The sequence below is a fragment of the Nannocystis pusilla genome, from assembly GCF_026626665.1.
GTDB classification, from domain to species: domain Bacteria; phylum Myxococcota_A; class Polyangia; order Nannocystales; family Nannocystaceae; genus Nannocystis; species Nannocystis pusilla.
The window spans coordinates 7092735-7207470 of sequence record NZ_JAPNKE010000002.1 but is presented as its reverse complement, the minus strand read 5'-3'; the positions used below and the strand labels follow the sequence as shown (position 1 = coordinate 7207470).

The 114736-nt window shown below is 71.9% G+C and carries 96 protein-coding genes and 6 pseudogenes (2 of these 102 only partly in view); 54 read left to right on the top strand and 48 right to left on the bottom strand.

Annotation, left to right across the window (positions count from 1 at the left end):
• Positions 1-520, bottom strand: the start of a protein-coding gene (locus OV079_RS31785; protein ID WP_267772865.1) for an FtsX-like permease family protein. The gene continues 722 nt to the left of window position 1, outside the view; the window shows 520 of its 1242 coding nt (coding positions 1-520); it begins with the start codon at positions 518-520; the stop codon falls past the left edge of the window.
• 191 nt (positions 521-711) lie between these two features.
• On the opposite strand from OV079_RS31785, the gene OV079_RS31780 reads away from it, so the two are divergent.
• The gene (locus OV079_RS31780) at positions 712-2256 is read left to right on the top strand and encodes a R3H domain-containing nucleic acid-binding protein (RefSeq protein WP_420829551.1); all 1545 of its coding nucleotides are present in this window, start codon (positions 712-714) and stop codon (positions 2254-2256) included.
• A 117-nt stretch (positions 2257-2373) separates the two neighbouring features.
• On the opposite strand, the gene OV079_RS31775 is transcribed toward OV079_RS31780, so the two are convergent.
• The 3 genes from OV079_RS31775 to OV079_RS31765 all read right to left on the bottom strand — a co-directional run bounded on the left by OV079_RS31775 (position 2374) and on the right by OV079_RS31765 (position 6954).
• Positions 2374-3390: a hypothetical protein gene (locus tag OV079_RS31775; protein ID WP_267772863.1), complete on the bottom strand. Its 1017-nt coding sequence runs from the start codon at positions 3388-3390 to the stop codon at positions 2374-2376.
• A gap of 741 nt (positions 3391-4131) precedes the next feature.
• Positions 4132-5037 (bottom strand): SEL1-like repeat protein, encoded by a 906-nt coding sequence (locus OV079_RS31770; protein ID WP_267772862.1) that lies wholly within the window; start codon positions 5035-5037, stop codon positions 4132-4134.
• Between the two features lie 81 nt (positions 5038-5118).
• Positions 5119-6954, bottom strand: coding sequence for a tetratricopeptide repeat protein (locus OV079_RS31765; protein ID WP_267772861.1), 1836 nt, complete (start codon positions 6952-6954; stop codon positions 5119-5121).
• 278 nt (positions 6955-7232) lie between these two features.
• Here OV079_RS31765 and OV079_RS31760 point away from each other — a divergent pair, with 278 nt between their 5' ends.
• The gene (locus OV079_RS31760; RefSeq protein WP_267772859.1) at positions 7233-7481 is read left to right on the top strand and encodes a hypothetical protein; all 249 of its coding nucleotides are present in this window, start codon (positions 7233-7235) and stop codon (positions 7479-7481) included.
• Between the two features lie 569 nt (positions 7482-8050).
• On the opposite strand, the gene OV079_RS31755 is transcribed toward OV079_RS31760, so the two are convergent.
• Complete coding sequence (locus OV079_RS31755; protein ID WP_267772857.1) at positions 8051-10210, bottom strand: bifunctional alpha,alpha-trehalose-phosphate synthase (UDP-forming)/trehalose-phosphatase; 2160 nt, start codon at positions 10208-10210, stop codon at positions 8051-8053.
• Between the two features lie 99 nt (positions 10211-10309).
• On the opposite strand from OV079_RS31755, the pseudogene OV079_RS31745 reads away from it, so the two are divergent.
• From OV079_RS31745 to OV079_RS31725, 5 genes and pseudogenes are all read left to right on the top strand, one after another.
• A pseudogene (locus tag OV079_RS31745) lies at positions 10310-12258 on the top strand (alpha-1,4-glucan--maltose-1-phosphate maltosyltransferase).
• Positions 12255-13922 carry a maltose alpha-D-glucosyltransferase gene (gene treS / locus OV079_RS31740; protein WP_267772854.1) on the top strand — a complete coding sequence of 556 codons (1668 nt, stop codon included), beginning with the start codon at positions 12255-12257 and terminating at the stop codon, positions 13920-13922. Before OV079_RS31745 ends, treS begins: the two are co-directional and overlap by 4 nt.
• Positions 13919-14332 (top strand): hypothetical protein, encoded by a 414-nt coding sequence (locus OV079_RS31735; RefSeq protein ID WP_267772853.1) that lies wholly within the window; start codon positions 13919-13921, stop codon positions 14330-14332. Before treS ends, OV079_RS31735 begins: the two co-directional genes overlap by 4 nt.
• Positions 14333-14337: 5 nt before the next feature.
• A complete protein-coding gene (locus OV079_RS31730) occupies positions 14338-14505 on the top strand; it encodes a hypothetical protein (RefSeq protein ID WP_267772852.1) in 168 nt (55 codons plus the stop codon).
• 20 nt (positions 14506-14525) lie between these two features.
• Positions 14526-15332: a phosphotransferase gene (locus OV079_RS31725; protein WP_267772850.1), complete on the top strand. Its 807-nt coding sequence runs from the start codon at positions 14526-14528 to the stop codon at positions 15330-15332.
• Between the two features lie 160 nt (positions 15333-15492).
• Here OV079_RS31725 and OV079_RS31720 read toward each other — a convergent pair whose 3' ends face one another.
• A complete protein-coding gene (locus tag OV079_RS31720) occupies positions 15493-17235 on the bottom strand; it encodes an NHL repeat-containing protein (protein ID WP_267772848.1) in 1743 nt (580 codons plus the stop codon).
• Between the two features lie 369 nt (positions 17236-17604).
• Between OV079_RS31720 and OV079_RS31715 the strand changes: the two genes are divergently transcribed.
• Positions 17605-17853 (top strand): hypothetical protein, encoded by a 249-nt coding sequence (locus OV079_RS31715; RefSeq protein ID WP_267772846.1) that lies wholly within the window; start codon positions 17605-17607, stop codon positions 17851-17853.
• Here OV079_RS31715 and OV079_RS31710 read toward each other — a convergent pair.
• The 6 genes from OV079_RS31710 to OV079_RS31685 all read right to left on the bottom strand — a co-directional run bounded on the left by OV079_RS31710 (position 17772) and on the right by OV079_RS31685 (position 27695).
• A complete protein-coding gene (locus OV079_RS31710) occupies positions 17772-18890 on the bottom strand; it encodes a CHASE3 domain-containing protein (RefSeq protein ID WP_267772843.1) in 1119 nt (372 codons plus the stop codon). The two genes, OV079_RS31715 and OV079_RS31710, sit on opposite strands and share 82 nt — an antisense overlap.
• A complete protein-coding gene (locus OV079_RS31705) occupies positions 18887-19606 on the bottom strand; it encodes a response regulator (protein ID WP_096329922.1) in 720 nt (239 codons plus the stop codon). The genes OV079_RS31710 and OV079_RS31705 overlap by 4 nt, the downstream gene beginning before the upstream one ends.
• A gap of 79 nt (positions 19607-19685) precedes the next feature.
• On the bottom strand, positions 19686-22313 hold the full coding sequence (locus OV079_RS31700; protein WP_267772842.1) for a sensor histidine kinase KdpD: 2628 nt from the start codon (positions 22311-22313) through the stop codon (positions 19686-19688).
• Between the two features lie 29 nt (positions 22314-22342).
• Positions 22343-24373 (bottom strand): HAD-IC family P-type ATPase, encoded by a 2031-nt coding sequence (locus OV079_RS31695; RefSeq protein ID WP_267772841.1) that lies wholly within the window; start codon positions 24371-24373, stop codon positions 22343-22345.
• 233 nt (positions 24374-24606) lie between these two features.
• The gene (locus OV079_RS31690; protein ID WP_267772839.1) at positions 24607-25824 is read right to left on the bottom strand and encodes a sigma-70 family RNA polymerase sigma factor; all 1218 of its coding nucleotides are present in this window, start codon (positions 25822-25824) and stop codon (positions 24607-24609) included.
• A gap of 302 nt (positions 25825-26126) precedes the next feature.
• Positions 26127-27695, bottom strand: a complete 1569-nt coding sequence (locus OV079_RS31685) for a hypothetical protein (protein ID WP_267772837.1) — start codon at positions 27693-27695, stop codon at positions 26127-26129.
• A 9-nt stretch (positions 27696-27704) separates the two neighbouring features.
• On the opposite strand from OV079_RS31685, the gene OV079_RS31680 reads away from it, so the two are divergent.
• The 3 genes from OV079_RS31680 to OV079_RS31670 all read left to right on the top strand — a co-directional run bounded on the left by OV079_RS31680 (position 27705) and on the right by OV079_RS31670 (position 29318).
• Positions 27705-28493: a DNA alkylation repair protein gene (locus tag OV079_RS31680; protein ID WP_267772835.1), complete on the top strand. Its 789-nt coding sequence runs from the start codon at positions 27705-27707 to the stop codon at positions 28491-28493.
• 124 nt (positions 28494-28617) lie between these two features.
• Positions 28618-28839, top strand: a complete 222-nt coding sequence (locus OV079_RS31675) for a hypothetical protein (RefSeq protein ID WP_267772833.1) — start codon at positions 28618-28620, stop codon at positions 28837-28839.
• Positions 28840-28985: 146 nt separating this feature from the next.
• Complete coding sequence (locus OV079_RS31670) at positions 28986-29318, top strand: thioredoxin family protein (RefSeq protein ID WP_267772831.1); 333 nt, start codon at positions 28986-28988, stop codon at positions 29316-29318.
• 148 nt (positions 29319-29466) lie between these two features.
• Here OV079_RS31670 and OV079_RS31665 read toward each other — a convergent pair whose 3' ends face one another.
• The gene (locus OV079_RS31665) at positions 29467-30900 is read right to left on the bottom strand and encodes an outer membrane protein assembly factor BamB family protein (RefSeq protein ID WP_267772830.1); all 1434 of its coding nucleotides are present in this window, start codon (positions 30898-30900) and stop codon (positions 29467-29469) included.
• A 25-nt stretch (positions 30901-30925) separates the two neighbouring features.
• Positions 30926-32386 (bottom strand): hypothetical protein, encoded by a 1461-nt coding sequence (locus tag OV079_RS31660; RefSeq protein ID WP_267772829.1) that lies wholly within the window; start codon positions 32384-32386, stop codon positions 30926-30928.
• A 1359-nt stretch (positions 32387-33745) separates the two neighbouring features.
• Here OV079_RS31660 and OV079_RS31650 point away from each other — a divergent pair.
• Both OV079_RS31650 and OV079_RS31645 read left to right on the top strand, forming a co-directional pair.
• A complete protein-coding gene (locus OV079_RS31650) occupies positions 33746-35464 on the top strand; it encodes a hypothetical protein (RefSeq protein WP_338088952.1) in 1719 nt (572 codons plus the stop codon).
• A 114-nt stretch (positions 35465-35578) separates the two neighbouring features.
• On the top strand, positions 35579-36916 hold the full coding sequence (locus OV079_RS31645) for a DUF1501 domain-containing protein (RefSeq protein WP_267772826.1): 1338 nt from the start codon (positions 35579-35581) through the stop codon (positions 36914-36916).
• Positions 36917-37390: 474 nt separating this feature from the next.
• Here OV079_RS31645 and OV079_RS31640 read toward each other — a convergent pair whose 3' ends face one another.
• A complete protein-coding gene (locus OV079_RS31640; protein ID WP_267772825.1) occupies positions 37391-37552 on the bottom strand; it encodes a hypothetical protein in 162 nt (53 codons plus the stop codon).
• 139 nt (positions 37553-37691) lie between these two features.
• Here OV079_RS31640 and OV079_RS31635 point away from each other — a divergent pair, with 139 nt between their 5' ends.
• Entirely contained in the window at positions 37692-38381 is a 690-nt protein-coding gene (locus OV079_RS31635; protein WP_267772824.1) for an MYXO-CTERM sorting domain-containing protein, read from the top strand.
• A gap of 197 nt (positions 38382-38578) precedes the next feature.
• Here the strand turns inward: OV079_RS31635 and OV079_RS31630 are convergent, their stop codons facing one another.
• Positions 38579-40192, bottom strand: coding sequence for an FG-GAP repeat domain-containing protein (locus OV079_RS31630; RefSeq protein ID WP_267772823.1), 1614 nt, complete (start codon positions 40190-40192; stop codon positions 38579-38581).
• Between the two features lie 1550 nt (positions 40193-41742).
• On the opposite strand from OV079_RS31630, the gene OV079_RS31625 reads away from it, so the two are divergent.
• Entirely contained in the window at positions 41743-42684 is a 942-nt protein-coding gene (locus tag OV079_RS31625) for a dienelactone hydrolase family protein (RefSeq protein ID WP_267772822.1), read from the top strand.
• A gap of 145 nt (positions 42685-42829) precedes the next feature.
• Here the strand turns inward: OV079_RS31625 and OV079_RS31620 are convergent, their stop codons facing one another.
• Positions 42830-43543, bottom strand: coding sequence for a hypothetical protein (locus tag OV079_RS31620; RefSeq protein WP_267772821.1), 714 nt, complete (start codon positions 43541-43543; stop codon positions 42830-42832).
• Positions 43544-43895: 352 nt separating this feature from the next.
• A complete protein-coding gene (locus OV079_RS31615) occupies positions 43896-44780 on the bottom strand; it encodes a transcriptional regulator (protein WP_267772820.1) in 885 nt (294 codons plus the stop codon).
• Between the two features lie 52 nt (positions 44781-44832).
• Between OV079_RS31615 and OV079_RS31610 the strand changes: the two genes are divergently transcribed.
• The gene (locus OV079_RS31610; RefSeq protein WP_267772819.1) at positions 44833-46809 is read left to right on the top strand and encodes a serine/threonine-protein kinase; all 1977 of its coding nucleotides are present in this window, start codon (positions 44833-44835) and stop codon (positions 46807-46809) included.
• Positions 46797-47645, top strand: coding sequence for a tetratricopeptide repeat-containing protein (locus OV079_RS31605; RefSeq protein ID WP_267772818.1), 849 nt, complete (start codon positions 46797-46799; stop codon positions 47643-47645). Before OV079_RS31610 ends, OV079_RS31605 begins: the two co-directional genes overlap by 13 nt.
• Positions 47646-47761: 116 nt before the next feature.
• Here the strand turns inward: OV079_RS31605 and OV079_RS31600 are convergent, their stop codons facing one another.
• The 4 genes from OV079_RS31600 to OV079_RS31585 form a co-directional block, all read right to left on the bottom strand.
• Positions 47762-48574, bottom strand: coding sequence for a hypothetical protein (locus tag OV079_RS31600; RefSeq protein ID WP_267772817.1), 813 nt, complete (start codon positions 48572-48574; stop codon positions 47762-47764).
• A gap of 456 nt (positions 48575-49030) precedes the next feature.
• Positions 49031-49330, bottom strand: coding sequence for a hypothetical protein (locus tag OV079_RS31595; RefSeq protein WP_267772816.1), 300 nt, complete (start codon positions 49328-49330; stop codon positions 49031-49033).
• A gap of 137 nt (positions 49331-49467) precedes the next feature.
• The gene (locus tag OV079_RS31590) at positions 49468-49908 is read right to left on the bottom strand and encodes a hypothetical protein (protein WP_267772814.1); all 441 of its coding nucleotides are present in this window, start codon (positions 49906-49908) and stop codon (positions 49468-49470) included.
• A 317-nt stretch (positions 49909-50225) separates the two neighbouring features.
• The gene (locus OV079_RS31585; protein WP_267772812.1) at positions 50226-51149 is read right to left on the bottom strand and encodes an alpha/beta fold hydrolase; all 924 of its coding nucleotides are present in this window, start codon (positions 51147-51149) and stop codon (positions 50226-50228) included.
• A 75-nt stretch (positions 51150-51224) separates the two neighbouring features.
• Between OV079_RS31585 and OV079_RS31580 the strand changes: the two genes are divergently transcribed.
• A complete protein-coding gene (locus OV079_RS31580) occupies positions 51225-51689 on the top strand; it encodes a hypothetical protein (RefSeq protein ID WP_267772811.1) in 465 nt (154 codons plus the stop codon).
• A gap of 119 nt (positions 51690-51808) precedes the next feature.
• On the opposite strand, the gene OV079_RS31575 is transcribed toward OV079_RS31580, so the two are convergent.
• The gene (locus OV079_RS31575; RefSeq protein WP_267772809.1) at positions 51809-52087 is read right to left on the bottom strand and encodes a hypothetical protein; all 279 of its coding nucleotides are present in this window, start codon (positions 52085-52087) and stop codon (positions 51809-51811) included.
• Between the two features lie 304 nt (positions 52088-52391).
• Here OV079_RS31575 and OV079_RS31570 point away from each other — a divergent pair, with 304 nt between their 5' ends.
• Positions 52392-53588: a DmpA family aminopeptidase gene (locus OV079_RS31570; protein WP_267772808.1), complete on the top strand. Its 1197-nt coding sequence runs from the start codon at positions 52392-52394 to the stop codon at positions 53586-53588.
• A gap of 112 nt (positions 53589-53700) precedes the next feature.
• On the opposite strand, the gene OV079_RS31565 is transcribed toward OV079_RS31570, so the two are convergent.
• Entirely contained in the window at positions 53701-53946 is a 246-nt protein-coding gene (locus tag OV079_RS31565) for a hypothetical protein (protein WP_267772807.1), read from the bottom strand.
• A gap of 444 nt (positions 53947-54390) precedes the next feature.
• On the opposite strand from OV079_RS31565, the pseudogene OV079_RS54600 reads away from it, so the two are divergent.
• Positions 54391-55052: pseudogene (locus tag OV079_RS54600) on the top strand (carboxylesterase family protein); the annotation flags it as partial.
• Entirely contained in the window at positions 54962-55930 is a 969-nt protein-coding gene (locus OV079_RS31555; protein ID WP_420829439.1) for a carboxylesterase family protein, read from the top strand. The pseudogene OV079_RS54600 and the gene OV079_RS31555, both read left to right, overlap by 91 nt.
• A gap of 217 nt (positions 55931-56147) precedes the next feature.
• On the opposite strand, the gene OV079_RS31550 is transcribed toward OV079_RS31555, so the two are convergent.
• The gene (locus tag OV079_RS31550; RefSeq protein WP_267772805.1) at positions 56148-57428 is read right to left on the bottom strand and encodes a pectin acetylesterase-family hydrolase; all 1281 of its coding nucleotides are present in this window, start codon (positions 57426-57428) and stop codon (positions 56148-56150) included.
• 110 nt (positions 57429-57538) lie between these two features.
• The gene (locus tag OV079_RS31545) at positions 57539-59137 is read right to left on the bottom strand and encodes a PEGA domain-containing protein (protein WP_267772804.1); all 1599 of its coding nucleotides are present in this window, start codon (positions 59135-59137) and stop codon (positions 57539-57541) included.
• Between the two features lie 172 nt (positions 59138-59309).
• On the opposite strand from OV079_RS31545, the gene OV079_RS31540 reads away from it, so the two are divergent.
• The 5 genes from OV079_RS31540 (at position 59310) to OV079_RS31520 (ending at position 61978) form a co-directional block, all read left to right on the top strand.
• Complete coding sequence (locus tag OV079_RS31540) at positions 59310-59441, top strand: hypothetical protein (RefSeq protein ID WP_267772802.1); 132 nt, start codon at positions 59310-59312, stop codon at positions 59439-59441.
• A gap of 136 nt (positions 59442-59577) precedes the next feature.
• Positions 59578-60585 carry an Ig-like domain-containing protein gene (locus OV079_RS31535; protein ID WP_267778695.1) on the top strand — a complete coding sequence of 336 codons (1008 nt, stop codon included), beginning with the start codon at positions 59578-59580 and terminating at the stop codon, positions 60583-60585.
• Positions 60586-60648: 63 nt separating this feature from the next.
• The gene (gene pdxH, locus OV079_RS31530) at positions 60649-61251 is read left to right on the top strand and encodes a pyridoxamine 5'-phosphate oxidase (RefSeq protein ID WP_267772801.1); all 603 of its coding nucleotides are present in this window, start codon (positions 60649-60651) and stop codon (positions 61249-61251) included.
• 21 nt (positions 61252-61272) lie between these two features.
• Positions 61273-61485 (top strand): hypothetical protein, encoded by a 213-nt coding sequence (locus OV079_RS31525; protein ID WP_267772800.1) that lies wholly within the window; start codon positions 61273-61275, stop codon positions 61483-61485.
• Complete coding sequence (locus tag OV079_RS31520) at positions 61469-61978, top strand: hypothetical protein (RefSeq protein ID WP_267772799.1); 510 nt, start codon at positions 61469-61471, stop codon at positions 61976-61978. The genes OV079_RS31525 and OV079_RS31520 overlap by 17 nt, the downstream gene beginning before the upstream one ends.
• A gap of 51 nt (positions 61979-62029) precedes the next feature.
• On the opposite strand, the gene OV079_RS31515 is transcribed toward OV079_RS31520, so the two are convergent.
• Positions 62030-63298, bottom strand: a complete 1269-nt coding sequence (locus tag OV079_RS31515; protein ID WP_267772798.1) for an alpha/beta hydrolase — start codon at positions 63296-63298, stop codon at positions 62030-62032.
• Positions 63299-63634: 336 nt separating this feature from the next.
• Here OV079_RS31515 and OV079_RS31510 point away from each other — a divergent pair, with 336 nt between their 5' ends.
• Complete coding sequence (locus OV079_RS31510) at positions 63635-65971, top strand: DUF4215 domain-containing protein (protein WP_267772797.1); 2337 nt, start codon at positions 63635-63637, stop codon at positions 65969-65971.
• A gap of 457 nt (positions 65972-66428) precedes the next feature.
• Here OV079_RS31510 and OV079_RS31505 read toward each other — a convergent pair whose 3' ends face one another.
• Positions 66429-67379 (bottom strand): LysR family transcriptional regulator, encoded by a 951-nt coding sequence (locus OV079_RS31505; RefSeq protein WP_267772796.1) that lies wholly within the window; start codon positions 67377-67379, stop codon positions 66429-66431.
• Between the two features lie 77 nt (positions 67380-67456).
• Between OV079_RS31505 and OV079_RS31500 the strand changes: the two genes are divergently transcribed.
• A complete protein-coding gene (locus OV079_RS31500; protein ID WP_267772795.1) occupies positions 67457-68332 on the top strand; it encodes an NmrA family NAD(P)-binding protein in 876 nt (291 codons plus the stop codon).
• 33 nt (positions 68333-68365) lie between these two features.
• Here OV079_RS31500 and OV079_RS31495 read toward each other — a convergent pair whose 3' ends face one another.
• From OV079_RS31495 to OV079_RS31470, 6 genes are all read right to left on the bottom strand, one after another.
• Positions 68366-68728 carry a SpoIIAA family protein gene (locus OV079_RS31495; protein ID WP_267772794.1) on the bottom strand — a complete coding sequence of 121 codons (363 nt, stop codon included), beginning with the start codon at positions 68726-68728 and terminating at the stop codon, positions 68366-68368.
• Positions 68729-68931: 203 nt separating this feature from the next.
• Positions 68932-69939: a DUF4003 family protein gene (locus OV079_RS31490; protein ID WP_267772792.1), complete on the bottom strand. Its 1008-nt coding sequence runs from the start codon at positions 69937-69939 to the stop codon at positions 68932-68934.
• Positions 69940-70125: 186 nt separating this feature from the next.
• Positions 70126-70350, bottom strand: a complete 225-nt coding sequence (locus OV079_RS31485) for a plant Invertase/pectin methylesterase inhibitor family protein (RefSeq protein WP_267772791.1) — start codon at positions 70348-70350, stop codon at positions 70126-70128.
• 137 nt (positions 70351-70487) lie between these two features.
• Positions 70488-71972, bottom strand: coding sequence for a DUF1501 domain-containing protein (locus tag OV079_RS31480; RefSeq protein ID WP_267772790.1), 1485 nt, complete (start codon positions 71970-71972; stop codon positions 70488-70490).
• A gap of 19 nt (positions 71973-71991) precedes the next feature.
• Positions 71992-72621 (bottom strand): hypothetical protein, encoded by a 630-nt coding sequence (locus OV079_RS31475; RefSeq protein WP_267772788.1) that lies wholly within the window; start codon positions 72619-72621, stop codon positions 71992-71994.
• Positions 72622-72634: 13 nt separating this feature from the next.
• Positions 72635-74011: a DUF1585 domain-containing protein gene (locus tag OV079_RS31470; RefSeq protein ID WP_267772786.1), complete on the bottom strand. Its 1377-nt coding sequence runs from the start codon at positions 74009-74011 to the stop codon at positions 72635-72637.
• Between the two features lie 146 nt (positions 74012-74157).
• Between OV079_RS31470 and OV079_RS58920 the strand changes: the two are divergent.
• Positions 74158-74391, top strand: a pseudogene (locus OV079_RS58920) (helix-turn-helix domain-containing protein); the annotation flags it as partial.
• A 35-nt stretch (positions 74392-74426) separates the two neighbouring features.
• On the top strand, positions 74427-75152 hold the full coding sequence (locus OV079_RS31465; RefSeq protein ID WP_267772785.1) for a substrate binding domain-containing protein: 726 nt from the start codon (positions 74427-74429) through the stop codon (positions 75150-75152).
• Between the two features lie 41 nt (positions 75153-75193).
• Here OV079_RS31465 and OV079_RS31460 read toward each other — a convergent pair whose 3' ends face one another.
• Positions 75194-75865 (bottom strand): PfkB family carbohydrate kinase, encoded by a 672-nt coding sequence (locus OV079_RS31460; protein ID WP_267772784.1) that lies wholly within the window; start codon positions 75863-75865, stop codon positions 75194-75196.
• 371 nt (positions 75866-76236) lie between these two features.
• A complete protein-coding gene (locus OV079_RS31455) occupies positions 76237-77136 on the bottom strand; it encodes a DUF1554 domain-containing protein (protein WP_267772782.1) in 900 nt (299 codons plus the stop codon).
• Between the two features lie 495 nt (positions 77137-77631).
• On the opposite strand from OV079_RS31455, the gene OV079_RS31450 reads away from it, so the two are divergent.
• The 7 genes from OV079_RS31450 to OV079_RS31420 all read left to right on the top strand — a co-directional run bounded on the left by OV079_RS31450 (position 77632) and on the right by OV079_RS31420 (position 86005).
• A complete protein-coding gene (locus OV079_RS31450; protein ID WP_267772780.1) occupies positions 77632-78804 on the top strand; it encodes a serine hydrolase domain-containing protein in 1173 nt (390 codons plus the stop codon).
• A 531-nt stretch (positions 78805-79335) separates the two neighbouring features.
• Positions 79336-79632: a hypothetical protein gene (locus OV079_RS31445; RefSeq protein ID WP_267772779.1), complete on the top strand. Its 297-nt coding sequence runs from the start codon at positions 79336-79338 to the stop codon at positions 79630-79632.
• Entirely contained in the window at positions 79611-79883 is a 273-nt protein-coding gene (locus OV079_RS31440; protein WP_267772778.1) for a CAP domain-containing protein, read from the top strand. The genes OV079_RS31445 and OV079_RS31440 overlap by 22 nt, the downstream gene beginning before the upstream one ends.
• Before the next feature lie 800 nt (positions 79884-80683).
• The gene (locus OV079_RS31435; protein WP_267772777.1) at positions 80684-81385 is read left to right on the top strand and encodes an efflux RND transporter periplasmic adaptor subunit; all 702 of its coding nucleotides are present in this window, start codon (positions 80684-80686) and stop codon (positions 81383-81385) included.
• A 7-nt stretch (positions 81386-81392) separates the two neighbouring features.
• On the top strand, positions 81393-83423 hold the full coding sequence (locus OV079_RS31430; RefSeq protein ID WP_267772776.1) for an efflux RND transporter permease subunit: 2031 nt from the start codon (positions 81393-81395) through the stop codon (positions 83421-83423).
• Positions 83306-84439 (top strand): efflux RND transporter permease subunit, encoded by a 1134-nt coding sequence (locus OV079_RS31425; protein ID WP_267778692.1) that lies wholly within the window; start codon positions 83306-83308, stop codon positions 84437-84439. The genes OV079_RS31430 and OV079_RS31425 overlap by 118 nt, the downstream gene beginning before the upstream one ends.
• A 714-nt stretch (positions 84440-85153) precedes the next feature.
• Entirely contained in the window at positions 85154-86005 is an 852-nt protein-coding gene (locus OV079_RS31420) for a TolC family protein (protein WP_267772774.1), read from the top strand.
• An 80-nt stretch (positions 86006-86085) separates the two neighbouring features.
• On the opposite strand, the gene OV079_RS31415 is transcribed toward OV079_RS31420, so the two are convergent.
• Both OV079_RS31415 and OV079_RS31410 read right to left on the bottom strand, forming a co-directional pair.
• Positions 86086-86832 (bottom strand): STAS domain-containing protein, encoded by a 747-nt coding sequence (locus OV079_RS31415; protein WP_267772773.1) that lies wholly within the window; start codon positions 86830-86832, stop codon positions 86086-86088.
• Between the two features lie 35 nt (positions 86833-86867).
• A complete protein-coding gene (locus tag OV079_RS31410; RefSeq protein WP_267772772.1) occupies positions 86868-87002 on the bottom strand; it encodes a hypothetical protein in 135 nt (44 codons plus the stop codon).
• 506 nt (positions 87003-87508) lie between these two features.
• Between OV079_RS31410 and OV079_RS31405 the strand changes: the two genes are divergently transcribed.
• Entirely contained in the window at positions 87509-88438 is a 930-nt protein-coding gene (locus tag OV079_RS31405) for an STAS domain-containing protein (protein WP_267772771.1), read from the top strand.
• Between the two features lie 165 nt (positions 88439-88603).
• On the opposite strand, the gene OV079_RS31400 is transcribed toward OV079_RS31405, so the two are convergent.
• Entirely contained in the window at positions 88604-89317 is a 714-nt protein-coding gene (locus tag OV079_RS31400) for a hypothetical protein (RefSeq protein WP_267772769.1), read from the bottom strand.
• A 308-nt stretch (positions 89318-89625) separates the two neighbouring features.
• On the opposite strand from OV079_RS31400, the gene OV079_RS31395 reads away from it, so the two are divergent.
• Both OV079_RS31395 and OV079_RS31385 read left to right on the top strand, forming a co-directional pair.
• Entirely contained in the window at positions 89626-89973 is a 348-nt protein-coding gene (locus OV079_RS31395; protein ID WP_267772767.1) for a hypothetical protein, read from the top strand.
• Between the two features lie 66 nt (positions 89974-90039).
• Positions 90040-91150: pseudogene (locus tag OV079_RS31385) on the top strand (MBL fold metallo-hydrolase).
• 176 nt (positions 91151-91326) lie between these two features.
• On the opposite strand, the gene OV079_RS31380 reads toward OV079_RS31385, so the two are convergent.
• Positions 91327-93657: a pyridoxal-dependent decarboxylase gene (locus tag OV079_RS31380; RefSeq protein ID WP_267772762.1), complete on the bottom strand. Its 2331-nt coding sequence runs from the start codon at positions 93655-93657 to the stop codon at positions 91327-91329.
• A gap of 273 nt (positions 93658-93930) precedes the next feature.
• Here OV079_RS31380 and OV079_RS31375 point away from each other — a divergent pair, with 273 nt between their 5' ends.
• On the top strand, positions 93931-94674 hold the full coding sequence (locus OV079_RS31375; protein WP_267772761.1) for a hypothetical protein: 744 nt from the start codon (positions 93931-93933) through the stop codon (positions 94672-94674).
• A 12-nt stretch (positions 94675-94686) separates the two neighbouring features.
• Here the strand turns inward: OV079_RS31375 and OV079_RS31370 are convergent, their stop codons facing one another.
• Both OV079_RS31370 and OV079_RS31365 read right to left on the bottom strand, forming a co-directional pair.
• Positions 94687-95034, bottom strand: a complete 348-nt coding sequence (locus OV079_RS31370; protein WP_267772760.1) for a hypothetical protein — start codon at positions 95032-95034, stop codon at positions 94687-94689.
• Between the two features lie 130 nt (positions 95035-95164).
• Positions 95165-95554 carry a hypothetical protein gene (locus tag OV079_RS31365; RefSeq protein ID WP_267772759.1) on the bottom strand — a complete coding sequence of 130 codons (390 nt, stop codon included), beginning with the start codon at positions 95552-95554 and terminating at the stop codon, positions 95165-95167.
• Between the two features lie 1030 nt (positions 95555-96584).
• Between OV079_RS31365 and OV079_RS31360 the strand changes: the two genes are divergently transcribed.
• From OV079_RS31360 to OV079_RS31335, 6 genes are all read left to right on the top strand, one after another.
• Positions 96585-97427, top strand: a complete 843-nt coding sequence (locus tag OV079_RS31360; protein WP_267772758.1) for a hypothetical protein — start codon at positions 96585-96587, stop codon at positions 97425-97427.
• Between the two features lie 26 nt (positions 97428-97453).
• Entirely contained in the window at positions 97454-98695 is a 1242-nt protein-coding gene (locus OV079_RS31355) for an RNA polymerase sigma factor (RefSeq protein WP_267772757.1), read from the top strand.
• A 379-nt stretch (positions 98696-99074) separates the two neighbouring features.
• Positions 99075-99923 (top strand): hypothetical protein, encoded by an 849-nt coding sequence (locus OV079_RS31350; protein WP_267772756.1) that lies wholly within the window; start codon positions 99075-99077, stop codon positions 99921-99923.
• Positions 99905-100690, top strand: coding sequence for a hypothetical protein (locus OV079_RS31345; RefSeq protein WP_267772754.1), 786 nt, complete (start codon positions 99905-99907; stop codon positions 100688-100690). Before OV079_RS31350 ends, OV079_RS31345 begins: the two co-directional genes overlap by 19 nt.
• Positions 100691-100810: 120 nt before the next feature.
• Positions 100811-101539, top strand: coding sequence for a class I SAM-dependent methyltransferase (locus OV079_RS31340; protein ID WP_267772753.1), 729 nt, complete (start codon positions 100811-100813; stop codon positions 101537-101539).
• A gap of 163 nt (positions 101540-101702) precedes the next feature.
• Complete coding sequence (locus OV079_RS31335; protein ID WP_267772752.1) at positions 101703-103502, top strand: FG-GAP-like repeat-containing protein; 1800 nt, start codon at positions 101703-101705, stop codon at positions 103500-103502.
• Here the strand turns inward: OV079_RS31335 and OV079_RS31330 are convergent.
• Positions 103487-103963 (bottom strand): hypothetical protein, encoded by a 477-nt coding sequence (locus tag OV079_RS31330; RefSeq protein ID WP_267772751.1) that lies wholly within the window; start codon positions 103961-103963, stop codon positions 103487-103489. The genes OV079_RS31335 and OV079_RS31330 overlap by 16 nt on opposite strands.
• 158 nt (positions 103964-104121) lie before the next feature.
• Here OV079_RS31330 and OV079_RS31325 point away from each other — a divergent pair, with 158 nt between their 5' ends.
• Both OV079_RS31325 and OV079_RS31320 read left to right on the top strand, forming a co-directional pair.
• Entirely contained in the window at positions 104122-105210 is a 1089-nt protein-coding gene (locus OV079_RS31325) for an FG-GAP repeat domain-containing protein (RefSeq protein ID WP_267772750.1), read from the top strand.
• 283 nt (positions 105211-105493) lie between these two features.
• Positions 105494-106144, top strand: coding sequence for a hypothetical protein (locus OV079_RS31320; protein ID WP_267772749.1), 651 nt, complete (start codon positions 105494-105496; stop codon positions 106142-106144).
• Positions 106145-106568: 424 nt separating this feature from the next.
• On the opposite strand, the gene OV079_RS31315 is transcribed toward OV079_RS31320, so the two are convergent.
• On the bottom strand, positions 106569-106991 hold the full coding sequence (locus tag OV079_RS31315; protein ID WP_267772748.1) for a hypothetical protein: 423 nt from the start codon (positions 106989-106991) through the stop codon (positions 106569-106571).
• Between the two features lie 98 nt (positions 106992-107089).
• Between OV079_RS31315 and OV079_RS31310 the strand changes: the two are divergent.
• The 3 genes and pseudogenes from OV079_RS31310 to OV079_RS31305 all read left to right on the top strand — a co-directional run.
• Positions 107090-108595: pseudogene (locus OV079_RS31310) on the top strand (PAS domain S-box protein); the annotation flags it as partial.
• Between the two features lie 50 nt (positions 108596-108645).
• A pseudogene (locus OV079_RS58915) lies at positions 108646-109146 on the top strand (PAS domain-containing protein); the annotation flags it as partial.
• Positions 109068-109706, top strand: coding sequence for a sensor histidine kinase (locus tag OV079_RS31305; RefSeq protein WP_420829438.1), 639 nt, complete (start codon positions 109068-109070; stop codon positions 109704-109706). The pseudogene OV079_RS58915 and the gene OV079_RS31305, both read left to right, overlap by 79 nt.
• 193 nt (positions 109707-109899) lie before the next feature.
• On the opposite strand, the gene OV079_RS31300 is transcribed toward OV079_RS31305, so the two are convergent.
• Together OV079_RS31300 and OV079_RS31295 are read right to left on the bottom strand one after the other, a co-directional pair.
• The gene (locus OV079_RS31300; RefSeq protein WP_267772742.1) at positions 109900-110499 is read right to left on the bottom strand and encodes a hypothetical protein; all 600 of its coding nucleotides are present in this window, start codon (positions 110497-110499) and stop codon (positions 109900-109902) included.
• A 320-nt stretch (positions 110500-110819) separates the two neighbouring features.
• Positions 110820-111335, bottom strand: a complete 516-nt coding sequence (locus OV079_RS31295; RefSeq protein WP_267772741.1) for a hypothetical protein — start codon at positions 111333-111335, stop codon at positions 110820-110822.
• Between the two features lie 484 nt (positions 111336-111819).
• Here OV079_RS31295 and OV079_RS31290 point away from each other — a divergent pair, with 484 nt between their 5' ends.
• Complete coding sequence (locus tag OV079_RS31290) at positions 111820-112080, top strand: hypothetical protein (RefSeq protein WP_267772740.1); 261 nt, start codon at positions 111820-111822, stop codon at positions 112078-112080.
• 36 nt (positions 112081-112116) lie between these two features.
• On the opposite strand, the gene OV079_RS31285 is transcribed toward OV079_RS31290, so the two are convergent.
• Positions 112117-112962, bottom strand: coding sequence for a 2-oxo acid dehydrogenase subunit E2 (locus OV079_RS31285; RefSeq protein WP_267772738.1), 846 nt, complete (start codon positions 112960-112962; stop codon positions 112117-112119).
• A gap of 372 nt (positions 112963-113334) precedes the next feature.
• On the opposite strand from OV079_RS31285, the gene OV079_RS31280 reads away from it, so the two are divergent.
• Positions 113335-113667, top strand: a complete 333-nt coding sequence (locus OV079_RS31280) for a hypothetical protein (RefSeq protein ID WP_267772737.1) — start codon at positions 113335-113337, stop codon at positions 113665-113667.
• 529 nt (positions 113668-114196) lie between these two features.
• Here OV079_RS31280 and OV079_RS31275 read toward each other — a convergent pair.
• On the bottom strand, positions 114197-114736 hold the 3' portion of the coding sequence (locus tag OV079_RS31275) for an MBL fold metallo-hydrolase (RefSeq protein ID WP_420829437.1). The gene runs 351 nt beyond the window's last position; the window shows 540 of its 891 coding nt (coding positions 352-891); its start codon lies off the right edge, out of view; it ends in the stop codon at positions 114197-114199.

Genomic DNA, 114736 nt, shown 5'->3' with positions numbered 1-114736 from the left:
GGAAGAACTTGTCGGCGAGGGCCTGGTCGATGACCAGCGCCAGCGGGGTGTCGGTCGTGTCCTGCGCCGTGAAGGTGCGCCCGGCGTGCAGCGGGATCTGCAGCGTCTCGAAGTAGCCGGCGTCGACGAAGTACGCGACCGCCATCTTGGTGTTGGCGATGATGCGCGGCTCGCCGGGCAGCAGGAACGAGCTCTCCGAGGCGCCGGCGAACGGCAGGCCCGACGACGCCGACACCGACACGACGCCGGGGATCTCGGCGACGCGGCGCGCGAGCTCGGCCCAGAACCCGCGCACCTCGGCGGCGGTGTCGTAGCGGGCGGTCGGCAGCGAGAGCTCCATCGTCAGCACCCCGCCGGGCGCGAAGCCCGGGTCGACGTCGGCGAGCTTGGCGAAGCCGCGGAGCGACAGGCCGGCGCCGACCAGCAGGACCAGCGCCAGCGCGACCTCGAAGACGACCAGGAGGTTGCGGATCCGGAGGTGGCCGCCGGGCCTGCCGGTCGTGACGGCGCTCGAGCTCACTGCCGATGTCTCGTGAGACGAGGTCTCCGGGAAATCTGGAGAGCAGGGCGAGACCGTGAATCACGAGCTCTGGCCTCCGAGCTCGACTGTTCGCGGGATGTCCAGTCCTGCGTGGGCGCACGCGCCCAATCGGGCGAGGATCCATGGCGGACCTCGCCGGGGAGCCTTATGGGGGCCCCGTGACGAGCACAATGGACCATGAACTCGGACTCCTCGTCGGGGTCCTGCCCGCCGAGCTGCAGAGCGCCGTGCGCGCGCTTGCGCCGGCCGAGCTGCTCGAGGTGGTGATGGACCTCGGTCGCACGCCCGAGGCCCGACTGGAGGGCCGCGCCCAACGCCTCTCCGACACGCCCGTGAGCCGCGCGGAGATCGACGCGGTGCTCCAACAGCTGAGCCCGGTGGGTGAGGACAACCGCACCGGCATCGAGGGCACGCTTCACCGGATCTCGGTCATCCGGAACCGACGCGGCGACGTCGTGGGGCTGACGCTGCGCGTGGGTCGCGCGGTGGTCGGCGCGATCGAGCTGTTGCGCGACCTGGTCGAGACCGGACAGAACGTGCTGCTGCTGGGCCGGCCGGGCGTCGGCAAGACGACCAAGCTGCGGGAGATCGCCCGCGTGCTGGCCGACGACCTGGGCCGGCGCGTCGTCGTGGTCGACACCTCGAACGAGATCGGCGGCGACGGCGACGTGCCGCACCCCGGCATCGGCGCCGCGCGGCGGATGCAGGTGCCGCGGCCCGACCGCCAGCACGCGGTGATGATCGAGGCGGTCGAGAACCACATGCCCGAGGTGATCGTGGTCGACGAGATCGGCACGGCGGCCGAGGCCGCGGCGGCGCGCACCATCGCCGAGCGCGGAGTGCAGCTCATCGGCACGGCGCACGGCAACACGCTCGAGAACCTGGTCCTGAACCCGACCCTCTCGGACCTGGTCGGCGGCGTGCACACCGTGACGCTCGGCGACGAGGAGGCGCGGCGGCGACGCTCGGCGAAGACGATCACCGAGCGCCGCGGCGCTCCGACCTTCGATGTCGTGGTCGAGATGGTCGGTCGCGACGAGGTCGTGGTGCATCACGACGCCGGCGCCGCGGTCGACCGGTTGCTCGCCGGCGAGGCCGTGAGAGGCGAGCGCCGCCAGCCAGGCCGCGCTCCCGCGCCCGCGGTGCTCGAGGCTGTGCCCGAGGCCCCCGCCGTCCCCGCCACCCGCATCCGCGCGGGAAACCCGGCCACGTGGGAGGGCCCGGTGCGGGTCTACCTGCACGCGCTCAGCCGCGACCTGCTGACCCGAGCGCTCCGCGACGTCGCGGTGGACGTGCGAATCGTGAACAACCCCGATCACGCGGACATGATCTTCGCGCTGCGCGCCCGCGCGGACGACCAGAAGATCCGCCGGCTGGCGGAGGAGGGTCGGCCGGTGCACACGGTCAAGCGCAACAGCGGCTCGGAGCTGCGACGCGCGCTGCAGGCGGCCTTCCCGACGGTGCCGGGCATGGATGACGAGGTGGTCCGCGAGGCGATCGTGGAGATCGAGCAAGCGATCGAGCGGGCGGTGCGCGAGAACGTCTCCGTGGCGCTGCGGGCCCAGCCGCCGCCGTTGCGCAAGGCGCAGCACCGGATCGCGGCGCGGTACCACCTCGTCGAGGTCCACTCCGAGGGCCACGAGCCCTTCCGCCACCTGGTCGTCCGCCCCGCGGGGAGCGACGACTTCGACGAGGACGAGGCGGTCACGTCCTGATCCTCGCTCGCGGGAGCGGTCGCCTCGAGACAGCGACCTCGGGGTGATCGACGACCGCTGAAGTCCCGTGACCCGCGCGCCCCCACGGCGACGCGCGGACCACGGGCGACTTCCCGCTCAACCGGGGATCGGGGTCGGGGTCGGGATCTCGAGGGTGCCCCTGCAAACCTCCGCGTCGCCGTCGACGTAGGCCTCGTTGATCATCGCCGCGCAATCGCTGAGCTCGGCGGCGGAGAGCGCCGCGGGGCAGCCGCCGAGCGCGGCGTTGGCCGCCGCGAGCACCTCGCCGACGCTCATGCCGAGGCACGGGCTCTCGGGGTCGGCGATCACGAGATCGGCCAAGGGGACCGGCGTGTCGCCCTGCTTGTAGTCGTCGAACGCGTCGAACGCGACGCTCAGGCCGAGCGCGACGACCTGGCCGAAGAACACGGTGCCCACGGTCGGGTCGGCGTCGGAGCCGTCGTAGGAGACGGCCTCCTCGGGCAGGAGCGCCCGCGGCCCGCCCCCGGTCGGCAACGCCCGCTCGACCGCGGCGCTGCTGAGCAGCGTCGCGTGCAGGTCGTCGCAGCCGACGACGAGCCCGTCCGGGAAGGCGGCGTCGAAGTGCGCGTCGCGGTAGCAGCCAGGGTTGTTGCCCTGGCAGCTGGTGCCCCACCCGCCCTGGGTCTGCGTGCGGTAGCCGCACAGCTCGCCGTCACACGTCGACGGCACGTACTCGAAGTACATGCCCCAGTTCTTGCCGGGGAAGTCGTGTCCCTGACCCCAGGCGGTCTCTCCACCGACGAGCTCGCCGTCGATCTCCTGCGCGACCGCGGCGTGGGTCGCGATGTACAGGGGGTCGCCCGGCTCCGCGCCGATGTCGGCGAGAAGCACACAGAACGCGTCGTGCTGCGTCCACAGATCTTCGTGATGGAGCGGGAACTGCCCGGGGATCGGGTTTCCGTTCTTCTGCGGGAGGCCCGCGGGATCGGTGGCGATGGCGAGGTGCGTCTCGGTCAGGTACCAGTCGGCCTCGGTGGCGAACTCGACGCAGACCGTGGTCTCGTCGTTGTAGACGGTGACCGACCCGACGTCGATGTGCTGTCCGGCGATGAGCTCGACCGAGGCCTCGCCGCATGCTTCGGCGGAGTCCATCGGGCCTACCTCGGTGAGCGCGCGCATGTCGCCAGACCGCGCCTGGTCACATGCGAAGCCCAGCAGCGTGAGCGCTACGAGACCGAACTTCCAATCGTGATGTGCCATTGTCGTGCTTCCTTTGAACCGACCGCCGTGTCGGGGCAAGTGCACTCGCGCGCGCACTCGCGACGGGGTTCGTCGCCCTTAGGCCAGGGAACGACGCGTTCCTCCAAGGTCGCCGACGATTTTTTTTCCCGCGCCTGTCAGGACGTGTGCCGCGAATGTGGTCGCTACAAGGTCCATGTCGTCCTCGCAGGTCCTCTCGCCGAGCTCGGTCGGAGCTCGCGCGCGAAGAGCGAGTGCCATCGTCGTACATGGCCTACGGGACATGTCGCAGCAGGGCTCAAACCCGCCCTTCGCGCCGAATTCTCGGGAGACGCTCAGCTCGCTGGGCCGCGCAGATGTCGCATGCCTGCGGCCGCGCGCCGGCCGCTCGGGCACCCGTCGATGCTCGCCGCGCATCCATGATAATGACCATTCGGACATGTCCTCGGAGACACTTGAACCGATCGGCCGCCGCCCACGGCGCGCCGGGTTTCGAGGCCCGTGACGGGCTGAAGGCGGGGCTCGACCCGTGAATCCGAGGCGAGCGCTCTCCGGGCGCGATCGTCGGTGCAGCGTCGAGCCGACCGCGCGGCGAAGGGGTGGTGATCGGCCGCGACGACGACATCGCCGCGATCCGCCGGCGGCCCCGATCCGTCAGTTCGCGGCGCCGCTGCGCACCGCCTCGAGCGTCGCCTCGGCGCCCGCGAGCTTGCCGACCAGGACGATGGCGCCGCAGCGGCCGTCGAGCGTCGCCACCGTGCGCGCGAGCGCCTTCTCGACGCAGGCGTTGGCCGCGGGCGAGCCGCCGCTGGCCGCCACGTCGCTCGTCTTGCCGCCGGCGAAGGTCCAGGTCGCCGCGAACGCTTGACCGGCTGGCGCGCACTTGTCGAGCGCGCGCCGCTGCTTCGCCAGCGAGCCGGCGATGACGAGCGCGCCGAGCATCGGCATCCCACCCGTCACATTGCACATCAGGTCGCGCAGCTCGAGCCCGTCGGCGGCGATCGAGCCGACCGAGAGGTTGGCCTCGGCGATGAAGGCGGCGCTCTTCGGCGCGCGCGCGGCCTTGGCCTGGCAGCCCTGCGCATCACCGAGAGCGCACGCCTTGTCGATGAAGGCGGTCGCCGTCGCGGCATCGACGGCGACGCCGAGCCCCTTGTCGTGAATCACCGCGGCGATCAGACAGCCGACCGAGTTGCCGCGCTCGCACGCGCCGGTCACCAGGGCCAGCGCGCGCGCGGGCTCCCGCGCCGCGCCGCCGCTGCCGTTGAGCATGATCGTCGCCGCGCCCATGCAGGCTTCGGGATCACCCTGCTCGCACCGGGGCGCCAGCCGCTCGACGCAGGCCGCACCGTCGCGCCAACTTTCGGCCCCGCGGTCGATGGTCGCCGGGTTGCAGTCGGGCTCCTTCGTCGCGACCGGCTCGGCCGGCGTCGGCGACGCCACGGGCGCGCTCGCCTCGGTCGGCGTGGCCTCGCCGGGAGGCGCGGCCGGCTCGGTTCGACGGCAAGCGAGTGAGACGAGCAGCGACGAGGCGATGAACCATAGGACCGACTTCGACATGGGCCGCGGAGGCTAAACCACGGGCGCACGCTCGGGAAGTCATGTCGCCGTGGGCTCCTGCGTGACGGAGGGGAGCGGAGGTCACTCGCCGAGGTGGCGGCGGTGGAACTCGCGCATGCGCTGGCGGTCGGGCTCGCGGGTCTCGAGCTCGAGGGCGCGGGCGAGGACCTCGCGGGCGGTCTTGCGGTCGCCGGCGCGGGCGGCCACGTGGGCGCGCAGCTCGAGGGCGCGGACGTTGTCGGGGTCGAGCTCGAGCGCCTTGCTGATCGCGCGGGTGGCGGCCTTGGGGCTCTCGCCGGCGTCGAACAGGGCGCGGGCGTGCAGGCGCCAGGCGTCGCCGTGGAACGGCAGGGCCTCGGTGAGCTCGCGGGTCATGCCGAGGGCGAGCTTGTGCTGGTCGGTGCGGAGGAAGATGTCGGTGGCGAACTCGACCGCGGCCAGCAGCTCGACGGTGGGCCGCTGCTCGCCGATCAGGCGGTGGAAGCCGGCGCGGGCGTGCAGGGCGGCCTGCTTGCGCTTGCGCTGCTTCATGGCGATCTCGCCCCAGGCGATGAACAGGCGCCCGGTGGCGACCTCGTCGCGGCCCGGCTCGGCGGCGTAGAAGCCCTGGCGGACCAGGGTCTCGGCGGCCTCGAGGTCGCGCTGGGCGACCAGGACGCGGGCGGCGAGGATCCGCGCCTCGATGTCCCAGGGGCGCTTGCGCAGCAGCTTGTCGAGGTCGCCGGCGGAGCGGCCGAGGCCTGTCCCTCGGGCCAGGTTGAGGCGGGCGCGGGCGCGGGTCAGGGCGTCGGCGTCGGCCCCGAGCGCGACCGCGGCGGCCAACCAGTCGTCGGCCTCGGCTGGGATCGCGGCGCCCTGGGCGTCGGCTCTTGCCAGCGCCAGGCCGAGCAGCGCCAGCGGGGTGCCGGGATCGATGCCTGGCTCTTTGGACAGGTCGCGCAGCATCGCCTCGGCGCGCGCGCCCTCGCCGAGGTCGACGAGGTAGCGGGCCAGGGCCTCGCGGTAGCGCGGCAGGCGGAGCCCGGCGGCCGCCGCCTGCTCGTACCAGGCGAGGGCGTTGCGCTCGGCCTCGGGGACCTTGAGCCGGCGCCGCTGCCACACGTCGCCGAGCAGCAGCATGGCCTCGGCGGGGCGCGGCTCCTTCTCGACCGCGCGGGTGAGGGCGCGCTGGGCCTGGCGGAGGTCCTTCGAATCTGCCCCGAGAGCCAGGTAGGCCTCGCCGAGGCCGGTGTATGCGCGCGGGGCGTAGTGCTCGGCGGCGGCGATGCCCTCGAGCTTGCGCACCGCGGTCGCGGCGTCGCCGGTGTGCACGACCACGCGGGCGCGCGCGACCTCGACCTCGACCCGGCCCGGCAGCAGGCGATCGGCCCGCTCGAGCCACGGCTCGGCCTCGGCGAACCGCCGCTGCTCGACCAGCGCGAGGCCCTGCAGGTAGGCGACGCGCGGGTGGTCCTGCGGACAGGCGGACAGGGCGACGAGGCTGGCCATGACGTCGCCCTCGGCCAGCAAGGACCAGGCCCGCACGATCGAGGCCTCGGGCTCCGGGACGCCGAGCTGGGCCAGCAGCTCGCGCGCGCGCTCGGCGTCACCTGCCTCCAGGGACAGCTCGAGCGCGAGCCGGCGAGCGTGGGCGTCCCACGCGGCCAGCGCGGGCCAGGCCGCGGCGGCGCGCCCGAGGCCGGCCGCGGGCTCGCCGGCGTGGACGTGGACCAGGGCCCGCGCGAGCGCGGCGTGGGCCAGGTCGCGCGGGCCGAGGGCGGCGGGGTCGAGCGCGAGCAGCTGGTCGGCGAGGTCGGCCACGCCGCTGAGCTCGCGCCGCAGCAACGCGTGCAGCAGCGCCTCGTCGGCGGCCAGGCCGAGGTGGGCGAGGCCGGCCGTGCGCGCGCGCGAGGGTCTGCAGCGCGGCGCCGAAGTCACCTGTCTCGAAGTACAGCCACACGAGCGCCCGCCGCGGGGCGATCGCCGCCGGCTGCGCGGCGATGGTGGCCTCGATCTCCGCGATCGCGGCCGCCAGCTCGCCCCGACCCGCCAGCGCCAGAGTGCCCTGCAGCCAGGCCCGGGCCGGACGCGTGAGCGAGGTGGTGGGCAGCGCGACGGCGGCCGCGGCGGCGTCGAGGTCGCCGTCGGCGAGGGCGAGCAGGCCGTCGGCGATCGCGAGGTCGCTGCACTGGGCCCGCTCGGGCTCGGCGCGGGCGATGGCCGCGCGCGCCGTCGCGATCGTCGTCGTACTCGGCGGCGGCCTGGGCCCGCACCAGCGCCTCGGCGGTGAGGCGGCAGGGTGTCCTCGAGGACATGTCCGCAAAGCCATCTGCGGCGGCGTGCAAGTCGGTGAGGCCGCCGCGGGCGATGAGGACCTGGGCGGCGTCGAGGCTGGCGGCCTGGCCGCGGTCGACGTACCAGCGCGCGCCGACGCCGAGGGCGATGGCGAACAAGATCACCCATAGCCAGGGGATCCGCGGCGGCGGAGGCGGCGGCTGCAACAACCGCGGGCGCGCAGGCGCGGGGAGGTCGCGCGAGGTCACGAGCGAGCGGGTTTTAGCGCACCCGCCGAGCGAGCGCGAGCGTCGCAGACGCGGAGCTCCTTGCGCTGGCATTCATTCGCTACAGGTCGGCCGCCGCGCAGCGACGATCGCGGCCGAGCTCGCCGCGGGACGAACGACGGCGGCGGAGGACCTCGACGGTGCGCCGCAGGGATCGCCGCGGCGCACCGCGGGCAAGGACCGAGGGCCGCGAAACACGTTCCGTCGCGCTTCCTCGCGGGGAATGGGACGATGACGGCGGGTCCGCTGGTGGGGGCGGTGTCTCGCGCGAGGAACGATGACGCGGGTGTCAGCCTGTCTCGCTTCCTCGTGGGAAAGGAGCGATGACGGCGGGTCGGCCGGGGCTCGACGAGGCGAGCGCTGGTGGGGGCGGTGTCTCGCGCGAGGAACGATGACGCGGGCGTCAGCCTGTCTCGCTCCCTCGCGGGGAATGGAGCGATGACGGCGGGCTCATGGCCTTCGAGTCACACCGTTCACAGCCGCTCGGCGAGCGCGCGCAGGAGGCCGCGGGTGCCGGCGACGTCCTGGACGCGGCTCCTGGCCGCGGTGGCGCCGAGGCCGACCTTGACGGTGAAGGCGCCCTCGGGGGCGGCGGCGAACATGTCCTCGTCGGTGCGGTCGTCGCCGACGGCGATCACCAGGTCGCCGGGGCGGAGGATCTCGTGGGCGATGAGGCCCTTGTGGACCCCGCGCGGGCGGACCTCGACGACCTTGTCGCCGGTCAGCACCTCGAGCGGCGTGCCGACCAGCAGCTCGCGCAGGTGCAGCCGCAGCTCGCGGGCCTGGTGGGCGCCCTGTTCGCGCTCGGCCAGGCGGTAGTGCCAGGCCAGGCCGGCGGACTTGAGCTCGACGTGGCTGCCCGGGGTGTTGGCCGACACCCGCTCGAGCGTGGCCAGCACCTTCTCGCGCAGGTCCTCGGGCGCGGCGCCGCGGGTCCGCCAGTGGCCGTCGATGCGCGAGTAGAGCCCGTGCTCGGCGTGAAGATTGATGCGCAGGCCGCCGAGCCAGCGCTCGACGTCCTGCCACGGCCTGCCCGATAGGACATGCACTGAGAGACATGTCTTTGTGGACAGCTGTTCGAGCAGCCGCAGCAGCTCGCGGTCGGGGGCGGCGAGCTCGGGGCGGGGGGCGATCGGGACCAGGGTGCCGTCGTAGTCGAGCAGGACGACGACGCGGCGGCCGGCCTGCGCGGCGGCGCGGGCGGCCTCGGCGACCGCCCCGGCGGCCAGCGGCGGCGTGGGCAGGGCCGGCGCGCCGAGCTCCACGTCGGTCAGCGCGGCCAGGAAGTCCTCGGTCCACTTGTGGACGTCGAAGCGGAGCACGCGGGCGCGCAGGCCCGCCATGCGGCTGCGCCGCTCGCCCTCCGCCATGTCGATCGCCTGCTCGATCGCCTGCGCCATCCCGTCGACGTCGAACGGGTTGACCTGCAGCGCCTCGGGCATCTCCTCGGCGGCCCCGGCGAACTCGCTCAGCACCAGCACGCCGTCGCCGTCGGTCCGCGCGGCCGCGAACTCCTTGGCGACCAGGTTCATGCCGTCGCGCGTCGGCGTGACCAGCATGACCGAGGCGGCGCGGTAGAGCTCGATCAGCTGCTCCTGCGGGAAGCCGCGGTACATGTAGTGGATCGGCGCGTCGGTCAGCGAGGAGCAGCGGCCGTTGATCGCGCCGACCATCTCCTCGACGCGGCGGCGGTAGTCCTGGTAGGCGGTGACCTTCTCGCGCGAGGGCACGGCGATCTGCAGCATCCGCAGCTTGCCGCGCAGGTCGGGCCGGCGCTGCAGCACGCGCTCGACGGCCGACAGGCGCCGGCGGATGCCCTTGGTGTAGTCGAGGCGGTCGACGCCGAGCAGCAGGTGCTCGCCGGGCCTGGGGCGGAACGACTCGTCGCTGGGCTCGACCTCGGCGGTGAAGGTCTCGGTGTCGATGCCCATCGGGAAGGCCCGGAAGCGGACCTTGCGCCCGGCGACGTTGAGCTCGTCGACGACCGGCTCGTGGCCGAGCAGGCGCACCACCGCGGAGGCGAAGTTGCGCGCGTACGAGGGCGTGTGAAAGCCGATGAGGTCGGCGCCGAGCATGCCCCGAAGGACATCTTCTCGCCACGGCAGCATGCGGAACACTTCGGAGGCGGGGAACGGGATGTGGAGGAAGAAGCCGATCCGCGCGTCGGGCAGCAGCTCGCGCAGCATGCCGGGGAGGAGCAGGAGCTGGTAGTCGTGCACCCAGATGGTGTCGCCGGGGCGGTACTGCGCGGCGACCGCGGCGGCGAACTTGGCGTTGACGCGGCGGTACATCTCCCAGCCGCCGGAGTGCACCGGGATGCGGTCGAGCAAGTAGTGGAAGACCGGCCACAGCACGCCGTTGGCGAACTCTTCGTAGTACTGGCGCAGCTCGTCGGCGGTCAGCTCGACCGGCAGCGTGCGCAGGGCCTGCAGCTCCTTCAGGGCCGATGCGCGGGCTGCGTCGCCGAGCTTCGACAGGTCGCCGGGCCAGCCGATCCACAGCCCTTGCGAGCGCTCGAAGGGTCCGCGGAGCCCCGTCGAAAGGCCGCCCATACTCGGGGTCACGATCGCCTCGCCCTGCGCGGCGCTCACGGTGACGGGCAAGCGGTTGGAGACGACGAGCAGGCGTGACATGGTCCCGAGTTTGCGCTTACATCCCCGGCGGGCAACTCGCCTCCCGACCTCCGCCGTGCCACCGAACGCCGTCCGCTCCTCTCCCGAACCCCTGAACGGATCATCATCGAGGCCGTGTCGCCGGCCCTCGACGACGGTCGTCACGCGGTCAAGCGCATCATCGGCGACGAGCTGGTGGTCGAGGCCGACATCTTCAAGGACGGCCACGACCGTCTGGCCGCGCAGGCCCGCTGGTGCGGCCCTGACGGCGTTTGGCACGCGACGCCGCTGCGTTACGACTACGACAGCGACCGCTGGTTCGCCCGTGTCCCGCTCGACCGCGCCGGCACGTGGTCGTTCACCGTCGAGGCGTGGACCGACCGCTTCACCACGTGGCGCGTCGAGCTCGAGAAGAAGTTCGCCGCGGGTCAGGCGATCCACTCCGAGCTGCTCGAAGGGGCAGTCATGGTGGACGCCGCCGCGCGCGCCGCTGTCGGCGACGACAGGAGCTTGCTCATGCGGCTCGCCGACGATTACGCGACCCCGAGCGCGGACCGGCCGAGCGGGCGGTCACGGCGCAGAACGCGGAGCTGCGCGCGCTGATGGCGCTGCACCACGCGCCGGACGACCGCACCGACTACCCGCGCGTGTTCCCGGTCCGGGTCGACCGCGCGCGCGCCCGCTTCGGCAGCTGGTACGAGTTCTTCCCGCGCTCGTGCGGCGAGCCCGGGGTGCACGGCCGCTTCGTCGACGCCGAGCGAGCGCTCTACCGCATCGCCGCGATGGGCTTCGACGTGGTCTACCTGCCGCCGATCCACCCTATCGGCCGGACCTCGCGCAAGGGCAAGAACAACAGCCTCACCGCCGAGGCGGGCGACGTCGGCAGCCCGTGGGCGATCGGCGGCGAGGCCGGGGGCCACGACGCGGTCGCGCCGGAGCTCGGCACCCTGGCCGAGTGGGACCGCTTCGCCCGCACCGCGAAGAGCCTCGGCCTCGAGATCGCCCTCGACTACGCGCTGCAGTGCTCGCCCGACCACCCGTGGCTGAAGGAGCACCCCGAGTGGTTCTTCGTCCGCCCCGACGGCACCATCAAGTACGCCGAGAACCCGCCGAAGAAGTACCAGGACATCTATCCGCTGAACTTCTGGTGCGACGACCGCGAGGCGCTGTGGCAGGCGTGCAAGGACATCGTGCTGTTCTGGGTCGCGCACGGGGTGACGATCTTCCGCGTCGACAACCCGCACACCAAGGCGCTCGCGTTCTGGGAGTGGCTGATCGCCGAGGTGCAGCAGCAGCACCCCGACGTGCTGTTCCTGGCCGAGGCGTTCACCCGGCCCAAGCGCATGCGCTGGCTGGCCAAGGCCGGCTTCACGCAGTCGTACACGTACTTCACGTGGCGCACGACGGCGGAGGAGATCAAGGAGTACTTCACCGAGCTGACGCAGGGGCCGATGAAGGAGTACTACCGCGGCAACTTCTTCATCAACACGCCGGACATCCTGCCCGAGCACCTGCAGAAGGGCGGGCTGCCGGCGTTCCGCATCCGCCTGCTGCTGGCGACCACGCTGGCGCCGACCTACGGCATCTACAGCGGCTACGAGCTCGGCGAGAACACGCCGCTGCGCGCCGGCTCGGAGGAGTACCTCGACTCGGAGAAGTACGAGCTGCGCCACCGCGACTACAGCGTCAAGGACAGCCTGGCCGCCGAGATCACCCAGCTCAACCGTCTGCGCCGCGAGCACCCGGCGCTGCAGCGCTACGACAACCTGACGTTTTACCCCTGCGACAACCCGAACATCCTGTTCTACCTCAAGCGCGCGGCCGGGCCAGTCGGCGACGTGCTGGTCACGGTGACCTGCGACTGGTCGAAGGAGCAGGCGGGGTGGGTCGAGGTGCCCCTCGAGGCGCTCGGGATCGGCGCCGACGAGCTCTACGTCGTCGAGGACCTGGTCACCGGCGCGCGATACGAGTGGAGAGGCAGCCGGAACTACGTTCGGCTGGATCCTGCCGGGCAACCCGGGCACTTGTTCCGACTGGTGCGCAATTACATCGATGTCGAGGTCACATGAGCGAAAACGAACCGCTCTGGTACAAGCACGCGATCATCTACCAGCTCCACGTCAAGTCGTTCAACGACAGCGACGGCGACGGATACGGTGACTTCCCGGGGCTGACCGCCAAGCTCGACTATTTGGCCGAGCTCGGGGTCACGTGCTTGTGGCTGCTGCCGTTCTACCCGTCGCCGCTCAAGGACGACGGCTACGACATCGCCGACTACGAGTCGATCAACCCCCGCTACGGGACGATGGACGACTTCAAGCGCTTCCTCGCCGAGGCGCACCTGCGCGGGCTCAAGGTCATCACCGAGCTCGTCATCAACCACACGTCCGACCAGCACCCGTGGTTCCAGCGGGCCCGGCGGGCGCCGAAGGGCTCGCCCGAGCGCGACCTCTACGTGTGGAGCGACGACCCGACCAAGTACGCCGGGGCGCGCATCATCTTCACCGACACCGAGAACTCGAACTGGGCCTGGGACCCGCTGGCCGGCCAGTTCTACTGGCACCGCTTCTTCAGCCACCAGCCCGACCTCAACTTCGACAACCCGACGGTGCGCAAGCTGGTGCTCGACGTCATGCGCTTCTGGCTGTCGCTCGGGGTCGACGGCCTGCGCCTCGACGCGGTGCCGTACCTGTGCGAGCGCGAGGGCACGAACTGCGAGAACCTGCCGGAGACGCACGCGGTGCTGCGCGAGATGCGTGCCGCGCTCGACGCCGAGTTCCCCGGGCGGGTGTTCCTCGCCGAGGCCAACCAGTGGCCCGAGGACGTGCTGCCGTACTTCGGCAGCGAGGCCGAGCCGGAGTGCCACATGGCGTTCCACTTCCCGCTGATGCCGCGCATGTACATGGCGCTGCGCCGCGAGGACCGCACGCCGATCGTCGAGATCCTGGCGCGCACGCCGGCGATCCCCGAGAACTCGCAGTGGGCGATGTTCCTCCGCAACCACGACGAGCTGACGCTCGAGATGGTGACCGACGAGGAGCGCGACTACATGTACCGCGAGTACGCCAGGGACCCGCGGATGCGCATCAACATCGGCATCCGCCGCCGGCTGGCGCCGCTGATGGACAACGGCCGGCGCCAGATCGAGCTGATGTCGGCGCTGCTGATGGCGATGCCGGGCACGCCGATCATCTACTACGGCGACGAGCTCGGGATGGGCGACAACATCTTCCTCGGCGACCGCAACGGGGTGCGCACGCCGATGCAGTGGAGCGCCGACCGCAACGCCGGGTTCTCGCGGGCCGACAGCGCGGCCCTGTTCGCGCCGGTGCTGGTCGACCCGCCCTACAGCTTCTCCGACATCAACGTCGACGCCCAGGAGCGCACCGGCACGTCGCTGCTCCGCTGGATGCGCCGGCTGGTCCGCGTGCGCCGGCGCTTCCAGGCGTTCGGCGGCGGCAGCTTCGAGGCGCTCTACCCGGAGAACCGCGCGGTCCTGGCGTTCTTCCGCCGCCACGGCGACGAGTTGCTGCTGTGCGTGCACAACCTGTCGCGCTTCGCCCAGTTCGCCGAGCTCGACCTGCGCGCCCTCGACGGCTGGACCCCGGTCGAGCTGTGGAGCGACCGGCCGTTCCCCCGCATCGGCCAGCTGCCGTACCTGCTGACGATGTCTCCGCACGCGTTCTTCTGGTTCTCGCTGCAGCCGCCCGACCGGCGCCCGGAGGCGACGTGACCGCCGTGCTCGATCTGTCGGCCCTCGCCGACCTGTCCTCCGAGACATGGCTGGCGTTCCTCGCCGGGCGCCGGTGGTTCCCCGCCGGCGCCCGCGCCGTCAAGCTGGTCGGCGCCGCCAGGGTCGGCGAGGACGCGGCCCTGTGCCTGCTCGCCGCCGAGGCCGAGCGGCCGTGGATCTCCCAGGTCCTGCTGCGCGCGCAGAAGATCGATAGGACAGGTCCGGAGGACATGTCCCGAAGCGCAGCATCGAGCTGCCCGGCGCCGGCGTCGTCCTGGTCGACGCCAGCGACGCGCCCGAGGCGCTGGGCGACCTGGTCGCGGCGGTGCGCGCCGGCGCAGAGTTCCCCGGCGAGGGCGCCCGCTGGGCCGCGCGCGCGACCGCGGGCCTGGGCGAGGTCGGCCCGCTGACGGGCGTGCGCCTGATCGGCGGCGAGCAGAGCAACACCGCCGCGGTGCTCGGCGAGGCCGGCGTGTTCAGATTGTTCCGTCGCATCGAGGTCGGCCGCCATCCGGAGATCGAGCTCGGCCGCTTCCTCACCGCGCACAAATCCCGTACGCGCCGCCGCTGCTGGCGGAGCTGACGGTCGACACCGGCGAGGGCGTGGCGGCGGCGGGGGTGCTGCACGCGTTCCTGCCCGGCCGCGTCGACGGCTGGACCTACGCGCTCGGCTGCGCCGACATGACCGGGCCGGCGCGCGCGCTCGGGGCCGCCACGCGGGCGCTGCACGAGGCGCTGGCGACCGACGACGAGGCGAGCGGGATGGCGACCCGCGCGGTGGTGGCCGCCGACCGGGCCCGCTGGGTGGCCGGCCTGCGCCAGACCGCCGCGGCGGCGCTCGGGCGGCTGGCCAATCGCTACCGCGGCCTGCCGACGGAGATCCGCGCGCTCGCCGAGGTCGCGGCGTCGCGCAGCGAGGCCCTGCTGGCCGACGCCGAGGAGCGGCTGCGAACGGCCGCGGGCGTGCAGATCCGGATCCACGGCGACTACCACCTCGGCCAGTGCCTCTACGACCCGACGGCCGGGCAGTGGGCGATCCTCGACTTCGAGGGCGAGCCGACCCGACCGCTGGCCGAACGCAGCCTGCGGCAGCTGCCGCAGCGCGACGTCGCCGGCATGCTGCGCTCGTTCGCCTACGCCGGCATGGTCGGCAAGGGCGGCCGGGCCTGGGAGGAGGCGACGTCGGCGGCGTTCCTGGCCGGCTACGACGCGGCGGCGAAGCCCGGCTCGCAGCTGCCCGCCGCCCAGGCGTCGCCGCTGCTGCGCGCCTGCGTGATCGAGCGCAGCTACCACGAGCTGGCCTACGAGCTCGACTACCGCCCCGACTTCGCGTGGGTCCCGCTGCAGTCGCTGGTGGCCCTCAGCGAGGCGTCGACGCTGCCGGCCTGGCCGCGCGCGTCGCAGTTCTGAGGCGGATGTCCCCGGGAGCATGTCCTCGGGGACATGCGAGCCGGCGCCGCCCCGGGGGCGCGGGTCCCGAGGGCCGGCCTTCGGACCGAGCCTCTCATAGGATGCCCCGAAGAACATGTCCTTACGCACATGTCCTCCGGGGCGTCACGGCAGTCGCCGCTCACGGGCACAGGCGCAGCAGGTAGGCGCTCCAGCCCTCCGCGGGCGTCAGGACGTCGTCGCCGGCCGGGAACGGATCCCTGTAGATCCCGCCGAGCCAGACGTCGCCGTCCTCGCCGATGTCGACCACGTCGCCGTACTGGGAGCCGGGGCCGCCGAAGCCGCGCACCAGCTCGAACGCGCCGTCGGGGGCCTGGCGGGTGACCCAGGCGTCGTAGCCGTCGTTGCCGACGGTCGCGAGCACCTCGCCGTCGAAGCTCATCGAGCCGACGAAGTTTCCGGTCACCGCGGTCGCGCCGGCGCTGTTGGCGGCGACGTCGCTGGCGAACTGCCAGCTCGTCGGGCCGCTGCCGTGGGCGCTGCTCGTGAGGTGATCGCCGTCGGGCGAGAGCGCGGCGATCCACCCGTCGTATCCGCCCTGGGTGAAGAACATCGGGCCGCCGAAGCCGAAGCTGCCCCAGTACCAGCCGGCGAGGTGGATGTCGCCCGCCGCGTCGATGTCGACGTTGACGACGAACGGCTTGCCGCCGCTCGGCGCGCCGGCGTTCTGGCGCAGCCACGTGAACTGCCCGTCGGGGTCGAGCTTGAGGACGAAGACGTTGGTGCTGGCGAGGGCCTCTTCGAGGCCGCCTCCGAAGTCGACGGGCCCGTTGAACTCGCCGACGAACACGATGTCGCCGGCGGCGTCGACGGCGACGCTGCGCGGATACAGATCGTTCCCGGTGTAGGAGCGGTGCCACAGCAGGTCCCCCGTCGGGCTGAACTTGACCAGGTGGGACGAGGGGCCTTGCCCGGGGACGCCGTCGCCGAAGTCGACGGCGACGCCGGCGCCGGCGAGCAGGATCACCTCCCCGGCGTCGTCGACGGTCACGCGCACGCCCAAGTCGATATCCGGACCGCCGAACCCCTTGCTCCACACGTGCTCGCCGGCGGGGGTCAGCCTGGCCAGGAACACGTCGTCGTAGCCGGCGCTGGTGAAGGGGCCGCCGCCGAGATCGATCTGCCCGCGAAACTCGCCGGCTACCAGGATGTCGCCGTCGGGCGCGAGGGCGACGCTCCGGGCGCGCTGCTCGAAGTCGTCGCCGTAGGTGCGGAGCCACAGCAGCTCGCCCGCGGGCCCGTACTTGGCGAGGAACGCGTCCTCGAACCCGTTGGCCGTCACCGGGCCGCCGCCGAAGTCGGCGACGAACCAGAACCGACCGGCGACGAGCAGGTTGCCGTCGGGGTCGGCGAGGATGTCGTCGATCATCGACGAGCCGGCGTCCGTGAGGATGTTGCGGGTCCAGGCGACCCCGTCCGAACAGTCGAGCGCCTCACCGGTGGTGGCGTCAGTGGTGGTGGTGTCGGGTTCGCCGGTGGTGGTGGTGGTGGAATCGGTGGTGGTGGTGGTGTCGGGCTCGCCGGTGGTGGTGGTGGTGGAATCGGTGGTGGAGGTGGTGTCGGGCTCGCCGGTGGTCGTCGTGGTGGTGTCGGGTTCGCCGGTGGTGAGCGGAGGCGGCTCGCTGGTGCCGGTCGTCGGCGTCGCGCCGTCGGTGGTGCCGGACTCGCTCGCGGTGCCGCTGGCAGACTCGTCGCTGCTCGTGCTGCCGGCGGGCGGGGGCGGGTCGACCGTGGTGTCGGTGGTGGCGCTCGTGGAGCTGCCGGAGCTGGCGGAGTCGGTGGAATCGCCGGGGTCTTCGCCGCAACCGGCGGATTGTAAGGAGAGCGCGACGACGAGGGCCGAGGGAATGCGGGTATGAAGCATGGTATGTGTATTGCCGCGAGACACGGCGGCAGCGTGGCGGAGCAGTCTATCCGAGCGACGCAGCGTATCACGACGAATCCGCGGAGCGCGGGCGTTCTCGCGCCGTGTCCGGTCGGTGTCGGCAATGCGACAGGTGCAAAGAGGGCCCCCGCGGCGAATGCTCGCGGTCTCCGGCGTCGACGCGCCCGGCCCGAGAATCCGCTTGACCTGGCTGTGCGGATGCGTTCTCGTCCGTTCACCCCCCATGCCCGTCAAGCTGATCGTCGCCCTCGTCCTCCTCGCCCTCGCCACGTTGATGCAGGTCATGCACATCGCCGACGGGAATGACACGATCCCCATTACGTCAACCTCGCGCTCAAGCTGTTCCTCGTGGTCGGCCTCGTGCGAGGCAGCGAGAGCGCGCGGACCCTGGCCGTGGTGGTCGGCGTGCTCAACCTCCTCGTCGGCCTGCTCGGCGTGTTTCAGGTCGGCGCGCTCATCTCCTATCTCCCGCTGACCTTGCAGCTGCAACTGGCGGTGCCGTTCGTGTTCGGCGCCTATTTGCTGTGGTGCATGAGCCAGGAGGACGTGAAGACCTGGCTGTACAAGCGCGCCTTCGCCGGGGTCGCCGACGCCTGAGCGCGAGCGATCGGCATGTCGCTCGCGCCTTCTCGGCCTGATGTGCCCATCGATCGCCGCCGGCGGCGCGCTCTCTTCCAGCCTGCGGTGATATGTCCCGAGAGACCGGATGTCCCAAGGGACAGTCGACGTGCGCGCAGCGTCAGCCGGTCCGCAGGTGCGCGCGCCAGCTCGAGCTCGTCACGCATCGCCCGGAAGCGGGTCTGCAGCTCGCGGCTCTGGGCCGTGACCTCGGCGGCCAGGGCTTCGGCCGACTGTCGGGCCGCGCGCTCGTTGGCCTCGCTGTGGCGGCGCAGCGCCAGGGCCTTGGCGTAGATGCCCTCCATGCGGCGGATCGATCGCCGCAGCACCGAGGTGGTGCAGCCGATCAGGGCCAGGGCGATCGCCCCGCCGAGCGCCGTGGCGCCCAGCGACCAGCCGCCGGCGGCCTCGCCGTCGCGCAGCCGCTGGTCCTCGGCGTCGACGAGCTGGCGCACGAGCTGGCGCACCGCGTCGAGCTGGGCCTCGCGCGCGGCCAGCTGCAGGCGCGACGCCTCGCCGGGGCGCACCAGCGGCGCGCCCGAGCGGGTGGCCGTCGGCGCCAGCCCGGTGGCTCCGGCCCAGCGCCCGTAGGCGCCCGCCAGCGCGGCGGCGCGGGCCTCCTGCTCGGGGTCGCCGGCGGTCAGCTCGGCCAGGCGGCGCAGCGCCGGCGGGACCATCACATGTCCCAAGTGCAAGGGCGGAAGGAACATGTCCTCATGATCGATCACGTAGCCGCGCAGGGCGGCCTCCTGGTCGATGACGAGCCGCTGCACGCGGTTGGCCTCGGCGATGACGGTGCGGGCGCGGGCCGCCTCGGCCCCGTCCTCGGCGGCGGCCACCAGCTTGAAGGCCAGCAGGGCGCACAGCAGCAGCATCACCGCGAGCGGCAGGACCAGCGCCTTCAGCATCAGCCGGCGCAGGCGCGGCACCGGCAGCTCGTCGGCCACGGCGGGCAGCGCCTGCGTCGTGTCGAACAGCGAGGCGTGCAGGTCGCGCGCGGCGGAGCGAGCGGTCATGAGGCGCCTCCGGCGATGTCGTCCTCGGAGCGCAGGCGGTAGCCGACGCCCGGCTCGGTCGTCAGGTAGCGCGGGCGGGCCGGGTCGCCCTCGAGCTTCTGCCGCAGCTGGGCCATGTAGACGCGGAGGTAGTGGGTCTGGCTGACCGCCTGCGGGCCCCAGACTTCCTTGAGCAGCTGCTTGTGGGTCACGACCTTGCCGGCGTACTTGAGCAGGGTGGTGAGCAGCTTGTACTCGTGCGGTGTCAGGTGGACCGGCTTGCCCGCGCGCGTGACGAGCCGGCGCGCCAGGTCGACCGTGACCTCGCCGAGCGACACGATCGGCTCCTCGGTCGGCGTGCGCTCGGCGACCCGCCGCAGGGCCACCCGGATCCGCGCCAGCAGCTCGCTGGTGCCGAACGGCTTGGTCAGGTAATCGTCGGCGCCGGCGTCGAGCGCCTGCACCTTGTCGCGCTCCTGCCCGCGCGCCGACAGCACGATGATCGGCACCCGCGTCCACTCGCGCAGCCGCGAGGTCACGTCGAGCCCGTCGCCGTCGGGCAGGCCGAGGTCGAGCAGGACGATGTCCGGGTTGTGCTCGGTCGCTCGCTGCAGCCCCTCGGCGGCCGTCTCGGCCTCGACCAGGCGGTAGTTCTGGGCGACCAGCGCCGCCCGCAGGAACCGCCGCAGCGGCGCTTCGTCCTCGACGATGAGTACCAATGGGCCCTGTTCGCTCATGTCGTCGTCTCCGCCTCCAGACCCGACGCCTGGTGGAGCAGGATCTTCGCCGTGTTGTGTAGCACGCCCTGGGGGCCGCTCATCGACGCGAGCGAGGTGTCGGGCCCGGGTTCCGGCGGGGGGTGCCGATGGGCAGGCTGATCCGGAACACCGCGCCGCCACCGGCGCGGTTCTCGGCCGTGATCTCGCCGCCGTGGGCCGCGGCGATCGCCCGGCAGATCGCCAGGCCGAGCCCGAAGCCCTGGGTATTGGCCTTGCTGCCGCGCACGAACTTCTCGAAGATAGTCTCCTCCTCGCCGGCCGGCAGCCCCGGCCCGCGGTCCGCGACCTCGACCAGCACCCGCCCGGCCTGCACGCGCGCCACCACCCGCACCGGGCTGCCCGCGGGGGTGTGCTTGCACGCGTTCTCGAGCAGGTTGAGGATGAGCTGCTCGAACAGCACCTCGTCGAGCGGCAACAGCGGCAGCTCGGGCTGCAGCGTGACCTGCACCTCGCGCCCCGCCAGCCGGCGGTCGAGCCGCGACAGGGCCGAGCCGATCGGGTCCTCGAGCGCGACCCAGTCGGTGCGCAGGGCCACCGCGCCGGCCTCGAGGCGGGTCATGTCGAGCAGGTTGCCGACCAGCCGCCCGAGCCGCTCGGCCTCCTCGTAGATGGTCTGCAGCAGGTCGCGCCGCGTCTCCGGCGCGATCGCGTCGCCGCTGTCCATCATCGCGCTGGCGGCCCCGGTGATCGAGGCGAGCGGCGTGCGCAGGTCGTGGCTGACGGACGACAGCAGCGAGCCGCGCAGCTCCTCCTCGCGCGCGCGGACCTCCGCGATCTGGGCCTCCTCGGCCAGGCGGACCCGCTGCAGCGCCAGCGCCACCGGCCCGGTCATGGCGTCGAGCAGCTGGCGCTCGGCCGGGCTGGCCAGCTTGTCGGGGTCGTCGGGGGCGACGCCGAGGACCCCGATCGTGCGGCCCGCGGCGGTCAGCGGCAGGTACAGCGCCTGCGCGGCCTTCAGCGTCTCGGTCCCGCGCCCGGCCGGCCCGTGCTCGAACGCCCAGCGCGCCACGCCCTCCTCGCGCGCGTCGGTGGTCAGCTCGACGTCGGTCCCGGCCATCGGCGCCAGCTCGCCGTCGTGCCCGGGCAGGAGGATGACTGTCCTCGCGGACATGGTCTTTTTGACATGTCGGATCGCACACTCGGCGATGTCGACCTCGCTGCGCAGCTGCGACAGCTCGCGGCTCAGCAGGTACAGCGCGGTCAGCCGCCGCTCGTCGATGCGGGCGGCCTCGGCCTGGCGGCGGCTGAGCTCGGTCAGGCCCGAGACCCACAGCGCCAGCACCAGCATGCCGAGGTAGATCGCCGCCCGCTGCAGGTCGTCGATGTGGTTCACGTCGGGGCCCGTCCGCAGCGAGAACTCGACCGCGAGGATGCTGAGCAGCGCCGCCCCGAGCGCCGGCCCGCGGCCGAGGCGCGAGCCGACCAGCGAGATGCCGACCAGCAGCAGCACGATCACGTAGAACAGCGGCAGGTGCAGCAGCCGCGTGGCGGCGATGCTGGCCACCGTCAGCGCGGCCCAGAAGTAGGCGGCGATGCGGAGCGGCGAGCGCAGCGCGGGCACCGGCGAGACCTCGTGCGGGGCGACGTCGCCGGCGATCACGTGGACGTCGAGGTCGCCCGAGCCGCGCACCAGGGCGTCGACCAGCGAGCCGCGCAGCAGGTCGCGCCAGCGGTGCTGCATCGGCTTGCCGATGATGAGGCGGGTCGCGCCGCGGGCGCGGGCGAAGCCGAGGATCTCGCGGTCGATGCGGGCGCCGCTGATGTGGACGACCTCGGCCCCGAGCTGCTCGGCCAGGCGCAAGGTCTCGCCGACCTGGGCCCGCACCGACTCGCCGGCCAGGGCCAGCCGCGGCGTCTCGACGTACAGCGCCAGCCACTCGGCGCGCAGGCCGGTGGCCATGCGGAAGGCCGCGCGGATGAGCCGCGGCCCGAGCGGGCTCGGGTCGACGCACACGAGGATCCGCTCCGACACCGGCCCGGCGCCGAGCCGCGGGGCGCTGCGGTAGATCAGGTTCTCTCGACCTGTCCGTTGGGACATGCGCCGCAGCGCCAGCTCGCGCAGCGCCAGCAGGCTGTTCTTGCGGTACATCGCCGCGGCCGCGCGGGCGTCCTGCTCGGGGATGTAGACCTTGCCGTCCTGCAGGCGGGCCAGGATCTCCTTGGCCGGCGGGTCGATGAACTCGACGTGGTCGGCGCGCTCGAACATGGCGTCGGGCACCGGGTCGCGGACCCGCATCGAGGTGATCTGCTGGACCACGTCGTGCTGGCTCTCGAGCTGCTGCACGCACAGCGTCGACATGACGTCGACGCCGGCCGCCAGCAGGTCGACGACGTCGTGCCAGCGCTGGCTGTGGCGCGAGCCGGTGGCGTTGACGTGCCCGAGGTCGTCGACGACCACGAGGGCCGGCCGGCGCACCAGCGCGGCGTCGAGGTGGAACTCCTCGATCACCTTGCCGCGGACCTCGACGGTGCGCGGCGGCAGGCGCTCGAGGCCGAGCAGCAGCTCGGCGACCTCGGGCCGGCCGTGGGTGTCGACCGCGCCGAGGATGATGTCGACGCCCTGCCGACGCAGGCGCTGGGCCGCCTCGAGCATGGCGTAGGTCTTGCCGACCCCGGGCGCCGCCCCGAAGTACAGCGTCAGCCGCCCGCGACGGGCGTCGGACACGCTCCTCTCCTCGATGGGGTAGATCAGGCTCATAGGTCTGGCGCGAACACGGCGAACAGCAACAGGTCGAGCAGCTTGACGGCCGCGAGGGTGACGGCGACGCCGACCAGGGCGGCGCCCAGGCGGCTGCGCGCGGGGCCCCGCCAGCGCAGCGCCAGGGGCGCCACGCAGGCGAGGGTGAGCGTGTGGACGACGAGGCCGGCGAGCACCGCGCTGCGCGGCGAGTGCAGCGCCAGCGGGTCGAGCAGCGACAGTCCTTCGGAACATGTCGCGAAGGACATGCGCTCGGCGCCGCGGACCAGCGCCTCGGAGATGACGAGCGGCACCAGCACCAGCGCCAGCGCGAGGTCGCTGGCGAGGCACCAGGCGGCCAGCATGCGGCCGACGTCGCGCTGGCGGCGGCCGAGCTCGACGGCCTCGACCAGCTTGGTGGGATCGCCGTCGAGGTCGACGAGGCCGCCGGCCTCGCGCGCCGCCAGCGGCCCGGCGTTGATCGCCACCGCCACGTCGGCCTGGGCCATCGCCGGGCCGTCGTGGTTGCCGTCGCCGACCATCGCCACCCGCCGACCCGCGGCCTGGTGGCGGCGGATCAGCGCCAGCTTGCCCTCCGGCGTGGCCTCGGCCAAGAAGTCGTCGACGCCCGCCTCGGCCGCCAGCGACGCCGCCGCCGCCGGCGTGTCGGCCGTCGACACCACGGTGAACACGCCGCAGCGGCGCAGCCGCGCCAGCGCCTCGCGCACGCGGCAGCGCAGCCGCACCACCCCGAGCATGCGCGGGCCGTCGGCCACGCCGATCGCCACCCCGCCCTCGCCGGCGACCGCCTGCACCGCGGCGCGGAACTCGTCCGGCGGCTCGACGCTGCTGTGCTCGCGCACGAATTGACGAATCGCGTCGGCGTCGCCCTTGCGCAGGTGGCGGCCCGGCAGGTCGACGCCGGTCAGCCGCCCCGGCCCCGAGCCGGGCAGAAACCGCGCCTGCTGCAGCCCCGAGGGCACCAGGCCATAGCGGCGCTCGGCCAGCGCGACGATGCTGCGGCCCTCGGGCGTCTCGTCGGCCAGGCTGGCGAGGAACGCCGCGCCGGCCAGCTCCTCGACCGCGACCCCGGGCATCGGGATCAGCTCGTCGGCCTCGCAGTTGCCGCGGACCGCCACGCTCGCGCGCTCGAGCAGCAGCACGTCGACCTGGCCGAGCGCGCGCACCACCGAGGCCGCGCCGGTCACCACGTTGTGCTTGAGCAGGCGGCGGAAGGTCGCCACGTCGAGGGCGGCCTGCAGCCCGGCGAAGCTCGCCGGCACCGCGCAGGCCAGCAGCGCCAGGAGGTTGACGAGCGGCGCCGGATCGCCGGCCAGCGCCAGCGCCGCCCACGGCTGCAGCGCCGCCCCGGCGGCCAGGCCCATCGCGGTCAGCGCCAGCAGCAGCACGCCCAGGCCCTGCGGCTCCTGGCGCGCGACCAGGCGGGCCCGCTCGGCCAGCGCCAGCAATCGCTGGCGGAAGTCCTCGCCGGGGTTGCTCCACACGTCGACGATCAGCCAGCCGGTGAGGACCGCCGAGCCGGCCACCAGCGCGCGGCGGTCGGCCCCGCTCTCGCGCACCAGCGGCACCGAGCGTCCGCTCAGGGTGCTGCGAATCACCGCGCTGCCGGCCACCACCACGCCGTCGGCGGGGATGTTGTCGCCCGCGGGCACGAGCACCAGATCGCCGCGGCGCAGGCGCGACGCCGGAATCACCTCGGCCTGCGCGTCGCGCCGCAGCTCTCGCAGGCGCCGCGCCATCAGGTCGCCCTCGTGTTGCAGACGAATCGTGAGGGTGCTGGCCCCCATTCGTACGAGGACGCCGGCGACCGCGAGCACCAGCAGCATCAGCCAGATCCACACCGACGTCGCGATGGTGAAGCCGTCGGGGCGGAGGATCGCCAGCACCGTCGCCAGCGCGGCCGCGAGCGCCACTCCGAGGAGCAGCGGCCGGCGCACGGTCAGGCGCGGGTCGAGCTCGCGCAATGCGTCGAGGATCGCCTGGCGGACGAAGGGACGGCGCGCGGGAGAATGGTTGCGGGTGGTCACGGGTCCTCGGACACGACGCCATCGCCGGACGCGAGCGACGACGCAGCTCAGGAATACGCGAAGTCGTCCGATCTTGCCGCAGGGTCGGGGCAGCGGGCCAGGGGGGTCCACACCCCGACGGAGCCGGCGAGCTGCCCGCATATGCGGCGGCTCGCCCGCGCCGACGCGAGTGAATCAATGTTCCGAGTCGCGGCCGAGGGCCTGCGCGGCTCGCTCACCCGCGGCCCGGCGATTCAGAGCAGGGCGCGCTTCTCGAACTCGCTGCGCAACTTGCTCAGCGCTTGCTCCTGCAGCTGACGGATCCGCTCGCGCGACAGCGAGTAGCGCTCGCCGATCTCCTTCAGCGTCATCTCCGGCTCGTCGTCCATGCCGACGCGCTTGCGCAGGATGTCGGCCTCGATCGGCGCCAGGGTCGCGAACGCCTCCTGCAGGCCTTCCATCAGCAGGGCGCTGTCGATCTGCTCCGAGGGCAGCACCTGATTGTCGTCTTCGATGGTGTCGAGGATCGTCAGGCCCGACTCGTCGGACAGCGGTTGGTCGAGGCTGATCGGCGCCTCGACCAGGGCCCAGCGCATGCGGCGGATCCGCTCGACGCTGACGCCGGTGAGCGTCGCGATCTCCTCGTCGGTCGGGCGGCGGCCGTGCAGCGCCTCGAACTCGCGGCGGGCCCGCTTGACCTTGTTGTACGCGTCGGTCATGTGGACCGGCAGGCGCACGCTGCGGGCCTTGTCGGTGATCGAGCGGCTGATGGCGTGGCGGATCCACCACGACCCGTAGGTCGAGAAGCGGAAGCCCTTGCGGTGGTCGAAGCGGTCGACCGCCTTCATCAGGCCGATGTTGCCCTCCTGGATGAGGTCCTGCAGCGGCATCGAGCCGTGGTTGAAGCGGCGGGCGATCGTCACCACCAGGCGCAGGTTGGCCTTGACGAACGCGTTCTTGGCGGCGACCAGCGCGACGTGGTTGGCGCGCACGGTGGTGAGGTATTGAAGGAAGGGCACGCTGCCCTTGCGCGGCAGCTTGACGCGCATGCTCAGACCGTCGTTATTGCCCTGCTCGACGTTGGCGAGGTCGGCGAGGATACGGTCGGACACCAGGCTGTCGACGTCGGCGAGGCCCATCTTCTCCGACAGCGCCTCACGAGCCGCCTCGAACGCCTTTTGATGGGACAGCAGGTCGCGGTCGCGCAGCGCCCGTGAAGTCCGCTTCATCGTATCGAGCGCCTCGGCCGGAGAGACCTCCGCGGGCAGGACCTCGCGGGCGAGGTCACAGATACCGTCGATGAAGGGCGGATAATTCAGGATCGAGCGCCAAAAGGTGGCGCGCAGGCTGGCGATCCGCACGGCGGCGGCCAGCTCCTCGTCCTTGTTCATCACCTCGACTGCCGATAGGCCGCGGAAATAAGCGGCGAGCAGACCTTGAGCGTCACTGACGTCGACGGGGATCGTCGGCAAGACGGTCTCTTCGAGCTCGGCCGGCCGCGTCGGCTCCTCGGCGGCAGCCGCGCTGCGACGCCGGCGAGTGGCGGTGGGTCGGGCAAATGCGACGGTCGAAGCGTGTCGATTCATGGCGCAGCATTTCCTTGAAAGAGAGGGTGGTCCGGGCCACATTTGCGGTGTCGCGGTTGGGACCCGAAGTGCCGGCCGAAAATGAATCGGCCGACGGCGAACTCGACGCCTTCAAGACTAAGGGCAGCGATGATCAAGTGGGTATCAGGACTTCGAGACCTGACCTCAAGAACCTATCAATATCGGCGTTATGCTCGCAGAACGCCGACTGCGTGCCCGTGATGCACATTCCACGGTGATCGCGACCACGACGGCGCAGCGACATCGCGCGCGCTGTCTTTACGCGTTACGCGACGGCATCGGCGCTCGTCTCGGGTCCTATCGCACCAGTCGCGAAAGTCTTTCACGCCTGCTTCGCGCGCGCGCAGCTCCTGCGCGACGCCCTCGACGAGCCGCAACCACGACACGAACACCGTCACCCCGACGACGAGCGCCACGAGGCCGAGGCCGAGCAGCGCGGCCGGCGTGTGCGCGAGGGTCTGGGCGAACAATCGCAGCAGGACGAAGGCCCCGGCGGCCACGCCGACCAGCGCGGTGATCAGCGCCGTGGCCCGCTGCCGCAGCGCCGGGGCCTCGAGGCCGATCGCCGCGCGGCGCAGCGAGAGCAGCAGCGCCAGCGCGCCGACCAGCGCGAGGACCTGACCGCCGGCGCCGGCGTACTTCAGCATGTCCGCGTACGTCAGCGTCTGCGCGCGCGAGGCGGACGAGTCCTCGGGCCACACCATCCAGGCGTACAGCACCAGCGTCAAGACCTCGATCGCCGCGCCGAGGCCCATCGTCACCAGCGCGAGCCCCAGCGCGCCGCGCCCGGCCACCGGCGCGTCGGCGTAGCGGGTCAGCCCCGCGACCTGGGCGATGAGCGTCGGCAGCGGCACCACCAGCACCGCGAACAGCAGCTTGCCGCGGGTCGCCGGCGAGGTCAGGCCGAACGCCAGCGTGACGACGATGCCGACCACCAGCACGGTGACGCGGGTGACCAGCGCGCGGAAGTAGAGGTCGAGGCCCGCCGCAGCGGCAGTGAGCCGAGCGGCGGCAGGCTCGCCCGGGGCGACGCGGGCGAATGCCAGCAGCGTCGCCATCGACGCGCCGACCTCGGTGACGTAGAAGGCGAGGAGCATCAGGCCGCGGCGCACGAAGTTGTCGGCGTCGACCTGCTCCGGCCCCAGCACGTTGGCCGCGACGATCAACGCCAGCCGCAGCCCGTACAGCAGCGCCGCGAACGACCACGCCATCCCGGCCCCGCGCCCCCAGGCCCGCCGCGCCCGCCACAGCGCCGCCAGCAGCAAGCCCGCGGCCAGCCGCTCGGCCGCGAGCGCCAGCGGCAAGAACGTGCTCGCCAGCGCGACGCCTGCCTGGGCGTCGTTCGCCACGATCCGCTGGAACCACAGCCGCACCGCGACATCCAGCAGCATCGACGCACCTGACCCGAGGAACATGGCCCTCGCGCCAGCATCGGCGGTGCCCCGGCGCAGGCGCAGCAGGCCGACCACGGCGATCCCCGTCAGCAGCGCGCGCAGCGGCAGGTCGGCCTTGTCGAACCATTGCAGCCAGAGGAACCAGTCGAAGTCGCCCGCGGACCGGTCGGGACTGAAGCCCAGCAGCGGCGTGAGCCGCCGCGCCGCCTCGTACACCAGGTCGGCGGCGAAGACGACGAGCAGCGCCCAGGCGCCGGTGCGGGCGGCGTGGGCCGAGGGGCGGGCGTCGACATCGCCGGCGAGTATACCGGCTTGACGCCCGCCGGGCGCAATTGCGACCATGGGACGCGCGTGACCGCAGCTCAAGACGTCCTCCGCGAGCTCGAGGCCCTCGGCAGCGAGCAGACCCGCAAGACCTACCGCCGCCACGGCGCCACCGAGCCGATGTTCGGGGTCAAGTTCGGCGACCTCGAAAAGCTGCGCAAGCGCCTCGGCCGCGACCAGGCGCTGGCGCGGGCGCTGTGGCAGAGCAAAAACCACGACGCCCGCGTGCTGGCCGCGATGATCGCGGACCCCGCCGCGTTCGACCTCGAGACCCTCGCGCGCTGGCAGGCCGAGGCGACCTGCAACTTGCAGTCGGACGCCCTGATCGGCCACGTCGGCGCGCGCCTGCCGGCGGCGGCCGCGGCGGCGACGGCCTGGCTCGACGCGTCCGCCGAGCCGCAGCGGCGCGCCGGCTGGGTGCTGGTGTCGCACCTGGCCCAAGAGTCACCTGACCTCGAGGACAGCTTCTTTGCGAATTTGCTGCCCCGCATCGAGCGCGAGATCCACGAGGCCCCGAACCGCACCCGCGAGGCGATGAACCGGACCCTGATCGCCATCGGCGCCCGCAGCGACGGCCTGGCCCGCCTGGCCACCGCCGCGGCCCGCAAGATCGGCCCGGTCGAGGTCGATCACGGCGACACCGACTGCAAGACCCCCGACGCGGTGTCGTACATCGCCAAGGCCCGCGAGCACCGCGCGAAGCAGGAGGCGAAGCACGGCGGAAAGGCCGCCGCGAAGCCGGCGAAGGCGACGGCGAAGAAGGCGACCGCAAAGAAGGCGACGGCGAAGAGCCGAAGAGCCGGCGCGGAGGCGTGAAGGTGGACAGAGAAGCGGCTCGCAGCTGGATCTCGCGGTGCGGCTGTCCCGGCTGGGTGAGCCTGGTCGACCAGGTCTACGACCGCCTCCCGCCCGGACTGCAAGTCAAGCAGGTCTATCAAAAATGGGCCGAGCTGCGCTTCGACCTCACCGACTACGACGAGGCCTTCGAGAATTCCTCGTCGAGATCGCGGCGCAGAGCGCGACCATTTGCGGTGTCTGCGGCGGCGCGGGCTACCACCATTGCCTCGACGGCTGGGAGGAGACGATCTGCGACGCCTGCCGCGCGCGGGCAGAGATGCAAATCGACGGCCCGCCGGGCAGCGACGACGACTTCGAGCGCTGACCTCGGGTGACGATGGCAGGACTCACGGCAGGGTTCACGCGCTTTGAGCCCGGTTGTGGGCATGCGCCCGCCACTTCGAGTGGAAGGCTCGCTTCCCCGCCACACTCGCAACGGATACCCTTCTCACTGCAGGAGAGGACAAAGAGATGTCGAGCTCGAATGTACTCACGTTCACGGAGCAGAACTTCGAGCAGGAGGTCGTCCAGGCCTCCTGGTTCGTGCCTGTGTTGGTGGTATTCACGGCGACCTGGGCTGGGCGCTGTAGCGAGCTCTTGCCGATCGTCGAGAAGATCGCGGACGACTACCAGGGCAAGGTCAAGGTGGGCACCCTGGACATCGACGGTGCCCCCGAGGCCACTCAGAGGAACGGAGTCAAATCCGTCCCGACCTCCATCGCGTTCAGAGGGGGGAGCAAGGTGAGCATTGAGCCGGGCCTCACGAGCCGCGAAGTCCTGCTCAGCATGCTGTGCCTGGCATAGCCAGGACGGCGGCGCTGTGGGGTAGTGGATTGCTCCCGCCTCAAGCCGCACGACACCTGCGGTCAGTACCGCCTGCCGAGAATGCGTGCGGTCGCTCGACAGCGAATGGGTCCAGCCCGGAACAGGACATACCATTTCCCCGAGCGGCCTATGGTTGCTTGAGGCGCCCCGCTCGCGGGCTCTTCTTCGTCGCGTGCTTCTTCGCCGAAGCATCGCCCGGAGGCTTCTTCGCCGCGGTCTTCTTCGCCGAAGCGGCCGGAGGCTTCTTCGCCGCGGTCTTCTTCGTCGAGGCGGAGGCCGAGATCTTCGCCGCGGTCTTCTTCGCCGAAGCAGTGGCCGCCCGGGACTCCTTCGCCGAAGTCGCGGAGGCCGGAGACTTCTTCGCTGCGGTCTTCTTCACCGAAGCGGTGGCCTGGTTCTTCGTCGCGGTCTTCTTCGCCGAAGCAGCGCTCGCCGGACCCTTCTTCGCCACCTTCTCCGTCGGCATAGCGACACGCTCCGGGCGCGACACCTTCGCATCCGCAACTACGCTCCTGGTGCTCGCAGTACCCGACGCCGGCACGCGCACCAGGTGCAGCGCCGTCCCGTCCTCCTGCCCGAGCACGCACACCTCGCCCGCGACCAGCCCGTCGATCATATTGAATCCGTCGGGATTCGCCAGCTCCCCGCGGAGCGACCCGTCGGCCCGCGAGAATGCGGCGAGCGCCTGCCAGCCCTCGCCGGCCTTCTTCGCCGACAGCGTCACCACCGCGTCGGGAGTGACGAGCGGCGGCGCGAACGTCGTCGCCGCCGCGCGCTTCGTCCGCCAGCGCAGCTCGCCGCTCGCGCGGTCGAGCAGCGCGAGCTCGCCGAGCCGCGGCTCGAGCACCGCGACCGCGTCCGCCCCGGCGTGGACCTGCACCAGGCTCCGCGCCTCCGCCCCCTTGAACGTGAAGCTCCACACCGGCGCCCCGTCCGCCGGTCGCAGCCGCGTCAGCTTGCCGCCGAGATGGGTCGCCAGCACCGTCTCCCCGGACACCGACACCACACTGTCGGTCTTCCACAGCGACCTGCCCTTCAGGTCATATGCGTGCACCACGAATTCGAGCGTACTCAAAAATCCGCCGGCGAACGCGGTGAGCCCGGTGGCGCTTCCGCCCTCGACGACCTTCTTGAACTCGCCGGTCGCCGCGTCGGCCAGCACCAGCCGGCTCGCCGCCTCGAACCGCTCCGCGGCCGTCAGGAACGCGAACACCCCGTCGTGATACGCCGCCTCCGTCGTATGCTCGGGAGCGGCGACGCGGCGGACCTCGCGGCCGCTGGCCGGGTCGAGGAACACCAGCGCGCACGGAAACGGCGGGTCGAATCCGCTGGTCAGGACCACCGGGTGCCCCTCGAAAATGCCGACCAGCCGGCTCCCGTCCTCGACCTCGACGTCCCACAGCCGCTCGCCCGCGAGCGACGCCGCCGCGAACCGGAAATCATCGCTCGACCAGTAGACCGCGCCCGCGTCGACGAACCGGGGGTGTGCAGCGCGGCGGTCAACCTGGCGACGGTGTGGAGGCTCGACGAATGCTTCGACATCGAGCCGCGAGGTTATCACGGCGGCGAACCGAAAAGCCCGGATCTCAGGGCGCCGGCCACATCATCAGCTGCGGGTCGGGCCAGCGGAACGGGTTGCCCTCGGCGTCCGCATTGGAAAAATGACCGCTGCAGCCGTCGATGTTGCCGGGCTCGTTCAGCAGCGTCCAGAACGACGCGCACACCTGATCGGCGATGAACCCCCGGCACTCCTCCATCGTGTGCTGGCCGCTCTCGGGGTTCGTGTAATAGCCGCGCACGAACTCCCACGCGAGCGCCTGCAGGTCGGCGGCCGGCTCCGCGGGCACGCCCGGCGGCACCGGGGCGCCGATCGGCGAGCTGCGGAACACCGCGGCGTGGGTGACCAGCGCCGCGTAGTAGGCCCCGAGCGGCGTCAGGTGGACGTCGTCGCTGAACAGCTGGTCCAGCTTCTGATTCGGCGCACCCTCGATGCCCGCGACCTCGCCGGCGAGCGCCGCCTCGACCAGGTGGACCAGCGCCGCGCCGACCGGCAGCGTCGTCACGCGGTCGGGCCGGCCCTCCGCCGCGAGCGTGTGATTGACCTTGGCCGCCACGCACTCCCAGGCGAACAGCGCGTTCTTCTCGTGGGCGATCCACGGCGCCGGGTCCGCCTTGTTCATGCTCAGCCAGCTGTGATAGAGGAGCGTCTGGCCGGCCGGGTTGCCGTCGATCAGGCGGTCGTGATAATGCCGCAACAGGCCGGTGGTGTCCTCCCACTGGATCGTGCCGAGGATGTCGTGCCGCTCGGTGATCACCAGAGTGTCGTACAGCTCGCCGGGGCCGAGGGTCTGCGGCGCCTTGAGCTCGGCGATGACGTCCATGTCGCTGCCGTCGCGGTTCTTGCCGGTCTTGTAGCCGGGCCAGTCGAGGTTGTTCCAGCTGCCGCCGAGCGTGCGCACGCGGATCGGCGAGCCGATGCCGATCTGCTGATTGTAATTGAAATCGACGCCGAGGCCGGCCGCAATCTCGAGCATGAAGTCGGCCAGGGGATTGTCGGTGAGGCTGTGCCCGGAGAGGAACACGCGGGCGTGGTCGCGCTCGCTCCAGCCCGGATCGACGGGCGGATCGCCGGTGGTCTCGCCCGGCCCGGTGGTCTCGTCGGGGCCGGTCGTGTTCGCGGTGGTGGCAGACGGATCTGCGGTGGTCGGCTCGACGCTGGTCGTCTCGCCGTCGGTGGTCCCTTCGCTCGTGGTCGGCGCGGTCGGTCCGCCGGAGCTCGGGCCGGCCGTCGCCTCGCTGCTTCCGGTCGGGTCGCCGCCCGTCGGGCCCCGGTCGACTCCGTGGTCCCGCCGGAACCACCGTCCGGACAGGCGGAGAGCGCCGCGGCCACGGTGAGACCGAACACGAGCTGCAAGGAGCGACAGGAAGCGAGGGCAGGGTGCATGCGGCCGACGGTAGCCAAGGTCGCAGGCGCTGCGCAACCGCGTACGCCGCTCGAAGCAGCGCCGGTCACCGCGATCGCCGCTCGCCACGGAATCATATGACATGTCTTTTGAGTCATTTGTACATTCGTCGACCCCGGTCCAAGGACGCGGGCCCTCGCGCGCGCGGCTGCGTGGCCGGCATGCCGCGCTCCGCCTTCGCCCTCCGCTTCAAGGAGCTCGTCGGCCGCGCGAGTACTTGACGCGCCGGCGCTTGTGCGAGGTGAGCTGCGAGCTGCGCGGCGGACCGCCAGCGTCGCCGACGCGCCGGCGACGGTCGGCGACGAGTCAGTCGGCGACCCTTACCGGGCGCTCCAGCAGGCCCCCGGCGTCACGCCCGCGGCGCGTCGTCGCAGCCGGGGAGCCCGCGCCTCGCCGATCTCGGCGCGCGGGACGGATCGACGAAGTCGGCTGCGGCTGTCGCGGCGGCGGCCCGCCGGCCTGCCTGGACGACGCGAAAATCGGCGGTTTTCGGCCCACGAATCCGCGCATTCGTCCGTGCCCCGATTGTCGACGGTCAATGGCAGGAGTGTGACGCGACGACGATCGCGCGGTCGCGACGCGGCGGGGCGTCACGGAGATCGGTGCGACCGATTCGTGCGGCGATTCCTCGGGGTCGCCGAACCTCGCGGGTTGTCCCGGGCCGGCGGAGGCCCGCGGACGCCCGCGAATCGGCCGCCCTGACCCGTCAGGGCGGCGCGGCCCCGAGGCGCGAGCGCGCGATCGCATGCATACCTGCATCCGCGGCCGTCACCGCTCCCGAGGTCCGGTCGGGGCCGACGAGGCTTGTCCGCGGCGAGCTCGGCAGCGTACCTTGCGACGCACGGGTGGAGGCGCGAACGCGATGGTCGAGAACACGCGGCTGAGCCGGCGAATCGTCTACCTGCCCCTTGGGGCAGCTCTCTTCGCGTTCGGGTGTTACAACCCGGACGCCCAGGTCGACACCGAAGGCCCCGCGACGACCGGGTCCGAGGGCACGTCGACGACCACGGGCGGCGAGACGCCGACCACGGACGCGCCGACGTCCACTACGGGCACCGGCACCACCGGCGAGCCGAACGGCGACTGTTATTCGACGCGCGACTTCTTCGCCGACAAGGTGTGGTCGAAGGGCATGGGCACGCTGTGCGTGCAGTGTCACGAGCCGACCGGCTCGGCGGCGGCCAAGGGCGCCAAGTTCCGCCTGCTCACGCCCGTGTACCCCGGCTTCATCGAGGCCAACCTGGCCAACATCCAGGGCCTGGCCGGCTACGAGTTCGAGGACACCCCGCTGATCCTCGCCAAGCCGAGCGGCATCGTCGAGCACGGCGGCGGCGCGGTGCTGCCGGCCGAGAGCGAGCTCTACAAGAACATCGAGGCGCTGCTGGAGCAGCTCGAGGACCCGATCGAGTGTCCGCCGCCGAGCGCCGGCGAGGCTTCCCCGACGTGGTCCTGCTCGACCCGGTGGAGACGCTGCGCAAGGCCTCGCTGCACCTGGTCGGCCGCCTGCCGCTGGAGGACGAGATCGCCGCGGTCGAGGCCGACGGCGAGGCCGGGCTCGCGGCTGTCCTCGAGGACATGATGACGGAGGACGCGTTCTACGCCCGCCTCACCGACGTCTTCAACGACACGTTCCTGACGGACATGTACTACGGCGGCGGCTCGCTGAACAACATCAACGCGGGCACGCCCGACTGGCCGAACGTCGCCAAGTACTTCGACAAGATGAACCCGATGCCGGACGATCAGAAGCAGCGGATCCACCGCGCCGTCGCGCGCGAGCCGCTCGACCTGATCAACTACATCGTCCGCAACGACCGGCCCTTCACCGAGATCCTCACGGCCGACTACACCGTCTTCACGCCCGACTCGGCCTTCATCTACGGCGTGGCGGCCCGCTTCGAGGACCCGAACGACCCGACCGAGCTCAAACCCGGCGTCCTCAAGGTCACCCGCAACGGCAAGGAGATGACCTACCCGCACGCCGGCGTCCTGACGTCGCCGATGTGGCTCAATCGGTTCCCGACCACGCCGACGAACCGCAACCGCCACCGCGCGCGCAAGGTCTACGACCAGTTCCTGGCGACCGACGTGCTGGCGCTGGCCAGCCAGGCGATCGACCCCGACGCCGGGGCCGCGTTCGCCAACCCGACGCGCGACGACGCGACCTGCGCCCAGTGTCACATCACGATCGACCCGATCGCCGGGGCGTTCCAGATGTTCGACAAGAACAACCAGGAGTTCCTGCTCGAGAAGCCGACCTGGTACCCCGAGATGTTCGCGCCCGGCTACCAGTTCGAGCTGATGCCGACCGACCAGTCCGCCACCGGCGTGCAGTGGCTGGCGCAGAAGGTGGCGAACGATCCGCGCTTCAGCCTGTCGGCGACCTACAAGATGTACCAGGCGCTGACCGGCGAGGAGCCGGCGCGCTACCCGACCAACGCGGCCGCCCCCGACTACATGCAGCAGCTGGCGGCCTGGGAGACCCAGGACACCTTCATGCGCGCGGTCGCGGCCGAGTTCGTGGCCGACGACCACAACCTCAAGACGATCATCGTCAAGCTGATCCTGAGCCCGTACTACCGCGGCGTGAACGTCGCCAACGAGCCGAGCGAGGAGCACAAGGCCGAGCTCGCGCACGTCGGCACCGGCCGACTGTCGACCCCGGAGCTGCTGGCGAAGAAGGTGATGGCGACCACCGGCGTGCGCTGGGGCGGCACCGGCGACCTGCTGAACGGCGAGTACAAGCTGCTCTACGGCGGCATCGACTCCAACGCGATCACCCAGCGGCTGACGAGCATCAACCAGCTGATGGCGAGCGTGGCCCAGCGCATGGCGGTCGAGGTGTCGTGCAGCGCGACCGCGTTCGACTTCACCAAGCCGGTCGAGGAGCGCCTGCTGTTCCCGCTGGTCGAGGCGACCGACTCGCCCGACTTCCAGGAGTCGAAGATCAAGGCCAACATCCAGCACCTGCACCTGCGCATGCTGGGCGAGGACCTGGCGATCGACGATCCGGAGATCGAGCGGACCTACGACCTCTACCGCGAGACCTGGCTGGCCGGCGCGCAGAACATCGCCGACACGATCGAGGGCAAGGGCTCGGGGCGTGCGGGGCGACGAAGGACCCCAACACCGGCACGGCCCTGCCCGACGAGCAGAAGCTGACGAACGACGACGCTTACACCATCCGCGCCTGGCAGGCCGTCATCGCCTACATGCTGTCGGACTTCGCCTTCCTGTACGAGTGAGTCAACCCAGCGAGATCGGAGAGTTACGACCATGGATCGCCGCAGCTTCCTCAAGATCGCCGCCGGGACCGGACTCGCCGTCGCCCTGCCGCGCCACGCCCGCGCCGCGCTGCCGCCCTACAAGGGGCCGTTCTACGTGATGATCAGCGCCCGCGGCGGCTGGGACCCCGTGTACCTGTGCGACCCCAAGCCCAAGGGCACGTTCAACCGCCACTACGACTACGACCCGGCCGACCCGACGGCCGTCGGCGACATCCACTACGCCGACATCCCGGTCCCCGCCAACCTGGTGACCGACCCGCTGTCGCTGCCGTACATGATGAAGAACGCCGACTTCTTCGCCAAGTACGCCAGCAAGATGGTCGTGATCAACGGCCTCAACATGGCGACCAACAACCACGACCGCGGGGTCGTGACGATCTGGTCGGGCCGCGGCGACGGCAACTACCCCAACTTCGCCGCGCTGGTGGCCGCGACGAAGGCGCCCGAGCACCCGCTGGCGTTCATCTCCGGCGGCGGCTACTCGGGCACGGGCAACCTGATCCCGGTCACCCGCCTCAACTCGGTGGCCTCGTTCCGCAAGCTGGCCGAGCCCAACCGCGTCAACCCGGCCGACCCGAACAACACGACGACGTACCTCCACCAGGACACGTTCGACCGCATCGCCGCGGCCCAGCAGGAGCGCCTGGCCGCGTTCAAGGCCAAGCAGAACCTGCCGAAGATCGAGGCCGCCGCCGGCCAGCTGTACCTCGCGCGCGGCAACCTCGACCTGCTGTCGTCGGTGGCCCTGCCCGACACGCTCATCGACCTGCCCAACGAGATGGGCGACCTCGAGCGCATGGCCCAGCAGACGCAGCTGGCGATGGCGGCGTTCACCGCCGGCCTGGCCGTCGGCGTGAACCTCGAGATCGGCGGCTTCGACACCCACGCCAACCACGACACGGTGCAGGTGCGCCAGCTGGCCAAGCTGAACTGGGGCATCGACTACGTGATGTCGCAGGCGGCGATGGCCGGCATCGACTCCAACCTGGTCGTCATGGTCGGCTCCGACTTCGGCCGCGGCAAGGGCTACAACGGCATGGACGCGGGCTCGGGCAAGGACCACTGGCCTGTCTCTTCGGCCATGTTCCTGAGCGGCAACCCGGGCCTCATCGGCGGCGGCGGCCGGGTCATCGGCGCGACCACCGAGGCCGAGCAGCTGCCCATCGGCATCGACCCCGACACGCTCGAGCTCGACGAGTCCGAGGACGGCGTCGTCCTCACCGCCCCGCACGTCCACCTGGCCCTGCGCCAGCTCGCCGGGGTGGCCGAGAGCCCCGCGGCCAAGAAGTTCGGCATCATCACCGACATGCTGCCGCTGTTCGGCTGAAGCGGCTGTCCGCAGGGACAGGTGAAAGCGACGGCGGCACCGCGGTGCCGCCGTCGTCGCGAGCGGCGCACTGCGACGTCCTGTCTTCAAGGACAGCCGACATCGAGCTCGCCGATTCCGGCTCGCCTCCCGGCAGCCGGGGTCGCTCCGGCCTCACGATCCCCGCACCTCCGCCGCGGCGTCGTCGTCGAGGTCGGCGATGGGCGCTGGAACAGCGTCGGCAGTTTTTTGCGGTCCATGCCGAACCGCGATCGGCCGGCAGCGGAGGCGCGACCGGCGCGGCGCTGCACGAAGGGTCGTGACCCTCGTGCGCGAACTGCAGCGAGCGGACAATTTTCGTGACCGCACCGGCGACTTCAAGCCAGGGCAGCGCGGCGACGGCGGTCGAGCCCGGCTCGGATTTCGTCTTCGTGCAGGCCAGGAAAGTCGAAGGATTTAATGATGCTCGGTGCTTCTCTCGATGCCTCCACCCAGTCATTCGGCCCTCCCTCGTGCTCGCCACGTCGGCGTGACCGTCGAGCGCGGCGCGGCGAGGGCCTCGGCCGGCTCCGCGAACGCCTCGGGCGCGAGCGGGCCCGCCTGCAGGCCCATTTCCACGAGGTCCTGCTCGAGCTGCGCGGGCGCGATGTCACGCATCTCGGCGCGCCGCAGCGGGCCGCGCGGGAGCGCCTGATCGAGGAGCTCGCGCGCTACGCTCGCGAGGGCCGCTTCCCGCGCAACTACGTGTCGCGCGCCGCTCCCGATCTTCATCGACCCGCACGGCACGCGCTGCGCGATGGCGCGGCTGATCGAGTCGACCGGGCACGCGGCGCTGGTGGCTCGCGTGGCGACGCACCGCAACTTCGCGCTGATCCGCGAGCTCGAGGGCGACGCGGCGCTGCGGGCGTGGCTCGACGAGTTCGGGCTCACGGCGGCGGAGGCCGGGCGGATCCAGCCGGAGTACTGCTTCGTCACGAAGGCCGAGGACTGCTTTTGCAACCAGCTGAGCTCCGAAAGTACTGTAGACGCGGTGCTCGAGGGCGTCGTCGTCAAGGGGCCGAACCCGGACGAGGTCGGGGTCCGTGTCGACGCAGTCCACGGCACGACGACAGCGAAGGTCGGGGACACGGTCACGGCCGACTTTGTCCATCATGGGAGCGAAGCCTCGATCGGCCACCCCGTGCTGGTCGCCCAGGAGGGCGAATTCAACACCCTCTTCAGCCTCGATCCCGATGATCAGTTCGTCGCCACCTGCAGCTCGGAGGTCCCGCCGCTGACGAAGGAGGCGGCGATCGCCGGCCTGCTGGCGAAGAGCGACGACCAATGCATCGCCGCGCTGGAGGAAGAGTCCTCGGTGTGGGGAGAGTCGATCTGCGACGACGATTCCGGCTGCGGTTGCGTCGCGCAAGAAGGGGACGCGAGCGGGGCGCTGTTCGTCTCGACGGCCCTGCTCCTGGCGTTCGCGCGCCGCCGGCGACGTCGATGACGCGAGCTCGGCGGCCCAGGCCCCGGTAGTACATCGGCGCTCGGCAGCGATCTCCTCGGGCGAATCGATCGCCCTCTGTCCTCCTCTCGGGGCGGAGCTCCCCAGCCTTCGGTTCATCGGAGCGCCGCGACGCCGAGGGACGCGCCGCCGGGGCGCGTCTCGCCCGCCAGCGATACGGCGGGCGCGGCGGCCTGGCTTCAGCGACAGTCGCCCTCGCGCTCGCCGGACCGCGCCTGCGCGATGCTCTGACGAAAACTCCCGGTCGCCCCGGTCTTCCACGCCGGCTCTTCTTGCAGAGGCACGTTGCCGGCGTCGTCGACGTCCGTCCCGTGATGCGTGTGCTGCGTCCACACCGCGCGGGCCCCCGGCGAGTTCGGGCCGTGCGCGGGGCGGTAGGTGTACACGCCCATGCGCGTCTCGAACTCGGGGTCGGACGCGCGGCAGCCGGTGTTGGCCCGCTCGTCGCTCAGGTTGGCGATCACCAGCACCTCGGCGGTCGCGTCGCCGTCGAGGTCGGCGATCACGGGATATTCGTGGATCGTCCCGCTCGAGTTGCGGATCGTGCCGAGCACCGTGCCGTCGGCTCCGTCGATCAGGCGGAACGCGCACTCGTCCTGATGCGCCAGCTCGAGCCGGCCGTCGCCGTCGAAGTCGAACACCGACGCGGAGTTGCTCGCCGACGACACATCCTGCGTCTCGAGCACCCAGCGGGCGTACATCGCCCCGGGCGCGGGCTCGATCGCGTCCCACTTCACGATCTCCTCGTCGGGGCGCGCGAAGTCGTAGACCGCGTAGGCCATGCCGCCGCTGACGCCGACCTCGAGCCGGCCGTCGCCGTCGAAGTCGGCGATGGTGGCCGGGCCGCCGAGGTTCGCGCCCTTGATCGGGATCGGCTGCGTGCGCTTGGCGTCGTCCTCCGCGCACGCCTCGCCGGACGGATCGACGCCGCACCACAGCTTCCCGGTCAGGCCGTCGATCACGCGGATGTCCGGCCACGCGGTCAGCACCACCTCCGGCGTGCCGTTGCCGTCGAGGTCCGCCACCGCCGGAAAGCCGTCGTTGCCGTGGCCGCTCGTGTTCTGCCACATCAGCGAGACGGTCACCTGCGGCGGGTCGCCGGGCACCCACGTCACGCGCCACGCCTCTCGCCCGCTCACGATCTCCGGCGTGCCGTCGCCGTCGAGGTCCGCCACCGTGGCCAGGCCCCCGGGGTAGACCGCGGTCCCGTCGTGCTCCGGCACCCCGGCCTCGGCGCCGAACCCCGGCTCGTTCCACACCATCAGGCCGTCGTGATCGAGGATCGCCGCGCCGAGCACGATCTCCGCCTCCGGATCGTCGTCGAGGTTGGCCACCGCCGGCGCGCCGTTGTCGAAGCGGAACCGCGCGAGCTGCCCTTCGGCCAGGTGCGACGTCCACAGCGGCCTGCCCTCGCCGTCGACCGCGTGAATCGGCGCCATGAAGTCGGGATCGTCGATTTGCCCGGCGTAAATGATATCGGGCACCTGGTCGCCCGAGACGTCGGCGAGGGCGATCGTGGCGCGAGGATTCGAGCCGAATCGGCCCTGCACCGGGTCGTGCGTGATGTGCCATTTTTCGGCGCCGGTCACCCCGTCGAGCAGGACGATCTCGCCGGCCCTGCTGCCCCACGGACCGGCGTTGACCACCACGTCGGTGAGGCCGTCGCCGTCGACGTCGGCGACGAGCGGCAGCGACAGCACCTCGCGGTCCGTCCATTCCCACCCGGGCGCGTCGAGCGGACCCTCCTCACAAGCGGTCGTGTCATTGCACCCGAGCGGGGCGACCGCGAGCATGCCGGGACCGGTGCACGCAGCGACGGCGGCGACCGCCGATTGCAGCGCGCCGAGGACGAGCGACGCGCGTCCAGCGAGAAAGCGCCCTCGTGTACCTCCGCAGCGAGTCGCACGGCGGTCGATGGACGGTCTGCTGCTCCTCATCCCTTCACCATGCCTCTCTCGCGCTGCGAGCACTGGACATCCTCCGTTGTAGTTGCCGGCGCCCCGAGAAAATTGGAGGAGAGAGGCGAATATTTTCGCGCGCGGGGGCGGGCCGTGGCTCCACGAGAGAACCTGCCCGCGAGCACGGATTCAGGCGGACCACTGCCGCCGATGGGCGGGCGTCCGGCAGCGCGAGCGGGGTCGGGGACCGCTGGGACCCGAAAAACAACCTGGGCCGCAGGGAACGCGGCGCGGCGGCCTTCGCCGACATCGCCATGCCGCCGCTGGACATGCCCTGGGCACCAGGAATCGATGGGACGCGAGGCGCGAGGGCCTGGGGCTGCGACCGTGCCTCGAGCTCGTCCCTGCGAAGGAGGGTCTCGAGCTCGTCCCCGCGAAGGAGGGACGCGAGGCGGCGAGGCCCGCGGGCTGCGACCGTGCCGCGAGCTCGTCCCCGCGAAGGAGGGATGCGAGGCAACGAGGCCGCGCGCTGGGACGTGCCTCCGGATGTCTTCACACGGACGATGGACACGAAGCGGCGAGGGCCTGGGGCTGCGGCCGTGCCTCGGGATGTCGTCGAGTTCTTCACACGGGCGATGGACGCGATTCGGCGCGTGCGGTCGCCGGCACGGCTCGATATCGACATATGTCCCGAGATCCATGTCGACATCGGGGCCGGCGAATGGGGGCATCCGCTGGCCGGCGGGCGACGCGTGAGCTCGGTCGACGAGTTCGCAGAAGCTGTCAAGTCGAGGTGCAGTTTTCCTGGGTCCAACAAAACAATCAGTCTTCTCGAGGCCGCCAGCCCCCTGGACGATGTTTATCGCGTTGTAGGCGCCAGAAGGCCCGTAGAAGTCCATGGAGGAGCTCTCCCGCGGGGTCGCCTCGTGGCGGTCTATGCGCCAATCCAAGATCAGACCGGTGAATGCTTCGTCCTCTGATTGCGCTTTCTCACTGTAATGAGACGAATCGCCGGGCCCTGCCTAGGAAGACTGCGAGTCCTTCTGCGCGGCGACCGCCGCCGCGCATGTCCGTGGAGTCATGTCTCACGGCCCATGCGGGTTTATCGACATGTCTGTAAGGGCATGTCCTAAAAAACATATGTGCAATCACCGCCGCGCGCGAAATGCGAGCGCGGAAGACACGCATCATTGACGCTTTCTTGAGCCGGCGAGATGGTGGGCCGAGGAGGTGTCTCGATGATTCTCGCAAGGACCCTGGCGAAGACGACGATGTGCGTGGCTGTGCTCGCTGTCGGCTGTGTCAACGAAACATATGGGCCGGACGCGGAGTCCCACGAATGGCATCACCTGAACCTCGCAGCGCGTGACAGCGGCGGCGGCGACAGCGACACGGGCGGCGACACCGGGGGGAACGAGGGGGAGGGCGACCTGGGCGGCGCGACGGTGGTGGGGGTCGAAACCCTCAATGTCACGATCCCGAAGTCGCTTCACGGGCAAGCGCTGGACATCCCGGCCAAGCTGGTGCGCCCGAAGTGGTCGAAGGCGGTCGGCAAGCGGCCGGCGATGATGGTGCTGCACGGCTCCGGCGGCCTGCTGAAGGACGGCCCGACCAAGGCCGCCCCGTGCAGCGACCAGATGGAGTCGCAGTTCGCCACCTGGTCCGATCGCCTGGCCAAGATGGGTTACACCGTGCTGCTGCCGTCGAGCTATTCGGCCCGCGGGTTCTGCGACAAGCACAGCCAGGCCGACAAGATGCCCAAGACCTTCGACACCAACACCGAGCAGATCATCGGCCGGATCTACGACCTCGACGCCGCCTCGCGCTATTTGTGCAACCGCCCCGAGGTCGACTGCGAGAGCATGGGCGTGCTCGGCTTCTCGCAGGGCGGGACGATGACGATGCTCGGGGTCCACTGGCAGCTCGAGCACGCGATCCAGTACTTCCGCGAGACCAAGGGCGGCACCGTGGACGTCCAGGTGCCGGACCTGAAGCCCGGGCGGCCGGAGTTCCAGGTCGGGATCGCCTACTACCCGGGCTGCGGCTTCGACGGCGCGGTGCCGCTGTCGACCAGCACCAAGGCGGCCGTCGAGAACAAGTACCTGCCGACCGCGCCGCTGTTCATCCTCCACGGCAGCGACGATTCGCTGGTCGAGCACTGCAGCACCGAGTACGGCGCCGGTTCGCGGGAGATCCAGGCCGGCCAGGTCGCGACCAAGACCAGCGTGGCGAACCTCTACGACATCACGGTCTACCCGAACGCCGGCCACTCGTTCGACAGCGCCGGCGCCAAGGCCGACGGCGGCACCCCGGAGGGCAACGTGGCCGCCAAGGAGGCCGCGCTGAAGGTCGCCCTGAAGCAGATCGTGCTGGCCCTCGGCGAGTGACGCTCCGCCGGCGCGCCTGCGTGCATGATCTTTTCGTTTTGATCGGAGAGATGTCCTCAGGGACAGGTCGATGACGCCTGTTCGACGGTCCAGCCATGCCGTCGAACAGGCGTCATCTTTGTCGGCGGGTCCGGGCGCGCGGCGCTCACGGGACGTCGCAGACGGTCCCCGGCAGGCCGGGCGCGACGCACACGAGGCACGCCTCGCCGGGGGCGACGGCGCAGTCGTCGACCGCGGCGAGGCCGGCGCACGGCCGCGAGGACACGATCGGCGAGCCCAGCGAGTCGAAGTGGAGCTCCTCGAGCGCGAACGAGCGGGCGGCCGTCCCCGCGTAGCCGCGGCCGACGCTGCTGTCGACGCCCTGCAGCCAGATCACCAGCTGGAATTGCTGCTCGGCGGCGGCGGCAGCGAGCGCGCAGTCGCTGGCGGCCTGCCACTCGGCGGTGTTGTTGTTCCACGGGTCGACGACTCCGCAGTCCTGGACCGCGCCGCCGAGCTGGTGCGCCCGCTCGGTGGTGAGCTGGACCAGGTCGCACACGAGCGCGCCGGTGGTCGAGTCGGTGGTGGTGCCGGGCCCGAGAGTGGTGGTGCTGGGCTCGCCGGTGCTGCCCGGATCGATGGTGGTGGTGAGCGGCTCGCCGGTGGTGGTGGAGACGCCGTCGGTGGCGGTGGTGCCCGGGACCTCGGTGGTGGGCCCGGTCGGGCTGTCGGTCGACGACATGCCGTCGGTGCCCGGCGCGGGGCCGGAGGTCGAGCCGGTCGTCGTGGTGGTGTCGGTGTCGCCGCCCTTGGGGTCGGGGACGCAAGCGGCGAGCGCGAGCGCGAGGACGGATGTGCGCGAGGAATAAGCGAAGTGCATGCCGGCGAACCTAGCCCGACGGCGCGCGACCTTCAACGCGCGGGGTGGCTCGGGAGCGACCGGCGTTCGTGCGTCGCCGGCGGTTGCTTGCGGGCGCAGCGGGCATTTGCATGCGTGGGCAAGCCGCAGCCGGCGAAACCGGCGCGCGGGGGCGCCGGGCGACGATCATGCGGGCGGATGACGACGTGCGGGGGGCCTGGCGACGAGCATGCGGGCGGATGATGACGCGCCGGGCACGGGCGACGCTCGTGCAGGGCGGCAGAGGATGGCGCGCCGGACTCGTCGCTCCCCAGAGATTGCTCTTGGGACATGCTCTTTGGGGCATGTCCTGAATCGTCAATTCGATCAGAATTCAATGCGCGGTCGGCTCGAGCGAGCCGGCCAGGCTCATGTCGATGCGGCTGCCGATCGCGCGGATCAGCGACTCGATCTCGGCGCCTTCGAGGCGGAGGGTGCGGGCCAGCTGGGCGCGGGTTTCGGCGTGCAGCTTGGCTTGCAGCGCCTTGAGCCAGCGGGCCGCGGTCGAGCGGTGGACGTGGAACAGCGCGCCGAGCTGGTCGACGGTCAGGCGGTCGCGCAGGGACAGGCGCAGCAGGGTGCGCTCGCGGCTGTCGAGCGCGGCCACGGCGGCGCGCAGGGCGGCCCGCAGCTCGTCGCGGCAGCGCTCGCGCAGCAGGACGATCTCCGGGTCGTCGGCCACGGCGGCCTGCTCGAGCAGCTCGCCGTCGTCCTCGACCTCGTGGGCGGCGCGGCGCTTGGCCGAGCGGACCAGCATCAGCGCCTCGCGCACCGTCGCCACCCGCAGCCACGCGCGCAGCGGGCCGCGGCCGGAGTAGCCGGCCAGGCGCGGGGCCTCGCCTGTCTCTCGGACCAGGAGGCGCAGGCGCAGCCGCTGGCGCGCCTCGGCCCGCTCGTCGGCGCCGACCCCCACGGCCTGCAGCGCCGCGTCGAGGGCCTCGCCGTGGGCCGCCTCGAAGGCCGCCAGGGCGCCCGGGAGCGCGCGCAGGCAGGCGTCGGCGAGGGCGAGGTCGGCCCAGGCGACCGCGGCGACGTCGGCCTCGGGGGCCAACCGCGGGGCCACGCGGGCGAAGAAGCCGGGCGGGTCGTCGGCGAACTCGGGCCACGCCGCCTCGACCGCCTGCCACGCGCTCGCCAGCGCGGCCGCGTCGGTCCGCTCGCGCAGCGGCGGCGGCACTTCGCTCCAGCGCGCGACCAGCAGGTCGTGGGCCCGGGACATGGGAGGCGGATGCTACACGCCGACCGGGCGGCGGGGTATAAGCGCGGCGGGCGTGGATTGCCCTGACGACAGCACCTTCGCCGCCTATCTTGAGGGCGCGCTGACCGGGGCGGCGGCGGCCGGCTTCGAGGCCCACCTCGACGGCTGCGACGCCTGCCGCGAGGCGCTGGCGGCCCTCGCCCGGGTGATCGCCCCGGCCGCCGCGGACGCGCCCGAGGGCCCGCGGCTGCGCGCGCGGGGCAGCACGTGCGGGCGCTACCTCGTCCTCGACGTGCGCGGCGCCGGCGGCATGGGCGTCGTCCACACCGCGTACGATCCCGAGCTCGACCGCAAGGTCGCGCTCAAGCTGGTGCGGCCGCAGGCGTTCGGCGGGGCGGCCCACCTGCGCGAGCGGCTGGCCCGCGAGGCGCGGGTGCTGGCGCGGATCTCCCACCCCAACGTCGTGCCGATCTACGACGTCGGCGAGGCCGACGGCGAGGTGTTCATCGCCATGGAGCTGGTGCCCGGGCCGACCCTGGCGCGCTGGCAGACCGAGCAGCCGCGGCCGTGGCGGGCGGTCGTCGACATGTACCTGCAGGCCGCCCGCGGGCTCGCGCACGCCCACGCGGCCGGGGTGGTGCACCGCGACTTCAAGCCCGGCAACGCGCTGGTCGGGCCCGACGGGCGGGTGCGCGTGGTCGACTTCGGCCTCGCGGTCGCCGGCGAGGCGAGCCCCGCCGAGGCGCCGGAGCGGGCCGCGTCGGCGTCGCTGACGGCCACCGGGGCGCTGGTCGGGACGCCGGCGTACATGGCCCCCGAGCAGTGGCGCGGCGCGCCGGTCGACGCCCGCTCCGACCAGTACAGCTTCTGCGCCGCGCTGTGGGAGGCGCTCGCCGGCGCGCCGTACCGCCTGCCGGACACCACCTGGCGCGGGGCGCCGGCGCCCGAGCCTGCGCCGGCGCCGAGCGGCGGGCGGGCGTTCCCGCGGTGGCTGCGGCAGGTGCTGCTGCGCGGCCTCGCCGACGAGCCGGCGGCGCGCTTCCCCGCCATGCCGGCGCTGATCGACGCCTGCGAGCGCGGCCTGCACCGCCGCCGCGGGACCCTGCTGGCGGCCGGCGGCGTGGCCCTGGCGGCCGCGCTGGCGCTCGTGTGGACCCGCCCCGACCCGCCGCCGCCGCAGCTGTGCCGCGACGATCCGTCGCTCCTGGCCGGGGTGTGGGACGGCGAGGCCGCGCGGGCGCTGCGGCAGGGCTTCCACGCCAGCAACCTGCCGTTCGCCACCACGATCGCCGCGACCACCGTCGCCGCGCTCGACGCCTGGGCCGCGCGCTGGCACGGCGAGCGGCGGGCGGCCTGCGAGGCGACCCGCGTCTACGGCCACCAGACCGAGGCCGAGCTGGCGCGGCGGACCGCCTGCCTCGACGACCGGCGCGCGGCCCTGCGCGAGCGCGTGCGCCTGCTGCAGACCGGCGAGCGCGACGTGGTCGAGGCGGCGGTCGCCATCGCCCACGACCTGCCCGAGCCGGCGGCCTGCCGCGACCCGGCCGCGCTGGCGCAGGCCGGCGACGGCGACGACGACGACGCCCGCCGCGGCCGCGCCGAGGTCGACCGCGCGGCGGCGCTCGTGCAAGCCGGGCGGTTCGCCGCCGCCGAGACCGCGGCCGACAGCGCCGGCGCGACGGCGCGCGTCCGCGGCTGGCACGCCCTGGCCGCCGCGGCCCAGCGCGTGGTCGGCGAGGCGCGCCAGGGCCTGGCCGACGCCGCCAGGGCCGAGGAGGCCTGGTACCAGTCGCTGTGGGCGGCCGAGGCCGCGCGCGACGACCGGGCGGCCACGCGCGCGTGGCTCGGCCTCGCCGCCCTGCTGGCCGACGACCTGGCCCGCCCCGACGAGGCCCGCCGCGCCGTCGCCCACGCCCGCGCCGCGTTCGCCCGCGCCGGCGACGATGCGCTCCTCGGCGCCGAGCTCGAGCTGGCCGCGGCGCTCGCCGAGCGCAGCTCGGCGAATTCCAGGGCGCCAACGCCCGCCTGCGCGAGGCCGTGGCCGCGCTGACGCAGCACGCCGAGCCCGCCGACCCGCGCCTGCTCACGGCGCTGCGCCAGTACGGCCGCAGCTTCTTCGACCTCGGCCAGCACGAGGCCTCGGTCGCCGAGTACCGTCGCGCCCTGGCGCTGGCCGAGCAGCACCTCGGCGCCGACCACCCGGCGGTGGCCGACCTCGCCAACAACCTCGGGACCTCGCTGCTCGACCTGCGCGACGTCGCCGGCGCCGAGGCGGCCCTGCGCCGCGCCCTGGCGATCGATCTGCGCGTCCACGGCCCGCTCCACCTCAGCACCGCCGCCGCGTTCGGCAACCTCGCCAACTTCGAGATGGTCCGCGGCGACTTCGCGCGGGCCGAGCAGGCCTACCGCGCGACCCTGCAGATCTACACGCGCCAGGCCAAGCCGCACCCCGACGCCGCCAAGGTCGCCTACAACTTCGCGGCGCTGCTGATCAACAGCCAGCGCCCGGCCGAGGCGCTGACCCAGCTGCAGTGGGCGCTGCAGGTGCAGCGCGCGACCCTCGGCGAGGACCACCCCGACACCGGCACCTACCTCACCGGCGTGGGCATCGCCTTCATGGCGCTCCGACGCACGGCCGAGGCGATCGCGCCGCTCGAGCAGGCGCTGGCGCTGTTCGAGCGCCGCCCGCGAGACGCCCGCTACCTGGCCGCCGCCCGCAAAGAGCTGGCCCGCGCGCTGTGGGACGGCGGCGGCGACAGGGCCCGCGCCCGCAGCCTGGCCGAGCAGGCGGCCGCGACCTTCCGCGAGTGGAGCGGCGGCGAGCGCATGCTCGCCGAGATCGAGGCCTGGCTGGCCGCCCACCCGCTGCCGCGACCGCGGGGCTAGCGAAGGGCCGGAGAGACCGGCGCCGCCGACTCGCTAGCGCGGTGAGGAGACAGTCTTCCTAGTAAGGAGACGTGCGCCCATTCGCGCAAGCAACCACGGCAGCTACCTCGTCGTCGTCAATTGCTTCTGGTCCTCGTGGAGGGGCGCACCGCGTCCAGCGTCGTTACGACCGCTGCAAGAACTCGCCGGACATAGTCATTTGTAAGCTTTTTAGCCTCGCAAGCATCCCCGTCTAAAGCCTTCGCTAGAATGCGGACGTCAAACTCCCTGTAACTGTTTGGTCCCGTCGTGAGTTCCTGGCGAATCCCCTCGCAAAAGAGGCTCTTGTCTTTGTGAAACACCGCGGGGGCGGTGGGGTTGTCGTGGGTAAGGATTGCCCCGATGTCCGTCAGATCTGTTCGCAGTGGGGCGAAATCATCAATCAGGCCGCAGCGGGCAGTTTCAATGGAAGGGAGCCTATCGTGAACCTGCCTCACGTACTCCACGATAGTGGTGAGTGTCTCAATGCGTACTCTGGCTGAGTTGATATGTCTTCGGCATTTCGCTACCTCCTTGCACAGATCGACGTTGAAGGGGTCCACGATGTAGGCCCGAAATCGGTAGCCGCTGCGCTTATTCTTCAGCACCTGCGGAAGTGCAGTTGCGGTGAGATATCGTCCAAGCCCACCCTTGAAGTACCAAGTCGTCGTCTCCCGTTGCGCCCGAGAGAAGAGCTCGTGAATGTCGACTGCGGGGATAACCTGTATCTCTTGCTCTGCTTTTCGCAGTTGGCGAGTCCCAAAGTGGACGACCAAACCAAGTCCAAATGTAACGATAGCGCTGGAAACGAGCCCCTCAAGAATCCTCTTCGGAAGATGAAGAACGTTGGTGTCCGGCCACCAGATGTCGAGTAGGATTCTCACCAGCAATGCGACGGTGATGAAACCCAAGAAAGCCATTAGCCACAGTGCACGCAGCCGCTTGTCCGCTAGGATTCTATCCACATTTCCTCCGCGCTTAGCAGCGCAGTTCTTGAATTGCGCGAGCAATGGTCGCGGTGGCTCTGGTCGCGTCTCGTGCGGTGTCTGGCCCTAAGCTTCCAATAATCCTTGCCTGAGTGCGTCCCGAGGGAGTGGCTCGCACCAGCGTAACCGTGTTGCTCTCGGCCGGACGGGTCTGATGGATAACACCGGCAGGTAGGAGATAGCTTTGGCCAGCCCCGATTTGCGTGAAGCGCTTGGAAACAAGACGAGCCCTGCGGCCCAGCGGCCGGAGCGAGCAGCGCTCGTAGTCATGGACCCACACCTCATTCCCAGATTCATCGTCCACTAGGTCGTAGACCTCATGCGAGACACTTCCTCGCAAGACGTGGCTCTCCAAGTGCCAAACGTGATCGTGAAGTTGGCTCAGTTCGTCCCGAAAAGAGGCGGTCGCCGGTGTCCAATATGGAGGCGAACCGAGTTCGTTGGCAGCTTGAAATGCACGGCGAGCATGCCCAGCGGATGCTTCTCCACCGCAACGGTCGGCGCGGACGCCGCAAGCTCGACCAGTGGCAACGCCCGGGGATTTTTTTCCAGGACGATGCGCCTCATTTCGTCCAGGAGGGCGCACTGTTCGCTGGCCGTGAACACGATAGGAAGAATAACGGCTAGAAGCGGCTCGGTAAATGGCTGCGCGTCGCAAGTGGGGTGCAGCAGCGTCAGCAAAAGCGCATGGCGCGCCTTGGATGGTGGCGCGATTTGCGCAGCGCGGACACGGTCGTTTTTCTAGCTTGGGGCAGGGGGACAGACAAGCGCTTGTGGGCGCGAATCGGCGACCGGCCGCGGGCCCCGCCGCGCGACGACTACGACCCGTCTGCCTCGAAGTAGCCGCAGCCGGAGTCGAGCTTGATCGGCCCCGTGGCGGGGAGGGCCAGCTTCATCGAGTTGGCGCCGGCCCGGATCTCGTAGGTCCCGGGGGCCAGGTCGGGGACGACGCATTCGGCCTTCAACTCGGCGCACAGCGTCACGCATGGCGCCGCAGGGCCGGGTTTGAGGTACGAGCCGCGCGCCTCGAGGTAGATCGTGGTGCCCTCGACCTGAACCTCGCAGGACGTCTTGACGAGGCGGGCGCACGCGCTGATGCACTCCTCGAGGATGACGCGGAAGGTGAAGTCGTCCCCGTCCTGGAACGCCGCGGCCTCGGCTGGTCGAGGCAGATGGTGCCCACGCCCTCCTCGGTGCAGGCCGAGGCGAGGACGAGCAGGAGCGCGAGGCAGCGACGCACGCGGCCCGCAAGGTAGCACGAGCCGCGCCGGCTCGCGTCGGGGACGACCGCCCACGATCTCGGCGCGGACCTCCGAGCGTCGCGATCGCGGACGTGGGCGCGCCCGGAGTCGCGGAGCGCGGCGGAGGATGGCGCGAAGGACATCTTCCGGATGGAGCGCCGGTCCGGTCGCCGCGGAGCTGTCTCGAAAGACATATCGTGGCACCCCCGCGCGAGGACTTCATGGCCGAGCGGCCGTCAGAGGTGTCTCGAAGGACAGCTCGCTCCGCGCTGCGGCGGAGACCGCGAGCCGGCGGAGAGCCGTCTCGCGGGACGGCTCGTCGCGCCGCGCTCGCTTCAGGCCGCGAGCTTGCCCGCGATCCACCGCGTCGTGTCGGCGACCACGTCGTCGCGGTTCGTCTCGTGGAACATCTCGTGGCGGCCGCCTGGCCACAAGTGCAGGTCGACCTCGAGGCCGAGCTTGCGCATCATCGCGACCAGGGCCTGGACCTGGCGGCCCTTGCCGCCGACCGGGTCGAGGTCGCCGCCGACCACCGAGTAGGGCACGCGCGGCAGGCGGGACAGGAACTCGGCGGTCTGCAGGCGGGCCTGGCCGCCGACGAGGTCGCGCCACAGCGAGGTGGTCGGCAGGAAGCCGCACAGCGGGTCGTGGACGTAGGCGTCGACCTGGGCCGGGTCGCGCGACAGCCAGTCGAACTCGGTGCGGTTGGGGCGGAAGGCCCGGTTGTAGGTGCCGAACGCGGTGGCGTTGAGCAGCTTGCTGCGGCCGCGCGTGCCGATCCGGCGCAGCTCGACCTGGATGAGGCCTTGCCCGATCCGCAGCAGCGCGCCGACCTTGCCGGTCGCGCCCGACAGCACCACCGCGGCCGGCCGCGCCCCGCTGCTGGCGAGGTCGTGCAGCGCGATCACCGAGCCCATGCTGTGGCCGAGCAGCGCCCACGGGACGTCGTCGAAGCGCGCGCGGGCGTGGGCGCGCACGCGCGCGGAGTCGGCGAGCACGCCGGCCCAGCCGCTGTCGCCGAAGAAGCCGAGCTCGTCGGGGCCGGGGGCGGTGTGGCCGTGGCCGCGGTGATCGTGAGCCACGACCGCCAGGCCGGCCCCGCACAGACCGGCCGCGAGGCCCTCGTAGCGCCCGGCGTGCTCGGCCAGGCCGTGCAGCACCTGGACCAGGCCGCGCACCGGCTGGCCGTCGTCGGGGGTCCACACGTGGACGTGAGTGGTCACGCCGTCGCCGGAGAGGGCCTCTGTCTCGTGCTTCACGCGCGCACACTACCACGCCTCGAGGTCGGATCACCGTCCGCCCGCGGCGGCCCTGCTCGCGTTACCCTCGCGGCCATGGCCAAACCGCGCCTCGTCGCAGTCCTCGCGCTGTCCCTCGCCGGCGGCTGCATTCAGTTCGAGCACGGGCCGACCACCGACGGCGGCGGCGGCTCGCCCGGCACCACCGGCGAGGTCGAGGAGCCGCCGCCGACGGTCGAGTGCGACCCGCTCAGCCAGGACTGCCCCGACGGACAGGCGTGCTCGCTGAGCGGCGACGACTTCGTGTGCATCGAGGTGTTCGTCGAGGGCGCGCCCGGCGACCCGTGCCAGGCCGCCGGCGAGTGCAGCCCGGGCCTCGTGTGCCTGCCCTCGGTCGTGCTCGGCAGCTGCGACGCCTCGTCCTGCTGCAGCTCGCTGTGCGAGGTGAGCGACACCAGCGCCCAGTGCGGCAGCTCGTCCGAGGTCTGCGCGCCGGTGTTCGACGGCGACGAGGTGCCGCCGATGTGGGCCGACTACGGGGTGTGCCGGCTGCCGAGCTAGGAGCCTGCGCATGCACGCCCCGCTCGCCGCCGGCAGCGGTCGCCGGTCGTGGTGGGGGCTTCGCGGCCCGCCTCAATTGGCGCGCGGGCGCCAGAGCAGGAATCCGGCCACCAGCAGGGTCAGCGCCGTGACGATCGCCGAGCCCACGACCAGCGTCTGCCCGCAATCCCGGAGCGAGCGCTCATCCACCAGCCCGGGTGAAGGACCGCCAGCAGGAGCAGCGGCCCCTGCGTACGCCAGCCACGGGCGCGCATTCGGGGGATCGAGGCCGAGCCGCCCGCGAGCACCGCGGTGGTGAGCCACGAGACCAGGCCCAGCTGCTCCGCGTGGAGAATCGCCTCCCTGGCGCCCGGGCCCGAGCACGCGACCGCGAGCCCGGGGAACGCCAGCGCTGCCACGACAGCCAGCAGGACGGACGACCTTCGGAGGCTCGGGAGCGGCACTCGAGCGATGCTACGCCGGAAGCCGCGGCCCGACCACGGCCGACTCGACCCGTCGTTGGGTTTCGCGACGACCTCGGCTATCGTCGAGCGCGAGGAGGACGCGGCCTCAGGGACAGTCCGCGCTCTGCTCGCTCGCTCGAGTATGGGACAAAGGCACAAGCACCTCCCCACCGCGACTGCCGGCCTCGCCTGCGGCGCTGCCTCGCGGCGTGACGCACCGGGGCGCACGCCCACGAGGACGCGCGCGTCCGGACATGCGATGACCGCGGCGCTGCTGCTCGTCGTGGCGCTGCTCGGCTGTCGCCCGCGTTCGGTCCACGCCGCACCGGCCGGCGCGGCCGTGACCGAGGAGCGGCAGCACGGCGCCCGCGCGCGTGCGCTCGGCGTGCCGTTCGACGGGACCCCCGGGCCGCACAACGCGATCACCGACGTGGCCGGCCTCGAGGTCGGCCACGCCACGATCATCACCGGCGCCGGCGACCACGCGGTGCGCACCGGCGTGACCGCGATCCTCCCGCGCGGCAAGCGGTCGCTCGTGCCGACCTTCGCCGGGTGGTTCGCGCTCAACGGCAACGGCGAGATGACGGGCACGACGTGGATCGAGGAGGGCGGCCTGCTCGGCGGGCCGGTCCTCTTGACCAACACCAACAGCGTCGGGGTCGTGCGCGACGCGATCGTCGCGTGGGGCATCGCCCGCTTCCCCGGCACCGACGCGGCGTGGGAGCTCGGCCTGCCGGTCGTCGGCGAGACGTACGACGGCTTCCTCAACGACGTCGACGGGTTCCACGTCACCCGCGAGCACGCGTTCGCGGCGCTCGACAGCGCCGCGCCGGGGCCGGTCGCCGAGGGCAACGTCGGCGGCGGCACCGGCATGATGGCCTATCAGTTCAAGGGCGGCATCGGCACCGCGTCGCGCCGGCTGTCGGTGGAAGCGGGCGGCCACACCGTCGGCGTGCTCGTCCAGGCCAATTACGGCCGGCGCCCCGAGCTGGTCGTCGCCGGCGTCCCCGTCGGTCGCGAGATCGCCGACCTGCTCCCGGTCCGCGGCGAGCCCGACGCGCGCGACGGCTCGATCATCGTCATCGTCGCGACCGACGCGCCGCTGCTCCCGCACCAGCTCAAGCGCCTCGCTCGACGGGTGCCGCTCGGGATCGGCCGGGTCGGCGGGACCGCCCACAACGCCTCGGGCGACATCTTCCTGGCGCTGTCGACCGCCAACGCCGACGCAGCGGCCGCCAAGGACGGCCTGGCCCGCGCCGCGTTCGTGCCGAACGACGCGCTCGACCCGCTGCTGACCGCCACCGTGCAGGCGACGGAGGAGGCGATCGTCAACGCGCTGACCGCCGCCGAGACGATGACCGGCGTCCGCGGCTCGACGGCCCACGCCCTCCCGCACGCGCGCCTGCGGGCGGCGCTGAAGAAGTACGGTCGCATGACCGATAGCCGCGCCCGCTGAGCCGTGACCGCTCGGGGGCGTCGCGTCGCCCCTGCCGGGCACGATTGCTGGCCTGTATCTTTCGACATGTTCTTTAAAACATGTCGAATCGGGCACATGATCGCCGCCTCACTCACTGCCACACCGAGCACGCGCCGAGGTTCCCGTACTTCGGCGTCGGCTCCTCCAGCAGGGGCAGGCACTCCTGGCCGGCGCCGGGGCAGGTGTTGGGCTCGCCGAGGTCGCAGTAGGGCATGCAGCAGCCCGGCGCGTCCTGGTCGCACTCGACGGCCACGGCGGGGAGCAGGCACAGGAGGCCGGGGTCGCAGACGTTGAGGAATTCGCAGGCGTCGAAGACTGGTCGTCGAGGTCCCAGCACATCAGGTGCTCGTCGCAGGTGTCGAGGCCGGAGGTCAGGGGAGCGGCGACGCTGCACGGCTCGCCGAGCTGCGCCGGCTGCGGGGCGATCGGCACGCACTGATAGGCGGTCCAGGTCTGGCCGTTGCCGCTGTCGTCGTAGGCGGCGCACTTCTGGCCCTCGGGACAGTCTTCCAGCCAGGGGTCGCACGCGAGCGGGACATCCGCTGACCTGAACGATCGGCCAGGTGGCGAAAAGCTCCCCACGTCGGGATAGCGACGACTTTGCGTGCGGACGGTGAGCCGTCGACCTGCGCGGGCTCGCCGGTGCTGCGTGTGACCTGAACGATCGGCCAGGCCCTTTTAAAAGGGGCCCTCGAAGATCCCCCACGTCGCGTTGAGAGAAACCCCGTGAGGCAGATTGCAACATTGCGCGAGGCGGCGAGGCGCTTCAGTCTCAGTCGCGATGACGACCTCGAATGTCACGACCGCGCGCCGGATCGGCGGACTCATGTTGGGCCTTGCGCTCGTCGGGTGTGGTGGCGGCGAGGAGCCGGCCGGCGATCCGTCGCTTGTGGACACCGAGGCCGGCGCGGTGCAGGGGCGCGTCCAGGACGGCGTGCGCAGTTTCTTGGGGATCCCCTACGCCGCGCCGCCGGTGGGGCCGCTGCGGTTCGAGCCGCCGGCGCCGCATCCCGGGTGGGACGGGCCGCGCGAGGCGCTGCATTCGGCCCGGGCTGCCCGCAGATCGTCGAAGGCGAGGCGAGCGGCGAGGAGGACTGTCTCACTCTCAACGTCTGGGCGCCCGACGACGACGCCGCGCATCCGGTGATGGTGTGGATCCACGGCGGCGGCTTCGTGGGCGGGGCCAGCAGCGAGCCGATGTACGACGGCGCGACCCTGGCGCGCGAGCAGGGGGTCGTGGTCGTCAGCCTGAACTACCGCCTCGGCGCGCTCGGCTGGCTGGCGGCGCCGGAGCTGGCGGACGCGGGCGCCGCGGGCAACTTCGGCCTGCGCGACCAGATCGCCGCGCTCGGATGGGTGCAGGCCAACATCGCCGGCTTCGGCGGCGACCCGGGGCGCGTCACGCTGTTCGGCGAGTCGGCGGGCGGCGCCTCGGTGACCTGCCTGCTCGGCTCGCCGGCGGCCGACGGCCTCTACCACGCGGCGATCGTGCAGAGCGGCGGCGATCCGAGCAGCTTGCCGATGCTCGGCGATCCGGACCGCGACCCGCGGCCGCGGGCGCGGAGATCGTGGCAACGGTCGGCTGCGCCGGCGAGGCCGATCCGCTCGCCTGTCTGCGCGCGGTCCCGGCCGACGCGCTGGTCGCCGCGGTCGGCGAGTTCGACCTGCTCGAGCCGGTCAGCATCGGCCCCGTGGTCGGCGACGCGCTGTTGCCCGAGCAGCCGCTCACGCGCATCGCCGCAGGCGACGCGCCCCGGGTCCCGCTGCTCGTCGGCGCCAACGCGCAGGAGTTCGGGCCCTTGCCCGCGGTGCTGCCGGTCGCCGACGAGGCCGCGCTGAAGGCGATCCTCGGCCTCCTGTTCGGCGAGCTGGCCGAGGCCTTGCTCGAGCTCTACCCGCCGGCGAGCTTCGGCGGCCCGGGGCCGGCTCTGGCGGCCCTGCTCGGCGAGCGCACCTTCGTCTGCCCGGCCCTGGCCCTCGCCGCCGCCGCGCCGCAGCCGAGCTGGTCGTACCTGTTCGCCCACACGCTCGCCGGGGAGGCCGGCGCGGCCGGCTCGTTCCACGCGCTCGAGGTGGCCTACGTGTTCGGCAACCTCGACGCCCTGCCCAATGGCGTGGCCGCGACCGCGGCCGACGAGCAGGTGTCGGCCTTCATGCGCGACGCGTGGGGCCGCTTCGCCCGCGAGGGCGCGCCGGGCGAGGGCTGGCCGGCCCACGCGAGCGACGGCGCGGTGATGCAGGTCCGGGCGAGCCCGGCGACGACCGCCGACGTCGACGCCGGCCGCTGCGCCGAGCTGGCGGCGCTCGGGCTGACGCCATGAATCGAAGGACAGGTCGCGTGTTCCTGAAGGATGTGCAGTGGAACATGTCGATGTAGACATGTCCGGAGGAGCATCCGCGAGACGCACGGCCCGGCCGAACGGACGGCGCCGATCGATGAGGCCACAAGGACATGTCCAGGGAGACATGTCCATAAGTCCATGCCGCGGACCGCCGCGGCACGCCCCGCGCGGCATGCCGCGGCGAGAGATCAGCCGTTCACGGCCCGACGTGGACGGCCTGGCCGGCGATCAGGTCGGAGACCCAGTCGATGAGCGGCGTGTCGCCGACCTTGGCCGAGTACAGGCTGCTGCTGAGGAAGGTGTGCTGCTCGCTGTTGTCGACGAAGAAGGTGCCCCACACGCCGGCGGGCTCGTTGTAATAATTGTCGCGGGCGTCGATGAGGGCCGCCTCGAACGCCGCTTGCGGGGTGTTGGGCAGCAGGGCGGTGCAGTCGTTGCCGCCGAAGCCGAAGAAGAAGCGGATGACCGAGTCGCCGGTCGACGAGATGAGGGCGAGGTGCTGGTCGGGGTGCTTCTGGGCGATGAAGGCGCCGATGTTGATGATGCCGCCGCCCTGGCTGGGGAAGCAGTCCTCGCAGCCGGCGGGGATCGTGTCGTCGAAGCCCCACAGGTCGCTCCACTTCTGCTGCAGGCACAGCGGCGCGACCTCGAAGCCGAGCGGCGGGCCGGAGTCGTCGAGCAGGGTGACGCGGGCCTCGGGGAAGGCGTCGGCGATCCGGTCGTAGTTGAAGGCGGCCCCGAAGCCGCCGGCGCTCTCGCCGGTGACGAGCACGTGGCCGACGTCGGTGAAGGTCGGGACGATGCGCTCGAGGTAGGCGGCGACGTTGCGGAAGCCGACGAACTGCTGCACGCCGGCCTCCGAGTCCTGATCGGGGCGGTTGCCCGCGTGCACGTCGCCGGTGCAGTACGGCACGAAGATGTGCGTCCAGTCGCCGACCGGGTTCTGCGGGCCGGGGTCGAAGATGCCGTTGTTGCTGCCGTCGAAGTCGCCGCCGTCGAAGCTGGACGGGTTCTGGGCGCAGGTCAGGGCGTTGAAGCAGGCGCCGCCGCCCTGGAAGTAGATGACGAGGCCGTCGCCGGTGCCGTAGCGGACGCCGATGCCGGTGCTGCTGCCGTCGCGACACAGGGCCTCGGGGAAGTCGATCCAGTTCCACTCGCCGGGCGGCGCGTCGGGCAGCGGCTCGCCGTCCCACGGCGAGGGCGGCGGGGTCGCCGGTGGTGCCGTCGGTGGCCCCGTCGGTGGTGCCCGCGGTGGTGCCGTCGGTGGTGTCGTCCGTGGTGGTCGGATCCGTGGTGGTGGGGTTCGGCTCGTGCGTGGTGGACGGCCCGGCGCTGGTGGGCGGGTCGTCGGTCGCGGTGCCGTCGGTGCCGCCGTCGGTCGTGGCCTCGCTGGTGCCCGCGGTCTCGCTGTCGCTGCCGGCGACCCCGCCGCTGTCGCCGCAGGCAGGCAGGAGCGCGCAGATCCACAGAGGTGCAACGGCGAGGCGACGAACGGGAGTCAGCATCGCGTCATGCTAGCCGAGCGGCAGGGCGGCGGGTCGCACCACCGCCTGCCCGCGCCGGCCTAGACTCACACGCTGCGAGCGTTCAAAACCGCCCTTGAAGGACGAAGCCGGTCTGCCCGCTGCCGAAGGTCGGCGCGAAGCTGACGCGCTGCTTCTTCATGCTGAACCGCTGCACGAGCAGACCCGTGGTCGCGCCTGCGACCGCGCCCGCGCCGAGGCCGAGGAAGAAGCCGCTGGCGAGGCGATGGGCGGTGAAGCAGTCGATGCCCTCGTTGTTGGTGCACACCAGCGACGCGGTGTCGTTGGCGTTCCAGTGCCCGGTCGAGACGCCGCCCCACACCCCGCCGGTGAGCAGCGCGACCGCGCCGACGCCGAGCTCGGTCCACCACACCCACGGCTTCACGTCGTACTCGGCGGTCAGGCCGGTGGCCCACAGGCCCACGGCCACGCCCATCAGCCCCGAGCCCGCCGAGCGCAGGCGGATCGCCGGCAGCAGCTCGCCGTTGGCGACCTTCGTCAGCTTCTTCTCGTCGTAGACGTTGCTGCCGTGGACCGCGAGCGCGAGGCCGGTGATGAACACCGGCACGCCCGAGACGATGAGGCCGGTCGACAGGCGCATGCGCGTCTTTTTCGGCACGCGCTCGGGCACCGGCGGCGGCGCGGGGGTGACCTCGGGCGCGGGTGGGGGCGTCGCGCCGGCCTCCGCGGGCGCGGGCGTGGGCGCGGGCGCGGGCGTCAGCGAGGGCGCCAGGGCGACCGCGAAGGTGGCCGTCGGCTGGGCGCCGAGGGTGACCTTCTCGACGTAGCGCTGATAGCCGGGGGCCTGCACCGTGACCTCCCAGTCGCCGGGCTCGATGCGGACGGCGCAGCGGCCCTGACCGTCGAGCGGGCACGGCACCGGCTCGGCGTTCAGCTGCATCTTCCGCAGCGACACCGTCGCCCCAGCCGCGATCGCCTCGTTCGGGCCGACCTGGAACGTCGCCGCGCGGAACGCCGGGTCGCTGGCGAGCGCCACGTCGAGCACGAAGCCCGCCGCACCTGGCTTGATGGTCAGGTCGCGCGTCGAGGCGGCGTAGGTCGGCGCGCTGATCTTGAGCTGCCACTTGCCGGGGTCGACGTAGATCGTCTTGCCGCCGGCGCTGAACTCGGGGGCCCGCGGCGGCAGCTCGAAGACCAGCGGCGGGCGCTTGTCCTTGTCCTCGTCGACGCGGGTGAGCGTCAGCGTGGCGCCGAGCTCGGCCACGGCCGACGGGGCGACGCGGACGAGCACCCCGGTCGCGGCCGCCTGGGCCTTCTTGCTGCGGCTCTCGGCCTGCTCGCGGCCGTCTTCGGGGATCCCTTGTTGCTGGAGGTAGATCTCCCAGTAGCGGATCGCGTGCGCCCGGTGGCCCAGGGCGAGGCGGGCGAGGCCGGCGTTGAACAGGTCGCGCGGCTCGTGCACGCTGGCCCACAGGTCCTCGAGCAGCTGTGCGGCCTCGAGGTACTTCTTCTGGCCGTACAGCGCTGCCGCCTGCTCGGCGCGCGCGTCGGCGTCGCTGGCGGTCGCGGGGGCTTCGGCGGGCGTGGAGGCGGGCGCGGGCGTGGCGGCGGGCGCGGGTTCGGAGGTCGGGGGCGTGGCCGGGGGCTCGGCGGCCGCGGCGGTCGCGAGGGTCAGGAGGAGCCACGAGAGGCTGACGGGCATCGACATCTCCGAGCGGCGGGGGGTCGTCCGGCCGCGGCCGGCCGCGCGATGATACGCTCGCCCGTCGCGCAGCGGCAGCAATTGTCGCGCCGTCGCTGCCCCCCGGTAAGCTCATGTGTCATCCTCGCGCGCGATGCTGCGAGGCGGGCGAGGCTGGGTGTGTTCGGCGGCGATGAGCGTGGCCGTGGCGCTGGCCGGCGAGGCGCGAGCGGCGGGCGCGCGGGCCTCCACGGAGGCGCCTCCGAGCCCGATCTTCGGCGGCGAGGAGGTCGAGATCTGCGCCTTCCCGGGGTCGTCTCGCTGAGCGACGGCAGCACCCGCTGCACCGGCGCGCTCGTGCATCCGCGCCTCGTGCTGTACGCGGCGCACTGCGGCGCGACCGGCATGAAGGTCGGCTTCGGTGAGTCGGCCACGGCCCCCGCGCAGGTCGTCGAGCCCGGATCTGCCGCGTCCACCCCGACTACGGCGGGCTCGGCAGCGAGGCCGTCGACTTCGCCTTCTGCCGCCTCGCCGAGCCCGCGCCGGTGCCGACGCTGCCGATCGCGTTCGGCTGCGAGGCGGCGCTGCTGGAGCCCAAGGCCGCGGCCGTGATCGTCGGCTACGGCGAGACCGACTCCGGCACCGGCGACGGCCCCAAGCGCTGGGCGGCCGCGCCGGTGCGGCTGGTGCTCGGCGATTACTTCGAGGTCGGCGGCCTCGGCGAGCCGGGCGTGTGCGCCGGCGACTCCGGCGGCCCCGCGCTGCTCAGGGCCGCCGACGACACCTGGCGGGTGTTCGGCGTCGCCTCGGTCCACGCGGCCGGCTGCGGCGGGATCGGCCACTACGCCTACGCCGAGCGGGCCATCCCCTGGCTCGAAGAACAGGCCGAGCTCGACCTCACCCCGTGCCACGCGAGCGACGGCAGCTGGCGGCCCGACTTCCGCTGCGACCATTTTGCGCGGGCGAACAGCGCGGGCGTCGGCACCTGGACCGACTCCTGCGCCGCCGCCCCGGCCGGGCCCGCCGGCACCAGCTGCGGCCCCGCGTTCGACGCCAGCCCCGACGACACCCCGCCGACTGTGGCGATCACGAGCCCGGAGCCCGGACCGCAGCCGGGGCCGACCGCGGTCGTCGAGGTGGTGGCCCGGGCCGAGGACGTCGGCTGGGGCGTCGCCGAGGTCGCGCTCGAGATCGACGGCGAGGTCCAGGCCCGCGACGAGGAGCCGCAGTGGCGCTTCGGCGCCGCCGAGTTCGCGCCCGGCAGCCACACTCTGGTGGCGATCGCCGAGGACGCGGCCGGCCACGTGACCCGCTCCGAGCCGGTGGTGCTCGCGGTCGAGGGCGAGGGCACCGGGGGCGGCGAGGGCTGCGGGTGCCGCAGCGGCGGGGGCCGCGGCGGGCTTCTGTGGCTGGTCTTCGGGACATGGTGGATGGGCCATGTCCGAAGAGCAAGACGCGCGCGGGGCTGAACGAGCGCTGACTCACCGCCGGGGCGGGCGCCGGGCCCGGCGTTTCGCGCTAAACCTCGCGCGATGACCGTGCGCAAGCCCGAGCCCGAGCTCCAGCCCCTCGACCTGTTCCAGGAGTGGTTCGCCGCGGCGGCCAAGACCGGGATGGCGATGCCCGAGGCGATGACGCTGGCCACCACCGACGAGCACGGCCGGCCGTCGGCCCGCATGGTCCTGCTCAAGGGCTTCGACCCGGCCGGACGCCTGCGCTTCTTCACCAACTACGACAGCCGCAAGGCCGGCGAGCTCGACCGCACCCAGCGCGCGGCGCTGCTGTTCTGGTGGCCGACGCTCTACGTGCAGGTCCGCGTCGAGGGGACGGTCTCCCGCCTGCCCGGCGAAGAGTCCGACGCCTACTTCGCGACGCGCCCGCGCCTGAGCCAGCTCGGCGCGATCATCTCGCCGCAGAGCCGCCCGATCGAGAACTTCCAGTCGGTGCTCGACGGGGTGTCGCACCTCGCCCATGAGCTCGGCGACACCCCCGTGCCGCGCCCGGCCCACTGGGGCGGCTACGCGGTCGAGCCCGACGCGTGGGAGTTCTGGGTCGGCCACGACGGCCGCCTGCACGAGCGCTTCGTCTACCGCCGCACCGACAAGGGCTGGAGCTTCACCCTGCTGGCGCCCTGAGCGCCGTGCTACTCTGGCGCGGTGGACGCCCCGATCGACCTCCGTCCGGTTTTCCGCGCGCACTGGCCCAGCTACGGGCCGGACTGGGACCGCGCGATCGAGCTGGGGATCGACGTGGCAGAGCTGGAGCGCAACCTGGCGCTCACGCCGGAGCAGCGGATCTTGCAAAAGCACCGCACGCAGCAAGCGATCGCGCTGCTGCGCGCAGGACTGAATCGTGCAAGACACGCCTGACCTGCTGCAGCGCCTGCTCGCCGCCGGCTTCGAGTTCGTGATCGTCGGCGGGGTGGCGGCCGCGGTCCACGGCTCGGCGCGCAACACCGACGACCTCGACGTCGCCGCGGTGTTCACCGCCGACAACATGGCCCGGCTCCTCACCGCGCTGCGGCCGTTGCACCCGCGCAACGCGACTCGACCCGACCTCGGCGAGCTCGACGCGACGCCGGAGCAGCTCGCCCGCTACCGCAACCTCTACCTCGTCACCGACAGCGGCCGGCTCGACGTCCTCGGCGAGGTCCCGCCGATCGCCAGCGTGGCCGAGATCGTCGGCGCCGCCGAACCGCTCGAGTTCCTCGGCGCGACCTGCAAGGTCATCTCGCTCGACCACCTGATCACGATCAAGGAGTCGGTCGGCCGCCCGAAGGACCTGCTGGTCGTCGCCGAGCTCAGGGCGATCCGCGACCGCCTGCGCAACGAGCCGCGACCGCCGCGCGGCGAGCACGGATGATATGTCCGCAGAGACATATCGACGAGTGCGCGCCGCGTCGCGGGTGCGACCTCACAGCGCTTCTTGAAATCCCGCGACCTCGGGGAACTTCGCCTGCAACTCATTAGAATTGTCGGCGGCGTCGGTGCAGCGGAGCACCGACTCGAGCACCGCCGACGACGCGTATTGGGTGATCTCCCAGCTCGTCGTGTCGGGCGTGTAGTCGGGGCTGCAGTCGAACAGGAGGCTGGCGAACTGCGCCCCGCAGACGTCGTTGGCCTGGGCGATTTGTAGAAAATCCTGGCCCTCGGAATTCTTCAGCGAGCACAGGCTCGAGAAGGCGAGGTGGCCGGCGTCGGCGATGCCGACCAGGCGCTTGGGCGCCGGCGAGCTCTCGAAGCCCTCCTGCTGCTTCGAGTACGCCACCACCTGGTCGGACAGCGCGCCGAAGATCAGCGTCGACTCGAGCGCCGCGCCGGCCTCGACGCCGCCGGCGGCCATCGGGATCAGCACGCGCGCCGAGCCGCCCGCGTCCGCGATCGCGCCGCCGCCGGCGCTGTGGCCGGCCATGGCGAGCCGCTCGGCGTCGACGTGGCCGGCGATGAAGGCGAGGTCGCCGGCCGGGGCGGCCAGCGCCGCGACGATCTCGCCGATGTCGTCGGCCAGCTTCTGCGGCACCATCGGCGCCCCGCACAGCGAGCCGAGCAGGTCCTTGAGCCACAGGCCCGGGTGGTCGGCGGCGAGGACGACGAAGCCGCGGCTGGCCCAGTGGACCATGTGCTCGAGCGACTGCGAGCGGAACCCGGCCGTGCCGTGGACGAAGATCACCGCGGGGTAGGGGCCGTGGTCCGCGTCGAGCGGGAGGCCTTGCCAGCACTCGCAGTCCTGCCACGGATTGTCGGCGTCGGGCACCTTGCCCTGCTCGGCGTCGGGCAGGCCGGTGCGGATGTCGTAGCGAATCTTCTCCTGCCCGGCCTCGCTGCCGAGCTCGGCCGGGTACCACACCTCGACCGTGAGGCCGCCGATCGTCACGGTGCGCGCGCCGACCGGCCACGGCCCCGGAAGTGACGTGTCTTTCGGGACAGGCAAGAACGAGCCGCCGGCGCAGCCGGGCACCTCGGCGCCGGCGCCGGTCGTGTCGTCGCCCGTCGACGTGTCGGTCTCGGTGGTCGTCGTCGGCGCGGTGGTGGTGGTGGGCGCGCCGGTCGACGCCGTCGCGTCGCTGTCCGCGGTCGCGGCGGTCTCGCCGGTGGTGGTGGTCGTCGCGTCGGTCTCGGTGGCGGCGCCGCCGGAGCCGTTGCAGGCGACAGTGAAGAGGGTCAGCGCGAGAAGGCGACGCATCGGGGGACTCCTGGAACCGCGCGTCACGGCACCACAGGAGCACCGCCGCTGTCAACGTGGCATCCAGGCGACAACATGTCTCCGCGGACAGGTACGATTCACGCTTCGATCGCCCGAGATTGCGGCGTGGGTCCCCGCAAGCGGACCGCGTACTCGCGTGATGAACGCGTCGCAGCGCGTACGAGCGCGCCGATGGGCCGCGCAGCAGGCACATGCGCACAATCGAACTGATGCATGAATCAGCTTTGCGGTTGATGGTTCGGGGGCCGGTGCGTAACCATCGCGAGCATGCGTCTCAAAAAACATAGTCTGTCCACCTCCACGGCCCTGTTGTGCGTGAATCTGTTCACCTTCGCGGCGTGCAACACCGACGACTCGGCCACCGCGTCGAGCGACTCTGACAGCGACTCCGAGGGCAGCGGGACCCTGGGCTCGACGGGGACGCCGACGACCGACACGTCGCCGACCACGACCTCGCCCGCCACCGACTCGGCCACCGGCACGACCACCAGCGTACCGACGACCAGCATCGGTCCCGGCACCGACACCGACACGACGGCCGGCCCGGGGACGGACACCAATACGAGCACCACGAATCCCGGCACGGACTCGACGACGAACCCCGGCACGGACTCGACGACGAACCCCGGCACCGAGACCGACGGGACCGCGACCGAGACCGACGGGACCGCGACCGAGACCGACGGCAACACCACCGGCGTCAACGCGGTGTGCGGCGACGGCGTCGTCGAGGGCGGCGAGGGCTGCGACGACGGGGCCGACAACGGGGCGGGCAAGGCGTGCAAGGCCGACTGCACCCCCAACGTGTGCGGCGACGGCGACAAGGGCCCGACCGAGGCGTGCGACGACGGCCCGGACAACGGCAGCCCGGACAGCAGCTGCACCGCCGCGTGCGAGGCCAACGTGTGCGGCGACGGCATCCTCGGCCCCGGCGAGACCTGCGACGACGGCGCCAACAACGGCGACGACAAGCCGTGCACCAGCGAGTGCGAGCCGAACGTGTGCGGCGACGGCAAGGTCGGCCCCGGCGAGGCCTGCGACGACGGCAACGACGACGACATGGACGAGTGCACCAACGCCTGCGCCCTCGCCACCTGCGGCGACAGCATCGTCGCCGCCACCGAGCAGTGCGACGACGGCAACATGGTCGACACCGACGCCTGCACCGCCTCGTGCACCGCGGCCGCCTGCGGCGACGGCTTCACGCAGATGGTCAACAACGAGGCCTGCGACGAGGGCAACCTCAACTCCGATCAGAGCGACTGCACCACCTCGTGCAAGGAGAACGTGTGCGGCGACGGCCTCGTCAACACCCTCGGCATGACCCCCGAGCAGTGCGACCTCGGCGAGGGTAACGGGCCCGGCAAGGCGTGCAACGCCAACTGCGAGACCAACGTGTGCGGCGACGGCGACCCCGGCCCGGGCGAGCAGTGCGACGACGGCAACAACGTCGACGACGACGGCTGCAGCGCCACCTGCGTCCTGGAGATCTGCGGCAACAGCGTCGAGGACGGCGCCGAGCAGTGCGACGACGGCAAGAACGGCAACCAGGACGACGGCTGCACCGACCTGTGCCTGCTCCCGGTGTGCGGCGACGGCTTCAAGCAGGTCAGCAAGGGCGAGCAGTGCGACCTCGGTAACAACAACAGCAACACCGGCGCCTGCACGCTCGTGTGCAAGAACGCGGTGTGCGGCGACGGCTTCATCCGCACCGGCGTCGAGCAGTGCGACGACGGCGCCAACAACGGCAACACCAAGGCGTGCAAGGCCAACTGCACCAAGCAGGTGTGCGGCGACGGCTTCGTCGGCCCCGGCGAGGCGTGCGACGACGGCAACGCGATCAACAACGACACCTGCACCAACGCCTGCAAGCTGGCGACCTGCGGCGACGGCATCAAGCAGGGCACCGAGCAGTGCGACCTCGGCGCGAACAACAGCAACACCGGCGCCTGCACCCTGGCCTGCCTCCTGCCGAAGTGCGGCGACGGCTTCAAGCAGGGCACCGAGCAGTGCGACGACGGCAACGGCTCGAACACCGACGCCTGCCTCAGCACCTGCAAGACCGCGACCTGCGGCGACGGCTTCCTCAAGGCCAGCCCCGCGCCGGCCGAGCAGTGCGACGACGGCAACACCCAGAACGGCGACCTCTGCAACGCCAACTGCACCAAGCCGAAGCGCGTGTTCAACACCAGCACCAGCTGGAACGGCAACCTCGGCGGCATCGCCGGCGCCAAGGCCAAGTGCCAGGCCCGCGCCAACGCGGCCGGCCTCGGCGGCACCTGGGACGCGTGGGTCAGCAACAACACCAGCAACCCCGCCAGCCGCTTCATCAAGTCGACCACCCGCTACGCCCGCCTCGACGGCCAGGAGGTCGCCCAGACCTGGGCCGACCTCGTCGACGGCACCATCGACGTGCCGATCAACATCAACGAGTTCGGCGACATGTCCCCGCAAGCCGACATCTGGACCGGCACGTCCGAGAACGGCACCTCGCTCAACGAAGACTGCAGCGGCTGGACCGCCAGCGGCGGCTTCGCCGTGATCGGCTACGAAGGCCGCAACAACGCCATCGACTTCAACTGGAGCGCCAGGTCGGTGGTGTTCGCGTCCAACTGCTCGACGATGCAGCGGCTGTACTGCTTCGAGCAGTGAGCCGAATGCACGACTGAGCTTCCGAGCGCGTGCTCGGAAGCTCGAGCGGTCGGGGTATTCGATACGGTTTTATCGCGCCTGCTTTATTGAACATAGTCGCACCGTTGTTGACGAGCAGGGGCTGCTCGTGTCTAACCGAGTCGCCACGTCGCATGTCGACTGTGGGTCGCCATTGTCATCAAGGTCGTGCTCGAAAGAGTGAGCCCACTTCTGCTCGCGCAGGATCGACGGCGGTGATGTGTCCGGCTGTCGTTGTTCGACGAGGATCCATCGAATCGACCGAGCGAAGCGCCCGACTTGGCGAACCTTCTGTCACTCCTCGGCCACGTAGCGCCGGGAGCCAAATCGTGCGAGGAGTCGAGTTCATGCCTTTGCGCGGGCTGGCAGGCGAGCCGGACGAACGGAGCATGAAGCTTGAACCGGCAAGGCCAGAGTCAGGTATGCGCTCCGCGGAGGCTCAGAGCTCCTTGCTGATCGCAAGCAGCTGTTGACGCAGCCATTGATGCGCGGGGTCGAGGTGGCGGCGCTCGTGCCAGTAGAGGTGCATGGAGAACCGCGGAATCGGCAGCGGCGGCTCGTGGATCGTCAGGGGCAGGTGGGTTGCGAAGGCGCGGGCGACCCGTTCGGCGAGGGTGATCACGAGGTCGGAGCCGGCGATCGCGTGCGGGGCGACGAGGAAGTGCTGGACCATCAGGGCGACGCGGCGCGACAGGCCGCGCTCGGCGAGGAGGTCGTCGACGACGCCGCCGGGGGTGCCGCGGGGGGCGATGAAGGCGTGCGGCAGGGCGACGAAGGTGGCGAGGTCGAGCTTCTTGCCGATCTGCGGGTGGTCGCGGCGGGCGAGGCAGACGAACCGCTCGCGGAACAGCCGGCGCTCGCGGAGGCCGGCGCCGGCGTGCGGGCCGAGGGGGTCGGCGCGGGCGAGGCTGCGGTCGGGGGCGACGAGGACGTCGAGCTCGTCGAGCCGCTCGAGCGGCCGTTCGACGGGGAAGTCGCGCGCGACGAGGTCGATGTGGGGGGCGGTCTCGGCGAGGCGCGTCAGCAGCGGCGGCAGCAGGATGAATTGGGCGTAGTCGGCGAGGCCGAGCACGAACCTGCGCCGCGCGGTGGCCGGATCGAACGCGGGCGGCGGGGCGAGCACGGACCGCACCGAGGCGAGGGCGTCGGCGAGGCGCGGCGCGAGGGCCTCGGCGCGCGCCGTGGGCACGAGGGTCTGCCTGTCGCGCACGAGCAAGGGGTCGCCGAGCAGCCGCCGCAAGCGGGCGAGCGCGTGGCTGGTGGCCGAGGGCGACAGGCCGACCCGCCCCGCCGCGCGGGCGACGTGGCGCTCGGCGAGCAGCGCCTCGAGCACGACGAGCAGGTTGAGGTCGAGCGCGGCGAGGTTCGGTTCGTCGTGCATGCCGTGCATGCCGCGAGTGTACATGCTGCACTGGGAGCATGTCGCCGGCGGCGTTAGCTTGAGCCGCGGAGGCAAGGAGCACGATCATGTACGTCATCAGCGGAGTCACGGGGCACACGGGCAAGGTCGCGGCGGAGACGCTGCTCTCGCGGGGGGAGCGGGTCCGGGTCGTGGTGCGCGAGGCGGCGAAGGGGGCGGCTTTCGCGGCCCGCGGGGCCGAGGTGGCGGTCGCCGATCTGGGGGACGCGGAGGCGCTGGCGCGGGCGTTCGCCGGGGCGAAGGGCGCCTACGTGCTGCTGCCGCCGAACCTGACGGCGCCGGACGTGTTCGGATGGCAGGCCGGGCTGCTGACGGCGTTCCGCGCGGCGGCGGAGGCGGTCGCGCTGCCGCACCTGGTGTTCCTGTCGTCGATCGGCGCGAGTCAGCCGTCCGGGACCGGGCCGATCGTCGGGGTCCACCGCGGCGAGCAGGCGCTGCGCGGGATGTCGCGCACGCGGGCGACGTTCTTGCGCCCGGGATACTTCCACGAGAACGTCGCGGCGTCGCTGGGCACGCTCGCGGAGGGCAAGCTCGTGACGTTCTTCCCGCCCGACTTCCCGCTGCAGTCGGCGGCGACGCGCGACATCGGAGCCCTGGCGGCGACGCTGCTCCGCGAGGGTCCGACCGAGGACGGCGCTGTGGTCGAACTCGGCTCGCCGGTGACGTGGAACGAGATCGCCGACGCGATCGGCCGGATCACCGGACAGCGGCCCGCGCTCGTCGCCCTGCCGGCGACGGAGCAGGCGGCGACGCTGCGCGGGCTCGGGGTGCCGCCGCCGGCCGCGGCGCTGTTTCAGGAGATGACGACGGGTTTTATGGATGGGCGCATCGCCTGGGAGGCCGGGCGGCGCCACGTGGCGTCGCAGACGTCGATCGAAGAGACGCTGCGCGGGCTGCTGTCTCGATCGCAAGCGCAGGCGTAGGGCGGTCGGCCTCGGGCAGGCGCCTCTGCGACGTCATGCGTCGACCGGCGGACCACTTTGTCGGGCGCGATGGGCGTCGATCCAGCGGCGCGCGGCGGCTTCGTCGCGGGCGAACTCCAGCTCGAAGTGCTTGTTGCCGATGAGCCGCACCGCTTGAAAGAGCAGGCTCGTCACCGTGCGCATGGCGAAGTTGGCCCCGTACAGCGCGGCCGCGGTGACGTCGTGCGTCTTGTTCCACTCGCCGATGGCGCGGCGCGAATCGTGGGGGATGCCGCTGAGTTGCGTCAGATCGGCGAGCAAGTAGGCGCGGCCCGTCTCGCGCAAGACCTGGTCCGCGCGATCGAGCATCTGGCGGGTCCGCTCGAGGTCGAGCGCGCCGCTGATTTGCAGATGCACGACGTCACCCTCTCGCGTCAGTCGCATGGTCCCGCTCGCGGTCGGTGCAGTCACTGGGGGGCACTATACTACGAGGCGACGACCGGTCGTCGTGGGGCGACCGACGCGGGCGTCGATCGCCGTATACGCCGAGTCGTTCGGGCTCGGCTCCTCCGAGGGCCCGGCAGGGTCGCCGACCGGGTAGATCCACGGATGGGTATTGCTCAGTTCGTTGCGCTCATCGCCGCGATCGAGGCGGCCTGGCGGGCCGTGACGATCGTCTGCATGTCGAGCAGCAGCTTGGCGTCGGCCAGCGCGCCGAGCTCGCCGGAGGCGCCGACGAGGCGGACGAACGCGAGGTTGGCGCCGAGGCTGAGGGCGTCGCGCTCGCTCAGCCACTTGAGGCGGGCGCGCAGGCCGGCCGCGAGCTCGCGGACGGTGGTGACGATGGTCGCGGCCGGCTGGGCGACGAAGCTGAGGATCGCCACCTCGTCGTACTCGCCGGTCCCGATCTTCGCGCCGGTGGCCCGGAATGCTGCGAGCAGGGCGCTGAAGCGCTCGACGATCACCGGCGCCTCGAGGCCGCCGAGGTACAGGATGTGGGCCGCGGTCTGCAGGGGATCGCCGCGCGACAGGCCGGCCTGCTCGTGCAGGGCCTTGTAGATCGCGTCGGTGCCGGCGCCGATCGCCGCGGGCTGCTCCGGGCGACCGACCAGCATGGCGCAGGCCGGGAAGTCCTCGGGTCCGGTCAACCACCAGTGGTGGGCCTTCATCGCCTCGTAGATGCCGTGCAGGCGCTCCACGTGCTCGAGCTCGATCCGGTCGAACAGGCGGCGCAGCACCAGCACCGCGAGGACCTCGTAGACGCCGCCGCGGCGCAGACCGTCGGCGCGGAACATCTGGCGCACGCGCTCGAGATCGTCGAGGAACTCCTCGGGGTGCGCGTCGGCCTTGACCAACTGGGCGGCGATGATGAGGCGGACCGACTCGTCGACGCCGGAGAACCACCTGAGCCGCTCGCCGAGGATCGCGCTGGCGGTGCGGGTGGACGCGGCGAGCCGCTTGGCGTCGCCCGGGGTGACGAGCAGGGTGATCGCGGCGAGGCGGATCGCCACCTTGTCCTGCATCCACCCGCGGCCGGCGTCGAGCGCGGTCAACAGCTCGTCGAAGCGCGCCAGGGGGTCGGGCGGCACCACGAAGCCGGTGTCACCATCGAGGTCGCGAAACGGCATGCGCGCGAGGGTACCTCCGTCCGGCGCGCGGCGGCCGGCCCTCGAGCCGCCCGCGCCGTGCGACCGGGCACACCTGCGTGATTGCGAACAGCCGTCACCCCGGGGCGGGGCGTCCGGCCGCGAGCGCGATCGGGACCGTGCAAAGGCGACGACATGAAGGAGGCGTTCGACGGACACGCCGCGCGGCTAGACGATCGATCTCGCCAGCGTGACCGCCTTCGTCGTCGGGATGTTGGCGATCGCCAGGTCCGCGGCCTCCTGGGCGAGCTCATCCAGCGGCTGCTCGGAGAGGCTGCCCGGGTCGGAGCGCCTCTGCATGAAGGCCGCGGCGAACACGTGGGCGTAGACGCGGCGCCAGATGTCCTGCCGCTCCTCCTGGTTGTCGATGTGCTCGATGCTCATGACGCTCATGCGGTCATGCTAGCACGCTCGTCCGCGGCGCCGCGCAGGCGAGGACGGCGGTCGAATCTGTCCTCCGGGACATGCTCCGTCGCCGCGCTCGGGCGCGCGTGCATGCGTGTGCACGACGCCCGAGGCGGTGCGGCAGCTCAGGCGAGCAGCGCGGACATGTCGATGCGCTCGGGGAACTCGATGTCGAGCGCCTGGGCGATCGCGGAGTAGATGTGGCTCTCGGAGCAATTGCGGCCCGGCGTGGCCTCGCCCGTGCTGCCGTCGAAGCCGTAGGTCTCGCAGGTCGAGGGCTCGATGCCGCCGAACACGCGGTTGCCCTTGAGCAGCGGCGAGACGATCAGCGTGCCGTTGTTGAGCGAGTGGCCGGTGCCCCACGACTCCGCCTTGGCGGGCCGCGTCTTGTCGCGCCCGAACTCGGTGGCGACGTAGATCATCGACCGGTCCCACATCTTGCCGAGCGCGGGATCGCCGAGGTAGTCGAGCTGCTGGAGGAGGTCGACCAGCGCGTCGACGGCCTTGAGGACGTGGCCCCACATCAAGTACTGGGCCATGCGGTGGTCGTTGTGCGAGAAGTCGAAGGCGATCGGGGTGGTGATCAGCTTCTCGTTGCCGAAGGTCGGCTCCTGGCGCAGGCCGATCGTGCTGACGCACGACAGGCCGTAATAGGCCAGGAGCACGGACAGGGCCGCCTGGGACTCCCACGGATCGACGAGCAAGTTGGAGAACTTGCTGGCGAGGGTGGGCAGCAGCGGGCTCGACATCACGCCGTACTTGGGGTCGAGCAGCTCGGGCGGCAGGAGGGTCAGCCGGTCCATCATCTGCGCCGCCTCGAGGCGCGGCTGCACCTCGCGGCGGTTGCCGAGGAAGCGCTGCCGCCTCGGGCTGTCGGCGAAGGTCTTGCCGAACATCGACGCGTCGTCGAGCGATTCGCGGACGCCGCGCGCGCGCTCCACCAGCTTGCGGTCGGGGGCCCCGAGCACGCCCTTGACGCCGTCCATCGCCGCCGCGAAGCCGAGCGGGGAGGCGATGATCTCGGCCTGCGCGAACGCGGGGAGCGAGGCGTCGATGCCCGGCTGGATGTACCCGTCGTTGGCCATGTTGCAGTTCGGGATGATCAGGTCCTCGCCGTGGCGGAGCGCCATGGCCTCCATGATCGTGCGGCCGCGGTTGATCCCGGCGCCGGTCACCGAGCGGTACTGGCCGACGTTATGGTTGACGCTGGTACATTCCTGCGTCAGCACCGTCATCCATCGGTGGTGCTTGGCGAGGAAGCCGTCGAGGTTGAAGCCCAGCTCGTAGAGGTTGCCGAGCAGGCCGACCGGCTCGACGTAGCCGGGGCAGCGGATGTTGCTGCCGGTCGGGGTGATGATCTTGGCGTCGTCGTAGACGTTCAGGGTGTCGGCCAGCGCGTCGTCGTCGACCTCGGTGCGGGTCACCGGCAGGAAGCTGTCGACGATGCTCGCGCCGCCCGTGGCGCACAGGATGAACAGCAGCTTGCGGTCCTTGTCGGCGGTGCTGCCCTCGCGCTCGGTGGCCCGGCCGAGCGCCGAGCCGAGCGCGGTCGTTCCCATCGCTCCGGCCATCGCCAGGAGCATCTGTCGTCGCCCGATGTTGGTGGTCATGGCTTTTCGCTCCCGTCGCTCAGAAGAACAAGAACTCGCTCGAGGTGCCGATGGCGAAGCAGGTCAGCACGGCGAAGTCGTGGGCGGAGACCGGCTCGCCGGCGTCGTCGACGGCGAGGCCGCCGAGCAGCGTCAGCTCGTCGGGCTCCGGGTCGCGCGACAGCAGGCGGCGATACAGCGCGGTGACCGTGGCCGTGAAGGCCTCGTCGCCCTCGGCCGGGGCCTTCTCGCCGAAGTCGAGCTCGGTGAAGACGACCGGCGCGCCGCCGCGATCGAGGTTCGCCCGGTTGACGCAGGCGCTCATGACCACGCGGTCGAGCACGATCGGCGTCGACACCAGAGTGTCGGGCAAGGGCTCGTAGAGGCCGATGCGCAGGGGGTCGGCGGCGCCGAGGGCGATGTGGTGGACCTCGCGGGTGCAGGAGCCGCGACCGAGCTCGTTGCACACGCCGTCCTCGGGCAGCTCGAGCGCGCGCATGAGGTCGCGCTGGAGCGCCGCGTTGCGCTTCCACTGCAGCTCGCCGCGCTGGGCGCGTTGGACCTCTTCGGCGCCGGTGTCCCCGGTGCCGTCGCCGCTGCCGCCGTCGCGACAGCCGCTCGCGAGCACCAGCGCCGGCAGGAGGGAATGAAGGAGAGTGCGCGTGATCATCGTCGTGCTCCTTTCACGGGATCCCGAAGGCGTCGGTGTCGACGAGGCGGTGCAGCAGGCGGTTGGCCGAGTAGCCGTCGGCGGGCAGCGCGGTCCAGACCGCGTCGAATTCTTCGAGCTCGTCCGGCCGGGGCTCGTGGCCGATGGCGTAGACGAAGAACACGTTGGCGAGGTTGCGCTGGAACTCGCGCGACAGCGACATCTCGCGGGCGAGCTCGACGAGGTTGTCGACCTTCTTGTCGAGGACGACGAACTCCGGCTGCGCCTCGTCCCACCCCGGGATGCGCTCGGCCGGGCGCTCGAGGCGGTACGTCCCGGTGCGGTTCAGGTGCTTGAGGTCGATGCCCTCGTAGTAGGCGAACGCGTACGAGAGGGGGTCGAGCGTCGAGTGACACTGGGCGCACGCGGCCGCGTCGACGCCCTTGGCGTCGATGTCGAGCGGCTCGCCCTCGACCGGCTTGACGCCCTGGCTCAGCGACAGGTCGAGCCCGAGGTATTCGCGGTAGGCGTGCCCGGCCGCGACGCGGGGCACCGCCGCGAACATGATGTTGAGCAGCAGGTTCCACTGGGTCGTCAGCATGCCGGCGCGGTGCTCCGGCGCGAGCAGCTGGCCGCCGCCGAACCCCATCGGCGGGTTGGAGATGATGCCGTCCGTCTTCTTCCAGTTGCCGGCGTCGTCGCGGTTGATGTGGTATTGCGCGGTGAGCAGCTCGCGGGCGTCGCGGTCGCCGGAGAGGAGGTACTGCCAGAGGCGGTAGTCCCACTGGTAGTCGGCGAGGGTGATCTTGTAGCCGTTGATGAGCACGTCGGTCTCGGCGCCGAGGGCCTTGACCGGGCGGATCTTCGGGTGCGCGAGCGACTTGAGCGCTTCGTCGATCCAGAAGTCGGACTCGAGGCACTCCGCGAGCGCGTCGTGGATCGCCGCGAGCTGGGCCCCGCCGTCGAGCCCGGCGAACTTCTTGGTTTCGTCGTACGACGGAGAGGCGCCGCAGAACAGCAGGCGCACGCGCTTGAAGGCGAAGGCCGGGTCGTACTCGCCGATCGCGAAGCTCGGGTTCTCGGCCCCCTCGGGCGTGGGCCGCGGCATCCATTGCGACAGCGGATCGCCGGGATCGGTGCCGAGCTCGATCTCCTCGCGGTTGCTCAGGCCGTCGCCGTCGCTGTCGTCGCCCTCGATCGAGCGGAGCGCCGAGGCGATGTTGGCGTCGAACTCGGCGCCCTTCAGCGCGGCGAACAGCGCCCCGCCGTAGGCGTTCCAGGCGACCGGCTGGGTCGACAGGTGGCACTTGTTGCACGTGATGCTGCGACCCATGCACTCGGGCGCGTCGGCGTAGGTCTCGCAGAAGGCGCGCGGGCCCGTGGGTCTGGCCCAGGCCTCGGTGGCGGCCACGCTGACGCCGGCGAACGCCAGGAGACACCCGAGGTGCCTCGCCAGCGCGCGAACGATGAAGACGGTCGGTTTCAGGTGGGGAGGTCGTGCCGCCGGCATGGAAGGTCGTCCGAGCTCAGAGTATGCCACGAGGCGAGTAGCGACCCATGCGTCATCGAAGCGCTTCTGTGGTGCGTCGATGCTCCAGTACAATGTTGTTCATGGACGCCCTGCTCGCCAACCTGCCGACCCTCCTGGTCCTCGCTCGCACCGGCTCTCTGACCGCCGCGGCGATCGAGCTCGGCGTGCCCCGGAGCACGGTGAGCCGCCGCCTGGCTCGACTCGAACAAGACCTGGATGTCGTCCTTGCCGAGAGGAACACGCGCACTTTCACGCTCACCAGGGCGGGACGCCGGCTCGCGGCGGAGGCAGGGGTTTGCTCGCCAGCCTTCACACGATCTCGGACTCGGTCCGCGCCGAGGCGGGGCAAATACGCGGACATTTGCGCTTCGCCATGCCGGCCGGCCTCGGCGGCGCGTTCATCGGGCACTTGCTCGGACGCTTGCAGCGGCAATACCCGGCCGTCGAGATCGAGATCGTGGTGACCGAGCGGCGCCCGCATCTCGTCGAGGGGCGCTTCGACGCGATCGTCACCACCGAGGCGCCGCCCGAGCTGCCGTGGATGCGGCGCAAGCTCGGGGAGGCGCAATTCATCGCGGTCGCCAGCCCGGCCTATTTGGCCGATCGTTCGCCCCCCGCGAAGCCGCAAGATCTGGCGGAGCACGTGGTGCTCTCCGGACCGCGCGGGGTGGAGGGGCTCATGACGTGGCCGCAGCTGCGCGGCACGTCGCTGCCCGTGCGCCCGTGGCTCGTCACCAACGATCTGCCGCTGTTGCGGATCACGGCGCTGGAGGGGCTCGGCGTCGCGCTGCTGCCGATGCACCTGGTGTTCGAGGACCTCGCGGCGAAGACCCTGGTGCGGGTGCTGCCCGACGACATCGGCGCGACGGTCGCGATCATCGCGCTGTTCCTGCCCGAGCGGGCCAAGAGCCCGGTTCTGCGCGCATTCTTGACGGACGTCGCGCGCTACACCGCGGAGCGTGATGCGGCCCGACTCGCGGCTCCGGCGAAGCGCGGGGTGGCCCGTCGCGCCGCGCCGTAGCGTGCGTCGACGGCGGCACGTGGGCCGGGGAGGGGCGAGGATCACTGCAGGTCTTCGCGGCGCAGCTGGCCGTCGTGGGGGCCGCGGCCGGTCAGGGCTGCGGCGCCGCAACGGGCGGCGAGGCGCACGGCTTCGTCCGCGCTCGCGCCGGTGGCGAGGGCGTAGGTCAGACCGGCGGCGAAGGAGTCGCCGCAGCCGTAGGCGTCGACCACCGGCCCCGGCAGCGGGGCGGCCGCATACTGTCGACAATCGCCGTCGACCTCGTAGCTGCCTCCGGCGCTGCCGGCAGTGCGTACGACGAGCCGCGGCGCCGGGTCGAGGTCGCCGGCGGCGTAGCGCTCGGCGGGGTCGCGCGAGCTGCAGACGAGCGCGTCGACCACGATCCCGGCGGCGCGCAGGGTCGGCAAGATCCGCGCGGTCGTCACGACCTTGCGCGCGCGCCGGGCGAGGCGCAGGGCGTCGGGGTCGCCGGCGGTCACGTAGACCGCGTCGACGGCGGCCAGCAGGTCCCACGCCAGCGGATCGGCGGCCTCGGGCGCGAGCCGTCCGCCGATCACGGTGATCGTGCGCTCGCCGGCGTCGTCGACGTACGTGAAGCCGCGGCGCTGGCGGATCGGGCGGACGACGGCTTCGATTTGCAGGCCCAGCGCGGACAGCTCGGCGCGGGCGCGCGTGCCGAGAGAGTCGTCGCCCAGCGCGGTGAAAAAGTGCATGCGCCGGCGAGGCGGGCGAGCTGCACCGCCGCCACCGCGCCGCCGCCTCCCGGGCCCTCCCAGGCGTCGAGGGCGTGGACGATGTCTCCCGCGGCCGGCACCCGGGCGACCCGCACGAACTCGATCCACTCGATGTGCCCGATGACGGCGACGCGCATGAGGCGATCGTGGACCAGACTCGCGTCAGCGTCGAGCGACATGTGCGGCCCGGTCCCGAGGCGCACGTGCGAAGGGCGTCTGGATCGGAGCCGTGCGCGGAGCGGTGAGCGCGGCAGGCCCGGGGTTGGCGTATTCGTCAGTCAGGTCGTATGGCGACTCGCCTCCGCGGATGGGCGGAGGCGAGTCGAGCCGCGTGGGGCGGTCGCGGGCTGTCAATCGATGGCGAAGCAGTAGACGCGGCCGGCTCCGCCCTTGGGGGCGGTGTCGTGGCATCCGCCGTTCTCGTGGACCGAGTTCCACGAGCGGTATTGTTCGGCGTCGTTGCCCATGGGGCCGAGGCCGTCGGAGTGGCCGACCTGGGCGAACACGGCGGGATCTTCCGAGGTCCAGTCGGCGCACGTCTTGCCCGCAGTGACGGTGCCGTCCTTGTTCGTGCCGGTGAGGATGTCGTGCTCGTTGGGCATGGGCGAGCCGACCCACTGGCCCGGGACCATCTCGCCGTTCTCGTCGAGGAACAGCGCGGGGTCGCCGTCCTTGGCGTGCAGCTCGGTGAGGTCGCCGGCGATCAAGACGAGGTCGGCGTTGTACCAGGGGCCCTGACCGATGCGATCCTTGGCGTGGATCGGCTGGTCGTCCGGGCCCTTCTCGACGCTGAGATAGGCGTGCCAGGTCTTGGCGCCCGCGCCGACGGCGTCGGCCAGATCCTGGCAGCGCTTGTCGGCGCCCTCGAGACCGCCGAGGTTGCCCGTCGGGCTCCCGGTGCTCGAGACGAAGAAGCTCATCGAGGGCTCGACAGGTCCGCCGGTGGTGGTCGTCGTCGTGGCGTCGGTCGAGGCGTCGGTGGAGGGCGTGGCGGTGGTGGCGTCGGTCGAGGTGCCCGTAGTGGGCGTGTCGGTGGTGGTGGCGTCGGTGGTGGGCGCGGTGGTGGGCGCGGTGGTGGAGTCGGTGGCGGGCGCGGTGGTGGCGGTGCCATCCGTGGTGGCAGCGCTGGTGTCCGAGGTCGAGCCGGTGCTGGCACCGCCGTCGCTGCCGCAGGCGGACATCACGAGCGAGAGGGTGAGGCCGAGGACGGCACCGGGGCGGCGAATGCTGTAAGTGTGAGCGGTTTTCATGTGAACCCGGGCACCATGCCGCGGAGTCCGCGGAGAGTCCAGCGGACACGGCCGCTGTGACGCCGATCCGCGGCGGGCGCGCTGGCTGCAGCGCCCGCAGGTGGTGGCCTGGCGGCGGGCTCCGGGGGTCGATGGTGACATGACCCGAGAGACAGGAAAAGCCGGATGGCCGGGGCGATACGGTCCGCGGAGCAGTGTGGTGATTCTGCCCTGGCGCGTCGAGGCGCGGAGGGCATCACGGGGCTGCCGGCGCGCAGGCAGCGGGAGCTCGTGGGGTGGGGAGTTCGTCGGAGTCGAAGGCGGGAGGGCGCCACGTGGTTGCTGGGGCGCGGTCGCGGGGAGCGTGCGGGTGCGCTTGCAAGCGAAGCCGTGAACGGCGATGCGAAAACGCATTGCTGTGAATGGGCGAGGTCGTGCGCGGCCCAATTGACAATGCTCGGAGGTGGCTGGACCTTTTAATAAATCGAGCATGACGGGCGAGAGGTCGAGGGCGTGATGTGGTCGCGGCGGCAGTGGTTGGGGCTGGTCGCGCTGGCGGGGTGTCGACCCGATCCGCGCGATCCGGCGTGTCGGCGTTCGGTGGACTACGTCGGGGCGCCGCGGCTCGACGTGGCGGCCGACGTCCTCGACGGGCGGCAGCGCGGGGCGATCGACGGGGCGCTGGCGCCGGCGCTGACGGAGCGGCTGGAGGCGGCGCTCGACGAGGTGCTGGCGAAGTCGCAGGCGCCGGCGATGTCGGCGGCCTACGCGATGCCGGGGGCGGGCCTGTGGTCGGCGACGCGCGGGCTGGCGTGCACGGAGCCGGCGACGCCGGTGACGGCGGACGCGAAGTTCCAGGCGTGCAGCATCGGCAAGCTGGTGACCGCGACGCTGGTGCTGCGATTGGTCGAGCGCGGGCGGCTGCGACTGGACGAGCCGATCGCGCGGTGGTTCCCGCGCTCTCCGGGGAGCTCCCAGATCACGATCGATCACCTGCTGACGCACACCGGCGGGGTCTACAGTTTTAATAGTGGGTCGACCTTCGATCACGAGCTGGCGGAGGCGCATACGCCGGAGTCGCTGGTGGCGACGGCGGCGGAGCACGCGAATCTGTTCTGCCCCGGGGCGACGTGGGCCTACTCGAATACGGGGTACGTGATGCTGGGGCTCATCGTCGAGCGCTGTCACGATATGGCGCTGGCGGAGGTGATCGCGGCGGAGATCGCCGGGCCGCTCGAGCTGCGCGGGCTTGTGGGGCAGCAGGCCGGGGTGGCGGTCGCGGGCCTGGTGCGCGGGCACAAGGACCGGGCGCCGCTGCCGGCGGATACGCACTACGAGGCGCCGCACGGGGCGGGCTCGATCGCCGCGGGGGCGGGCGATCTGGTGCGAGTGCTGCACGCGGTGCTGTCGGGGCGGCTGGTGACGGCGCCGACGGTGACGCGGATGCTGGAAGACATGGCGCCGATGTTCGACGATCCTTCGCTGCGCTACGGGCGAGGGATGATGTTTTATGAAAAAGTGCCGGGCGGGCCGGGGCGGATGGTCGGGCACAGCGGGGGAGCCCTCGGGGCGCGGGCGATCGTGGCGTACCTGCCGGCGGAGCCTGCGTTCGTGGCGGTGATGTTCAACGACGAGCGACCGGCAGAGGCGGGGCTGTGGGCGCTCGTGCAGGCGGGGCGCGGCGGATAGGGGTGCGCGAGTCGAGCTCGCGGGATGAGCGAGGTCGGCGTGACGGTCCCGCGAGAGCGGGCGTGCAGTGGTGGCGGTTGGCGCGTTGGTGTCGATGCGCGCCGGATCGCCGACCTCGGAGCGCGGGGAGCGTCGGCTCCTGTACGCGAGGGCTGAAGGGATGCGCGCCGGCGTCGCCGTTCCGGGTGCTGAATCACGGTACCGACGCGCACATGCACATCGCCTCGTCCGGGCTCCGATGTAAGATTGCCGGCGCCCGGCACCTGCATCTGCGATGCGCAATTGGAGGCGGGGTGACGAACTTATCATGATATGTCTTAAAAGACACATTTGGCAGCCAGCTCGGGGTGTGGCGCCGTTTGAGCGCCGGCGCGATCGCCGGGGCGCGATCGTGGGCGCGGCGGCCGACGCACACCATCGACGTCGAGCGTGTGCTGCGTGATGATGCAAATGATGTACGACACTCCGCGCATTCTCGCCCTCCTCGTTTTCATTGCAGTCGTCGCTTGCGACGTCGACGACGAAACACCGATGCAGGTCGGCGAGGGCGTCATCGGCATCGGCCTCGATTCCAGCGAGCTCGCGGAGCTCGGCATCGACGCGCTCACCGACGCGGCCGATCCCTCGTTCGCGTGCAGCGACAACAACTGGAAGCCGGCCTGGGCCGCGGCGGAGGAGCAGGTGCTCGCTCTCGTCAATCAATGGCGCGCGGCGGGGGCGGTGTGCGGCGGCGTCAGCATGCCGCCCGTGCCGCCTGTCGCCGGTCAGGCGCAGCTCGCTGCGCTGCCCGCAATCACTCGAAGGACATGGGGGTCAACGACGTCATGAGCCACACCGGCTCGGACGGCTCGACCTTCACCGAGCGGATCTCCGCCGCCGGCTACGCGTGGACGGCCGCCGGCGAGAACATCGCCGGCGGCTACTCGACGGCCGCCCAGGTCGTCGACGCCTGGATGGCCAGCACCGGCCACTGCAACAACATCATGAACGGCATTTTTACCCACCTCGGCGTCGGCTACTATTATGCCAAGAGCGCGCCCTTCAAATATTACTGGACGCAGGACTTCGGCAGGAACTGACATCCTCGCGGACAGCGACGCCCGGCTGGCCTTCGAGGGGCTCGTCCGCCGCGCTCTGGTGCGGGTTCGGGACAATGTGATGCGTGTCGAGGTGGTCGAGCGGGGCCCCGAGCGCCGCGGCCTCGAGCATCGCGGAGAGCGAGGCTCGGGGGCCCGGAACAAGGGGAGGCGAAACGACGTGGCCGGGTGTTCGCAGTGGTTGTCGTCACCCGATCTCTGAGTCCTGTGGCCAGAATTCGGCGTCGGTCGGCTCCGAGGTCGCGGAGCGTGATGCGAGGGACGCGAGCCGAGAGTGGTGTCGGGGTGAGGACGAGGTCGCCGCCTTTCAACCATTTAACCCGGGCGTAACGGTGTACGGGCGCGGGGGGTGTCATGGTCGCGGGCCGTGCGGCTCCTTCAGGTCTCCGGAATCATCGCGGTGCTCGCGGTCGGTTGTGTCGCTCCTGCGACGCAGCCGGCGGCGCCGCAGGAGCCGCCGTACACGCTGGCGGACGAGGGGCACATGCGCGTGCGCGCCGATCTGTGGCCGCGGCTGGCGACTGCCCGGGCGGAGCGCAGCGACGTCACCGCGGAGATCGAAGGGGTCGGGCACCTCGAGTTCGCGCCCGACGCGGCGTACGCGGTGCGGGTGCCGTTCCCGGCCTACGTCGAGGCGGTGCACGTGGCCGCGGGGGCGCAGGTGCGGACGAACGAGCCGCTGGCGACGCTGCGCAGCGGCGAGGTGGCGCGGCTGCGCAGCGAGGTGCGACGGCTGACCGCGACGCTGTCGGCGCAACGCGACGCGGTGACGCGTTTTAAAGTTGGTCACGCAGGGGGCCGCGTCGCCGCGCGAGCTGGTCGAGGCGGAGGCGGGGCTGGCGGCCGGCGAGGCGGAGCTCCGCGGGGTGCGCGAGAGCCTGCGGGCGGTCCAGGCCGACCACCAGGGCGCGGACCGCTTCATCCTGCGCGCGAGCGCCGACGGGCAGGTGCTGCTGCGCACCCTCGACCCGGGCGAGCGCGTCACCCCTGAGGACGACGACCCGGCGTTCTTGATCGGCGACGCGGTGCGGCTGATCGCCACCGCGGCGTTCCCCGAGCACGAGGCGGCGGCGGTGCGCGAGGGGGCCGATTGCACGTTCTCGGTGCCGGCGCTCGGGGCGGAGCGGTTCGCCGGCAGGCTGGTGCAGGTGGTGCAGACGCTCGACCGGGCGACCCGCACCGCGGTGGCGGTGTGCATGCCGAAGGCCCCCGACCCGCGGCTGCGCGGGCAGATGGCGGTGCGCGTGCGGGCGACGGTGCGCGGCGACGAGACGCTGGTGGTGCCGCGCAGCGCGGTGCTGCTGCGCCGCGACGCGCTGGTGGTGTTCGTGGTCCGCGGCGAGCGGCTGCTCGAGCGCCGCACGGTCGCGCTCGGGGCCCGCTTCGGCGAGAAGGTGCAGATCGTCGACGGCCTGACGCCGGGCGACGAGGTCGTGGTGCAGCAGGCCGTGCTGCTCGACGGCGAGCTGGACCGCCTGCTGTGAGGCCCGCATGTTCGCCGCGCTGAGCTGCTTCGCCGTCCGCCGCTGGCCGCTGGTGCTGGCCGGGGCGATGATGCTGGCGCTGTACGGGTGGACGGCGCTGCGCGAGCTGCCGATCGAGGCGTTCCCGGACGTGACCGACCCGATGGTCGAGGTGGTGGGGATCTACCCCGGCCAGGCGGCAGAGGAGGTCGAGCGCCGGGTGACGCTGGAGCTCGAGCGAGCGTTCGCCGGCACGCCGCACCTGATCGACCTGCGCTCGGTGTCGGTGTTCGGGCTGTCGCTGGTGACGCTGACGTTCGCCGAGGGCACGTCGGACTTCGAGCTGCGCACTCTGGTGGCGGACCGCCTGCGCGGGGCGGAGCTGCCGGCCGGCGCGGAGGCGGAGATGGGGCCGCAGGCGACGCCGGTCGGCCAGATCTACCGCTACACGCTGCGCGGCGATCGCAGCCTCCGCGAGCTGCGGGCGCTGCAGGACTTCGTGGTCGAGCGGCGCCTGCGGGCGGTGCCGGGGGTCGCGGACGTGGTGACGTTCGGCGGGTTCGAGCGCCAGTTCCAGGTCCGCATCGACCCGGCGCGCCTGGCCGCCGCGGACGTGTCGGTGGCCGAGGTCCACGACGCTCTGGCCCGCAGCAACGCCAACGCCGGCGGCGGCTACGTCGGCATCGGCGCGCAGGAGTTCGTGGTCCGCGGCCTGGGGGCGATCGATTCGCCGACCGAGCTCGGCCTGGCGGTGGTGCGCGAGCAGGGCGGGGTGCCGGTGCGCGTGCAGGACGTGGCGACGCTGGTCGAGGGCTCGACGCCGCGGCGCGGGAGCGTGGGTCGCGGGGCGGTCGACGAGGTGGTCGAGGGGATCGTGCTGCTGCGCCGCGGGGAGAACCCGAGCGTGGTGCTGGGGGCCTTGCACGCGCGGGTCGACGAGCTCAATAGCGAGGTGCTGCCGCAGGACGTCCGCATCGACACGTTCTACGACCGCACGAACCTGGTCGAGGCGACGCTCGGGACCGTCGGCAAGAACCTGCTCGAGGGCGCGCTGCTGGTCCTGGCGGTCGTTTACCTGTTCCTTCGGACATGGCGCGGGGTGCTCATCATCGCGGTGGTGGTGCCGCTGTCGATGCTGACCGCGTTCATCGGCCTGCGCTGGATGGGGCTGCCGGCCAACCTGATCTCGCTCGGCGCGATCGACTTCGGGATCCTGGTCGACGGGGCGATCGTGCTGCTCGAGGCGACGCTGCACGCGATCCACCACCAGCCGAAGGGCGAGCGGGCCGCGGTGATCGAGGCCGCGGCCGGCGGGGTGGCCCGCGCGGTGGCGCTGGCGCTGCTCATCATCATCGCCGCGTTGATCCCGATCTTCACGCTCGAGCGGGTCGAGGGCCGCATCTTCGCGCCGATGGCCTACACCTACGGGTTCGCGCTGCTCGGCGCGCTGCTGTCGGCGGCGCTGGTGGTGCCGGCGCTCGAGCGGGCGCTGCTGCGCGGGCGAGTCGACGGGGCGCCGCCGCGGTGGATCTCGGCGCTCGCGCGGGTCTACGGGGCAGGACTCGGCCGGCTGCTGCGACTGCGCCGGGCCGCGCTGGCGCTGCTGCTGGGGCTGACCGTCGGCCTCGGGCTGTACGCCCGCGGGATCGGCAGCGAGTTCCTGCCGGAGCTCAACGAGGGCGGGTTCTACGTGACGGCGGTGTTCCCCTCGACGATCGCGCTCGACGAGACGCGCCGCCACGTCACCGAGATGCGCGCGGCGATGCTGGGGCTGCCGGAGGTCACCGACGTGCTGACGCACATCGGCCGGCCCGAGGACGCGACCCAGGCCGAGGGGCCCAACAACGCCGAGTTCTTCGTCAACCTGGCGCCCGAGTCGCAGTGGCGCCGCGGGCGTCGCGCCGCAGCCTCGAGGCCGAGCTGCGCGCGCACCTGGCCGACCTGCCGGGGGTCGAGCTCAACTTCTCGCAGCCGATCACCGACCGCGTGTTCGAGACGATCTCGGGCATCATCGGTCAGGTCGTGCTCAAGGTCCGCGGCCAGGACCTGGCGGCGATGACGACGGCCGCGGACGCGTTGCGCGAGCGCCTGTCCGCGGTGCCGGGGGTGGCCGACCTGGCGCTGTACCAGGCCGGCAGCGTGCCGCAGCTGCGCATCGAGCTCGACCGCGAGGCGCTGGCCCGCCGCGGGCTGGCGGTCGAAGACGTGCAGACGACGATCCGCGTGGCGCTCGGCAGCGCGGTGGCGACGGAGGTGTGGGACGGCGAGCGGCGCCACGGGGTGGCCCTGCGCCTGCCGGACGACGTGCGCGCCGACCCGGCGGCGCTGCGCCGGCTGGTGGTGTCGGAGCCGGACCGCGGGGTGACGCTCGGCGAGGTGGCGACGATCTCGCTCGGGCCGGGGCGCGCGGCGATCTGGCGCGAAGACTTCACGCGCTTCGTGGCGGTCAAGTTCAACGTCCGCGGCCGCGACCTCGGCAGCACGGTGAAGGAGGCGCAGGCGGCGGTCGGCGAGGTGCCCCTGGGCGAGGGCCTGCAGCTGGTGTGGAGCGGCGAGTTCAAGAATCAGGACCGGGCGATGCGCCGGCTGGCGCTGTCGTTCCCGGCCGCGCTGGCGGCGATCCTCGGGATCCTGTTCCTCAACTTCGGCCGCCTGCGCCCGACGTTGATCATCGCGGCGTTCCTGCCGCTGGCGTGCTTCGGCGCGGTCGCGGGGCTGCGCCTGGCGGGCGAGCTGTTCTCGGTCAGCAGCGCGGTCGGCTGCATCGCGCTGCTCGGGCAGGTGGTGCTGTCGGGGGTGGTGCTGTGCGGGGCGATCGATCGCGCGGCGGCGGAGGACCGCGGCTCGGCGGCGATCGAGGGGCCGCGCGCGGCCCTGCGCCCGGTCCTGCTGACGACGGCGCTGGCGCTGCTCGGGCTGGTGCCGGCTGCCCTCAGCCACGCGATGGGCAGCGAGACGCAGCGGCCGTTCGCGATCGCAATCGTGTCGGGGCTGCTGGTGGCGACGCCGGTGATGCTGGTGCTGCTGCCGCTGCTGTATCGCGGCGATGCGCGGCGCGAAGGAGGCGAGCCGTGATCGCGTGGGTGGTGACGCCGGTGGCGATCGCGGGCGCGCCGCGGCGCGGAGGAGGCGAGCCGTGATCGGGTGGGTGGTGACGCCGGTGGCGATCGCGGACGCGCCGCGGCGCGGAGGAGGCGAGCCGTGCTCGCGTGGGTGGTGACGCCGGTGGCGATCGCGGGCGCGCCGCGGCGCGAAGGAGGCGAGCCGTGATCGCGTGGGTGCTGGGGGCGTGGCTGGCGACGCCGGTGGCGGTCGCGGAGGCGCCGCGGGGCGAGGCGGTCGAGGGGCGGGCGCTCGCGGTCCGGAGCGCGGCGAGGGACTTGGCGCGCGTCGAGCCGGTCGCGGTCGAGGAGGCGCCGCGGGGCGAGACGGTCGAGGCTCGCGCGCGGGCGGACGTGAGGGAGCCGGGGTTCAGCCTGGCGCAGGCGGTCGCGGCGATGCGCGAGGGCCATCCGCTGCGCGACTACGCGTCGGCGCGGGTCGACGCGGCGGCGGCGACCCGCGTGGCGGCGCGCCTGTGGGAGAACCCGGTCGTCAACGCCGACTACTTCCTCGGCGTGCGCTCGACGTCGTACGACCGCGTCGGCGCGTTCGTGGTCGGGGTGGGTCAATGGCTGCCGCTGAGCGGGGCCCCGCGCGCGCGGCGAGGCGGCGCGGCACGAGCAGCGGGCGGTCGAGGCCGACAGCCAGCGGCTGCTGCGAGGGCTCGAGCTCGAGGTCGAGCGGGCGATGATCGGCCTGGCCGGCGCGCGCCAGGCGGTGGAGATCCACGGCGACGCGCTCGAGGACCTGCGAGAGAGCGAGCGCATCGTCGCCACGCGGGTGGCGGGCGGGGTGACGCCGAAGTACGACGCGACCCGGATCGCGCTCGAGGTGATGGCGGTCGAGGCGGAGATGCGCAGCGCCGAGGCGGGCGTGACGGAGGCGCGCGGCGAGCTCGACGTGGCGGTCGGGCCGCTGGCGCCGCGGCTGCACGGGGCGCCGCAGATCGATCTGTTCACGCGGCCCGAGCTGGACGGCTACGAGGAGCTGCGCGCGCGCATGCTGGCGGAGCGGCCCGATCTGGCGGCGGCGCAGGCCCGCGTGGCGGGGGCGCGCGCGGGGGTGAAGGTGGCCCGCCGCGAGGTGTTCCCGGGCATCGGCCTGCGGGTGGCGGCGGGCTTCGGCCAGGGTCCGGGGCAGGTCGACGTCGGCGGGGGCGTGTCGATCCCGCTGCCGATCCTGTCGCGCGGGCAAGGCTTCATCGACCGCGCGCGGGCGGAGGTGCGCGCGGCCGACAGCGCGGCGCGGACGATGGTGCTGGCGGCGGAACAGCGGCTGCAGGCGACGCACGCGGTGGCGCGCGAGCGCCACGAGGTGTCGCTGCGCCACGTGGAGATGAGCCGCGGGGCCGCGGACGCGCTGCAGCTGCAGGCCCAGGCCGGCTATCAGAACGGTCGCCTGAGCGCGTTCGAACTGGTGGACGCGAGCCTCAGCGTCCGCGACATGCGGCTGCGCGACCTGCAACGGCAGTGGCCGCGCGCCTGGCGGAGCTCGAGGTCCGGCGCGTGGTCGAGGTCGGCGAGTTTGACTGAGGAGTGACTGACGTGATGATCAGGCGTGAATGTGGGGTGGCCACATTCACGAGCGGGGCCTGGTAATCAGAGGTGTCGTGATTCGCGTCAGGACCGGAGGGCCAGCTCGAGCGCGTCCTGCAGGGTCGCCACGGTCGTCAACGACTGCGCCTCGAGGCCGAGCTTGACGATCAGCGTCGCCACCAGCGGCGAGATGCCCGAGAGCACGCAGCGGCAGCCGAGCAGGCCGATGGCGCGGCTGGTCCGCAGCAGCGACTCGACGGTGGCGGTGTCGATCTCGAGCAGGCCGGTGAGGTCGAGGATGGCGGTGCGGGCGCCGGAGCGCGAGATCGCCGACAGCAAGTCCTCGGTCATGCGGGCGGCGCGGTCGCCGTGCAGGCCGCCGAGCACCGGCACCGCCAGCACCCCGCGGCCGACCTGCAGGACCGGGCTGCCGATGCGCTCGATCACCTGCTCCTGGGCCTGCAGGCGCGACATCTGCTCGACCTGGTCGGTGATGTCCATGATGTAGCCGAAGTAGTGGGTGATCTCGCCGCGGTCGTCGCGGAGGATCACGGTGTAATCGGCGATCCACAGCGCGCGGCCGTCGGCGCGCAGCAGGCGGTACGGCTGGTGGACGAACCACGAGGCGCCGGCCTTGCTGCTCGTGGTCACCTCCTCGAACACGCGCGGGAGGTCGGCCTCGTGGATGAGCGAGGCGTAGGAGCGGCGGCCGCTGGCGATCTCCTCGAGCGGATAGCCGGTGAGGGTGGCGACGTTGGGCGAGACGTACTCGATCGGCCAGCCCTCGCGGTTCTGCCAGCGGAACACCACGACCGGCCCGACCGCGAACAACAGCCGCTCCTGCAGGCGGGCGTCGGAGGCGCGGATCAGCCGGTTGACCTCGCGCTCGAGCTCGCCGAGAGCGTCGTCACCCGGGCTGCGATCGGCTCCGGGACGCCGGCGTCGGCGATGCCGCGCACGCGGCGGACGAGCTCGTGGATCCGCGAGTCGACATCCGACATTCTGCGGACAGTAAACGATGTTATGGCGGGGGACAAGCGCTCGCCGGCCCCCGCGAGCGCTGATTGCATGGGATTTTTTGGGCCGACGGCGGAGGGGCCGGGAATCATCGCACCAGGCGCCAATCCTCGCGAGGCGAGGCGGGGCGCGGCGCCCGCCGCGGCGGGTCGCAGTCCGCGGTCGGTGACGCCGGCGCGACCGACACGACGCATGCTTCCGGTGGTCGGAGCGAGCGAGGCGGGTTGTGGCGCGAGCGGGGGCGATGTGTCCCAAACAGACCGCAATGACTACTGGTCAGCGACTGCGGTGTCGCGGGAGCCGATCTGTCTTCCGGGGCGCGAAGTATGAACATATCCGGGCAATGGCGGTATCGCCGCCAATGCGCGGAGCGTGACGCGCCGGGCGCCGAATTCGCGGCGACCGCCTTTGTGGAGATTCCGCGAGCGGCGAGGAGCGTCCACCATCGCCGCGAGGTCCTTTGGCGGAACAGGGCGATCCTACATTGCAGTTGCAACGGGCGCAGGAGGAGATCGAGGCGCTCCGCCGGCGATTGGCGGAGGTCGAGGTGGCGGCCCGACGCTACCGGGCGCTGGTCGACTCGAGCGCGGTGAGCGTCCAGGTCTATCGCGGCGACGGCACCAGCGACGCGGTCAACGGCGCGTACGAGCAGCTGTGGCGGGTGACCGCCGCCGAGGTGGCGGCGTACAACGTGCTCGCGGACCCGCAGGTGCGGGCGCACGGGATCATGCCGCTGGTCGAGCGGGTGTTCCACGAGGGGCGCTCGGCGCAGATGCCGTCGATCCGCTACGACCCGCAGAAGAACGAGAGCGTGGCCGCAGGCCAGGCGGCGTGGGTGGCCTCGGCGATGTCGCCGGTGGTGCGCGTGGACGGGACGGTCGAGGAGGTGGTGCATATCCACCTGCACGTCGGCGAGCTCAAGCAGACCGAGGAGGAGCTGCGCGAGCACAACCGCCGGCTCGAGGAGGCGGTGCAGGCGCGCACCGCCGAATTGGCGAGCAAGCTGCGGCTGATCGAATCGCAGCAGGAGGTGATCCGCGAGCTCTCGACGCCGATCATCGAGGTGTGGGACGGGGTGATCACGCTGCCGATCGTGGGCCTGGTCGACAGCGTCCGCACGGCGGAGATCATGGACAGCCTGCTGCAGGCGGTCGCGCGCACGCGGGCCCGCTTCGCCATCCTCGACCTCACCGGCGTGGAGGTGGTCGACACCGGCACCGCGAGCCACCTGATCGGGATGATCCAGGCGATCCGCCTGCTCGGCGCGGAGGGCATCTTGACGGGCATCCACCCGTTGATCGCGCAGACGATCGTGGCGCTGGGCGTCGACCTGACGCGCGTGACGGTGCTGGCGCGCCTGCGCGACGCGCTGCAGCACTGCATCGCCAGGCAGGGCGAGCGCGGGCGCGGGCCAGTTTAGCCAGGTGCCAGGAAGTCTCGGCTGGACGACACAGAGCTGTCCTTGCAGACAGACGAGGCCCGGCGCGAGGACGGGCCTCGGCCGGCGTCGGTTCTGTCCTTTCGGACAGAACCGTCCCGCGTCGACGCGGGCTTCAGCCGGTCTCGACGGCGACGGCGGTAGCTTTCAAAGATCCTCGGCGGGGATCCACGGGGCGGAGGGCGCGTAGACGCCGGTGATCTCGAGGTCGACGCTGGCGGGCCGGCCGTCCTGGTCGACGTCGTGGAAGGTGACGGTGCCGGCGGCGCTGTCGGCGTAGGCGGGATCTTTGCGGAAGAACTGGTAGGGGTCGAAGCAATCGCCCAGGTCCTGGTGGACGAACACGACGCGGACGCCCCACTCGTCCGGCTGCTCGACGGGCTCGTACTTGGGGTCGTCGAGGCCGCCGTTGGCGAGCGCCTCGAGGATGAAGCCGCGGCACAGGCCGGCGTCGTCGTCCCGCTGGATGACGCGAATTTGCAGGCTGTTGCCGTCGACCCACCAGGCCTGCGTGTCCGGCTCGGCGGGGGCGCCGGTGGTGCCGGTGGTGGTGGTGTCACCGGTGGTGGTGGTGATGGTGGAGTCGCCGCCGGTGGTGGGGGCGTCGGTGGTGAGCGGCGTATCACCGCTGGTCGGCTCGGCGGTGGTGCTCGTGGTGGTGGTGGTGTCGGTGCTCGTGCCGGTCGACGCGTCGCCGGTGGAGGTCTGGCCGTCGGTGCCGGCGGCCTCGCTCGTGGCCGCGGTCGCGTCGGTGCTCGCGGCGGAGGTCTCGCTGGCATTCTCGGTGGTGGTGCCGGTGACGCCGCCGCAAGCGAGCAGGAGCGCGAATGGATACATGGCAGGTTCGACGCGTCGTCGCATCGCGCGGTGATAACTCGCGGCCCGTCGATTCGCCAGAGGCCGCGGCGGCGGGCCGGTGGGGGGCGAGGATGACAGTGCATATTCCTGCGCGGCGCGTCCGGCCGATGCGGAGGTCGAGCGCGCCCGGGTCAGGCGATCCTGCAGTGCCGTGATTGCATGGTGCGATGATTAGGGCGCGGGGCGAATCCACCGGGGCGTGGTGGGGCGGGTGAAGTCGCCGCCCGTGGGCCTGGGGCCTCAACGGCTGGGGGCGGGCGAGCGCGAGACGGCGCGGTGGAAGGCCGGCGGAGGTTCGCGCATGCTCGGTCATGCTCCAAACCTTCCCCGCCAGCGACGCCGTCCTCGTGCTCACTGCGGTGGGGCTGGTGCTCGGGGCCCTGGTGGGCCTGGTCGGGTTTCTGTGCGGGCGCGGCAGGGCGGCACTGTTCGTCCACTGCCTGTGCGCGGGGCCGCCGGCCGCGGGCCTCCTGCTCGTCGCGCACATGCTGACGTACGGGCTCACGCACCCGAAGTGGATCGTGGCGTTCACGATCGCGGGGGTCGCCTGGGCGCTGCACCCGTTCGCGGTCCCGCGGCTGTTCCCCGCCGGCAGCGGGCTGCACATTGGCTCGGGGCGCTGGTCAGCGCGGCGATCTACGTGCTGGTGCTGGCGGTGATCGCGGGGGTGGCGTTGCCGTAGGCGCGTCAGACAGCGCGGCGGCCGTGGTACACAGGGGGAGATGATGAAAACATTCGGCAAGCAGGCGTCGGGGTTGCGGCTCGAGCGGATGAGAGCGTCGCCGCGGTGGGAGGGCGAGGGTTTTAAAACCTCTACCCGGCGCTGCCCGACCTGCGCTCGGGGCCGATGCCGCGGATCGGCGAGCTGCTGTGCGGGCAGGGGCGCGTGCCGAAGGCGCCGCTGCCGGCGGTGGATCCGCGACCGGCGTGGGCCAGGCCGCCGGAGACGGGCTTTCGTGCGACGTGGCTCGGGCACTCGACGGTGCTGATCGAGATCGGCGGGGTCCGCATCCTGACCGACCCGGTGTGGGAGAGCGCGCGTCGCCGCTGGGGTTCGCGGGGCCGAAGCGGTTCCAGCCGATCCCCGTGCCGGTCGAGGCGCTGGCCGACGTCGACCTCGTGCTGATCTCCCACGATCACTACGACCACCTCGACTACCCCACGATCCAGGCGCTCGCGCGCACGCCGGTGCCGTTCGTCACGAGCCTCGGCGTCGGCGCGCACCTGGAAGCGTGGGGCGTGGCGGCGGACCGCATCACCGAGCTCGACTGGTGGGACAGCGTGCGCGTGGCGAACAGCGAGGTGCTGGTGACCGCGACGCCGTCGCAGCACTTCTCGGGCCGCGGGCCGGGCATGCGCAACACGACGCTGTGGTCGGGCTTCGCCGTCCGCAGCGCCGACCACTCGCTGTTCTTCAGCGGAGACACGGGGCTCACGGAGGAGTACGCGGACATCCGCGCGAAGCTGGGGCCGTTCGAGCTGGTGATGCTCGAGGTCGGTGCGTTCCACCCGGGGTGGGGCGACATGCACCTCGGGCCCGAGCGAGCGCTCACGGCGCTGGAGCTGCTCGGCGGCGGCAAGCTGCTGCCGGTCCACTGGGGCACGTTCAGCCTGGCGCTGCATCCGTGGGACGACCCGCCGGAGCAGCTGATGACGATGGCGCCGAAACGCGGGGCTCAGCTGGTGATGCCGCGGCTCGGCGAAGCGATCGAGCCGGGCCGGGTCGATCGCGTGAATCCGTGGTGGCGGGCGCTCGCGGGGCTCGAGCGCAGCGACGATGCGGTGGAGCCGTCGCTCGAGGAGCAGGACCCGGCGATCCAGTGGCCGCTCGACTGACGTGAGGCGCGGTCACGGCCTCGCGGCGCGCGTCGAAGCGGCCGGACCTGGCCACGGGTCCCAGAGCACCGCGAGGCCGCTCGGACGAGCTCGTGCAGGCGGGGCTCTGCGGGCCGACGGCGGCGAGTGAGGAGAGTCGGGGCGCGCCGCGAGCGGCCCGCGGCGCGCCGGTTGGGTCAGCGGCGCGGGCCGAGGCTCGTGCGGACCAGCATCTGTGAGAAACTCTCGAGGAACTCCTGCTTCGAGATGTTGTTGTCGCGGCTGGTGTCGCTCGAGCGGAGGAACTCGTGGATCTCCGCGTCGGCGTAGCCCATGGCGCGGAACTTCGCCTCGACCTCGGCGCGGTCGAGCTGGCCGTCGTTGTTGGCGTCGATCTCCTCGAACACCTGGGCCATCGAGTCGCGGAACATCGCCCGCGAGATGGCGCGCCGGAACTCGCGCTCGAGCATGTCGAGGAAGGTGTCGTCGCCGAAGTCGGTCAGCCACGGGTTCATCACCGTCGAGCGCAGGACCGTGATCGCGTGGCCCGGGCCCTCGACGCCGAGGCGGCGCTTGTAGCTGTCCATGAACTGCGCGCCGTAATGGGCGTCCTCGAAGTCGGTGGTGGTGACGAGCAGCGGGTGGCCGGACGGGTCCTCGCCGGGGCGCAGGCTCAGGACCTCGTAGACGGCCTTGTTGAGGCGGTTCGCCTGCGCCAGGCTGGTGTTCATGCGGCCGTCGGGGCGCTTGAAGTTGAAGGCGTAGGTGAGGATGTTGAGGTCGGGCCCGAGCTCGGCGAACAGGGCCATGGCCTCCTCGTCGGCGAGCAGCGCGTCGGGCTCGCGGCCGTCGATCCGGTGACGGATGAACTCGAGCTGCGCGGCGACGTCGCCGCCGTCGATCTCGGCCGGCAGGCGCGGCACGGGGACGACGACGAAGTTGTCCTCGGGGCGGGCCATGCACAGCAGGCGGGCGTAGACCCGGCGGCAGTTGAACAGGGCCTTGCGGTGGATGCTGCCGTAGCCGCTGCGGCTCGGGCGGATGACCTTGTGGGCCAGGAACACCGCGGCCACCGCGGCCCCGGGCTTCGAACCCTCGACGCCGTAGATGCCGACCGAGGGCTCGTCCTGGGCGTGCAGGATGTAGGGCGCCTTGAAGGTGAGGAGGTCGCGCATCGCCGCGTTGCGGTAGCAGAGGGCGCCGGCGGGGTAGGGGATGTAGCCCGACTTGTGCGGGTCGACGGTGACGGAGTCGGCCAGGTGCAGCACCGCGTACTGCGACGCGGTGTAGCGGCTGAAGTCGACCTCGGCGCGCGGCGAGGTCGGCTCGGGGCGCTTGCCGGGGAAGCTCTCGTCGTCGTCGCGGAGGATGCTGACGTGGTAGCCGCCCCACGCGGCGTCGGCGTGGACGGTGAACTCGAGGCCCTCGTCGCGCAGGCGGTCGCGCAGCTCGAGGATGTCGCGCAGCGGATCGACGGCGCTCTCCTCGGTGCTGCCGATCACGCCGACCACGGTGTAGACCGGCCGGCGCTCGGCCAGGCAGCTCCGCAAGATCCGCTCGAGATCGGGGATGCTCATGCGCGCGTTCTCGTCGAGCGGGACGTCGAGCACGTTGGCGGCGCCGAGGCCGAGGATCGCGGCTGCCTTGGGGAACGAGTAGTGCTTGGTCGCCGGGACCAGGACCACCGGCGGGTTGCGCAGCTCGCCGAGGTAGCGGCTGAAGAAGGTGTGCATGCCGAGGCTCTGCGGCGCGACCTTCGTCAGCGCGGCGTCGATGACGGCGGGCGAGATGCCGTACTCCGCGGTGAGGCGGGCCGGCAGGGCCAGGATGTCGTCACCCTGCAGGTTGCACAGCGACCAGGCGTCGAGCTCGCGCAGCAGGACCATGTCGCCGCCGCGGGTGCGCACGCGCAGGTCGCTCGCGGCGGCCAGCGTCGGGTCTTCCTTCAAGGCCGCCTGCATGGCGACCGGGTAGAGCTTGAGGTTGCGCGCCGACCACAGCGCCTCGATGTTGGCGACGGTGCCGCCGCTGGTGATGTGGCCCCACGGGCGCACGGCGCCGGCCTGGCAGGCGGCCTTGTCGGGCAGCGGGAAGCCGATCATGCGGCACAGGTCGTCGCCGACCAGCAGCTCCAAGATCGTGGTCGCGGTCGAGCCCTCGAAGGCGACGTTGTTGGGGTTGTAGAGCATCGCCGCGAAGTAGCCGAGCACGGCCGGCATCGCGGTGTCCCAGTTCATGTGCCCCTGATAGCGGGTGCTGAAGAACGGCATCGACTTCTTCAAGAAGCCGAGCAGCGAGCGGTAGCTGTCGGTCAACGTGCCCATCGCCTGCACGTATTCGGGCTGGCGCTTGACCGCCTCGGTGACGAGGGTCGGATCGCCGGGGTGGAAGTTGCGGCGCCAGAACGCCTGATCGCGGATCGCCTCGACGATCAGCCGCTCGAACTCCTCGGCGTTCTCGGCCTTGGAGCCCAAGAACCACGCCTCGGGCGACGAGGTGCCCGGGCCTTCGAGGTAGGGGATCTCCACTTGCTGAAGGAACTGTTCGACGGCGCCGGCGGAGACCTGGGGTCCCCGCTTTCGAGTGGGTCGATGAGTCATTGAGTCGCTCTCCTGGCAGGATCGAAAATGAGGTGGGCGGAGCTTCGCACAGTCCTCGCGGGCAAGGGTGCGCACACACGAGCCGGGGGCTCCGGGGCGACGTCTCGCGGCCGTCGCAGGCGCGATTTCGCGGCGCTCGTCGGGGTGTATCCTGGGCCGGCGAGCGACGCGGGACGCGCCGTCGCCGAGCGCCGAGGACCCATGACCTACGACGAGCGAACCCGCGGCTTCGACGGCCTTCACCTCGGCGACACGGTGCGCGCGCTGATGCCGTTCTGCGTGATCGCCGGGCTCGGGCGGGTGTTCCTGTTCATCGAGAATTACCGGCTGGACGCGCCCGGGTGGGTCTATTTCGTGAGCGTGGTGCTGGCGCTGGGCGTCAGTGGGGCGCGGATGGTCCGACTCGAGGCGCTGCGCCCCGGCGATCCGCAGCTCCTCGTCACGCGCACGCGCGAGGTCGGGCCGGTGGGCGAGCTGGTGATCGCCGGCTTCGGCGCGTTCCTGCTGTGGGCCGGGCTGTTCGCGGTGATCCTCACCGGCTCGACCCAGATCTGGGGCGGCGTGCCGAGCGACAAGTCGATCAGCATGCCCGAAGTGGTGCTGGCGACGGTGATGTTCGCGCTGCCGGGCTTCTTCATGGTGTACTGGCGGCCGATGTTCGTCGTCGACCTGAAGGCGAAGACGATCCGCCGCTACCCGTTCGGGCGCGCGCTGGGGCTGGCGCGCAGCTTCGCGGGCTCGGAGCTGCGGATCTTCTCGGAGGGGTACTGGATCACGAACACCCGCCACCGGCTCGGCGACATGATCCGCGGGAAGGTCGGCCATTCCACGTTCGAGCTCGAGCTCGTGCACGGGAACCTCGGCGAGGCATACGTGGCCGAGCGCGTGGCGTGGTGGGCCCGGGCCTTCGACGCGCGGGTGGCGACCGAGGCCGAGTGCGCGTGAGGACGAGGCGCGTCACTGGCTCAACCGGAGAGTGACGGGGAAGCTCCAGAACGTGCCGAACTGGGGGTCGAGGTCGGGAACGCCGACGGCCTCGACGCCCGGCCAGTTGGCGAGCTCTCGTCGCAGGGCGCCGAGCGGGTCGTCCTCGCTGCCGAACGGCGGCTGATTCCAGGGCGTTACCACCACGACGAGCACGCGCTCGCCCCGGCCGCGCGGCTCCGCGGGTTTCGGATCGGTGACGAACAGGCTCGCCCATTCGCGCTCGACGGGGTCTTCGTAGCCCGCTCGCTCCATGTGTTCGGCGAGGCGCCATGTGTCCTCGAGTCGCTCGACGGCGCGGCGAAACTCGTCGACGGTCATCACGGCCTTCTTCACCGGCCGACGATATCACGGCAATGACGGGAGGGGTCGCCACGAGCGAGGGCTCGCGGAATGCAGCGAGGTTCGGCGGCCTCGTCCCAGGCTGCGAGCCCCGGGGAGAAACATGTCGTCAGACGCCGTCGCCGGCACAGTCCGTGAGGAGGCAGGGCAACGCGAGGGCGCAATTGGCGAAGGCCCCCAGGCTGGCGAGGGGGGCCACGGGGAACCAGAGGGCGCCGAGGCAGACGACGAAGGCCGCGCCGCACTTTTGCACGGCGTCCTTGGAGTCGGCGTCGACCCTGGGGAGCGGGCGCGGCGAAGGCCTCGCAAGCGCGAGGAGCTGGCCGCCCGCGGGCGCAGCCGGGTCGCTGGCCTGGAGGTCCGCTGCCGCGGAGCCGAGCACGTCCTGAGCGGCCCCACACGGCGCTGGGCCGTCGTCGCCGGACCAGGCGCTCGCCATGAGGGTGGGCGCCGCGGCGAGTGAGAGGAGCAGGGGCGTGAGGACGGCGGCAGGGCGCATGCCTCTCCATGCCTCGTCCGAGCGAACGCTCGCCGCGCCGCGAGCGAATGGCAGCCGCAGCCGCGCCGCGCCCTGCAGGAGGCAAGGGCTCGCGCGCAGGCGGGGGCCGCGGCCGGGCCCGGCGGGCGGACGACGCTGCGACGCGGGGAGCCGGCTCGCGCGGGCTGGTCCTGTCGTTCAGCCGCTTCGAGCGGGGGACGGTGCGGAGATTCACGCTTGCGAAAGCGGAGGGCAGCTTGCGAGCGCAATCGATGCAGGCCGGGTGCCGGGTCGTGGCGCTTGCCGGGCAGTGCCTGGATGCATGCATCGGAGGATGGCGGCGAGGTCGAGGTTCCCGCTGCGAATCGAAGGATGAGCGGCTGTCGCGGGCGAAATCGATGCAGTCCGTCAGTCCTGCCGGCGGTGTCGAGATTCCTGCTGTGAGTCGAATGATGATGCGAGCGGGCGCTCGCGTCAGAGGCCACGCGAGCCGAGCGCCGCTCGTTTGGAGCCACCATCCCGGATCGAGCCGACCCGCACGTGCCGTGAGTCGATGCGGTCCGTCAGTCCTGCCGGCGATGTCGAGATTCCTGCTGTGAGGCGAATGATGAGCGGCAGTCGCGGGTGAGTCGATGCGGTCCGTCAGTCCTGCCGGCCGTGTCGAGATTGCCGCTGCGAATCGAAGGATGAGCGGCTGTTGCGAGTGAATAAATGCAATCCGTCAGCCTGTCGGCGGTGTCGAGATTGTCGCTGCGAATCGAAGGATGAGCGGCTGTCGCGAGCGAAGTCGATGCGGTCCATCACTCCTGCCGGTACCACCTGCGAATCGAGGATGACCGGCTGCTGGGAGCGCGAGCCGTGGAAGGCCGGACGACAGCCGGGTCACTGGCACGACGCCCGCGGGGGCTGGCGATTCGTCGGCTGTCACGTCCGCGCCGTCGCGCTGCGCGGGGGCTGCAGTCGAGGCTGCTCGCGGCGCGGACAGATCGCGCGCGTGAAGGCGCCCGTGGCCGCTTGCGGGCGTAAATGGCGGGCCGTTACAATCGCGTCGGTGCTCGCGCCGGGCCTCGTGATGTCGTCGCTGCTGGGGTCCGCCCCGGCCGTGGCGTGGGAGGCCCCGCCGGAGTGTCCGACGGCCGCGGAGGTGCGCGCGCGGCTGCAGGCGACCGTGGCCGACGTGCCGCGGGCGGGGGTGAGCGAGTTTCGGGCGCGGGTCACCCGGGTCGACGCGCAGACGTGGCGGATGACGACGGCGACGCGCGGGGAGTTCGGGACGACCGAGCGGCCTGCGGTCGACGCCGGCCGCTGCGCCGAGCTGGCCGACGACTTCATCCACTACGCCGACACGGTGTGGCGCACGTGGGCGCTCGACGAGCCGCCGCCGCGCCGGCTCGGCGTGCACGTGCGCGTGGCCGGGCAGGTCGGGGTCGGGCTGCTGCCGCGCGGAGGCTTCGGCGGCGGGCAGGTGGTGCTCGGGCTGGTGTGGCAGCGCGCCCGCCTCGAGGTCGGGCTCGCGGCCGACGGGGTCGAGGGCCTGCAGCTGCGCCCGGCGAACCCGGCGTTCCGCTCCGACTGGGCCCGCGGGACGCTGCTGGTGCGCGGCTGCGGGGTGGTGGCGACCCGCAAGGTCGACGTGCTGCTGTGCGGCGGGGTCGAGGGCGGGGTGATGGCGAGCCGGGGCGGGGCGGCGTGGAGCCGCGCGTTCCCGAGCTTCAACGTCCACGCGGCCCCGGGGCTGGTGTGGTGGTTCCATCGCCGGGTGGGCCTGTGGCTGGGCGCCAGCGGCGGGCCCTTCCTGCCGCCGCTCGAGCCGCGCGGGGCCGGCGGGAGCTACGGGATCACCCGGTTTTTCTTCGCCGGCGGGCTCGGTCTCGAATTTCGTGCAAGCCCATGACGGAACGCCCGCCATCCGGGCAGCCCATGAGCCGACGTATGACCCGCGACCCGAAGTTCGCCGCCATCTACTCCGAGCACGCCGCGCACGTGTGGCGGCTCGCGCGTCACTTCGGGGTCCCGCCCGAGCAGCTTCACGACGTGGCGCAGGAGGTGTGGGTGTCGGTGTTTCGCCAGCTGGAGAGCCTGGACCTGTCGCGCCCGCTGAAGCCGTGGCTCACCGCGGTGGTGTGGAACCACGTCCGCCACCTGCGCCGCGGCTACGCCCGCCACATGCGCAAGGCGCAGGCGCTGACCGACGCCGAGGCGGTCCGCGGCGGGGGCGAGGAGCCGATGTCGCGCAGCGAGGCGGTGTGGACGCTGGAGATGCTGCTGAGCGAGCTGCCGGCGGACCAGCGCGAGGTGCTGCTGCTGTGCGACGGGGAGGGGCTGTCGGCGCCGGAGGTGTCGGAGGCGCTGGGGGCCCCGCTCAACACGGTCTATTCGCGGCTTCGCCTGGCGCGTCGCCGCTGTCAGGCGTTCGCGGCGACGCTCGGGGCCGCCGGCTGGGCGCTGCTGATCCAGCGCCACTGCGTGGAGCTGGGGCCGTCGCCCGGCGAGCTCGAGCGGCTCGGTACGGCGCTGGGGAGCCCGATGGCGGGCGCGCCGGCTGCGGTGGGCGCAGCGACGGGGCCGCGAAGCTGGCTGGGAGCGGCGGCGCTGGTGGCGAGCGTGGTGGCCGCAGGGGCGCTGGCGGCCGGGCTGTGGCAGATGCAGGAGTCGCGCGAGGCGGCGGCGGCCGAGCCCGCTGCCGGGGCTGAGTGGCGCCGCCGGTGGATGCGGAGGTGTTCGGGCGCGGGGCCGAGGCGCCGGGCGGTGCGGAGGTCGGGGCGGCTTCGGGGGCCGCGGAAGACGTGGGTGAGTCGGCGAGCGAGGCGGCCAGGGGCCTCGCAGGGGCTCCGGAGGCCAAGGCGGCGAGCGAGGCGGCCACGGGCCCCGCCGGGGTTCCGGAGGCTGGCGGGGCGGCGCTCGAGGAGGTCGCGCCTGCGGTGGTGCCCGCTCCGGCGCCGCGTCGCGCGACCCGGCGGCCGGCGGCTCCGCCCGCGAGTCCGCCGCCGCCGGTCGAGGACGCGGCGGCGTCGCGGCGCAACAGCCTGGCCGCGGAGCACCGGATCCTCGACGAGGCCAAGGCCGCGCTCGCTGCCGGCAACACGAGTCTGGCGCTGTCGCTGCTCGACGAGCACCGCCGCGACTTCCCGCGCAGTCCCAGCGCCGATATCCGCGATCTGATGCGGGTGCGGATCCTCTGCGGCAAGGGCAACGCGGCCGCGGCGAAGGCGGTGGCCGAGCAGTACCCGGGCGACCCGCAGTTCTCGGCGCTGATGCGCCGCTGTGATTGAGTGGAGGACGCGGTGCGAGGTTTTGATAGGATGGTCAATGGGACATGTGCGAATGAGCATGTCCCTGGGGGCATGTCGACATTGCGGGGCGGGCGCGTGTTCGCCGGTCTGTTCGACAGGACTTGGGTTCATGGGCATGTCCCATGTCAAAGTCATCGCCCCGGGCGGTTCGCGCGATCGCGGCGCTGCTCGGCGGAGAGAGGGCCGCGCGACCGCTTCGCCGGTGCTTCGGAGAATGTCTTGATGGACATGTCCGATGGGGCATGTTCATGACAGGGTCGCTCGGCCTGGTGGTGTCGGCGGTCCTGGCCTGCGCGCCGCAGGTCGTGCTCGTCGACAGCGACAGCGCGGCGAGCTCGACGGGCTTCACCGCGACGACGACGCCGACGACGACGACGACGGCGTCCGGGACGACGGTCGAGGTGACGACGACGAGCGACGGGACGACGACCGGGGACGGGGCGACGGCGCCGACGAGCACGACGGGGGCGCTCGTGTGTGAACCGCCGGTCGGCGAGCCGGGGGCGCTGGCGTCGCTGCTCCAGGCGACGGGAGCGGGCAAGCAGACGCTGCAGGCGGTGAGGGTCGACGGGGCGGGCAACACGTACGTGGCGGGCAACTTCACCAGCGAGCTGAATTTCGCCGGGGCGACGACGACGCTGGCCGGTGACCTGGCCGCGCCGTTCGTCGCCAAGTTCGACTGCGCCGGCGAGCTGTCGTGGCTGTCGGTGGGCGAGCCGGAGGCCGGCGCGACCGGCAACGCGCGGGCGCTGGCGGTCACAGACGAGGTGGTGTTCGTCGGCGGCTCGGTCACGGGGACGCTGGGGTTCCCGTCGGGGACGATCGCGGGCGGCCCCGGGGGAGCCTTCGTCGCCCGCTTCGAGGCGGCCAGCGGGGCGCTGGTGGCGGGCCACGTCCTCGCCGAGGGGGCCACGGCAGTGCATGCGCTCGCGCTCACGGACAGCTCGATCCACGCGGCGGGATCTTGCATCGACCCGGACGCGCCGGAGACCTTCGGCATCCTGCACGCGAGCTCGACCTCGAGCTCGAGGCCGCGGCGCCGCGGTGCCTCTACAGCCCGGCGGTGCCGCCGCCCGCGATGGGTCAGGCGCGAGTGACGACGTCGGCCCGGGCGGTGGCGGTCGCAGAAGACGGCGACGTGATCCTGGCCGGCCAGATCACGGGGCCGCTCGACGGCGGCGCAGTGCCGGTGGTCAGCGGCGACGCCGATGGCTTCGTCGCGCGCCTGCAGTCGCCGCTCGCCGCCGGGCCCGCGCTGTTCGACGACGGGTGGATCACCACGCTCGGCGACACCGAGCGCCGCGATCGCGCCAACGGGATGGCGCTGGCGGACAACGGCGACGTGATCGTGGTGGGCCTCGGCCACGGAAAATTCTTCCCGCAGGACCCACCCGGGTGCGAGGACACGTCGGGCGACCTCTACACCGCCTTCGTCACCCGCCTCGCGGCCGCCGACGGGTCCTGCGTCGCCCACGAGATGCTCGAGTCGAACGCGATGCAGTCGACCGAGGCGCACGCGGTGGCGGTGCGCGGGCAAAACGTCTACGTGCTCGGGCAGTTCGGCCGCTCGCTGGGGGTCGCAGGAGAGTCCATCGCCGAGGAAGCAGATGCGCCCTTCGGCATTCGCATGTTCTTGCTCGGCCTCGACGAGGACTTGCGGCTCGAGACTCACTTCTACAGCGAGCAGACGGCGCAAGACGTGTGCAGCGGCAATGAAGAGGCGCGCGCCCTCGGCTACGACCTCGCGGCGGGCGAGGACGTGGTGATGGCGGTGGCGGACGCGTGCGGCGACGGCGTGCAGCTGGCCGGGACGGCGATCCTCGACAGCGACGCCTTCCTCGCCGGCTTCGTGCCCGCGCCGTAGCGACGGCAGCGCGGCGAGAGCACGCGAGTTCGTCGGCGATCGAAAATCACGCCGACCGGAGCGAAAGCGCCGCCCTCCCGGCGAACGCCGAGGTCCTCTAAAAGATGAGGAGACTCCGGCGTGGACACGCCGGACATCGACCCAGGAGAGCAGATGCATCGCCTCATCCAAGCAATCTTCGCGGCGACGTTCGGGGGCGCATGCACCCCTTCGGCCCGCGTCGCGGTCCCCTCCGGGCACGACGGCCCCGAGCACGGGATGCATCACGGCGCCCACCACGGCTTCACGGACGCGGCCGCCTGGGCCGAGGTGTTGGACGCTCCGGACCGCGCGGCCTGGCAGCGCCCGGAGGAGGTGGTGCGGGCGCTGGAGCTGGAACCGACGATGCGCGTGGCCGACGTCGGCGCAGGCACCGGTTACTTCGCGGTGCGGCTGGCGCGAGCGGTGCCCGCGGGTGAGGTCCTCGCCACGGACGTCGAACCGGACATGGTGCGCTATTTGAATGAGCGCGCGCGCCGGGAGAAGCTGCCCAACCTGCGCGCGGTTCAATCGACCGCGACCACCTCGAGTCTCGCAGCCGCGAGCTTCGACCGGATCCTGGTGGTGCACGTGTGGCACCACCTCGACGAGCGCGAACGCCACGCCCGCGAGCTCGCCGCGGCGCTCCGGCCCGGCGGGAAATTGATGATCGTGGACTTCAGCCAGGCGGCGCATCGCGGGCCGCCGGCGCACATGCGCGTGCCGCCCGAGGTCGTGGTCGCGGAGCTGGCGAGCGCCGGCTTGAGCGCGAGCGTCTCGCCGGTGGCGCTGCCTGATCAGTACATCGTGGAGGCGCGCCGCGGTCCGTGAGCGCGGCGAGGCGCTGCCGCGAGCACGGCCCTCGGCTCCGGGGCGGACGCGCGCGCGAGCGTTTCTTTTGAAATTCGCGGGGTGGTGATGATGGCGTGACGGATCGGCGGTGGGCCGGGAAGACCGGGTGAGAGGTGACCGAGTCACCCCAAGAGCCCGCACCATGCACGCCTCGAACCGTTCCACGCGGCCCGCCCGCGGTCCTGCCCTGTTCGCCCTGTTCGCGCTGCCCTGCCTCGGCGCCGTCGCCTGCGGTGATTCGCCCGCGGAGGGCGAAGGCCTCGCGGACGACCTCGACGTCGCCGCCGAGCCCGGTGCCCCGCGCGGCATGTCGCCCGGCCTCGAGGGCCTGACGTATCCCAGCTCGCCCTCGACGGGCAGCATCCAGGCCCCGCTGCCGCAGGCGTACTGCGCCATCGACGTCGAGGGGGCCTCGCGCGCGACCGAGACCGATTACATCCCGCACGTCATCGCCTGCGAGAACGGCGGCGCCGATTTCGAAGCGCTCAAGGCCCAGGCGATCGCGGCGCGCTCGGTCGCCTACTACGCCATGGCCAATGACGGCACGATCTGCGACGGCCAGGGCTGCCAGGTCTATTCGTGTGGGATCGCCCCGCAGGCGATCCACTACGAGGCCGCGGCCGCGACCAGCGGCCAGTACCTCGCGTACAATGGCTGGCTGACCTACGGCTTCTACGTCGCCGGCGACCCGAACCTGCCGCAGACGAGCTGCATCGACACCGCCAACGGGTCGGTGGCCGCGACCGAGAAGTACGTCACGTTCAACGACGGCAAGAGCGGCCACGCGGTCGCGCAGACCAAGCTCGGCTACGTGTTCGACGTCGGGGCGCCGGGCTACGGGCAGAACCGCGGCTGCATGTCGCAGTGGGGCGCGCGCTGCCTGGAGAACAAGGGCCGCGACAGCGCGGGGATCCTTCGCTTCTACTACGGCGCGGACATCCAGATCTTGCAAGCCCAGGGGGCCTGCGTGACGCCGCCGGAGCCGCCGGAGCCGCCGGAGCCGCCGCTGCGGCGGGTGAGCCAGTCGAGCAACCGCGACTACGACGGGGACGGGGCGGACGACATCTTCTGGTACCAGCCGGGCGAGGGCGCCGATCCGCTGTGGCTGGGCAAGGAGGTCGGTGGATTTACGCAGACGTTCGCGCCGAACGTGCAGTCGCTGTACTTCACGGCGGCCGGCGACTTCGACGGCGACGGCCGCGGCGACGTGTTCTTCTATGCGCCGGGCGAGCTGCCGGAGGCGATCTGGAACGGCACGGCGAGCGGCGGGTTCACCAAGTCGACGCCGAAGACCAGCGGCGGCGCGGTGTTCAACGTCGGGGGCATGCACTACCAGCCGATCGCGGGCGACTTCAACGGCGACGGTTTGGATGATGTGCTGTGGTACGCGCCCGGCGAGGCCGACGACTTCGTGTGGTACGGGCTCGGCGGCAACAAGTTCAATAATGTGGCGATCACGGTGGCCGGCGATTACCTGCCGGTGGCGGGCGACTTCGACGGCGACGGGCGCACCGACATCCTGTGGTACGGCGGCGGCGACGCGCCGGAGGCGGTGTGGTACGGGCGGCCGAGCACCAACGTGCCGTTCGACAAGCTGACGACCAACAACGTGAGCGGGCTGTACCTGCCGTTCGCGGGCGACTTCAACGGCGACGGGCGCGACGACATCTTCTGGTACGCGCCGGGCGAGGCGGCCGACAGCCTGTGGAACGGGACGGCGGCGCGCAGCTTCAGCCACAGCCAGCCGAAGCGGCCCGACGGCACGGCGTGGAACGTGATCGGCGGGTTCGAGGCGGTGCCAGGCGACTTCGACGGCGACGGCGACACGGACATCGTGTGGTACGGCCCCGGCGGCGACAACGACAGCGTGTGGTACGCGACCGGCGGCAACCGCTTCGAGTCCGGTCTGCTCACTGTCTCGGGCAACTACGCCCCGGTGTGACGGGCGAGCGAAGAACCAACTCTTGAATGATGGCAGCGCCGCGGCGAGGTGCTCGCGGCCGACAATCCGTGGAGATGACGATCATGCAGTCCCTGTTCAATGGCAATTCCCTGCAGATGATGCTCTGGCGCTCCGGCGCCGTGGCGGCGGCGGCCCTGTGCGCCTGCGTCGACGATGTCGAGCAGGACGGCGACCTCGACCTCGTCGACGTCGAGGCCGAGGCCGAAGGCCCGGACGGCGCGCCCGAGGGCCTGCCCGACGGCCACGAGCACGGCCGCGAGTACACCAGCGAGGACTCGCCGGCCGCGGGGATCAGCTGCGCCGAGTCGACCGCGACCGGCTACGTCGACGGGCAGCCGTTCCAGATCTCCCTGGTCACGGTCGACGGCGAGCCGGTCCAGATCGACACCGCGAACGCGTTCTACGTCATGCAGCAGGCCGCGGCGCAGGCCGGGGTGCACATCACGGTGGGCAGCGGCTTCCGCACGATGGCCGAGCAGGAGTATTTTGGAACTGCTATCAGACCTGTTCGTGCAACAATTGCAACATCGCCGCCAAGCCGGGCTTCAGCAATCACCAGAGCGGGCACGCGCTCGACCTCAACACGTCGTCGTCGGGGGTGCTGGCGTGGCTCAACGCGAACGGGGCGAACTTCGGGTTCAAGCGCACGGTGCCGAGCGAGCCGTGGCACTGGGAGTGGTGGGGCGGCGGCCCGGGCGGGGGTCCGTGCGGGGCGCCGCCGCCGGAGCCGCCGGAGCCGCCGAAGCCGCCGCTGCAGCGCGCGAGCCAGTCGAGCAACCGCGACTACGACGGGGACGGGGCGGACGACATCTTCTGGTACCAGGCGGGCGAGGGCGCCGATCCGCTGTGGCTGGGCAAGGAGGTCGGCGGATTTACGCAGACGTTCGCGCCGAACGTGCAATCGCTGTACTTCACGGTGGCCGGCGACTTCAACGGGGACGGCCGCGGCGACGTGTTCTTCTATGCGCCGGGCGAGCTGCCCGAGGCGATCTGGAACGGCACGGCGAGCGGCGGGTTCACCAAGTCGACGCCGAAGACCAGCGGCGGCGCGGTGTTCAACGTCGGCGGGATGGACTACCAGCCGATCGCGGGCGACTTCAACGGCGACGGTTTGGATGACGTGTTCTGGTACGCGCCCGGCGGGGCCGACGACTTCGTGTGGTACGGGCTCGGCGGCAACAAGTTCAACAATACGGCGATCACGGTCGACGGTAACTACCTGCCGGTGGCGGGCGACTTCGACGGCGACGGCCGCACCGACATCCTGTGGTACGGCGGACCCGAGCTGCCGGAGGCGGTGTGGTACGGCCGGCCGAGCATGAACGTGCCGTTCGACAAGGTGACGACGAACAACGTGGCGGGCCTGTACCTGCCGTTCGCGGGCGACTTCAACGGCGACGGGCGCGACGACATCTTCTGGTATGCGCCGGGCGAGGCGGCCGACAGCCTGTGGAACGGGACGGCGGCGCGCAGCTTCAGCCACAGCACGCCGAAGCGGCCCGATGGGACGGCGTGGAACGTGATCGGCGGGTTCGAGGCGGTGCCGGGCGACTTCGACGGCGACGGCGACACGGACATCGTGTGGTACGGACCCGGCGGCGACAACGACAGCGTGTGGTACGCGACCGGGGGCAATCGCTTCGAGTCGGGGCTTATCACCGTGTCGGGGAATTATAACCCGGTGTGAGCGGACGGAGTGGACGGCCTGCGAAGAGAACGTCGCAGGCCGTCCGGCCGGGGTCGCAAGTCGACGCTTGAAAGTTGCTTATTGTGTGGGTGGTTGGGACCCTCGGACTTCGATCCGTGGACGCTCCGCGCGCCATGGGCTACTTTATAAACTATGCGGCCGCGGTCCCGGCCAGGCGGTCGCTCGCGGGCATCGGCGGTCGGACCACGAGCGTCCTGGCGCAAAGTCCCGGTCTGCTACGGCCGCCTGCTTGCGACCGGCAGGGCGCAGACCATGGATGAGTATGCATCATGCAATCCACCCCATCTCTGCGCTCGCACTGTTCTTCGCGCCCGCCGCCACCGATTTGAAGGCGCAGGCGGCGGGCGGCGATGCACTCCAGGAGATCGAGCAGGCGCGTCCCGACGAGGTGACGGTTGAGCTTCAGCGAGTGGAGCGCGGCGGTCTTGCTATCACAGCGCACTTTCGCTTCCAAGAATCCGGGGTCCTCGGCGAGTTGCAGCTCGACCTGTGGAATGGCCTCGCCGAGGCGCACTTCTCGGTTGCCGGTGTGTCGCACGTGCGGCTCCGGCATGTGGACGACGTTGAAGAGCACGATCAGGTTTGGTTGTCGCCGACGATCCACGATGAACTCGCGCGTGGCGCTCCGGACGTCATGCTCGTCTTCTGGGCCGTCTTGCTTGACTCGCGGGTCTACGCGCAGGTTGGCGAATGGCTGAGCACGCTGCCGCCTGACCCCCTCAAAAAGAACCCGGCATGCTCTGTGTTCAAGTGGGGGATGAAGGGAGTGTTGGCTCTCGCTGGCGCGGCATGTTGCAGTGGATCCTTTGGCTTTGGCTGTGCGACCTGTACCCTGGGAGGTCTAGCCGCCGCCGATTACGTTGACGCTATCGATTGCAACAAGGATTGCAAACCCGACTGCCCGCTGGGATAGGCAACCATGAAAACGCCCGCACTGCGCGACCACGAAGAAGAACCAGCCCGCCTTGATCGGCCGCAGCCGTTAGGCTTCTTGCCTACGCTCGCCTTTTGGAAGCGGCCGGACGTCGGGAAGATCGTGGGACCCTGGCTCGGTACCTTCGTCTTCTTCTGGTTGATGATCTTCGGCATGTTCGTAGTCCAATGGACACCCATTTGGTTGAGTGCTCTGCTCGGGGGTGTGGGCCCCTTTCTGTTCATCGCGGTGCTTGAGCATCACCTACGGGCCCGACTCCGACACCGAGCTCTTGGTGCGAAGCCCTTGGCTGATTCGCTCCCGCCTGCAGGCGGCCCCGGTGAGACTGCCACCCCGCACGCTCGGGAAGACGCGTAAGTGCCATGCGCGACCGCGGGGCCGGTGCCGGTTTTTGTCCGGTAAATCATGTCGTCGCTCGATTCGCGAGCCCTGCGAGGCAGGGCGGGTGGTCGGTCGCGGTTCGGCGCGGATGAGGCGCGCCGTCGATCGGGACATGTCCCCGGAGACGCGGCAGCAGGGCCGGGTTGCGGGCGAACAGCAGCAGGCGGTCGTCGACCGGCTTGTGCTTCTTCACGCTGGTCCGCAGGCCCGTTACGATGGCCGCGAGGGCGTCGGCGTCGGGCAGGGCGCCGCGGGCGAAGCCGGGGATGATGGGCATGCCCCTGGGCACTTTCTTCTGCAGCTTGGGCAGGGCCTTCTCGAGCAGGGCCCGCAAGGTCGGGACCGGCTTGCCGAGGACGACGCCCCAGGCGTCGCCGTCGCTGTCCCAGGTGGCGACGGCGCCGAAGTGCTTCGAGCCCGGGAGCGCTCGCGTCGGCGTCGGCATCGATCGCGCATCACCAGGCTCGACAGTGAAGCGCCTGGGGCCGGTGCGTGGCGAGCGAGGCCGGCGCCGTCGCGCCTCGGGCGATCTCGCTTCAAGCTATGCGTATTCACCCCCGTGCGTGTTTCATGGCAGCGTCCGCGCGATCGACCCGCCCCTGCTCCGTGTGTGCTCCCGGTGCGCGGCCGAGCGGGTGGTCGAGGCTGCTGGTGACGCTGGGAGTCTGCTCGGCCCTGCTGTCGGCCGCGATGCGCTCGCTCGTGGTGCTCGGGCTGCTGGCGACGGCGAGCACGGCTCTGGCGTTGCAGGCGCTGCGGGCGGTGAGGCGAGCGCGGCGGGCCGAGGCGGAGCGCGAGGCGTCGGCCAGCGAGGCGAGGCGCTGGAGGGCGATCGTCGAGGCCGCGGAGCAGGCCGTCGCGACCGTGACCCGCGAGGGCATCGTGACGAGCTGGAGCGCGGCGGCCGAGCGGCTGTACGGCTGGCGCAGCGACGAGATCGCCGGGCGATCGCTGCTCGAGGTCGTGGCGCCGGAGCGGCGCGCCGAGCTGTCGGCCAGGTTGGCGCGGGGGGTCGGGCGCAGCGGGGCGAGCTTCGCCGGCGTCGGGCTCCACCGCGACGGCAGCCGCGTCGAGGTGGCGGTGACGCTGGTGCCGCTGCCCTCCGCGCGGGGCCAGGGCGCGGACGTGGCGGTGCTGTGGCGCGACGCGCGAGAGACGAACTCGCTGCGGGCGACCTGTCGTCGGCTCGAGCGGGACTACGACAAGCTCGTCGAGCACGTCGACGACGGGGTGTTCCTCGCGGACCGCGACGGTCGGCTGATCCGGGTCAACCAGGCCGGGGCGCGCCTGCTCGGGGCCTCGCCGGCCGATCTGGTCGGACAGCCGCTGGCGGCCCTGCTGGCGGACGACGAGGCGCAGCGTCTGGCGAGCGCGCGAGCGGCGTTGAGGCAGGGCGAGCCGCACGTGGGCGAGTACCGGTTGCGGCGGCGCGACGGCGGTCGGCGGGTGGCCGAGCTGCGGATGATTCTCCTGTGCGACGGGCGCGTGCAGAGCTTCGTCCGCGACCTCGGCGGGCGCGAGACGGGCCACGCCGAGCTCGCCCGGGCGCACGCGGAAGAGCGCGGCCTCCGGGTCCAGCTCGAGTCGCTGACCCGGGCGACCTCCGCGATCACCGACGCGGTCGCGCGGATCCCCGAGACCGACCTCGACGCCGTCCTCCTGGTCGTCTTGCTGCAGGCGCAGACGCTGACGCAGGCCCGCTACGCCGCGCTGGGCCTCGGCACCGACCCGACGCGACCGTTCGAGCGGTGGGTCTACGCGGGCATGACGGCGGAGCAGGCCGAGCGGATCGGTCGCGCGCCGCGGCCGGTGGGGCTGCTCGGCGCGGTGGCCCTGCAGGCCCGCGCGGTGCGCCTGCGCGACATCGCCGAGAGCCACGAGCGCGTCGGCTTCCCGCCCGGGCACCCGCCGATGCACAGCTTCCTCGGGGTGCCGATCCTCTACGAGGGGCGCAGCCGCGGCAACCTGTACCTGGCCGACAAGCAGGGCGGCGGCGAGTTCACCGCCGAAGATCAGCAGGCGCTCGAGCTGCTGGCGGCGCGCGCCGGGGCTGCGCTCGAGACGGCCCGGCTCTACCACGAGACGACGCAGGCCACGACGTGGCTGCGCGGCGCGATCGACGGCATCCCCGAGGCGGTGGTCCTCGTCGATGTCGGGGGACGCATGTCCTTCAACGCGGCCGCCCGCGAGCTCGCGCCGGCCGAGGACGGGGACGCGCCGTCGCGGCTGCCGCTGTACGAGCCCACGGGCGCCCCGCTGGCCGACGACGCGCTGCCGCTGTCGCGGGCGCTGCGCGACGGGGTGACGACGATCGGCATCGAGTACGTCGGGCAGACCCGGCGAGGTCCGGAGTGCCGCTGCTGGCCAGCGCGTCGCCGCTGCGCGACGAGCACGGGCGCCTGGTGGGGGCGGTATGTGTCCTTCGGGACATCTCGTCGCTCAAGGAGATCGAGCGGCTGCGCGAGCAGTGGACCGCGGTGGTGGCCCACGAGCTGCGCCAGCCGGTCCAGGTCATCCACGCGTGCGCGCGGACGATCGCGCGCGTCGGGGCGGGCGAGCGCGACCCGCTGACCGCGAAGTCGGCGGCGCGGATCCTCGCGGCCGCGGGGCGGCTCGAGCGGATGATCAAGGACCTCCTCGACGCGGCGCGCATCGAGGCCCGGCAGCTGTCGCTGCGCAGCGAATCGATCGACGTCGAGGCGGTGCTCGCGGAGGTGGTGGCGCGGATCGCCGAAAGCACCGAGCGCTCGCTGCGGCTCGACGTCGCGCCGGGGCTGCCGCGGGTCCGCGGCGACGCGGGGCGAGTCGAGCAGATCGCCGAGAACCTGTTGACCAATGCGCTCAAGTACGGCGACCCCGGCGGGCCGATCGTGGTCGAGGTGCGACCGCACGGACACGAGGTGATGGTGTCCACCATCAATCAAGGCCAGCGCCTGCTACCCGCCGAGATCGACTGCCTTTTAAACGATTCTACCGGTCGAGCGCGGTCGCGGCGGTCGAAGGGCTGGGCCTCGGCCTGTACATCGCGCACGGGCTCGTGGAGGCGCACGGGGGCCGGATCTGGGTCGAGAGCGGCGACACGAGCACGAGCTTCCGCTTCACCCTGCCGCTGGCCGAGGACGATGCGCCGGAGGCTCGAAAGGGGGCTCGGGAGCGATGATTCGCGGGGGGCTCGTGAGGGCGGTGATGGGGAGAGACGAGCGCGGTGATTCGCGTCGGGTTCGGCAGGGCGAGAGACGTTGGCGCGCTGCGGTCTGATGATTCGACTCGGGTTCGGCGGGCGCGGGACTGCGGTGTGATGATTCGCCGCGGGTCCGGCAGAACGGCGAGGATGCGCGGGAGGCCGATAGGCGTCAGAAGCGGGCCTCGAGCACGAGGCCCACGCGGCCGCGGGCCAGGGTCGGGACGAGGGCGAGGTGGACCTCGCGGGCAGGGGCGTACTTGCGATAGGCCAGGCCGTAGACGAGCATGCTCGAGCCGGCGACCACGCTCGACAGGCCGACCTGCAGCAGCGCCCACGGGGTCGCCGAGGCGCGCGCCTCCTCGGCGAACTGCCAGCCGAGCCCGGCGGCGACGATGACGAGGCCGCTCGCAGTGGCCAGGCCGCCGAAGGAGATCCACGGCGTCGCGGCCGCGCGCGAGGTCCCGCGAGCCGCGAGCGCGGCCGTGGAGGCCGGCGCCGACGGTGAGGAGGCTGAGGCTCGCGGTGTTGAGGGCGACGGCGGCGAAGAGGGTGGCAGGGAGGCGCGAGGGACATTCGGCGCAGCGCTCCAGGGCGGCCAGCGGGGCGCGCCGGCGAGGCCGAGACCGAGGCCGGTGGCGCCCGCGAGCGCGCCGGCTGCCAGCCACGCGGCGCCCGCGGCCCGGTCCGGCGGCTCGTCGGCGGACGGGGCCGGGACGACCGGTTCGAGCTGCGGGGCCGAGGCCAGGGACAGGGCGAGCACGAGCGACATGGCGAAACCTCGCGAGAGGCGGTCTCATGAGGGGGGCGAATGATTGCGACCCTCATGGCGATTCATGCCACGCGGCGCCGCGCGAGCCATGGCCGCGCGCAGCGGCGAGGCCGGCGCGGCGGCGGCGAACGTCGCGCCCGCCGATTGCACGCTCGTCGGCGCCGCTCGCGACAGGGCGAGCGGCGATGGCCGTACTTGGCCTTCAAGACATGTCTATAAGGACATGAGTCGGATCGAACGCATATGCGTCGGTCCGACCCCGGCGCGTGCCGAGCGCCGAGCCTGGCGGCGCTGACCAGCCGATCGCCACCGCGTCGACTTCAGGAGCCCCGCCCCGGGGCATCGCCCGCGCGCCACAGACCTGCGGTCCGCTCGCCGAGCGACGCTTCCGAGAGCGCAGCGAGGTCGCTGGCGAGAGCTCCGCGATCACCCGGGCCGCTCGGCGGTAGAGGGCCGGGTCGAGGTCGACGAGGAGCACGCGCGCGGTCGAATCGGAGCACGCCCGGCACATTCGAGGCTGCGGCCCCGGTCAACGCGCCAGCGAGGATCTCGCCGGTCAGCGTGGGGCCGAGGTGGCGCCCGTCGACGACCTCGATGCGAAGCCGAGCGCGGTCCGGCAGCAGCGACGCCCCGAGACAGGTGTAGCTCGCGCTCGTCCGGGTCTGCCACGCGTGCTGGAGCACGCACCGCCGCTCCGGGGCCGGCGTGCCGGCACGTCCCGTGAGCGTGGCGGTCCGCACCTCCCCGGCCTCGTAGGCGCCGCAGGTCCACGCGTCGGCGCCGTCATCGCCCTCGCCGCCGACCCAGACCCAGCCATGAGGAAAGGTGGCCCGCACCGAGAACAGTCTACCCGATGCGGCCGACTGCCCGCAGAGCCGCGGCCCGCCGGCTCAAAGTCCGCGTGGCCGGGTCGGCAGATGAGTTTTCACCGGCGCCGAGGCTGGCCAGCGCCCATGAGCTCCTTGGACGCCGACCCGGCAAGGAGCAAGCTGGAGGCACCGCGGCGCCCTGATGCTGTGCGGACGCCGAGCGCCGACGAGCCCGATGAAGATCGCGAGAGAGCAGGTGCCTGATGCCGGTGTTTCGAATCTCGAAGTACGACCCGTCTCTTCGCGATGCAGGCGGGGCGTATACGCGTGACGAGTGGACCAGTCATGGCGACATCGGGAAGGCGTTCGCCGGCGGGGTGTTGACGCTCGCCGAGTATCTCGTCGTGGAGGCGAGATACCTCGAGCTCCTCGACAAGTTCCTCGAGCGGGGCCACGTGGAAAAGTTGCAGGTGTGCGGCATGGAGGCGAACGATCGAGCCGCCCTGGAGAGGTGTGGGGGGATGCGAAGAAGGGCCTGGCCGAAGGGGTTTGGCTGGAGAAGGCCGCGATCCGCGAGGTGGCGAGGCTGGCCCTGCGGGAGGTGTTGTGGTGTCGGCTGGAAGGGCCAGAGTTTCATGTGCACTTCGGCTACGACTTCTACATGTACGTCGGCGGCGTCGCGCTGACGGGTGAGCCGCCGGCTGTCACGGGCTTGTTCGTCGAGGCGATTCGTGAGTCGCCTTATGGCGACGATGGGAGCGGTGGTTCTTGAAACATGCGCCCCGGGTCGACTGCGCGGCGAGCCACGTCACGCCGGCAGCTCGAGCAGCTCGGGGTGCAGCAGGAGCTCCTCGATGCGGGCCGACAGGCGGGCCGCCTGCACCCCGTCGAGCGCGCGGTGATCGAGCGTCGCGTGCAGCGGCAGCACCGGGCGGACCTCGACGCGGGCATCGCCGTCGTCCTCGACGATCCACGGGCGCGGCTTGACGGCGCCGACCAGCAGGAGGATGGGCCAGTGCGCCGGCGGGAACAGCGGCGCGTAGGCCCAGCGGACGCCGAACATGCCGAGGTTGGTGACCGCGGCCGAGCCGAACGGAGCCTGCGGGAACCCGGGCACGCGCAGGCCGAGTCGGTATTGCAGGATGTCCAGCGCGGCCTGGAGCGGGCGCAGCAGCGCGGGCGAGAGCGCGGCCAGGCGACGACGCGTCGGCCCGAGCTGCGGGTCGCAGCCCCGGCGGACCTCCGCCACGCGCTCGCCGAACTCGCGGGCGATGTCGGCGAGCGACTTGCGATCGGCGCCGCGGATGACCAGGCCGGTGAGGTCGCAGCCGCCGGGGGGCGCGTGCGCCTCGGTCAGCGCGACCTGAAAGAAGATGTCGACGTCGTCGCGCGGGTAGAGCCGGCCGCGGCGGACCAAAACGTGGAGCTCGGGGCGCTCGGCGAGGGCGACGGCGAGCGCCCGGCCGACGAGGTGGGTGAGCGTGGCGCGCTGGCCGGTGCGGGCGTGCAGGGCTTCGAGGTGAGCGAGCGCGGCGGTGGCGTCGAGCTCGAGGGTGCCGCGGATCGACGGATCGCGCGGGTCGTCCCAGGTGGCGAGCGCGAGCCGACGGAACAGCGAGAGCTCGGCGGCGGGCCGGGCCTTGAAGGTGCGCATGCCCTCGACTGCGAGCAGTCGCCGCGCCGGGCCGCGCGACCCCTGCGGAGAGGTCGCAGCCCGCCCGCAGGCCCGGCGCGACGAGGCGTGAACGCGGGAGCGGCGGCGGCGCCTCGCTCGTCTCGACTCGCGGCGTGCGTGTCCTCGCGGGCGAGTGCGCGGCTCACCGGCCGCGACGGCGCGCAGGAAGGGGCCGGGGCGATCCGTCGTGCAGGGCGATCCGCCGCGCGCAGGGAATCGCATGACGCCGCTGCGCCCCGCGTCACCCGGCGATTGTGGTGAGGCAGACTCGTGCGATTCACGCGAGCGCGAGCGCGGTCGCCCGCTTGCGGGACGGGCGAGGTCGCCCACGAAGACGGCGGAGACAGGGCGATGACGTTTAATAAGGTGATGCGAAAGATGCTGGGATTCGCGGTGCTCGGCGCCTTCCTCGGCGGGGCCTGCAGCGAGGCCGAGAACAAGCCCGGGGCGACGCTGGCGCAGATCGACGCCGGCTGCAAGTCGTACTGCGCCAAGGCGAGCGAGTGCGACAAGGCGGTCCGCGCGGAGGCGTGCGAGAAGCGGTGCCACAACCGGCTCAACCGCTGCCGGGCGGACGAGCAGGCCGACACCGTCACCGACCTGCAGTCGTGCGCCGGCGACAAGTGCGGCGACTTCGCGGTCTGTGCCATCGGCGCGGGCCTGGAGTGCACGTTCGGCCTGTAGCGCGCGGCGCCGCGGGCGGTTCGGCCAAAGTGTGAGCGGCGCGCGGGACGGCGGAGACGAGATCGCCTCCCGTCGTGCCCGGCGTACCGGACGACGGATGCGTCGCGCGGCGAGGCGAGCGGCTTGGCGGGCCCGATAGCTTTTCACCGGCGGTGACCGCCGGCGTAAGATGATATGTCATCGGTGACATGTAGTAAGTGGAGCGCGGCGCATTCGGCCGTCGATCCGGGGCGCCCCGGACAAGGCGAGGGGCTCAGCGGGCCCGATGTCCTCGTTCACGTGCGGCGCGTACGCTCGCATGTTCCTGGGGACATGTCATAAGTGAAGCGCGGCGCATTCGGTCGCCGATCCGAGGCGCCCGGAAGGGGCGAGCGGCTCAGCGGGCCCGCTCGCCTCGTTCATGTGCGGCGCGTACGCTCACATGTCCCTGGGGACATGTATTTGTATTAAATGGGGCGCGGCGGATTCGGTCGTCGATCCGGGGCGCTGCCGGGGCGTGCGGGTGAGGCGGCGGGCCGCCGCGAATGGGTCAACCGACGCCGACGCCGGGCGACTGCGGGGCGTGCGGGTGAGGCGGCTGGCCGTGCGGGCTGCGAGCTGCCCAGGTCTCGAACTCGACCGGGTCGTGGGCACACAGGACGCGGACCGCGTCGCCGTGTTGATACGACAGGTCGCGCAGCCGTTGCTGATTGCGCAGTCGGGCCTGGCGGTCGAACTCCATCATGGTCTGATAGGCGCGCAGGCCGAGCGGGCAGCGCGGGTGGTCGGTGTTCAGCTCGCCGCGAGAGAAGTAGGCGTCGCCGGCGTGCAGCAGCCAGCCCTCGTCGGCGCGCACCGCCACCCCGGCGTGGCCCGCGGTGTGGCCGATCAGCGGGACCAGCAGGATGTCCGGCGGCAGGCCCACCAGGTCGCGCACGCAGGCGAAGCCGAACCAGTCCTCGCCGTCGGCCGGGGCGTAGGTCTGCCACGAGCCCGCCGTCGACCACTGCTGCGGACGGTAGCGGCCGCGGGCGATCGCGCCGGCCCGGCGCTGGGCGGCGTGGGCCTCGTCGGCCAGCAGGTGGACCTG

What these genes read in the sequence shown, in the direction of transcription:
- OV079_RS31780 (WP_420829551.1), top strand. Translation starts at nt 712, where the DNA reads ATGGACCATGAACTCGGACTCCTCGTCGGGGTCCTGCCCGCCGAGCTG.
- OV079_RS31775 (WP_267772863.1), bottom strand. Translation starts at nt 3,390, where the DNA reads ATGGACTCCGCCGAAGCATGCGGCGAGGCCTCGGTCGAGCTCATCGCC.
- OV079_RS31770 (WP_267772862.1), bottom strand. Translation starts at nt 5,037, where the DNA reads ATGTCGAAGTCGGTCCTATGGTTCATCGCCTCGTCGCTGCTCGTCTCA.
- OV079_RS31760 (WP_267772859.1), top strand. Translation starts at nt 7,233, where the DNA reads ATGGCCGCGCGCGCCGTCGCGATCGTCGTCGTACTCGGCGGCGGCCTG.
- OV079_RS31755 (WP_267772857.1), bottom strand. Translation starts at nt 10,210, where the DNA reads ATGTCACGCCTGCTCGTCGTCTCCAACCGCTTGCCCGTCACCGTGAGC.
- treS (WP_267772854.1), top strand. Translation starts at nt 12,255, where the DNA reads ATGAGCGAAAACGAACCGCTCTGGTACAAGCACGCGATCATCTACCAG.
- OV079_RS31720 (WP_267772848.1), bottom strand. Translation starts at nt 17,235, where the DNA reads ATGCTTCATACCCGCATTCCCTCGGCCCTCGTCGTCGCGCTCTCCTTA.
- OV079_RS31710 (WP_267772843.1), bottom strand. Translation starts at nt 18,890, where the DNA reads ATGACCGCTCGCTCCGCCGCGCGCGACCTGCACGCCTCGCTGTTCGAC.
- OV079_RS31705 (WP_096329922.1), bottom strand. Translation starts at nt 19,606, where the DNA reads ATGAGCGAACAGGGCCCATTGGTACTCATCGTCGAGGACGAAGCGCCG.
- OV079_RS31685 (WP_267772837.1), bottom strand. Translation starts at nt 27,695, where the DNA reads ATGGTCGCAATTGCGCCCGGCGGGCGTCAAGCCGGTATACTCGCCGGC.
- OV079_RS31675 (WP_267772833.1), top strand. Translation starts at nt 28,618, where the DNA reads ATGGGCCGAGCTGCGCTTCGACCTCACCGACTACGACGAGGCCTTCGA.
- OV079_RS31670 (WP_267772831.1), top strand. Translation starts at nt 28,986, where the DNA reads ATGTCGAGCTCGAATGTACTCACGTTCACGGAGCAGAACTTCGAGCAG.
- OV079_RS31660 (WP_267772829.1), bottom strand. Translation starts at nt 32,386, where the DNA reads ATGTCATATGATTCCGTGGCGAGCGGCGATCGCGGTGACCGGCGCTGC.
- OV079_RS31645 (WP_267772826.1), top strand. Translation starts at nt 35,579, where the DNA reads ATGGATCGCCGCAGCTTCCTCAAGATCGCCGCCGGGACCGGACTCGCC.
- OV079_RS31640 (WP_267772825.1), bottom strand. Translation starts at nt 37,552, where the DNA reads ATGCGTGACATCGCGCCCGCGCAGCTCGAGCAGGACCTCGTGGAAATG.
- OV079_RS31635 (WP_267772824.1), top strand. Translation starts at nt 37,692, where the DNA reads ATGGCGCGGCTGATCGAGTCGACCGGGCACGCGGCGCTGGTGGCTCGC.
- OV079_RS31630 (WP_267772823.1), bottom strand. Translation starts at nt 40,192, where the DNA reads ATGCTCGCGGTCGCCCCGCTCGGGTGCAATGACACGACCGCTTGTGAG.
- OV079_RS31620 (WP_267772821.1), bottom strand. Translation starts at nt 43,543, where the DNA reads ATGCACTTCGCTTATTCCTCGCGCACATCCGTCCTCGCGCTCGCGCTC.
- OV079_RS31615 (WP_267772820.1), bottom strand. Translation starts at nt 44,780, where the DNA reads ATGTCCCGGGCCCACGACCTGCTGGTCGCGCGCTGGAGCGAAGTGCCG.
- OV079_RS31580 (WP_267772811.1), top strand. Translation starts at nt 51,225, where the DNA reads ATGGCCAAACCGCGCCTCGTCGCAGTCCTCGCGCTGTCCCTCGCCGGC.
- OV079_RS31570 (WP_267772808.1), top strand. Translation starts at nt 52,392, where the DNA reads ATGACCGCGGCGCTGCTGCTCGTCGTGGCGCTGCTCGGCTGTCGCCCG.
- OV079_RS31555 (WP_420829439.1), top strand. Translation starts at nt 54,962, where the DNA reads ATGGGTGCAGGCCAACATCGCCGGCTTCGGCGGCGACCCGGGGCGCGT.
- OV079_RS31545 (WP_267772804.1), bottom strand. Translation starts at nt 59,137, where the DNA reads ATGCCCGTCAGCCTCTCGTGGCTCCTCCTGACCCTCGCGACCGCCGCG.
- OV079_RS31540 (WP_267772802.1), top strand. Translation starts at nt 59,310, where the DNA reads ATGAGCGTGGCCGTGGCGCTGGCCGGCGAGGCGCGAGCGGCGGGCGCG.
- pdxH (WP_267772801.1), top strand. Translation starts at nt 60,649, where the DNA reads ATGACCGTGCGCAAGCCCGAGCCCGAGCTCCAGCCCCTCGACCTGTTC.
- OV079_RS31515 (WP_267772798.1), bottom strand. Translation starts at nt 63,298, where the DNA reads ATGCGTCGCCTTCTCGCGCTGACCCTCTTCACTGTCGCCTGCAACGGC.
- OV079_RS31505 (WP_267772796.1), bottom strand. Translation starts at nt 67,379, where the DNA reads ATGCACGGCATGCACGACGAACCGAACCTCGCCGCGCTCGACCTCAAC.
- OV079_RS31500 (WP_267772795.1), top strand. Translation starts at nt 67,457, where the DNA reads ATGTACGTCATCAGCGGAGTCACGGGGCACACGGGCAAGGTCGCGGCG.
- OV079_RS31490 (WP_267772792.1), bottom strand. Translation starts at nt 69,939, where the DNA reads ATGCCGTTTCGCGACCTCGATGGTGACACCGGCTTCGTGGTGCCGCCC.
- OV079_RS31485 (WP_267772791.1), bottom strand. Translation starts at nt 70,350, where the DNA reads ATGAGCGTCATGAGCATCGAGCACATCGACAACCAGGAGGAGCGGCAG.
- OV079_RS31480 (WP_267772790.1), bottom strand. Translation starts at nt 71,972, where the DNA reads ATGACCACCAACATCGGGCGACGACAGATGCTCCTGGCGATGGCCGGA.
- OV079_RS31475 (WP_267772788.1), bottom strand. Translation starts at nt 72,621, where the DNA reads ATGATCACGCGCACTCTCCTTCATTCCCTCCTGCCGGCGCTGGTGCTC.
- OV079_RS31460 (WP_267772784.1), bottom strand. Translation starts at nt 75,865, where the DNA reads ATGCACTTTTTCACCGCGCTGGGCGACGACTCTCTCGGCACGCGCGCC.
- OV079_RS31455 (WP_267772782.1), bottom strand. Translation starts at nt 77,136, where the DNA reads ATGAAAACCGCTCACACTTACAGCATTCGCCGCCCCGGTGCCGTCCTC.
- OV079_RS31450 (WP_267772780.1), top strand. Translation starts at nt 77,632, where the DNA reads ATGTGGTCGCGGCGGCAGTGGTTGGGGCTGGTCGCGCTGGCGGGGTGT.
- OV079_RS31445 (WP_267772779.1), top strand. Translation starts at nt 79,336, where the DNA reads ATGCAGGTCGGCGAGGGCGTCATCGGCATCGGCCTCGATTCCAGCGAG.
- OV079_RS31440 (WP_267772778.1), top strand. Translation starts at nt 79,611, where the DNA reads ATGGGGGTCAACGACGTCATGAGCCACACCGGCTCGGACGGCTCGACC.
- OV079_RS31430 (WP_267772776.1), top strand. Translation starts at nt 81,393, where the DNA reads ATGTTCGCCGCGCTGAGCTGCTTCGCCGTCCGCCGCTGGCCGCTGGTG.
- OV079_RS31420 (WP_267772774.1), top strand. Translation starts at nt 85,154, where the DNA reads ATGATCGGCCTGGCCGGCGCGCGCCAGGCGGTGGAGATCCACGGCGAC.
- OV079_RS31410 (WP_267772772.1), bottom strand. Translation starts at nt 87,002, where the DNA reads ATGTCGGATGTCGACTCGCGGATCCACGAGCTCGTCCGCCGCGTGCGC.
- OV079_RS31400 (WP_267772769.1), bottom strand. Translation starts at nt 89,317, where the DNA reads ATGCGACGACGCGTCGAACCTGCCATGTATCCATTCGCGCTCCTGCTC.
- OV079_RS31395 (WP_267772767.1), top strand. Translation starts at nt 89,626, where the DNA reads ATGCTCCAAACCTTCCCCGCCAGCGACGCCGTCCTCGTGCTCACTGCG.
- OV079_RS31375 (WP_267772761.1), top strand. Translation starts at nt 93,931, where the DNA reads ATGACCTACGACGAGCGAACCCGCGGCTTCGACGGCCTTCACCTCGGC.
- OV079_RS31370 (WP_267772760.1), bottom strand. Translation starts at nt 95,034, where the DNA reads ATGACCGTCGACGAGTTTCGCCGCGCCGTCGAGCGACTCGAGGACACA.
- OV079_RS31365 (WP_267772759.1), bottom strand. Translation starts at nt 95,554, where the DNA reads ATGCGCCCTGCCGCCGTCCTCACGCCCCTGCTCCTCTCACTCGCCGCG.
- OV079_RS31355 (WP_267772757.1), top strand. Translation starts at nt 97,454, where the DNA reads ATGAGCCGACGTATGACCCGCGACCCGAAGTTCGCCGCCATCTACTCC.
- OV079_RS31350 (WP_267772756.1), top strand. Translation starts at nt 99,075, where the DNA reads ATGACAGGGTCGCTCGGCCTGGTGGTGTCGGCGGTCCTGGCCTGCGCG.
- OV079_RS31345 (WP_267772754.1), top strand. Translation starts at nt 99,905, where the DNA reads ATGGGTCAGGCGCGAGTGACGACGTCGGCCCGGGCGGTGGCGGTCGCA.
- OV079_RS31335 (WP_267772752.1), top strand. Translation starts at nt 101,703, where the DNA reads ATGCACGCCTCGAACCGTTCCACGCGGCCCGCCCGCGGTCCTGCCCTG.
- OV079_RS31320 (WP_267772749.1), top strand. Translation starts at nt 105,494, where the DNA reads ATGCATCATGCAATCCACCCCATCTCTGCGCTCGCACTGTTCTTCGCG.
- OV079_RS31315 (WP_267772748.1), bottom strand. Translation starts at nt 106,991, where the DNA reads ATGCCGACGCCGACGCGAGCGCTCCCGGGCTCGAAGCACTTCGGCGCC.
- OV079_RS31300 (WP_267772742.1), bottom strand. Translation starts at nt 110,499, where the DNA reads ATGTCGCTCGTGCTCGCCCTGTCCCTGGCCTCGGCCCCGCAGCTCGAA.
- OV079_RS31285 (WP_267772738.1), bottom strand. Translation starts at nt 112,962, where the DNA reads ATGCGCACCTTCAAGGCCCGGCCCGCCGCCGAGCTCTCGCTGTTCCGT.
- OV079_RS31280 (WP_267772737.1), top strand. Translation starts at nt 113,335, where the DNA reads ATGACGTTTAATAAGGTGATGCGAAAGATGCTGGGATTCGCGGTGCTC.